This window comes from Dactylosporangium sp. NPDC000244 (assembly GCF_040300725.1).
Classification (GTDB): domain Bacteria; phylum Actinomycetota; class Actinomycetes; order Mycobacteriales; family Micromonosporaceae; genus Dactylosporangium.
In genome coordinates, this window is record NZ_JBEPEH010000023.1 from 55960 (window position 1) to 169622 (window position 113663).

The window sequence follows — 113663 nt, forward strand, 5'->3', positions numbered from 1 at the left end:
CTCGGCCGAGCCCGCGCCCGCCACGCCCTGCTGGTGCACCTCGGTGCCCTGCGCGAACGCGGCCTCGAACTTCTCCTGCAGGGCGCTGAGCTCGCTGAACTGGGCCTGGTGCGAGGACTCGCTGCCCTCGGCGGCGAAGACGTGGTCGTCCGAGGTCGCGTCGTGGGAGTAGTTGGTGTAGTCGTCCGACTCGTAGTGCACGGCCGCCGGGGCGTCGTACTCGACGTGGTGGCCCTGCGAGAAGTCCGTCGACTCGGCGGTGTGGTGGTCCTGCTCGTACACGCCGAACTGCGACTGCGCGTCGGCCTCGGAGCCCTGCGCCTGGTGCAGCTGCTCGAGCTCGCCGCTCTCCTGGCCGGCCTCGTAGTGGCCGTAGTCCGCGCCGGTGTCGCCGGTCTCGAAGTCGCTCATGGGATGGGTCCCTTCAAAGGGTCTGTGCGTAAGGGTCTATGTGGTGCCGGCCTGACGATTCGCGAAAGACGTGCCAGCGGCGCGTTGTGCAATGCGTGGTGAGAACGTGCTGGTCGGAGCGTAGCCCCGCGATGACGGGCCGAACTATCCCGCACATGACAGCTGATCAGCTAGTTTTCGTCGCGGCGCGGTGACCGGTGCATACTCCTGCGGTGCTACGACACTGCTGCGACGGGATGCGTGCCCAGTTTCAGGACGAGGGCGAGGACGTGGACCCGTGGGACGACCCGGACGTGGTCGTCGTCTACTCGGCCAAGTTCGACGAGTACGGCCTGCCGGTCCGCGACGGGGGCACGTCGATGGTCGTGATCGGCTACTGCCCGTGGTGCGGCGCCCGCCTGCCGCAGTCGCGGCGGGACGCCTGGTTCGACGCGATGGAGCGGCTCGGCCTGGACCCGTGGGAGGACGAGCTGCCGGAGGAGTACCACACCGACGCGTGGTGGAGCACCGAACAGCTCCCGGGGACCAAGCGCGAGCACGTGGAGCCCGAGCGGGTCATCACGCCGAGCTGACGAGCTCCACGACGGGGATCGTGCGGGCGGTGCCCCGCTGGTGGTCGGCGAAGAAGGGGTACTGCTCGGCGATCCGCGCGAACAGCGGGTCGCGGTCGGGCGCCGGGCGGGCCGTGGCCGCGTACTCGGCGCCGTCGACCTCGACGGTGACGGCCGGGTCGGCGACGAGGTTCTGATACCAGTCGGGGTCGTGCTCGGCGCCGGCCGCGGAGGCGATGACGAGCAGCCGCCCGTCGAGGCGGACGTACATCATCGGGTTGGTGTACCGCCGGCCGGTGCGCCGCCCGGTGGTGGTGAGCAGCAGCAGCGGCCGCCCCTCGAGCCGGCGCCCGGCGGCCCGGAACTCCTCGACGAGCTTCGCGTTGGCGGCATTGAGGTCCGCGGGAATCTCGGCCATGGCAACAACCCTCCTACACCGGTTCGAGCAGCTTCGACTTCTGCACGATGGGCACGCTGAGCGTCTTGTACCCAACCTGCTCGAAGAGCACCACGACGCGGTCCTGCTCGTAGGCCATGACCGTCCCGGTGCCCCAGGCCGAGTGCCGGACCTCGCTGGAGACCGGGAACGGCCGGCTCTCGTCGACGGTCTTGGCCCCGGGCGAGGCCGAGTGCGAAAGCGAGGGCGCGGGCACCGGCGCGGAGGGGCGGCGGAACAGTTTCTGGTACCACTTGAGCGCGGGCACGACCGGGTCCACGACCACGGTGCCGTTCGCGCAGTTGTCGCAGTGCCCGCACGGCGCGTCGGCCTGTTCGCCGAAGTACGCCAGCAGGGAGCGCCCGCGGCAGTTCGCGCTCTCGGCGTACTGGCGCATCATGTCGATCCGCGAGCGCCGCAGCGTCTGGTGCCGCTCGAACTGGGCCAGGGCGAGGCGGGACGCCTCGGCCGGGGTGGGCGCGTACCGCGGGGCGGTGAGCTTGTTCCCGGCGCCGACCTCAGCCGCGCCGACCTGCTCCAGGAGGCTCAGCAGCGCGGTGATCCGGCGGGCCGGGAGTCCGCTGCGGGTGGCGAGCCCGGCCCGGGTCGCGGGGCCCTCGCGCAGCGCGGCCGCGAGCTGGGTCAGCTCCTTGCCGTCGGGCGCGCCGGTGGCGAAGAACCGCTGCAGGGCGACGTCCTCGGCGCGGAAGAACAGGATGGTGCGGGCCGGCTCGCCGTTGCGCCCGGCGCGGCCGATCTCCTGCAGGTAGCTGTCGGGGGAGTCGGGCAGGGCGACGTGGTGCACCCAGCGGATGTTGGGCTTGTCCACGCCCATGCCGAACGCGCTGGTGGCGACCATGACCGGGATCCGGTCGGCCATGAAGTCCTCGTAGCGGCGGTTGCGCTCGCCCGCGGCCAGGCCCGCGTGGAAGGCGACCGCGTCGATGCCCCGGTCGGCGAGGCGCTGGGCGTACTGCTCGGCGATGGCGCGCGTCGGGGCGTACACGATCCCGGGGTGCTGCTCCTGCTCGACCTGGGCCAGGAGGCGCTGCCAGCGCTGCTCGTCGCTGGTGCAGTGCACGGCGCCGAGCTGCAGGTTGGCCCGGTCCAGCCCGGCGACGAGCGTGAACGGGTCGCGCAGCCCGAGCGCGGCGATGATGTCGGCACGCACGGGCGGCGAGGCGGTTGCGGTGAGCGCGACCACCGGTGGCCGGCCCAGCTCCCGGATGAGGTGCCCGAGCTGCAGATAGTCGGGACGGAAGTCGTACCCCCACGAGGAGACGCAGTGCGCCTCGTCGACGGCCACGAGCCCCGGGCGCAGCGCCTTGACCTCGGCGAGGCGTTCGGGGTTGCCGAGCTGCTCGGGCGTGATGAACAGGAACCGGGCGGTGCCGGCCCGCAGCGCCTCGAGCGCCCGGCGCTGCTGGGCGGGGGTCTCGGCGGAGCTGATCCGCACGGCCTGGCCCTCGCGGCGGCGGTTGAGCCCGGCGATCTGGTCCTGCTGGAGGGCCAGAAGTGGTGAGATGACGACAGCGGGTCCGGCGATCAAGGTCGCCGGCACCTGGTAGATCGCGGATTTTCCGCCGCCGGTGGGTAACACGACGAGTGCGTCGCGCTTCTTGAGCAGGGCACGCATCGGCGGCAGCTGTCCGGGACGAAGGGTCTCCCAGCCGAACTCTCGGCGGGCGGCACGGCGCAGGCGGGGCGCGTGGGGCACAAGGTTCATCGGGCGCTGACTGTACCGGTGTTCGAACGCTTCGGCGCGCTACGCGACACGCCGAGCCTTGAGGACTCTCACCGTTCAGCAACCGAGATGCACCCGAAAGTGACGGCGTAAGCACCCTTCGTAGTCGAAAGTTCTTCGTGTCAGCAGGTGGACCGCCTGCACGGGGTCCACCCGGACACGAGGGGGAACCGATGACAACGACCCTTGAGGGTGCCACGCTCAAGGTCCAGTTGGAAGGCCGGGAGCTCGAGGACCTGATCCGCGAGCATCTGCCGCTCGTCGGGCATCTGGTGCGCCAGACGCTCGGCCGCCTGCCTGCCCACGTCAGCCGCGAGGACCTGGTCTCGGCCGGGATGGCGGCCCTGGCCGGCGCCGCCAAGGCGTTCGACCCGAGCCGCGGCATTCCGTTCGGCAGCTTCGCCACCACCCGCATCCGGGGCGCGATCCTGGACGAGCTGCGCGGGCTGGACTGGGCGAGCCGCTCGGTGCGGGCCCGGGCCCGGCAGGTCGACGCGATGCAACAGGAGCTCACCGCGGCGCTCGGCCGCACCCCGACGAACGCCGAGCTCGGCGAGGCGCTCGGGGTGAGCATCGACGAGTTGCAGGCCATCGACGACGACGTCCAGCGCGCGGCCGTACTGTCGCTGCAGGGATTCGCCGCCGGCAGCGCCGAGGACATGGTCCCCGAGCGGGCCGCCGGGCCCGAGGACCTGATCCTGCACCGGGAGCGCATCGGCTACCTGCACAACGCCGTCGAGGCGCTGCCCGAGCGGCTCGGGAAGGTCGTCAAGGGGTACTTCTTCCAGGAGCGCCCGATGATGGAGATCGCGCACGAGCTCGGCGTCACCGAGTCGCGGGTCTCCCAGCTGCGGGCCGAGGCGTTGATGCTGCTGCGCGACGGGCTCAACACCCACCTCGACCCGGATCTCGTCTCGGCCAGCGACAAGCCGACGGGGTGTGTGGCCCGCCGCCGCGAGGCGTACCACGACAAGATCGCCAACGCGGGCAACCTCAACAGCCGCCTGGCCCAGACGAATCACCACGGCATGCCGTTCACCCAGTCCGGCCGCCACGCCTAGATCCGGATACGCGGCCGGGGTCTGTCATGTATTTGGCAGCTCCCGGCCGCACGTCATTACAAAGCCAAAGATCGTGCGCACAGCGGTGGTAGGGTGGCCGCTGCAATTGGTCCGGCACGTGCTCGATACGTGCACAAATGCGCACCGATTGGCGGGCGAATGCGTTTCCAACCGGATGATTTCGACACTCCGGAAAATGATGAACGGCCGGGGGAGCCGGCCCTGCCGGTGCGCCGGCGACGGGGCGGGCGCCGGCTCGGGGTCGTGGTGGCCTCGGCCGCCGCGGTGCTGCTCGTCGCGGCCGGTGCCGGCGCGGTCACCTACATGAAGAAGGACTCCGCGTCGAGCCCGGAGACGGGCCAGGCGATCGACGCCGCGGGCAACGGCGACCCCGCGGGCGAGTCGGGCCTCGGCGCGGGGCCCTCGGGGTCCGCGTCGGCGGGCCCGTCGGCGTCGGGCAAGCCGGGCGCCACCGCCTCCAAGGCCGGCGTCGGCTCCGCCCCGGGCGCCCCGTCGATCCCGCCCGCGGCCGGCAAGCGCTGGACCATCGGCTTCAGCGAGGAGTTCAACGGCAGCTCGCTGGACAAGACCAAGCTCAGCCCCTGCTTCGACTGGAACACCGGCGACTGCACCTCGACGTTCAACGGCGGGCGGGAGCACTACCAGCCCAGCCAGGTGGTCGTCTCCGGCGGCACCGCGAAGCTCATCGCCGCGCCGCTGAGCCCGCCGTACAAGAGCAGCGCGTGCCAGGGCGGGTCGTGCACGTACAAGGCGGGCCTGGTCTCCACGGCGCGCCCGAACGCCGACAACGGCTCGAAGTACCTGTACTCGTTCACGTTCGGCTACGTCGAGTCGCGCTTCAAGTTCCCGGCGACGCAGGGCTTCTTCACCGCGTTCTGGATGCTGCCGGCCGACCCGTCCTACAACTACAAGACGGAGCTCGACATCCTCGAGGAGATGGGCGACGACCCCTCGACGATGTACATGACGTACCACTGGGACGACCGCAAGGAGTCCATGCACGTCAACACCGGCAAGAAGAACAACGGCAAGTGCGCGGCGAAGGACTACTCGAAGGACTTCGTGCGGATGGGCGTGGACTGGGAGCCCGACCACATCTCCTGGTACATCGACGGCGTCGAGTGCGCGCGGTTCACCAACGCGCCCGCCATCGAGAAGGGCCCCATGCAGCTGCTCATGCACATGATGGTCGACAACGACTGGCAGCGCGGCTGGAGCGTCGGGCTCACCGACCCGACGCTGACCCGCCAGCTCGAGGTCGACTACATCCGCGTCTATCAGCAGACGCCCGCCTAGCCGGGATCGTGTCGGGCCCGCCGGTTTCCGTGACCGGCGGCCCCGGATGCTGACCGAACGGTCAATCCCTTCTCGGCGTATCGAACACTTAACCCTGTCGACGTCCAGCGATACGCTGTCGCCTGTTTCGTGCGTGGACAGGGGGCGTAAATATGTCGCTGCGTCGGCATTTGTCGGTTTTCGCGGCAGTCGCCATCACGGCCGCCGGCGCCGCATTCGCGCTCGGATTCGGACATTCCGCCGCAACGGCGGCGACGTTGCCGAACGGCTTCCAGGAACAGGTCGTGTTCAGCGGCCTGACCCAGCCGACCAGCATCCAGTTCGCATCCGACGGCCGCGTGTTCGTCGCCCAGAAGAACGGCGTGATCAAGGTCTTCGCCAGCCTGTCGGCGCCGACCGGGACCGTCTTCGCCGACCTGTCCGCCAAGGTGCACGACTACTGGGACCGCGGCCTGCTCGGCCTCGCGCTCAGCCCGACATTCCCGGACGACCCGTCCGTGTACGTGCTCTACAGCTACGACGCCCCGCCCGGCAAGACCGCCCCCGTCTGGCACGACGACTGCGTGGTCGAGGGCGGCGGGGCCGGCGGCAACTGCGTCATCACCGCCCGGCTGTCGAAGCTGACCGCCGCCGGCAACCAGTGGAACGGCACCGAGACGCCGCTCATCAACGACTGGTGCCAGCAGTTCCCGAGCCACTCCATCGGCGACCTGCACTTTGGCGCCGACGGCGCGCTCTACGTCTCCTCCGGCGACGGCGCCAGCTTCGGCACCGTCGACTACGGCCAGTTCGGCAACCCCGTGAACCCCTGCGGCGACCCGTCCGGCGAGGGCGGCGCGCTGCGCTCGCAGGACCTGCGCAGCACCGGGGACCCGTTGCAGTACGACGGCTCGATCCTGCGCGTCGACCCGGCCAACCCGGCCGCCGCCAAGCCCGTCGGCTTCGGTCTGCGCAACCCGTTCCGGTTCACCATCCGCCCGGGCACGAACGAGATCTGGGCCGGCGACGTCGGCTGGAACTCGTGGGAGGAGATCAACCGGATCCCGACGCCGTCGACCTCCTCCCCGGTGAACTTCGGCTGGCCCTGCTTCGAGGGCGCGGCCCGCCAGCCCGGCTACGAGGGCGCCAACCTGGGCCTGTGCAACAGCCTGTACGCGAACGGCGGGCAGACCAGCCCGTACTACACCTACAACCACGCCAACCAGATCGTGCCGGGGGAGGCCTGCCCGTCGGGCGGCTCGTCCATCACCGGCGTGGCGTTCTACCCGGGCGGAGGGTCGTACCCCAGCGCGTACAACGGCGCCCTGTTCTTCGCCGACTACGCCCGCGGCTGCATCTGGGCGATGTTCAAGGGCGCGAACGGGCAGCCCGACCCGACCCAGATCCAGACGTTCTCGGCCGGCGCGGCGTATCCGGCGTACCTCACGATGGGCCCCGGCAACGACCTCTACTACGTCGACCTGGTCGGCGGCACCGTCCGGCGGATCCGGTACTTCCCGACGAACCGCCCGCCGGTGGCCTCCTTCACCGCCACCCCGACGTCCGGCACGACCCCGCTCGTCGCCCAGTTCGACGCGTCGGCCTCCACCGACGCCGACGTGGCGGACCAGAGCCAGCTCACCTACCAGTGGGACTTCGACGGCGACGGGAAGTTCGACGCGACCGGGGTCAAGGTCTCGCACACGTACGACAAGAACGGCAGCTACACCGCGATCCTGAAGGTCACCGACCCGCTCGGCGCGAGCGGCACCGCGACGACCACGATCACGGCCGGCGCCGAGACCCCGACGGCGGTGATCGACTCCCCGGCGGGCACGTTCACCTGGGGCGTCGGCGACACGGTGAACTTCTCCGGCCACGCCACCGACCCGCAGACGCAGAGCAACCTGCCGGACTCGGCGCTCAAGTGGGAGCTGCAGCTGGAGCACTGCACGGCCCCGGACAACTGCCACACCCACTACCTGCAGACGTTCAACGGCGTGAGCAGCGGCTCGTTCAAGGCGCCGGACCACGAGTACCCGTCGTACCTGCGGCTGAAGCTCACCGCCACCAACGACGCCAACCTGACCAGCGTCGCGACCGTCGACCTGCAGCCCAAGACCGTCGAGCTGTCCTTCGCCAGCAAGCCCTCGGGCCTGCAGGTCGTCGTCGGCTCGTCCAGCCAGGCGACGCCGTTCACCCGCCGGGTCATCGTCGGTTCGACGAACTCGGTCAGCGCGCCGGCGCCGCAGACGACGAGCACGATGCTGTACTCGTTCGGCAACTGGTCCGACAACGGTAACCAGACGCACACCCTGACGGCGCCGTCGGCCGCCACGACGTACACGGCCACCTACAACGGCACCGCCCCGATCGAGCTGCGGGCGAACGCCAACGGCAACTACGTCACCGCGGACAACGGCGGCAAGGCCCCGCTGATCGCCAACCGGACCGTCATCGGCGCCTGGGAGCAGTTCGACGTCATCGACCAGGGCGGCGGCTTCGTGGCGCTGCGCAGCCGCTCGAACCTGCAGTACGTGACCGCGGACAACGGCGGCAACTCCCCGCTGATCGCGAACCGCTCCGCCGTCGGCCCCTGGGAGAAGTTCGAGCAGATCGACAACGGCGACGGCACCATCAGCCTGAAGGCGAACGCGAACGGCAACTACGTGACCGCGGAGAACGGCGGCAACGCGGCCCTGATCGCCAACCGCACCGCGATCGGCGCGTGGGAGAAGTTCACGAAGGTGAAGGCGCCCACGACCGTGAGCATGACCGCGTACATCAACAACCTGCTGGTGACGGCGGAGCTGCATGGTACTAAGCCCCTGATCGCCAACCGCGGCGTCGTCGGCGTGTGGGAGACGTACGACATCGTCGACGCCGGCGACGGCTACGTGGCGCTGCTCGCCCACGCCAACTCCCGGTACGTGACCGCCGAGAGCGCGGGCGGCAAGGCCCTCATCGCCAACCGCACCGTGGTCGGCGCCTGGGAGAAGTTCCAGATGGTGACGAACGCCGACGGCACGGTCAGCTTCAAGGCCAACGCCAACGGCCGCTACGTGACGGCGGAGAAGGGCGGCAGCCAGCCCTTGATCGCCAACCGCACCGAGATCGGCGCGTGGGAGAAGTTCAGCATCGCCCCCGCCTGATCAGACCCGTCGCCGACCGGCCGGGCCCCGCTCAGGGCCCGGCCGGTCCGGATCTGCTGATGCCACGCCATTTCGTAACTGCGAACCATCGGTCATGCTGCATGGGTGAAACCGGCCGTGCCGCGACGCGCGCTGCAAGTCGTCGGATCGTTGTTCATGCTTGCTGGGCTTTTGGCGTGGCTGCTCGGCACTCCGTATTTCTTCCGGATGGCCAGGCACGTGAATGCGTGCACCGATCCGGATTACGGGTCGATGATGTTGCTTGCCGTCTGTGGGGTAGGTGGCCCGCTGCTCGTCGCGGCCGGGCTCGGCCTGGCGCGTCGCCGGCGAGGCGCGCTGATCTGGATTGCGCTCGCGCTCGTCACGCTGGTTGGGCTGTGTGCCGTCGGTGCGGTCGCGCTGGATCAGGTCAGGCTGGAGCAGTCGTACGTTCGGTGTGACGGCTAAGCAAGCGGTCCGAGTGCCAACGTCCGGCGGTGCAGCTCGTCGCCCTGGCCATCCCCGGGCATGACGGAACGGCCGTAGCCTCACGCCATGGAGCAGCCCGAAGGAATCGCCGGCGCCGTCGCGGCGCTGGCCCGCGAGCTCGATGTCGATCTGGGGACCATCGGCGTTCCCGAGAAGCACCCGGCGACGACGGCGCTGGTCGAGAGCCTGGTCGAGCCGCGCGAGCCGATGCGGATCGACGGTGCGCCCGGCGGCCCGACGTTCGTGGTCGACGGCTGGAGCCGCGGGGTGCGCCTTGTCGGGGGCGCGACCACCGACCTGGGCCAGATCGTGCGGGCCGCCGGGGCCTGGCGGCACGCGGCCACCCTCGCCGAGATCACCGCAGCCGCGCCGTTCCTCGAGGTCGACGACCACGCCCGGGCCACCGAACTCGGGCCGGCCGAGGAGGTCGCCGTCCAGTGGCGGCACCTGCGCCGCCGCTGGGCCGGCATCAGCGACAGGGACCCTGAGTTCCGGTTCGTCGTGGACATCATCGACGCGGCCCAGGCGCAGCCGGTGCTGCGCGCACTGTATCCGTACACCAGCCTCGCGTCCCTGTGCTTCAGCTTCACGACCGGGTTCCCGTTCGACGACACCCGCCTGCCGGTCGTCGACCCCCGCGTCAGCGGCGGGTACGTCGTGCGACAGCAGCGCTTCGCCGACGACCTCCCGCCGCGGGTGTACGGTGAGGCCGACGACGCCGCCGGAGCGGTCGCCATCGTCGTGGCGCATCTGCCGGAGGACGTGGGCCCCGCCGTCGCCGGAACGGCCTACGACACCTGACGACCACGCACGGCGGCCCGTGCCGCCTCCAGGCGTGTCCGCGGCCAGGACGACGCCGCCCTGGCCGGCATGTCGATGACGACGTTCTCCATGGCAGATCCGCCCGCGACGCCATCCGCATGAAGGCATCCGATCAGGCTGGACCGTCCTTGCCGGCAGCGGCAGACGCAGCCGTGCCACGATGAGCCGGTGTCAGCCGACCACAACCGTTGCGGGACCATCGACACCCATCTGGTGATCATTCGCGGCAACTCCGGATCCGGCAAGTCGTCCATCGCCCGCGAGATCCGCTCCCGATACGGCCACCGCGGTATAGGGCTGATCGAACAGGACTACCTGCGACGGATCCTGCTCCGCGAACGCGACCGACCCGGCGGGATCGCCCCAGATCTGATCGAGACCAATGCCCGGTTCGTGCTCGACCACGGCTACCACGCCATCGTTGAGGGCATCCTGCACACCGAGCGCTACGCGGCGATGCTTCGGCGGCTGATCACGGCGCACGCAGGCCGGACGTCGGTCTATTACCTGGACGTGAGCTTCGCCGAAACCCTGCGCCGGCATGCGACCCGGCCGCAGGCGGCCGAATTCACGCCCGAGCACATGGCCGGCTGGTACGCCGAGCACGACCTGCTCGGCGTGCCCGGGGAACAGGTCATCGAGGAGACTTCGCCGTTCGACGGCACGGTCGAGTTCATCTTGACCACGTCCGGTCTGCTGGACGCGCCGACCGTCGTACCCGGCGGGATCCCGACGTAGCGGACGGGAGGGTCGGCAACGTCCTGCGAGCAATGTGCCGGACGGCGGAGGCGGTCGGGCTCGACCCGAAGATGCCACGGGAGTTGCGGCACAACCTCGTGTCGATCGCGTCGGCCATTGGCTTGACCTTGGAACAGATTGCCGATCTCGCCGGTACGAGGGTCACGGAGACGGTCTCATGCTCAGCCTGCCCGGCGGAACCCCTCGGGCGGCGTAGACCCCGCGAACGGCTCAAGGGCCGTTTCCAACCGGCGGAAACGGCCCTTGAGCTGTGGTGGGCGATACTGGGTTTGAACCAGTGACCTCTTCCGTGTCAATCCGATAGAGGCTAAGGCCGACGTGCCATAAACCGTTACAGCACAAGGGTTCTCACTCCGCCCACGGTCGCTGGCGTACGTGGCTGTCCACTGCCGTGACCCCCCTGCTTCACCCCCTGCCACAAGTGTGGTTGGAACAGAGGGCATCCCTCTGTTCCAACCACGGCCGCGACGGCAGGAAGAGGCGCCTCGCCGTGATCGGCTGTGCCTCGACGGCAAGCTTCTACCGCTCTGCGGCTCCAGGGATTTGCGCTCGCGGTGCGTCGCCGACAATCATCACTTGCACCGAGCGATACCGGCGATCGGAATTACGCATATCCGCCTAAACATAGGACGCCTTTACGGAACCGCTGCCAAAGATCTTACGATCGCCGTCATCAAAATAGTCGACCTGTCGCGTCGCGAAAAGCGGAAGTCGTTCATTCGCCACAATTCGTTCCTCATGGGGATTTCCGCACTGGTCGCAGGTCACGCCTAGAACGACTGACCATTGACGGAAAACGGGGGCGCGTTGGAAGTGGCGAGCCCTGACCGCCCCATCTTGATCAGTTAACTTATACGTCATCTCCCGGGCGCCTCCCGTTGAGTCTTCTCTCGAACGGGACTCCTTCGAGGACGCAGTTAGAGACTCTTCGAGGGCTGATTCCAGCTGGGCGACAGTTCCCGAAAGCTTCCCTCGTAGGCTGTGCTTGAGCGCTTCCTGGCTTTGCTCCTCGATGGTCACCGAACGCTTTACTGACCAGGACCAGGTTCGCTTTTCTTCCTGGCCTCGACTTAGATGCAGGAACGTCTCCCAACTGTCGTCGTCAACGAAGTTGTCCTCAATGACATACGCGTCGACGAGAGCATACTTAATCCTGGGGCCGAAAATTCGATACCGTCGTGGCGTTTGAAACAACGAGAGCCTTTGAACGGCTCGCTGCTTAGAGTCGATCTGATACCTGATATATTGCTCGAAAACAGCTTCGGGTAACCGCCCAACGTCCGCTTTCTGCAGCATTGCATTGAACCCTCGCTCGAACGCCGCATTCGCGACCTCTTCGCCGGATGCCATCCCGGTGAACATAATTAGACGCAGTTTGTCGTTCACTGATCGCAGTTCCGCGGAAAGTTCCGTTCCTGTAATCTCGGGCATTCGCTGATCAAGGACCGCGACCTTAATCGGTGAGTCCCTAACGAGCGAGACCGCTTCGCGAGGATCACTTGTTGCTACGGCACGTATCCGAATCGACACACGAATTAGCTCAGCCAGCGACTCGGCCACGTCCTTTTGGTCATCGACCACCAGGACTTCTTCGTTCATGTCAGCCTCTTTGGGAGATTCACCCTGAATTCAATTGACTCGCCGGTAACGGTGTGCGACACGGCGCCGCCGCGGTAGCTACCAACGAGGCGAGAGACAATCGGAAGCCCTAAACCTTGATGGCTTTCCTTCGTCGTCGTTCCATACTTATAGATGGAGTTGTCCGGTGCTGCGCCAACGAACGAGTTGGTCACCGAAATCACCACCGACTCATCGACCAGCACGTCAACTGTTACCTCGCCGTTTTCCGGAGAGGCCTCGACGGCATTTTCTATGAGTGGAAGGGTAATTGCCAGAAGGAGATTGTTGGAGTACCCCTCAATCCGCCCCGGTAGACGCACCTGGCCTGAGACGGCTTTGTTCAGCTGCCGACTGTAAAGAATCAGCGCGCCCTGCACTGAGGATTTGAGGTCCTCTGGCGCCCATTCATCAGTCGATGCCAGCGCGGACGTTGAATTTTTATACGCCAGAAGGAATGCCTTGCATAACTCAACGTATCCGGCAATGTTCGCCAGGGCGGGTGTCATGTCGCCGCCTGGCATAGATTGCTGCGTTAGCACGGCACTTTCGATCCCCAGCAAAGGTGTGTTGAGGGAGTGGACCAGCTCCCGCACTATCTCGCGGTGCCCCGGTTCAGCCTCAGTCTGAGCGCTAGACGTGACATTTTGATTGGCAATTTCTATGTACTGATTTAACGGTATTTGCTCGAACGACCGATTGAGTGCGCGTTCAAGTCGAGTCGGAAGGTCGCGCAGTGTCCGTTCTAGCGTTTGATAGACGAAATTCGAACCACCCCAACTGGTTGAACGGGTCCGATTCGAAACGTATTCGCCGATGTAGACACGGATTTGCTCTTGGGATTGCGCGACATTGAGCAAGCTTTCAACCTGAACGCTTGCGAGTCTAATGAATCGCACCAACAATAGGCACAATGTGACACCTACTGCGATCATAGCCCCGCCGAGCGCCAGGATTACCCAGTCCGAAGTCGTCAACAAGACCTCCATCGTCGAGAGATCAGGACAGTGGTTCAAAATCTGTTGTGGCCGCGCCATACAACCCGCACCACTGCGCTCGATCAGGAGTGCTTCCACGGCGGCCGTGTCGTTCTGCGTGGAGCTCCTCAGCGGTGCGCTGGCCAGGACATGGTCGCATGACGCTTCGCGCGCAATTCGCCCGTCGGGATCTGGCCATACGTCAACCGCCCGCTGACGGTCGGAGTGCAACCGCGATGCCGCCCAGGTCGGTAACGACGAAATCTGCCCTGGCCTCGGTGAAGTGCTGTACCTTCGGGGACTTGTTGGCAAAGGCGATCACTGGGACTCCGGCCGCTTTCGCGCCCTCAATGTCGAACAGCGAATCGCCAATCAGTACGCACGCCGCGGGCTCCACGTCGAGCGCCGTTGCCGCGCGCCACAACGGCTCTGGGTGGGGCTTCATACGCTTGGGTTGAGCGTAGGCGCGGCCGGCGACGTACGCGATGTGGTCCATGAGCCGGTGCGCCTGAAGGTAGGCGTCGATCGCGTTGGCGGAGTTGTTGCTCACGATCGCCACCCGCCGCCCCGAGTCGCGGGCGGCCTCTATGACGGCCTGGCCCTGTGGCTCGGGGATCGCGGATTCGGCCGCGAGGAGCTCGGCGCGGCACAGTCCGTCCTCGACCTCGCGGAGCAGCTCGGGCTTGCCGAGCGTCGCCGACCAGCGGAGCACCTCCATGGGGTCCGTCTCGGAACGAATGTCCTCGGCGAGGTGGACCCCGCGCCCTTCGAGCAGGTCGAGGAGCTCAGCCGCGACGGTAGGTGCCGGGTAGCCACCGAAGATGGAGCACACCGGCCCGTCGAAGTCGAGCAGGATCGCCCGGCTCCGGCCTAGAAGCGCGCGCAGGTCGTTGGTCATCCCTGGTACTCCCTTGCCACGCTGTCCCACACCGAGTCGAACCACTGCTTCGACGCACCGACGAACTGCGTGCCGTGCGAGGTGTCTTCCTCGCTCACGGCGTAGTTGAACAGCGGCACGTCCTTGCCAAGCAAGTCGTAGATGGCTAGCGGCTCGCCCTTGTACGACACGGTGCGCTCGATGGCCGGGTAGAAGCCGAAGAACACTTCGCTGTTGTTGATGATGTAGAGCTTGAACAGCGGCGACGCGGAGTGCTGCCGCACCGTGACGGTGGCTGACTCGATCAGGCCGAGGTCGGCGAGTTCGTGCACCTGGTCCACGATCGCGTCGAGCGACCGGTGGGAGATGCGCTCCATCCGCTCGCGCACGATCGGGTCGTCGGCGCCGGTGTCGGCGCGGGCCGGTAGCGCCATCGGCACGCGCATGTCGGAGACCATGACCCGGATCGTGATCCGCTTCGGCGCCAACTGGCCGGCGCGCACTTGGTCGAGCACTTCGGCGAGCGCGCCCTGAAGGGTCTCGCCGATGAACCCGGCGAAATCGATGGTCACTTCCTCGCGCTCGAACGCGGCCTCCAGGTGTGGCCGCAGTTCGACTGGCCGCTGGGTCTGCGCGCGCACGAAGACGCCGCTGCCCTGCCGGGACACGATCAGCCGCTCCCCGCGTAGCGCGTCGAGGGCTCGCTTCACCGTCTCCCGAGCAACGCCGTAGTGCTTGGCGAGGTCTGGCTGGGACGGAAGCTTTTCTGCCGGCTTGAGCCGCCCGGTCAGGATCGCCGCGCGGAGCTGGCGCGCGATCTGCTGCGCGGCGCCGGTGGGGTCGTCGGGGTCCAGCTCGCTGAGGTAGGTCAATTCCTCGTCAGACACGCAGGTCATCGTACGTCCTGACTAGCCAGACTAGAAAACTTGTGTCAGGCATCTTGACCTGTCTAGCCAAGCGCATCTACCTTCATCTCAGCGCACTTGACTAACCAAGTGCAGCAAGTGAAGGAGTCATGGTGAGAGACCCCGACGGTTGGACCGAGCCCACGGCGGCGCAGCTCGACGCGATCGAGAGCGAGATGCCCCTCATCGAGGCGGAGATCGAGCTGCTCGACGTGCAGATCAGGATCATGTCGGCGCACGGGCCGGTGGACGAGGTGACCGCGCAGCGTCTGCGCCGGTCCCGTGACGCCGTGGTCGCCGAAGCGCTGCGCTGGTACATGCGCCGATTCAACGCGCCGCGTCGGGCGGCCTGAGCCGATGCGCACGCCCTGGTCGCGCTGCCCGCTCGCCGGGCGGTGCGAGTCCTGCGGCGACACCGCCGACCTCGCTGCGTACGAGGCGGACACCCTCATCGGCCCGCTCTGCCTGACCCTCTGCCGCATCTGCGCCGAGGACCACTGCACCCCGTTTTTCGACGCCGCGACGGCGACCCGCCGCACCCTCGACCACACCGAGCACCTCTACCCGAACGGAGCCTGACGTGACCACCGCGACCGCCCCGAGCGCGTACCCGCCGCCGATCGCCGAACTGCTGCCGCAGGCCCGCACGCTCGCCGAGCAGATCGGCCGCACCCCCTCCCGCAACGCGCTCATGAAGACGTTCAAGATCGGCGCCCCGAAGGCCATGGCCGTGCTGGAGGCCCTCGCCGCCGAGGAGACCACCGTTCTGCCGGCCGAGCCGGAGGCACCCGCGCCGCGCCCGCTGCACCTCGTCCCGGACCTGGAGCCGGACGACGAGCCCACCGAGGCGCCCGTCCCGGTCGGGCCGCCCGCGCCCGCTGAGGCGCCCGAGGCGGTGGCGCTGGCCACGGGTGACGGACACCCGGGCACCAACATCACCGACGAGCCGGAGTACATCCCGCCCGTCCGGGCGCCGCGCCCGGCGGCGAAGGCGCGCAAGCCGCGCTCGTGGCCGGTCGTCCTGCTGGCGCTGCCCGCGTTCGTGGCCATCTGGTCCGGGTGGGTCGGCCTCGGCGAACTGACCGGGTTCGGCGTGGTCCATCCGCTGCCGGGAATCTGGGACGACCTCAGTCTGAACACCGCGATCACGCTGCCGATCGGCGTGGAGACCTACGCCGCGTACGCCCTCGCGGTCTGGCTGACCGGCACGGCCCCGGCCGCTGCCCGGTCGTTCGCCCGCTGGTCCGCGATCGGCTCGCTCATCTTCGGCGGCGCGGGCCAGGTGGCCTACCACCTGCTGACCGCTGCCGGGGTCACGCACGCGCCGTGGCAGATCACCACTGCGGTTGCCTGCCTGCCCGTTGCGGTGCTCGGCATGGGCGCCGCCCTCGCGCACCTCATCCACGCCAACCACGAGTAGTTCCGCCCGGTGCGCGGCCTTCAGGCCTAGGAAACCCGGCCGCGCACCGGTCCCCATCCCTCCAGAAGGAGTCAGGAGACCCTCAGCATGACGACGAACGAGCCGGAGCGGGAGCCACCCGAACGGGTTCGACTGGAACAAGTACGAGGACGAGGTCGCCGACGTGGTCGACCTGGGCGCGGCCCGCGCCCGCCGCGGCGGCACCGAGGCTGCGGGGCACTTCGACGTCCCGCTCGACGACGAGCCGGAGCCGGGCGGGGTGCTGGTCGACGCCCCGCCGGCCGATTCCAAGGGCCGCCGCCCGATCATCCCGGCGCGGCTGCTGGGCTGGCAGAACTTCAAGGCGACCGTCCGCGACATCGCCGAGGACGTGTTGCACCGCACGGGCTTCCACGCGGTCCGGGCGCCCTGGTACGCCGCGCAGGCCGGGTTCTGGGCCACGGTCGGGCTGTTCAAGCTGATCGGGCGTCAGCTGCGCTGGTGGTGGCTGTCGGAGCAGTACGGTCTGCGGCAGCGCGCGGCCGACGACAACGACCCGCAGACCTGGTACAAGCTGCACCGAGAGGTCAAGGCCACCCGCACGTGGCGGGGCATCGTCCTCGGCGGGGAGCTGCTCGCGCTGGGCATCGGCGGGCCGATCGCATACGCCATGGCCCCGTGGTGGGTGGTCGGTCTGGCCGTCGCTGGTGCGGTGTGCGGGCTGGCCCGCCTCGGCCACCCCGAGGACAAGCCGATCCTGCGCCCGGCCGTGGTCGCGGGCCGGTACCGGCGCGTGAACCCGGACATCATCCTGCGCGCCTACTACGCCGCGAAGCTCGGCGACCCGGACAAGCCGAACCAGCAGATCAGCTTCGGGTCCACGATGTCCCGCGACGCGACCGGCTCCGGCTCGCAGGTGGTCATCGACCTTCCATATGGCAAGACGTGGGAGCACGTCCTCAACGCCAAGGGCGCCATCGCCTCGGGCCTGGACGTGTCGGTGAACCAGGTGTTCCTCACCCGCGACCCTTCCAGCCACCGGCGGCACCTGCTGTTCGTCGCCGACCGCGACCCCCTCGCCATCCCGGCCGGCAAAACGCCGCTGCTGGACGGCAAGGTCCGCGACATCTGGTCCCCGGTGCCGATGGGCCTGGACGAGCGAGGGCGGAAGGTCGAGCTGTCGCTGATGTGGAACAGCGTGCTCGTGGGCGCGCAGCCCCGCAAAGGCAAGACGTTCGCGGCCCGGCTGCTCGCGCTCTACGCCGCGCTGGACCCGTACGTGCGGGTCATCGTGGTTGACGGGAAGATGTCGCCGGACTGGGACAAGTTCCGGCTCATCGCGCACCGGATGGTGTTCGGGCCGGTGCCCAACAGCCGCGATGACGACCCGGTGGAGCACCTGCTGGAGGTGCTGCGCGAGGTCAAGGCGCACATTTTGGAGGTCAACGACTTCCTGTCCACGCTGTCCACCGCCGAATGCCCGGAAGGCAAGATCACCCGGGAGCTGTCGCGGAAGTATCCGCAGCTGGCCGTGTGGCTGCTGGTCATGGAGGAGTTCCAGGTCTACTACGAGCTGGACAGCCAGGAGCAGAACAAAGAGATCGCCGCCCTGCTGTCCTACATCATGGCCGTGGGTCCCTCGGCCGGCGTGGTCCTGCTGTCCAGCTCGCAGAAGCCCTCCGGCATCGGCGCCGGGGACGTCGGCCGGCTGTTCAACCGCTACCGCGACAACCACGCCGTGCGCTTTGCCCTCAAGTGCGGCAACCGCCTCGTGAGTGAGGCGATCCTCGGCGGGGAGGCGTACTCCGAGGGCTACGACGCCTCGGCGCTGCCCAACGGGCTGGACTACCGGGGCGTCGGCTACCTCTACGGCGCCAGCGACGACACCCCGACCGTGCGCACGTACCTCGCCGACCACGGCGACGCCGAGCGCATCCTCACCGCCGCCCGCAGGCACCGCGCGGCTGCCGGGACCCTGTCCGGCGCGGCCATCGGCGAGACCATCACCCGCGACATGCGCGACACCCTCGCCGATGTCCGGGCCGTGTTCCTCGCGGGTGAGAAGGGCCTGCACTGGCCGGTCATCGCCGCTCGGCTCGCCGAGACCCTGCCCGAGCACTACGCCGACATCACCTCTGACGCGATCTCGGCGCAGCTCCGCGATCGTGTACCGAGCGTGAACGTCAAGGTCCGCGGCGAGGTCCTCCGCGGTGCCCGACTGGCCGACATCGACACCGCGATCGACCGGCGCAAGAGCGCCTGAACGGTAGCGGCGGCCCTGCTACCGGTAGCGCCGCCGCTACCCACCCCGCTACCGCCCTGGCCAGCCGCTACCCACGCAGGTAGCAGGTAGCGCCAGCAGCCCCTCTGCGCCCAAAAACGCCTCTGGAGGCACCTGCCGTGTCCGTCCTTGCCGCTACCGCTACCGGCCGCCCGGCCGCCGCTGGACTTCTCATCCTCGCCCTGATCGCGATCACCCTCGGTTATCTGCTTGCCTGCTGGCTCTGGCCGTTCGTGGCCTGCCGCCGCTGCCACGGCGACGGCAAGCGCCGCGCCCTGTTTGGCGGCCGAGCGTTTGGCATCTGCCGCCGCTGCGACGGCACCGGCCGCCAACTGCGGCCCGGCCGCCGCGCCATCAACTACCTGCGCACCATCCACGCCAACGACCACAGCCACCACAACCGGGGCACCCGGTGAGCGCCCTCAACCACCGCCACATCGCCGCCATGGGCCGCCGTGGCGACCACCCCGAGTGGTGCGCGCAGGGCCACCGGTGCGGCCTCGGCGAGCACCGCGCCGCCCCGCTGACCGTCGAGGTTCCCGGCCTCGGCGCCGCGACCCTCACCCGCGTGCAGAGTGCCGACGGCCGCGAGCACGCCGAGGTCCGGCTCACCGTCGTCCTGGCCGCCGACGAGCTGACCGCCCGCGTGCAGCTGGGCGGGGTCGTGCGGGACCTCAAGACCGTCATCGCCCGCGCGGCCGGCGTACGCCGGGCGGCGTGATGACACCCGCGTGCGGCTTCTACCTCGCCGCCCTGCACCGGCACTACGCCGCAACCGAAGGCGTGCGCCGCTTCCTGCCGGGCCCGCGCTGCCCGATCCACACCCCGGCCGTGCTGGCCGGGCGGCCCGAAGTCCCCGGAACGTCTACCCGCTCGGGAGCATCCACAGTGGAACCTCGAACTGCCGCTGATGCGTTGCTGCGCAACGCGATCCGATACGCCGAGCACGGCTGGCCCATGTTCCTGCTCGGCCGCACCAAGCGCCCCCTGGCCAACTGCGACGCCTGCAAGAACCCCAGCGCCGACCACGACCCGGCCGCGTGCGACTGCCTGACATGCCACGGCTTCTACGCCGCGACGACCGACGCCGACCGGCTCGCCGCCATGCTGGCCGCGAACCCACGAGGCATGCTCGCCATCCGTACCGGCGCGCTGTCCGGCACGGTCGTGGTCGACATCGACCCCGCGCACGGGGGCCGCATCGACCCGGCGCTGATGCCTGAGACGGCCTGTGTGGCAACGGGAAGCGGCGGATGGCACCTGTACTACCGCCACCCGGCAACGCCTGTCTCGTGCAGTCAGGGACGCCTCGGCGCGGGCATCGACGTGCGGGGCGACGGCGGGTACGTCGTGGCGCCGCCGTCGATCCACCCACGGACCGGCCGCCCGTACCGGTGGGCCGGTGGCCGTTCCCTGGCTGAGATGCCCCCCGCGCTGGTGGAAGCATGCCGGCCGAACGAGGAGCCCACGGTGACCGCCCCGACCGGGCCGACGCCGGTGCGCAGCGCGGGGGGCATCTCATCACCCGCCGCCCTGCTCCGGGCACACCTCGACGCGATCGCCAACGCCCCGGCCGGCAAACGCCGAACGACGCTCTACGGCGCCGCGCGCGGCGTGGCCCGCATGGTCGCCGCCGGGGCCATCGACCAGGCCGACGCGCTCACTGCCCTCACCGACGCGGGCCGCGCCGCCGACCAGACACCCCGCGAGATCCGCGCCGCCATCGCGGGCGGCTTCCGCGACGAACACGTTGCCACCGAAGGGATTGCCGCATGAACGCGACCACCGAACGACTCGACGGCGCCGCGATCCTCGACCGGCTGCACGCCACCATCACTCGCTACGTGATCCTGCCTTCCGCCGCCGCTGTCGACGCCGTGGTGCTGTGGATCGCAGCAACTCATGTGCAGCAGGCGTGGGCGCACGCGCCCCGGCTGGTCATCCGAGCCCCCGAGAAGCGCTGCGGCAAGTCGCGGCTCCTGGACGTGGTCGAGGGCACCTGTCACAACCCGCTGATCTCCGTGAACCTGTCCACCGCCGCCGTGTACCGCTCGATCGGTTCTGATAACCCGCCCACGTTGCTCATCGACGAGGCCGACACCATCTTCGGCGGAGAGAACGCCAAGGCCAATGAGGACCTTCGCGGCCTCCTCAACGCCGGACACCAGCGCAACCGCCCCACGATCCGGTGGGACATCAACACCCGCACCTTGGAGGAGATCCCCACGTTCGCCATGGCCGCCCTGGCCGGAATCGGCATGATGCCCGACACCATCGAGGACCGCGCCGTCGTCATCCGTATGCGTCGCCGGGCTCCTGGCGAAACTGTTGCCCCGTACCGGATTCGCCGCGACGGCCCCGCGCTGCGGAAGCTCGCCGCCGACCTGGTCGAGTGGCTCACCCCGCACGCCGCCGAGCTCGAGCGCGCCGAGCCGGTCATGCCCTTGGAGGATCGCGCCGCCGACACCTGGGAGCCGCTCATCGCCGTTGCCGACCTCGCCGGGGGAGACTGGCCCGACCGCGGGCGCCGGGCCGCAGAGATCCTCAACGCCGAGCGGGACGGCTCGACTGTGGCCTCCGACCGGGTGCGGCTGCTCACCGACTGCCGGGCCGCGTTCGGTAACCACGACGCCATCCCGACCTCTGTTCTGCTGGAACGGCTCAAGGCTGACCCCGAGGCGCCGTGGGCGGACTACGGCACCACGGGGCTGACCGCGATGAAACTCGGCGTGATGCTGCGGGAGTACGAGATCCGCTCGGCGAACATCCGCTTTGCCCTGCCGTACGGGCAGGCCAAGGGCTACACCCGGAGTGACTTCCAGGACGCCTGGACGCGCTACTGCCCGCCCGTGACGGCACCGGACGTCCGGGAGACGTCCCAGCCGTCCCAGGCGTCCCCGAGCAGCCCGGCCCCGGGACGGCTTGCCCTAGTGGGACGGCTTGAGCCGTCCCAAGGACACGAGCATGACGACATCGAAGCTCGCCCGGATAGTCCGTTTGGGACGCCTCAAGCCGTCCCACCCCCTCAAGCCGTCCCGCACCTGACCTGCGACGGGACGCCTGGGACGGCTGGTACGGCTCAGCCACACCTGTTCCTCGCGAGCGGCGGTGACGCGTGACGAACCCCGTCGACCTCGCGATGTACCGCGAGCAGCCCGCGCCGATCACCATGCGTAAGGCGCTGTGGAAGATTCCCGAGGCGATGGCGCTGCTCAGCATGAGCCGCACCGTGATCTACGAGCAGATTCGCGCCGGACGTCTGCGTACCGTCACCCAGGGCCGTTCACGGCTCGTGCCAGCGTCGGCCATCGCCGAGTACGTGGCGCTGCTCGAAGCCGAGGCCGCCTGATGGCCGGCAAGCGCCGCGAGCGCGGCGAGGGTGCCCTGTACTGGGACGAGGCACGGGAGCGGTGGGTTGCCGAGGCGGTCATGGGCTACGCCGCCAACGGCAAGCGCATCCGGCTTCGTGGCATCGCCAAGACCAAGACAGAGGCCAAGGCCAGCCTGAAGAAGAAGGTCGACGACTACGAGGCCGGAATGCCGGCCGAGGCCGCCAACGTCACCGTGGCGGACGCGGTGGCGGACTGGCTGGAGTTCGGGCTGAACGGCAAGGCCGCGAGCACGGTCGAGAAGTGCCAGCACCTCTGCAAGACGCATGTCCTGCCGCACCTCGGACCCCGCAAGCTCAAGGAGCTGACGGCGACCGACGTTGACCGTTGGTTGGCCGGGCGGGCGAAGGTGCTGAGCACGGCGAGCCTCAGCCAGGTGTACTCCTGCCTGCGGCGGGCGGTGCGCCGAGCGATGGCGCGCAACCGGGTCGCCCGCAATGTGGTCGAGCTGTGCGACCTCCCGGCCGGCCGAACCGGACGACCGTCCAAGTCACTGACGCTGGAGCAGGCGTCCGCGCTGCTCAAGGCGGCCGAGGGCACGCCGTTCTACGCCTACCTGGTGCTGTCGCTGCTCACGGGCCTGCGCACCGAGGAGGTGCGCGCCCTGCGGTGGGAACAGGTCGACCTCGACGGCCAGGCCGCCGCCGACCCGCCTGTTCCGCCGTCCGTGGCGGTGTGGCGGTCGGTCCGGGAGCACGGCGACACCAAGACCAAGAAGTCACGCCGGACGCTGGCCCTGCCCGCCTTGTGCGTCTACGCGCTCAGGCTGCACAAGCAGTGGCAGGACGGCGCTCGGGGAAGGGCGGGGGACGATTGGCAGGAAACCGGGCTGGTGTTCACCTCGCAGGTCGGGACCGCGCTCGATGCCGCCAACGTGCGGCGGTGGATGCGCCGGGTGGCGAAGGCGGCCGGGCTCGACCCGAAGCAGTGGACGCCCCGGGAGCTACGCCACAGCTTCGTGTCGATCGCCTCGGCGCTCGGGCTGACCCTGGAGCAGATCGCCGACCTTGTGGGGCATGCGGGCACGAGGGTCACCGAGGCGGTCTACCGTCACCAGCTCCGGCCGGTGCTGCTGAGCGGAGCGGAGATCATGAACGGCATGTTCGGGGTGCCGGGACCGGCCGCGTAGTGACGTAGACCCCCTGGTAGACCCCCTGAACGAAGCAGAGGCCGTTTCCGGTGATCCGGAAACGGCCTCTGACCTGCTGGTGGGCGATACTGGGTTTGAACCAGTGACCTCTTCCGTGTCAAGGAAGCGCGCTCCCACTGCGCCAATCGCCCTAGCGGTGCTGCCACACAAAATGCGGCGACTCCGAGGTGGGAACGGGATTTGAACCCGTGTACACGGCTTTGCAGGCCGTTGCCTCGCCTCTCGGCCACCCCACCGTGGTGACTTTCCCGAGCGGACGACGGGATTCGAACCCGCGACCCTCACCTTGGCAAGGTGATGCGCTACCAGCTGCGCTACGTCCGCACCGCCAGCTGCGTTCCCTGGCGACGGATGCAAACTTTAGCCGACCTCCAACCCCCATGCCAAACCGGTATCCCGCTTCGGCGCGTCGAGACCGTCTGAGCTGGGGTTCTTCATCCGGACAAACCCGCGCAGGTGCGCAGGCCCGCGTAGCGGCGGCTGAGCTTGTCGGCTGCGGCGCCCGTGAGCAGGACGGGCTGGCCGGTGTCGGAGACCACGGCGGGCAGGAACTCCGCCTTGGTCACGGCCTTCGCGCGGACCGTCAGGCGCAGGATGCCGGTCTCGGTGCTCTTCGAGGTGCCGTACCACAGGAAATTGCCCAGGCCGTAGGCCACGTAGGTGCTGCCCAGCCAGCCGGAGCCCTGCAGGGTGTGGGCGTGGGCGCCGATGATCAGGTCGGCGCCGGCCTTCGCGAGGCGGGACGCGAAGGTCTTCTGTTCGCTGTTGGCGCAGCTGTTCGCCTCCTCGCCCCAGTGGTTGAACACGATCACGAGGTCGGCCTGGGCTCGGGCGGCGGTCACCGACGCTACGGCGCGGTCGGTGTCGAAGGCCAGGGCCACGCCGGGCTTGTCGGGGCCGGGGCCCCACGTCGAGGCGAGCTCGTGGACCTGGCTGAAGCCGAGCAGCGCGATGCGGACGCCCTTCACGGTGGTGTAGAGGGGTGCGTAGGCGTCCTCGGTGTTCTTGCCGGCACCGAAGTACGGGTAGTCCGCCGCGTGCAGGGCGTCGAGGGTGTCCAGGAGGCCTACTCGGCCGTAGTCGAGGATGTGGTTGTTCGCGATGGTGACCGCGTCGATCCCGGCGGCCTTCAGCGCGTCGACGGCCCTGGGGTCGGTCCGGAAATGGTACGTCTTGGGCTCCGGCGTCCCCCGGGTCGTGATCGCGGTCTCGAGGTTGACCACCGTGAGGTCGGCGTCGGCGAGCGTGGACGCGATCGGGCCGAACGCGGTCGCCGGGTTCGACAGCAGCTTCGCGGTGCGGTCCATGAAGTGCACGTCGCCGGCGAAGGCGAGGCGCAGCTCGGCCGGCGCGGGGGAGGTGGACGGAGTCGCCGCGGCCGACGCGGGGGCCGGGGCCGCCGACGGAGGGGTCGCGGCCGGGGCGTCGCTGCAGCCCGCGAGCAGCAGCGTCAGGGCGAGCGCACGCACCTTCACGGGGTCACGCTAACGGGTGACGACCCCGGCTGGGAGTCCCGCGGGCGAATGCGCTAGAGTCCTTTCTCAGTGCGGACGTAGCGCAGCTGGTAGCGCATCACCTTGCCAAGGTGAGGGTCGCCGGTTCGAATCCGGTCGTCCGCTCTTTTCATACCGATTCCCGTCGGCGCCCGGCGGGAATCGCTCGTTTCGGGGCCTTGTCCAGCACCCACAGCGGATTGGACACGCCCACCACGTCGCCCCCGGCGAGACGGACCTGCAGCCGGACATAATGGCCCGGCGACACCGTGACGGTTTTCGATTTCACCGTTTTTGTCGACGGTACCGCGGCCGCCTCGTCGACCACCCCGACGACCAATTCCGCCTTCGCCCCGCCGGGCAGGCCGGTCGCGATCGCGTCGACGGTCACCGGCGCCCGCGTCATGAGCACGGCACCCAGATGCGAAACGCCGCCGACGCGCAGATCGAGGCTGCCCCGGTACCGCGCCAGATCCGTGAACCACGCCGCCCCCTTCGCCATTGCGGCGAGCAGATCCGGCTGCGCGAGCGACGGCGACCACACGTACGTGATGTCGTGTTCCGGCTCCTTCGCCCAGTCCATCGCGTCGTGGTCGTCGCTGCTGCCGACCGCGGTGAAGAACAGCGCGTTGCGGCAGGCGACGTCGAACACCCACAGCAGGTCGTCGTACGGTTTCCGGCCGATCTCGACCAGGTCCACGCCGAGGAAGTCCCGTTCCAGCATCAGCTTCACGAGCTCGTCGCGCTTCGCCACGTCCATCGGATGGTTCCAGCAGACGAGGCCGCCGTGCGCCTTCAGGTACCGCACCATCGACGCCGTCAGCGCCGGGCTGTCGTCGCGGACCGGCGGGCTCGGAAACGACGGGAACCGCTGGTCACCGCCGAACCAGTTCAGGTGCCGCACGAGCGAGATCTCCATCGCGCGGAAATGCGTCACGCCCGCCGCCCCGTGCTTCGCCGTCGCGGCCGCGATGACCTCGGCCCGCAGCTGTTCACCGGCCTGCCCGGCGCGCCGCGAACGGTGGAACGTGAGCCGGTCGGCGACGAACCCGGCGTGCTGGACCCCGATGCGCAGCCCGGTGAGCGCGTTGTCCCCGGCGGCGATGGCCGGCCACAGTTTCGCGACGTCGTCGCGCAGCACGAACGTGAATCCCTGCCATTGACCCGCCTTGATGGGCAGGCGCACCGTCCCGTTCGGCCCGGTCGCCGTGTGCGTGGCGGCGGCAAAAAGCCCGATCTGGTACCGCATCCGCAGCACCCCGAGGCCGGGATGGTTCGACAATTGCAGCTCGAACAGCAGGGAGCCGTCCGCCGGGAGCGTTTCCGGCAGCAGGTCCAGCGTCAGCTCGGTGTCGGCGATGCAGGCGTTCATGGTGTTGTTCCAGGACTGCCCGCGGTACCAGATGATGCCCTTGTTCTTCGAAACGAGCCGGAGGGCCTTGCCGGTGCCGTCCTGCGGCGAATGGGGCGAGGCGACGAACTCGGCCACGACCCCGGTCGGCCTGCCCTCGGTCTCCTTGACCCATGTCCAGTTCATTCCGTGCTCGGGCTCGACGGCCCCGTCGAAATGGACCGCCTGGCGGTGCTCGAACGCGGCGATGCGGAAGTCGTGATCGGTCCACCAGATCACGTCGACGTTGTGCTGGCGGGCCTGTTCGAGGTGCGCGGAGAAGCTCGCGAGGCCCTCGCTGAACGGGCCGTGAATGTGCGTCGCCATGCTGATCGGCCGCACATTTCCCGGCGGCGTGGACGGCACGACTCCGGCGGCGAGGGCGGCCCCGGCAGCGCTCAGCACGGTGCGGCGGGTCAGTGGGTAATCCACATTCCCTGACGTTCCCGGAACAGCGCCGGGCGGCGCAGGCGAATCGCTAAAGCTGCTCCACATGGATGTCGAGCTGGCCCGATCGAGGCTCCTCGACGCGATATCCGAGCCCTCGCAGCGTTTCCGTGAGCCGCGCCGCGGTGCGCGGCCGCGCACCGGACTCGAGCAGCGCCCGCACGATCCGGCCCTTCGTCGCCTTGTTGAAGTGGCTGACGACCTTCCCGCCGTGCAGCACCCGCACCGTGACGGCGTGCGGCGGCGTCCACATGCCCGCGTACGCCGACGAGCGCAGGTCCAGCACCAGCTCGTCCCCGGCCACGGCGTCCAGCGGCGCCTTGAGCGCCGCCTTCCAGTGCGCGGCGAGCGGCCCGGTCGACGGCAGCCGGACCCCGATCGAGCACCGGTACGGCGGGATCCGGTCCCCGACCCCGACCACGCCCCACAGCCCGGAGAAGATCAGCAGCTGCTTCGCGGCCCGCCGTTTCGCGGCCGCGTCGAGGCCGGCGAGCCCGAGCGCGTCGTACAGCACACCCGTGTACACCTTCCCGGCGGCGACCGCGGGCGCGCTGGTCAGCCGCGCGTTGCGCTCGACCTCACCGGTCTGCCCGGCGCCGAGCCCGAGCGTGCCGATCGCGAGCTGCGGGTCGGCCGCGAGCGCGACGAGGTCGTCGAGCACTTGCCGCCGCGCATCGCCGAGCTCGGGAACGGACAGCGTGGCGAGATCGACCGCCCGCCCCCGCCGCGGGGCGTCGGCCTTGCCTTCGGAGGGCGGCAGCAGGATGAACACGGCGCCTATTCTTCAACAACCACCTCGACGGTCTCGGCATCGACCTGCTCGACGCCGCCGTCGGCGCGGCGGATCTCCAGCAGCGGCACGCCGCGCTCGATGCCGAGCCGCGCCCGCTCCTGCGGGCTGGGCATCCGCCCGACGAGCACGGCCCCGCGCTCGAGCACGATCCGCCGCCGCTTCGGCCGGGCCCGCACCCGCGCCGCCCGGCCCCGCTGGGTGGCGATGAGGCCCTCCTCGCGCAGCAGGGCCAGGGCGCGCCGGACGGTCATGAGGCTGACGGCGAACTCCCGCATGAGGAGGGCCTCGGCGGGCAGCGGCAGCCCTTCCGGGTACTCGCCGGTAGCGACCTGCTCCCGGAGCCGGTCGGCCACGGCGCGGTACCGCACCGCCGGCCCACTGCTCCGCCCCCGCACGCGGCGACGGTAGCCCACAAGGCCGTATGGCCATAAATACTGCTCAACACAAGTTCTTCCACGGCGCATTGACGTGCGCCGTGCCAAGATACCGGGCATGTCCGCACCCGAGCAGCAGCCGCATGTCCTGGTCGAGTGGGCACAGTACGTGGCCGTCGTGCGGGGCAGCATGTCCGACCGCTACGCCCGGTTCTACGCACCGCTGGCCATCGGCAGCGCGGCGCTGGCGTTCCTGCCGCTCTTCGAGGACGTGGTGGTCCGCGACGCGGAGGGCAACGTGGAGCTCACCACGCGGTACGGCACCGTGTTCGACATGGCCGGCCGCCCCGGCGGTGGCCCGGCCGTGATCGGGGTGCTGCTGCTCGGCGTACTGGTCGCCGCGCTGACCTACGCCGCGTTCCGGGCCCGCACCGCCCTCGTGCCGGGCGTGATCGCGGCCTGCGCCGGGCTGATCGCGCTGATGCTCGCCACGAAGCCCGGCACCGGCACCCCCACCCCGGACCTCACCGACGGGGGCGTGGCCGGGCTCGTGCTCGCCCTGTGCGCAGCCGCGCTCGGCATCGCGCACGCGATCCCGCTGAGCATGCTGAAGAGGGCGGCCGGAAACCGTCTTTGACGCGTTCAGGGGTCTGCCGTCGTACCCTCGGCGGCGTGGACGTCGCCGAACGCATGGGCCCCGGGCTGCGCACGCCTGACGAAGCCTGGCGGTTCATCGCCGACTTGTTCGCCGGCTTCGGGCGGCCCGTCACGGACGCCGACGGCTACACGGCCGACGAGCTCGCCGCGGCGCCGTTGCCGCTACCCGCGGCCGTCGCCGGTTTCCACCGCCGGTTCGGCCGACGCCGCGAGTTCACGGACGGGCAGGACTGGATCCTCGAGCCGGCGCGGCTGCGCGTCGACGACGGCGTCCTGGTGATCCGGGACGAGAACCAGTACACCGCCGAGTGGGGCGTGGCCGACCTGGACCGGGACGATCCGCCGGTGCTGTACCGGGGCGACGGCGAGGATTGGCAGCCGTACCTCGACCGGTTCTCGCTCGCCGCCGTCGACTTCGCGCTCTGCGAGACGGTCTTCGCCAACGAGGATCTGTACAACAGCGCGGAGGTCACACCGGCCCTGGTCGAGCAGTTGCGGAGCACCTACAACGCGGTGCCCTTCCCGGAGTATCAGGCATACCCCGGCGCCGGCCCGACACTGTGGCTTTCGGCGCCGGGCAAGCTGGTGCGGGTCGACCAGCACCAACCCCCGTGGATCTACGCCCGCGGCCGGTCGGTGAAGGAACTTGGCGAGCTTCTGGCCGACGTCGGCGCTGAGTGGACCCTCTGCATAGGAGCGGAATGGCCCGTCTGTTTCGGCCGCTCCTTGCGCGACGGCACGGTTGATGAAGACGTTGCGCCGCGTTCGTTTGGATCTCAGGTCTGACCTTGGTGCTGGGCATGCCGGCCCGCTGCTGAACCTTCGCGTGGTCCGCATACCCGGCGCCGTTCCAGTCCCAGCGTGCCTGGTCGAACCGCAGCGCCCGCACCCGCCCGCCGGGCGCTGACACGAAGTGGGTACTGGCGATAGCCGTCGGGGAGCGCCACGCCGGACTGTTCCTCTACTTGGCGCACTTGGGCTTGCCCGGCAAGATAGCGGAGGGTGTCCCTCCTGACCTGGTCGGTGAGGCGTATTCGTGGGTCGGTCGCGGTTCAGCTCCGGGGGAAGATCTCGGTCTCCGGGCGCTGCATGTACTCCATCGCCGCCGTGAACGCCGGGTCGTCGAAGCGGCGCTGCAGCTCCTCGGGTGTCACGTCCTCGATGTGGGTCTGGATCCACCACACGTTGCCGAACGGGTCTCGCACCCGCCCGACCAGGTCGCCGAAGGCCAAGTGGGTGACGTCCGAGATGGACACGCCTCCGGCCTCGACCGCCTGGCGGTGCACTCCGTGGGCGTCCTCGACGTACAGCCGGAGGAATGCGGGCGTCGCCGGCCAGCTCGGGTCGCCGTCGAAGAGCATCACGATCGCGCCGCCGATGCGGACCTCCGCGTGGCCGATCACCCCTCGGGCGTCGATCACCCGGCCGAGTTCCTCGGCGCCGAACGCCCTGCGAAGGTAGTCGATGACCGCGGCCGTGTCGCGGGAGATGATCCACGGCGTGACGGTCGTGTAGCCGTCGGGGATGGCCTTGACGGACATGTCGGTCGGCTCCTCTGCGTGTGGGACGGTGCCGTCGACGCTAGCCGTCGTATAGGTCGGTTTTCGTCCTCAACGCTGGGGCGGAAGGTGGTGGCGAAAATAGGTTTCCTGTGCCAACCTATTGGCATGAGTACTGATTCGGTACCCGCCGGGGAAGATCCGCGGCGGCTGCTCTCGGAAGCCCGGGGGCTCGCCCGCCGGGTGCGCGTCGATCAGCGGGTGACCTGGTTCGCGCTGCTGGTCCTGGCGGTGGTCACGTTCGTCGCCATCCCGTTCGACTGGTACTTCTTCGACCCCGCCCTGTCCTGGCGCCGCGGCGTGCTGTTCTACTGGCCCCCGGTCCTGCTGCTGTCCTACGCGGCGATCGCGGCCTACTACGTGCGGGTCGCCCGGGAGCGGGGGCTGGGCGCCCGGGTGCTGCCCTACGCGATCACCGGCATCGCGCTGACCGTGCTGTTCACCGCCGCCTGGATCGCCGCGCGCCTGTACTTCCCGAGTCATCCGCAGCGGCTGCCCGAGTGGGTTCTCTTGGTGGACCGGCTCGTCGCGCCGTGGGGCACGATCGGCGTGGCGCTGCTCGTGCTGGCCCGGCTGGAGCGCAACCTCGGGCTGCTGGTGTTCACGGTCGCGTACCTGACGGTGGTGCTGGTGCCGATCGACCTCGGCTGGCACTGGCAGGGCCAGGAGGGCACCTGGTTCCTGCCGCAGCAGTTCATCAACGGCACCGTGCTGCTGCTGGGGGCCATCGGCTTCCGGCTGGCCGACCGGCGGCGGCGATGACCGACGAGCCGCTGCACCCCGTCAACGGGCTGGACGAGGTCGTCCACCAGCGGGTCCGGCTGGGCATCCTCACCATCGCCCACGAGGCGCGCCGGGCGGAGTTCGGCTACCTGCGCGCCCAGCTGGACCTCACCGCCGGCAATCTTTCCAAGCACCTGAGCGTGCTGGAGACGGCCGGGCTGATCGAGATCGAGAAGGGCTACGCCGGCAAGCGCGGGCGCACCTGGATCAGCCTCACCGCCGCCGGGGACACCGCGCTCGCCGAGGAGGTGGCCCGGCTCAGGCTGCTCATCGCCCGGGTGGAGACCGTGGAGCACCGGCAGGAGGACTGAGCGGCCCGGCCCTTGGAACTGTGCGGGCGGTGCGCGGTGCGGCTAGCGTCGGCGTCGATACCTACAGCAGGAGGTAGCGATGGCATGGAGAGCCGCACGCTCGTTGCTGGTCCTCCACCAACAGTTGCAAGCCGGGGCGCCTCGCGCGCGGCCGCCCGGGACCGGGGCCGACGAGTGGGGGCTGATCGGCGACGCGGCCCATGATCCGACGTCCGACCACTCGCCGCACAACTTTCCCGGCTGGGGAAACCAGATCGTCACCGCGGCGGACTTCCCCAACCGGCCCGACCTCGGGCTGGACGCCCACCGGGTGCTCGACGACATCCGGCGCTCGCGCGACGGCCGGGTGAAGTACGGCATCTCCAACGGGCAGATGTTCTCCAGCTATGCGGTCAGCGGGTACGGGGCCTGGACCTGGCGGCCCTACAACCCCAAGAACGGCGACCGGCACTTCACGCACGGCCACCTGTCCGTCGTCGGCGACGCGCGGGCGGACGGCACTCAACCCTGGCAGACGATCGGCGCTGGACTCGGCGGCGGCGACGAGGAGGATGACGACGACATGGGTGCTTCGTTCGGTCCGATCAACATCGAGCGCGAGGGTGTCACCTCGCTGACGATCCCGCCGGTGCAGGCGGGGGTGGCCGACCCGCGACCGGCGTGGCTGAACTTCTGCAACGACACGGGGCAGGTGTACGGGCTGCGCGTGTGGTACAGCACCGGCAACGAGACCTTCTCGCCGTTCCCGGGCACCAGCAACGGGCAGCTCGCCCTGCGCTCCGGGCAGCGCTGGAGCGGCGACATCCCCGCGGGCACCTCCTGCCTGTCGATCCTGCGCCAGGCGATCGACGCCGACGGCAACGTGGTGGCGCCGACGGCCGAGTACCGCGCGTACGCCGGCCACCTCACCTGCGCCATCGAGCGCGGCGCCGTCAAGCGCTGAGGTCGACGTCACGGCCGGTGCGGGCGGGACCCGTGCCGGCCGTGGGCGCGGCTGGACCATGATGGGACCGTGAACTTCCGCTCGATCTACGCCCACGGCTTCGCCCGGGTGGCCGCCTGCACCGGGCGGACCGCCATCGCCGACCCGCCCGCCAACGCCGCGGCGATCCTGCGGCAGGCGCGGGAGTGCTCGGACGAGGGGGTCGCCCTCGCCGTCTTCCCGGAGCTCGGCCTCAGCGGGTACAGCATCGAGGATCTTCTCCTGCAGGACGCCGTGCTCGACGGGGTCGAGGACGCGCTCGCGCAGGTCGTGGCCGGATCCGCCGATCTGCTGCCGGTGCTCGTCGTCGGGGCGCCGCTGCGGCACCGGGGGCGCGTCTACAACTGCGCGGCCGTCGTGCACCGCGGCCGCCTGCTCGGCGTCGCGCCCAAGTCGTACCTGCCGAACTACCGCGAGTTCTACGAGGCCCGCCAGCTCACCGCCGGCGACGCCGAGCGGGGCGGGACGATCCGGGTCGGGGGAGCGGACGTGCCCTTCGGGCCCGACCTGCTCTTCGCCGCCGAGGACCTGCCGGGGTTCGTCCTGCACGTGGAGGTGTGCGAGGACATGTGGGTGCCAGTCCCGCCGAGCGCCGAGGCCGCGCTCGCCGGGGCGACGGTGCTCGCGAACCTCTCCGGCAGCCCGATCACCGTCGGCCGGGCCGAGGACCGCCGGCTGCTGTGCCGGTCGGCGTCGTCGCGCTGCCTGGCCGCGTACGTGTACGCCGCCGCCGGCCTCGGCGAGTCCACGACCGACCTGTCGTGGGACGGCCAGACGATGATCTACGAGAACGGGTCCCTGCTGGCCGAGACCGAGCGCTTCCCCGACGGCGAGCGGCACGCCGTCGCCGACGTCGACCTGGACCTGCTGCGCCAGGAGCGCCAGCGGATGGGCACGTTCGAGGACAACCGGCGCACCCACGAGGAGCGCACGGGCAGCTTCCGGCGCATCGCGTTCACGCTCGCCCCGCCCGACACCGACCTCGGGCTGCGCCGCGTGGTCGAGCGCTTCCCGTTCGTGCCCGCCGACGTGGAGCGGCTCGCGCTGGACTGCTACGAGGCGTACAACATCCAGGTCGCCGGCCTGCGCCAGCGCCTCGCCGCGATCGGCGAACCGAAGATCGTCATCGGGGTCTCCGGCGGGCTCGACTCGACCCACGCGCTCATCGTGGCCGCGCGCGCGATGGACCGGGCCGGCCGCCCGCGCACGGACATCCTGGCGTACACCATGCCGGGTTTCGCCACGTCGAGCGGTACCAAGGACAATGCTTTCGCCTTGATGCGGGCCCTGGGCGTCAGCGTGCACGAGCTCGACATCACCCCCACGGCGCGGCTCATGCTCGCCGAGCTCGGGCACCCCTTCGCCGCGGGCGAGCCCGTCTACGACGTGACGTTCGAGAACGTGCAGGCCGGGCTGCGGTACGACTACCTGTTCCGGATCGCCAACCACCGCGGCGGCATCGTGCTGGGCACCGGGGACCTCTCGGAGCTGGCGCTGGGCTGGTCGACGTACGGCGTCGGCGACCACATGAGCCACTACAACGTCAACGGCGGCGTGCCCAAGACGCTCATCCAGCACCTGATCCGCTGGGTGGCCGCGAGCGGGCAGTTCACCGACGAGGTCGCCAAGATCCTCTCGGTGATCGTCGAGCAGGAGATCAGCCCCGAGCTCGTGCCGGGGGAGGAGCTGCAGTCCTCGGAGTCGAAGGTCGGCCCGTACGCGTTGCAGGACTTCACGCTGTTCCACGTGCTGCGCTTCGGGATGCGCCCCTCGAAGATCGCCTTCCTGGCCTGGCACGCGTGGCGCGACGCCGACGCCGGTGCGTGGCCGGTGCACTTCCCGGACCACCGGCGCGTCGCCTACGACCTGCCGGAGATCCGGCACTGGCTCGAGGTGTTCTGCCGTCGGTTCTTCGGCTTCGCCCAGTTCAAGCGCTCCGCCCTGCCGAACGGCCCGAAGGTCTCGGCGGGCGGCTCCCTGTCCCCGCGCGGCGACTGGCGGGCCCCGTCGGACGGCAACGCGAACGCCTGGCTGCGTGACCTCGAACGGTGGGACATGCGGGCCGACGAGGTGTAGGCGGCCCTCGCCTCAGCCCTCCTGCGCCGAGGCGAGGGCCTCGGTCAGCGAGCCGAACCGGTGCGCCACGGCGACCCGCCCGCCGCGGACCCGGAACAACGTCGCGACCCGGGCCGCCGCCCCGCCGCCCCAGTCGGCGTCCTGCTCGACGACCATGGCGTCGGCCCCGGCGGGATGCCACGAGACCGCCCGCAGCGCGATGCCCGACCGGGTGACCCACTCGGCGAACGCGTCGGCCGTGATCGGACCGGCCCCGCGCGGCCCCGAGACGTCGACGGGATCGGTGACGGCGGCGCGGGCCGCGTCCAGGTCCCGGCGGTTGACCGCGTCGTGCCAGGCGTTGATCGCGTCCTCTACCATGGTCTCACCGTATGCGTTTTGCATACGAGGCGACAAGGGGGTGCGGTCCATGGAGCCGGGCGGCGGCCGGGTGTTGTTCGGGTTCGTGCGGTTCTGGTCGCGCCGCTGGACCGGCGCCGACCCCGACCGGGGCCGCGACGTCATGGTGCTCGAGGCGGTCACCGCGCTGACCGGCCGCGGCGACGGCCCGCCGTCGGTCAACGACGTGGCCCGCGAGCTCGGCCTCGACCAGTCCGGCGCGAGCCGGCTCGTCGCCCGGGCCGAGCGGCTCGGGCTGCTACTGCGGCGCGCGCCCCGGGGCGTCGGCGCCGCGACCGCCGTCACCGTCACCGCCGCGGGTGAGGACCTGCTCGCGCACGCGCACGCCTGGCAGGACGAGGTGCTGCGCGACCTGACCGCCGGCTGGCCGGACGGCGACGTGCGCGCGCTCGTCGCCCTCATGGGGCGGCTGGTCGCGGCCCAGGCCGGCCTGCCGCGTCCCTGATCGGCCGGGCGCGACGGCCTACGGGCGCGGGTCGCCGGCGTACTCGGCGCGCACCATCGAGTACAGGTACAGGCTGCGCCACCGGCCCTCGCGGAACTGCGACGCCCGGATCTCGCCCTCGCGGGTGAACCCGGCCTTCTCCAGCGCCCGCTGCTCGGCGACGTTCTCCACGTCGGTGTACGCCTCCACGCGCTCGACCGGCGTCGTGCCGAACAGGTAGGCGGCCAGCATCCGCTGCGAGGCCGTGCCCGCCCCCCGGCCCCGGAACTCCGGCAGCAGCTGGATGCCGATGGTCCAGCACGCCCAGATCGGCACCCCGTAGGTGTTGCGGCTCCAGTGCACGGTTCCCGCAACGTTTGAGCTGGAGGCCCCGTCCAGCTGCACGATCAGGCACCCGGAGTCCGGGCCGATGAGCCGGTTCTCGTCGAAGCGGCGGCGGGTGGCGACGATGTCGCGGTACCCGGACCAGTTGAACCCGCCCCCGGTCTCGGGATCGTCGGCCTGTCGTTCCAGCAGCCACAGATCGGCGGCCGTCACCGGCCGCAGCACCACGTCCGGAGTATCCACGGGCGCAGCGTACCGGCGGCCAAGGCGGATCGATGGCCCGCCCGTTCGGTTGCAGTCTGTCGAGAACCCGTCCGGGACGGGCCGAACCCGTGCCGGTGGACGATGATGGGCGCGGGCAGAGGTTGGAGAACCGCAATGACGTCGGGTTCCGGCGCGCTTGGATGCGTCGAGACTGACATCGCACAACCGGTCGCCGAGGGCTTGCGCGCGCTGCACGCCGACGGGGACCTGCAGACCGCACGCCGGTGCTTCGACGCCGCGTATGCGTGCGCCGAGGCAGCCGGGGACGTGGCCGGCATGGCCGAGGCCGCGCTCGGGTTCGCGGGCGTCTGGGTGCACGAGCATCGCACCGGCGCCGGGGCGGCCGTGCTGGAGCAGCGGCTGAGCCGGCTGCTGGGGCTGGTCGATCCGGAGGGGGCCACGGCCCTGCGCCTGCGGGCCCGCCTCGCCGCCGAGCGCGACTACCGCGAGGGCCGCAGCGACGCCGTCCTCGCCGTGCTCGAGGACGCCCGCGCGCACGGCGACCCCGTCGCCCACGCCGAGGCGCTCAGCCTGGCGCACCACTGCCTGCTCGGGCCCGAGCAGCGGCTGCTGCGCCGCGAGATCGCCGTGGAGCTGCTCGGCGTGAGCACCCGCACCGGCCGCCGGGGCGACCTCGTCATGGGCCTGCTGTGGATCACCGCCGACCTGTTCCTCGACGGCGACCGGCACGCCGAGCGGCGCCTCGGCGAGCTGCGCCACCTGCTCGCCGAGCGGCCGCATCTCGCCGTCGGCTACGTCGCCGACGCCATGGACGTCATGCGCGAGATCCGCGCCGGGCGGTTCGACGAGGCCGAGCGGGCCGCGCAGGCGTGCTTCGAGCGCGGCGGCCGGGCCGGGGACGCCGACGCCGCCGGCTGGTACGGGGCGCATCTCGTGGCCATCCGCTGGTACCAGGGCCGGCTGGCGGAGCTGCGCCCGATGCTCGACCGGATGGTGCACGAGCCGACGTTGTCCGCGGTGGACAACGCGTACTACGCGGTGCATGCCGTCGCCGCGGCCGAGGCCGGCGACCTGCGCACCGCCGCACACGCCCTGGCCCGGCTGCGCGGCCCGGCGCTCAAGGAGCTCCCGCGCTCGGGCAGCTGGCTGGTCACCATGCACGGCATCGTCGAGGCGGCCCGTCTCGTCGGCGACGCCGACCTGGCCGCCGAGGCCTACGAGCTGCTGCTGCCGCACGCGGAGCGGCCGGCGATGGTCAGTCTCGGGATCGCGTGCTTCGGGTCGGTACACCACGCGCTCGGTGTGGCCGCCGGCGTCTTCGGCCGCCGTGACCTGGCGGTGGAGCATCTGACCCGGGCCGTCGAGCACAACCGCGCGCTCGGCCACTGGCCGGCCGCCGAGGCGTCCCGGTGCGCCCTGGACCGGCTCGGCCCCGACCAGCCCGACCGGGCCGCCTGCGTGCGCGACCGGCAGCACTGGCGCCTGACCTGGGGCGAGCGGTCGGTGCTCGTGGAGAACAGCGTGGGCATGCTGCACCTCGCGGTCCTGCTCGCCAACCCCGGCACCGAGATCCCCGCCGTCGAGCTGGCGATGGGCGTCACCGGCCTGGCCCAGGCCGTGGGTGCGCGCACGTCCCCGCAGGCGGTCCTCGACCAGGAGGCGATGCGGCGGTACCGCACCCGCGTCGCCGATCTTCGCGCGGAGATGGAGTCCACCTCGGACCGCCGCCGCGCGGAGGCCGCCCGGCTGGAGAGCGAGGCCCTCATGGCCGAGCTGGCGGGCAGCGTGGGCATCGGCGGCCGCAGCCGGCGCTTCGTCGACAACGCGGAGCGGGCGCGGGTCGCGGTCGGCAAGGCGATCCGCCGCGCGATCGCCCGGGTCGAGGAGTCGGACGCGGGGCTGGGCCGGCACCTGCGCGAGACCGTGCACACGGGGCGGCACTGCTCGTACCGGCCGGTGTGAGGCGCTTCTAAATCAACAACGGCGGACAAAACGGTCAAGTCCCGGCCGGGGCGGTCGATGGGGACCGTGTGCACCCTGAGGCGGCCGGACGGCTGGGCGCGCTCCCGCGCACGGGAGCGAAGACGCTCACGCCCGTCACGCTGCCCGGCGGCCGCCCCGCGGTGCGCAAGGCCTGGGCCGGCGACGAGGACGCCGGCGGCCGCCTGCGCCGCGAGGGCATCATCCTGGCGCGCCTCGCCGGCGTCGACGGCGTGCCGGTCCTGCTGGAGCCGTGCGACGGGACCTGCCTGCTGCTGGCCGACCTCGGCGGGGAGCCGGTCGCCGGCCGGCAGACCCCGCGGCGCCTCGGCGAGCTCGCCGAGGGGCTGGCGCGGATCCTCGCCGCCGTCCACGACCGCGGCGTCGTGCACAAGAACGTCAACCCGGCCAACATCTACGCCACCGCCCGCGGGCCACTGCTGGTCGACTTCGATCTTGCCACCACGTTCGCCGAGGAGCGGCCCGGATTCACGCATCAGCACGAGATCGCCGGGACCCTCGCCTACCTGGCGCCCGAGCAGACCGGCCGGACCGGGCGGCCCGTCGACCACCGCGCCGACCTGTACTCGCTCGGCGCCACCCTGTACGAGTACGCCACCGGCCACCCCCCGTTCCCGGCCGGCACCGCCCTGCAGCTCGTCCACGACCACCTCGCCACCGCGCCCGCTCCGGCCGGCGGCGAGCTCGGGCCGATCATCGCCAAGCTCCTGGAGAAGGAGCCCGACCGGCGGTACCAGAGCGCGGAGGGACTCCTGCACGACCTGCGCACCCGCCCGGCCGTGCTCGGCGAGCGGGACTTCGCCCGGCGCCTCAGCCCGCCGTCGCGGCTGATCGGCCGCGAGCGGGAGGTCGAGGCGCTGCACCGCGCGTTCGCCGATGCCCTGGCCGGCAAGACCCGCGGGCTGCTCGCCGCCGGGGCGCCCGGGGTCGGCAAGACGGCCCTCATCGACGAGCTGCGGCCGCTGGTCACCGCGAGCGGCGGCTGGTTCGTCACGGGCAAGTTCGACCAGTACCGCCGCGACCCCGACTCCGACGCCGTGCGCCAGTCGATGCGCGCCCTCGCCCGGCTGCTGCTCGCCGAGGCCGGGCAGGACCTCGGCCCGCGGCTGCGCGACGCCCTCGGCCCCAACGCCGGGCTCCTGGCCGGGGCGCTGCCGGAGTTCGCCGTCCTGCTCGACGCCGAACCCGAGCCGGACACCACCGAGCTGGAGACCGGCTCGCGGCTGCAGCAGGCCGCCGTGGACGTCCTGCGGGCCGTCGCCTCGCCGGTGCACCCGGTCGTCATGGTCGTCGACGACCTGCAGTGGGCCGGCGCCTTCCCGATCGGGGTCATCGACGCCATCCTGTCCGACACCACGCTGGAGGGCGTCCTCGTCGTCGGCGCCTACCGCGACGCCGAGGTCGACGAGGCCCACCCGCTCGCCGCCACCCAGCCGCGCTGGGCCCGCCAGCCGGGCGCCCCGGCGGTGCTGCGCCTGGCGAACCTGCCCCCGGCCGACCTGGCCGAGTTCCTCGGCGAGATGCTGCGCCTGGAGCCGGTGCGGGCCGCCGAGCTCGCCGCGGCCGTCGGGCGGCACACCGGCGGCAACCCGTACGACACCGTCGAGCTCGTCAACGCCCTGCGCCGCGACCGGGTGCTCACCCTGGAGGCCGAGGGCTGGCGCTGGGACCCCGGGGCGGTGCGCGGCCACATCGGCGCCACCGACGTCCTCGACCTCGTCGTGGCCCGCATCGGCGCGCTGCCGCCGGCGACCCGCGACGCCGTGCAGTCCCTGGCCTGCCTCGGCGGCGAGGTCGAGCTCGGCGACGTCGAGGACCCGGACGCGCTCGTGCCGGCGCTGGAGGACGGGCTGCTGGTGCTCGAGGAGCAGCGCGACGTCGTGCGGTTCCGCCACGACCGGGTGCAGCAGGCCGCGTACCGGATGCTCGCCCCCGACGAGCGCCGCGCCCGGCACCTGCGCATCGCGCGGCGGGTCGGGGAGGGCAACCTCGCCGCCGAGCAGTACCTGCAGGCCGTCGACCTGCTCGACGACCCGGCCGAGAAGGCCCGCGTCGCCGGGCTGTTCCGAGCCGCGGCCGGGGCGATCCGGCTCATGAACGGCGGCGTCGCCGAGCGGTTCCTGCTCGCCGCGCAGGACCTCGGCGACGAGCACGACCCGCAGCTGCTCACCGAGCTGCACGCCACCCTCTACCAGCTGGGCCGCCTCGCCGAGGCCGATGACCTCTTCGCCGAGCTGGAGCGGTGCGGCACCGACCCGCTGGAGCTCGTCGACGCCACCTGCGTGCAGATCTACAGCCTCACCAACCGGCACCGCTCGCCCGCGGCCGTCGCGCTCGGCGAGCGGCTCCTGGCCCGGCTCGGCGTCACCCGGCCCGGGAACCTCGGCGACACCCTCGGCGAGCGGCTGCGGGACCTGGCCCGGTGGGCGGCCGAGGTCGCGCGGGGCCGCGACGACCGGCCCGAGCGGCGCGACCCGACCCTCGCCGGGATCGGCAAGATCCTCGAGAAGATGCTGTCGCCGGCGTTCTTCTGCGACCGGATGGCGTTCATCTGGGTCGTGCTCGAGAGCCACCGGCGCTGGGTCGAGCACGGGCCGAGCCCGTCGCTCATGGCCGGGCTGGGCCGCATTCCGACCGTGGTCATCGCGATGGGGCAGGACTACCGCACGGCGTACGACGTAGCCCGGCACGTCCTCGCGGTGGGGGAGGACCGCGGGTACGTGGTCGGCGCCGCCCGCGTCCGCTACGTCTTCGCCGGGTTCGTGCAGCCGTGGTTCGAGCCGCTGGAGGCCAACGTCGCGACCCTGGCCCGGGCGCGGGAGGAGGTGCTGCACACCGGGGACGTGCAGTACGCCTGCTTCGCGTACGACTTCTCGATCGCGGCCCTGCTCGACTGCGCGCCGACCCTGGACGCGTGGGCGGCCGAGATCGACGCCGGCCTGGCGCTGGCCGAGCGGACCCGCAACGAGATCGGCCTGATCAGCTACGAGCCGTTCGCGCAGCTGCTGCGGGCCCTGCGCGGGGAGCCGCACCGCCCCGAGCCGGACTACGCCAAGCAGCCGGTCGGGCTCGCGAACTTCCACGTGTACCGCGCGCTGGAGGGCGCCCTCATGGGTGACGAGCGCGCCCTGCGGGAGCACAGCGCGACGGCGATGACGATGCTCGGCGCCATCCCCGGCATCTACACGACCGCCACCGCGCACCTCGTGCGCGCCCTCGCCCTGAGCCGCGCCCCGGACGGCGACGCCGACGAGCTCGAGCGCGTCCACGGCTGGCTGCGGCAGCGGGCCGGGGAGTCGCCGGGCACGTTCGCGCACCTGGCCGCGCTCGTCGACGCCGAGCGGTGCACGGATCCGCTCGACGCGCTGCGCGCGTTTCAACGAGCCCTGGATGTCGTACCGCCCGTGCCCCGCCCGTGGCATCGCGCCTACATCACCGAGCGCGCCGGCCTGGCCCACCTCGCCGCCGGGCTCACGCACACGGGCCGGGCCCTGCTGGACGAGGCCCGGGGGCTCTACGCGGCCTGGGGCGCCCGCGGCAAGGCGCTCGCGATGGCGGGCGAGCCGGTCGGCGGGCACGGGCCCAGCGGGTCCGGCGGGTCCCCCGACGGGCTGGTGACCAGCGACGCGATCGACCTCATGGCGGTGCTCGCGGCCTCGCGGGCGCTGAGCTCGCAGACCAGCCTCGACCGGCTCCGGGACCAGGTCGCCGAGGTGCTCAGCGCGATGACGGGGGCCTCGGCGGTACGGCTGCTGCTGTGGGATCCGGACGCGCGCGCCTGGCGGCTGTCGACCGACGCGGGGGAGCAGAGCCTCGAGGACGCCGGCGCGGCCGGGCTGCTGCCGGTCACCGCCGTGCGCTACGCCGACCGGGTCCGGGAGCCGCTCGTGGTCGCCGACGCGTGCAGGGACGGCCGGTTCGCCCGCGACCCGTACCTCACCGGGCTCGACGCCTGCTCGCTCATGGTCCTGCCGGTCGTCGTGCACGGCCAGCCACGGGCCATGCTGGTGCTGGAGAACCGGCTCAGCCGCGGCGCGTTCACCGGCGACCGCCTCGACGCCGTCGACCTCATCGCCGGGCAGCTGGCCGTGTCGCTGGACAACGCGCTGCTGTACGCGTCGCTGGAGCGCAAGGTCGCCGAGCGCACCGAGGCCCTGGAGGCCGCGAACGAGCGGCTGGCCCTGCTCAGCATCACCGACCCGCTGACCGGCCTGGCCAACCGGCGCAAGTTCACCGACGGCCTCGGCGAGGAGTGGCGCCGGGCCGCGCGCAACCACGGGACGCTCGCCGTCGCCATGATCGACATCGACCACTTCAAGCTGTACAACGACCACTTCGGCCATCCGGGCGGGGACGCCTGCCTGCGCAAGGTCGCCGGCGCCCTGCGGCGCACCGTGCGCGCCACCGACCTCGTCGCCCGGCTCGGCGGCGAGGAGTTCGCGGTGGTGCTGCCCGACACCGACCTGACCTGCGCCTGCGTGGCCGCCGAGCGGCTGCGGGCGGCGATCGAGGAGCTCGGCGAGCCGCACCTGCGCACCGGCCCCGGCGTCGTCACCGTGAGCGTCGGCGTGGCGGCCGCGCGGCCCGGCGGAGAGGGCGAGCCGGAGGAGCTCGTCGAGGCCGCGGACGTGGCGCTGTACGAGGCGAAGCGCGAAGGGCGCAACCGGGTCGCGCCGGGTTTGCGGCCCCCGGTAATCTCAGCGGTTTGAGGGAGCAAGCAACGGCGATGGCGGACCACCGCGCGGACCAGCCCACCGGCGAGCAGGCCGGCGGGCCGGTGACGCTGACGTTCGCGGAGCTGGAGTTCGTGCTGCGCTCCGCGGCCGAGCGCGGGGTCGAGGTCGACGACGTGCGCCGCCGGCTCAACTTCCAGCCCGGGGTCTCCACCGGGATCGTGGTCGCCTCCGGGGTCGCCTCCCTCGTCGCGCGGGACCTGTGCCGGCTCGACGACAGCGGCGTGCGGCCCGGCGAGTTCGTGCAGGGCGCGATCGCGGCCCTGGCGACCCGGCACACGAGCACCGAGGCGGCCGGCTGGCTGGACGAGCGCCCCGTCGTGGTGCACCTGTTCTCCGGCGTGACCGGCCGGCTCGCGGTCTACCCGGGCTCCTACGGGCTCTTCTCCGTCGAGCTCATCGACGCGACCGAGCCCCTGTCGGCGCCCGTGATCCGGTTCCTGGACCTGTGCACCTCCGGCGACGGTGCGGCCACGGTGCTCATCCGCACCCAGGCCGGCGCGGCCGACGAGTCCGGCGTCGCGGTCGCCCGCAGCGCGGCCGGTGCCTGGTTCATGTCCGACTCGTTGGAACGACCGGACCCGGGCCGCCCCCTGGCCCGTGCGGCCGTCGTCGCCCGCCTCCTGTCGCTGCTCGCGCAGCCGGTGGGAGTCTGATGGGCGCCGGGCAGTCCGTCGTGTCCGGTCGTTTCGGCGATGGTGCGATCTTGACGATAGTGGGATCTTGATGTCGTTCGTGGTTTCGATGGCGGTGGAGGGCTGATGGCGACAATCCGGGCCGGCAAGGCGACCGACGTCGGGAAGATCCGCCGCCGCAACGAGGACAGCGCGCTCGTCGGCGAGTGCATTTTCGCCGTGGCCGACGGCATGGGTGGCCACGCGGCGGGCGACGTCGCCAGCCACCTGGCGGTCACGGCCCTGGAGCGCCTGGACGGCGTCGCGGGCCCGGGCCCCCTCGACATCCGCGACGAGATCGTCCAGGCCAACGCCGACATCCTGGCCGCGGCCGTGGCGGACCCGACCCAGGGCGGCATGGGCACCACGGCCGCCGGCCTGTGTCTGGGCAAGGTCGACGGCGACGAATGCTGGATCATCTTCAACGTCGGGGACTCGCGGGTGTACCGCTTCGCCGCCGGCGCCCTCGACCAGCTCACGATCGACCACGTGGCCCCCGAGGCGGTGACGATGCGCCGAGGCGTGATCACGCGCGCCCTGGGCACCGACCCGGGCCCGCGGCCGGACCTGTGGGTGCGCACGGCCGAGGCCGGGGAGCGCTTCCTGGTCTGCTCGGACGGGCTGCCGCTGGAGCTCACCGACGACGAGATCGCCACGGTGCTGACGGGCTGCGACGACCCGCAGGCGGCGGCGGACGAGCTGGTCCGCCGGGCGGTGCTGGCCGGCGGCCGGGACAACGTGACCGTGGTCGTCGTCGACAACGTCTAGCTAGACGCCGGGGCGCGGCCACCGGACCCCGGTCCCCGCGGCCGGGTGCACCTCCTCGACGTCCCCGGTGCGCACGACGAGCACGGGCACCCCGTCGGGCAGCCCGAGCTCGTCGCGCTCGCGGGGCGTGGGCATGCGGGCCCGGACCACGCTGGCGGGGCCGGCCTCGACCACGTTTCCGGGCGACTCGACGGCCTGCACGGCCCGCCGCTCGACCCGGATGTTGCAGTCCCGCCCGATGGCGAGCAGCCCCTCGTTGCGCAGGATCTTCACGGCCTTGAGCGCGGTGTCCCGCCCGACCCCGAACTCCTTGGCGATCTGGTCGGCGCTGGGCATCAGCGCTCCGACGGCCAGCTCCCCGCCGCAGATCCGCTGCCGCAGGACGTCCGCGATATGGTCGTAGCGCGCCACCCGTTCAATGTAGCCAAGTGGCCCTACGGAACAAAACCCCCTTCGATGAGCCGGTTAGGCGCTCGGAGACGGGGAGCGGCGGTAGGCCAGCACGCCCACGATCAGTCCGGCCAGGCCCAGGACCAGCCCGGCGATGCCCAGGCCGATCGCGGTGCCGTCCGAGGACGAGGAGGACGACGCCGAGGAGTCGGCGGCGTTCACCGCCGGGCCGGCCGAGGTCGTCGCGGCGGCCGCGGCGGTGTCGGTCTTCTTCGACAGCTTCAGCACCGGCGCCGGGTGCTCGGCCTCGGCGCCCGCCGCGGGCTCGTCGATCCAGCGCACGACCTCGCCGCTGGAGTACGTCTGCAGGGCCTTGAACACGATCTGGTCGACCTGCGGCAGCGGGCCCAGGGACACGTCGAACTCCTGGAACTGGTGCGGCTTGATCGCCGAGTTCGCGTCCGCCGTCCACGTGATCTTCGAGACGGCCTCGGTCAGCTCGGCGCCGCCCTCGGTCTTCACCGGCGTCGCCAGCTTCGCCGTCTCCGTCGCCGCCGTCCAGCCCTGCACGGGCTTGAGCGACACCGACGCGATCGGCTTGTCGGTCGGGATGGCGATCTCGACCTTCGTCGTGCTGGCGTCGTCGCGCTCGTTCGGCACGCGGAAGGTCACCTTCGTGTACCCGCCCTGGACGGCGGTGTTCGGGTTGACCGTGACGTGCGCGGAGGCGAGCGCGGGGAAGGCGAGCGCCGCGGTGACGGCCGCGGCGACGGCGACACCGGCGCGGACCACGTGGGTCAGGCGCATGACGGGAGCATCCTCTCGGGAGACGTGTACCGCGGGTAGTCGGCGCACGCCCCCCGAAAGTTCCTACAGATCGGACGGATCGGCGTAGGCGGTCCCGACGGCCGTCACCGCGAACAGCGCCACCGCGAGCACGTGCACCCCGGTGCACCACAGGCAGATCGCGTGCAGCGTGAACAGCTCCGCGAACACCAGGTAGAACACGAAGAGCACGCCGATCGCGGCGAGGGCCAGCCGGCCCATCCGGATCGCGGGCATCGACGAGCGCCACAGCGGGGCCGGCGAGAGCGCGAGCATCGCGACGAAGTAGACGAGGCCGAGCACGGCCACGGGGATCCCGAACACCGCCGACTGCTCGGACGTGGTGACCTTCAGGCAGTTCAGCGCGCCGGTGTCCGGGCAGGCGAGCGTCGTGGACGCGGTGAAGTGCTCGATCGTGAGGTACACCGAGATCCCGAGGCCGGCGATCGAGAGCACCAGCGACGTCAGCGGCACCCACGGCTGGACCAGGCTGCGGTCGAGCTCGATCTCACTGGCCGACATTCGCGAACTCCCCCTGGTAGGCCCGCACGGCCGCGCTGGAGCACACCTCCGCGGGCTGGTTCCCGGTGATCTTGCACAGCAGTGCGGTCATGGCGTTGGCGCTGCCGTCGATCGCCCGGCCGAGCTGGCTGTTCGGGTCCTTGATCGCGTCGAGCACCTGCTGGTGCGTGTGGTTCGCGAGCAGCTGCGGGCTGTAGGAGGCGCCCGCCTGGAGGGCCTTGTTCGCGAAGTCCATGAACGGGATCGCCCCGGCCGAGTCCTGGGGCACGTAGGGCGGCGCGTTGTACTTGGCGAGCACCTGCTGCTGCGCGGGGGTGAGCTGGTCCAGCGGCGCGTACTGCCCGCCGACCCGCTTGTTCGTGGTCGTCTCGACGCCCTGGAACGCCAGATACTGACTCGTGTACGTGGCGCCGTGGAACGACAGCGTCGGCGTGTTGGGGTATGCGTCGTCGGCCGCGGACGTCGTGAGCGACAGCCCGCTGAACGTGCCGAACCGCGACAGCGCGATGACCACGGGCCAGCGCTGGGCCGCGCAGAACGGGCAGTACTCGGCGCCGACGTAGAGCACCAGCGGCTTGCCGCCGTCGGTGAGCGCGGGCTGCCCCGTCAGCGCGGTCGGCAGGGCCGGCTTCTCGCCCGCGGCCACGGTGTCGAGGGTCGCGGCCGGCACCGAGGTCACCCCGCTGATGACCGCCTCGGCCGAGGCGCCGGTGGGCAGGGCGCTCGGCGCCTGCGTGCCGCCGCCCGCGGTGCCGAGCTTGACCAGCCCCATCACCACGAAGACCAGCAGCACGGCCCCGATCGCGGAGTACGCGATCCGCATCCGGCCGCGCCGGGCGGTGGACCGCTCCTGGATCATGCGCATGCGCCGCGCATACTCGCGCGAGTCACGCTGCCGTTTCGACACGCGGCCAACCTCCTGCGATGTGCGGTTGTGTTCGTTTCCTTAGTCGCACGGGGCGGGCGACCGGTTCCCGCCAACCGCCCAAAGATCACCCTAAGTGACCCGGTTGTGGGAAGGTCCGAGTCGAAAGTCCCGAAACATGCATGACTCAGGTCCGTCGTGGGCGCGACCGTTGCTCCCGTCAGAGATCCCGGCCTCCGCGGTGGGCAGGACCGCACCACGTAGATTGACGCCTATGCAGAGACGACACCTGCTCGCCGCCGCGGCCGGAGGGGCCGTCGCGGGCGCCGCCGGGCTCGCCGGCACCGCGGACGCCGCCAACACCGACTCCTTACGCCCGGGCAAGACCCGGCTCATCAGCCTGTCCCACGTCAACGACCCGGCCAAGACCAACATCTACCCAGGTGACCCCGCGTTCACGCTCGAGACGATCGCGACGATCGAGAACGAGGGGTACTACCTGCAGTACGTCCGCGAGGGCGAGGCGACCGGCACCCACTGGGGCGCCCCGGGCCACTTCAACGCCGGCGAGCCCCTCGCCGACGACCTCGACCCGAACGACCTGTTCCTGCCCGCCGTGAAGATCGACGTTCGCGACAAATGCGCCCGCAACGCCGACTACGCATTGACGATCGACGACGTCAAACAGTGGGAGAAGCGGCACGGCCGCATTCCCGCCGAATCCATGATCATCATGTGGACCGGCTGGGAGTACAAATGGGGCACCCCGGCCTTCCCGAACCTCGACCGCGACGGCGTGCTGCACCAGCCCGGCTTCGCGCCCGAGACGATCCAGTGGTTCATCGACACCGGCCGCATCGGCCGCAACGGGGGCACCGGCATCGACACGTTCGGCCCCGACCTCGGCACCGACCCCGAGTACCTGGCGTCGCTGCTGATCTACCGGCGCCACCGGATCAGCCTCGAGATCCTCGCGAACCTGGCCCAGTTCCCGACCACCGGCGCCTCAGTGCTCGCCGGCGGGTTCATCAACTACAAGGGCTCGGGCTCGACCGCCCTCGTCTTCGGCGTCATCCCGCCGGGAGTGCATGTGTGAGTGAGGTCGGGCCGGTCCGATTGACGTAAGGACCGGCCCGCCTTAGTGTCCTTTTATGAGCGCGATGTCCGGAGCCGAGTCGTCCCAGGCGGCGACCACCCCGCTGGTCCTGCCCATCTCCCGCTCGCTGGTCTGGCTCGGCGGCACCGCGCTGCTGGCCCTGCTGCTGTATTACTTCATCGGCATCGACCAGGGCGCCGTGTCGATCTTCGGCAGCGACAGCCACGTGCACGAGTTCATCCACGACGGCCGGCACTTCCTCGGCTTCCCCTGCCACTAGCGCTCTCGTCTCGTCGGCTTCCCCTGCCACTGAGCGCGGGTTTCCGCCTTCTGGGGACTCGGCGTCGTCGTTTCCTCGGCTTGCCCTGGCTGGCTAGCGCGCGTTGAGCACGCAGTCCCCGCAGGTGCCGCCGCCGGGGACGCGGTAGTAGAGGCAGCAGTTGCGCCGCTGTAGCCGGCCGTCCCGCACGTCGGCCATACCCGCGAGCGGCGGCCGCTCCAGCAGCCCGGCGACGACGGGCCAGGCGTCGGCGGAGAGCTGCCCCGCGGCCCCGCCGAGCGCCGAGGCGACGTTGCCCCAGAGCACCCGAGGCGAGAGCCGGAACCGCTCCCCGAACACGGACACGAGCGGCTCGACCAGCCCGAGCACGACCACGTCGAAGAACTCGCCCGCCGGCCGCGACCCCGCACCCGAGACCGCCACCGGCAGCGGCCCGCCCGGCACCTCCCGCCACCAGAGATCCTCCGGCGTCACGGCCGGGATCGAACCCGAGTCGAGCGCCTGGGCGAGGGGCGGCGAGACGAGCCTCGACGCGTACCCCAGCAGCAACACCGAGGCGACCACCCGCTCCGGCAGCGCGGAGAGCTCCAGCCCGAACATCCCCGCGAGCGCCGCCCGCGACGCCGCCACCCGCGAGGCCGCCACGTCCGGGGACAGCAGATCCGCGAACGGCCGCCACGACGGGCCGCCGTCGTGAGGCTCCCAGACGAAGTACGGATTCACGCCCGAACCCTAACCGCTAGGCGGCGCGGAAAGTTCCCGAGTTGGTTGAACCCTGAACCGTCTGGTGGGGTAGAGCTCGACAGGGAGGCCGTCGAGAGGGGCTGCGCGTGACGCGCGACGAAGAGCTCATGACCGCGCTGTACACCGAGCACTACGGTGTGCTGCTCGCCTTCGTCTCGCGGTACGAGCGGGACCGCCACCGCGCCGAGGACCTCGTGCAGGACACCCTGCTGCGGGCCTGGCGGCACATCGAGCGTATCGACGTCAGCCGGGACACCACGCGGGCCTACCTGCTCACCATCGCGCGCAACGTGGTCAGCAACAACTGGCGGGCCGAGCAGCGCCGCCCAAGACTGGTCTCGGACCCCGACGCCGTCGCGGCCGTCGCCGACCCCGACAACGTCGACGAGCTCGTCCAGGGCTGGCTGATCACCGCCGCCCTCGACCGCCTCTCCGTCGAGCACCGCGAGGTGATCCGGTCGGTGTACTACGACGGCCGTACGGTCGCCGACACAGCGAAACGCCTCTCGGTACCGGAGGGTACCGTCAAGTCCCGCGCGTACTACGCGGTCCGCGCGCTTCGGGCGGTGTTCGAGGAGATGGGGGTGTTACGGTGACCGCCGGCCACGACGCGGTGCGCCGGCTGCTCGGGGCCTACGTCCTGGGCGGCCTCGACGACACCGACCAGGACACCGTCGACGCCCACCTGAGCACGTGCGCCGAGTGCCGCGGCGAGGTGGGGCGCCTGGCCGCCGTACCGGAGCTGCTGCAACGCCTCCCGAACGGCCCCGGCGCACCGCTCGAGCCGCCCTCCCGCGCAGGCCTCGACGCATTCCTGCGCCGGGCCAGGCCGCGGCGACTGCCCGTGATGATCCTCGCCGCCGCCTGCCTCGTGCTGGCGGTGCTGGTCGGTCTCCTGGCCGTGAGCCGCCCGGAGTCGTCGTCCCCGCCACCGCAGGCCGGCGCGTCGCCGAGTGCCTCGGCGAACCCGGGCACCATCGTGGAGTTCGAGGCCGCCGCGGGCAGCGGCCTGTCGGGCCGGGCGACGCTGAGCCCGCGGCAGTGGGGCGTGTCGGTCTCCCTCGAACTCGCCGGGCTGCCCGGCGAGGGCCCCTTCACGATGCAGGTACTCGGCCGCGGCGGCCAGTCCGAACAGGCGGCGTGCTGGGGGCGCACCCAGACGGCGCAGGCTCGGGTGACGGGGGCCAGCTCGATCCAGCTGGCGAACGTGGACTCGATCCAGGTCGCCGACCATGATGGCCACCTGCTGGGATCGGCCCGTCTGTCTTGATCTCGATATGTCGGGCGCTGGCGCGCCGCGACATATCGGATTTATGCCCCGGCCCCCGGTTTCAAGGGATCGTTGCAACACCTGACCTGTTCAGGGGTTGTCATGTTCAAGATCCGGGAGAGTCGTCGCCCGCAGGGGTGTAAGCCGTTGCTGGCCGAGCGTGCAGCGTATTTGGAGCCTCGTTGGGCAAGGTGTGCGGACGGGTGTGGCGTGTGAGCTGGTCGGGGATTGCTCCGTGGACGGGGTGGCGGTGGCGGAAGGAAGCCGCCGGTCGTGGTGTCGGCCCGGTATCTGTCCCAGGACGAGCGGGTCGTGATCGCCGACCGGTTGCGGGCCGGGGTGTCGCAGGCGGCGATCGCGGCGGCGCTGGGCCGGCCCCGGTGCACGGTCAGTCGGGAGATCGCCCGTAACCAGGAGCCGGACGGCAGCTATCAGCCGTTCGCGGCGCAGCAGCGCGCCGCGCGGCGCCGGCCGCGGCCGAAGACCCGGAAGCTGGCCGGGAACCCGGTGCTGCGGGATCTGGTCCAGGACCAGCTGGCGGCTCGGCGCAGCCCGCAGCAGATCAGCGCCCGGCTCCGCCACGACTTTCCCGGCCGAGACGAGCTGCGCGTGTCCCATGAGACGATCTACCAGGCGTTCTACGTGCAGGGCCGGGGTGCGTTGCGCCGCGAACTGGCCACGGCGCTGCGCACTGGCCGGGCCGTGCGCCGGCCCCGCGGCAGCACCGCCCGGGCGTCGCGATCGGCACCCTCGTCGAACGCGCCACGAGATACGTCCTGCTCGTGCACCTCGGCGACCGCGGCCGCTCCGCCGAGGTCGTCCGTGACGCCCTCCTGGACACCGTGGCCACCCTCCCGCAACACCTGAAACGATCACTGACCTGGGACCGAGGCATAGAAATGGCCCTGCACCACCAGTTCACCATCGCCGCCGACATGCCCGTCTACTTCTGCGACCCGCACAGCCCCTGGCAACGCGGCTCGAACGAGAACACCAACGGCCTGCTGCGCCAATACTTCCCGAAAGGCACCCACCTCGCCGGGCACACCGCCGAGCACCTGACCGCAGTGGCCGCCGAACTCAACGACCGGCTCCGCCAGACCCTCGGCTGGGACACCCCAGCCGAACGCCTCGCCACAATCCTCACCATCACCAAATAGCCACGTGTTGCAACGACCACTGGAAACCGCCGCCCCCGGCGATAAATCCGATGTCATCGCTGGAAGGTCGGCTCCAACAATGCGGTGGTGCAGCGGCGGCCTGAAGTGCGGGCCGTCGTTGGTCGCTCCGATGAGTAAGCGTGGTCCAGTGGCGTCGTTGCTCACTGGGCATTCCTCTCGGCCGTCTCGAATCCGCCGGGTCTGTACGGGTCATCATTCGGTGGTCCCGGTTCCAATATGTTCGCCATTTGTGCTGGGGTGTGGTCGGGATCGAGGTTTCGGTCGTATTCTGGGACAATTGTTCGTATGGGGCAGATGCAGTTGTTCAGTTCGCGGGAATTGGCTGCTATGCGGGATCGGACGAAGGCCAAGAATTGGTGGCCGGGGAAGGATGAGTTCCGGAAGGAGGCGCAGCGGCGGCGCGACCGGGGGCTGGTGAGACGGCATGCGGAGAAGTTGCGCCGCATCCACGGCTCCGCAGAGAACACCCCGGCACAGCCCTCGTCCGACCCCGCCGGAATCGTCGAGCATCGCGCAACAGTGGCACCTGCCGGTCCGTCCGAACAATCGCAACCCTCGACGCGCTCGTCACATCCCGCGGGCCAAAATTCACCCCAGCCGCCGGCATCGAGGAACGCGCGCATGCCGAGTCGCGGCGCGGTCATGCTCCCCGTGGGGGAGGCGCGACCGAGCCGGGCCACCGGCGCGGAGTGCCCGACTTGCCGGGGCAAAGCCGTAAAGGTTGCGGTTCGGGTGGCCGATGGTTGCGATGTGGAGGTCACAGGAGTAGGCGGGATCGCGACCCGCATGGCGGAGATCCGCTCCCAGATTGCCGCCTTCCGCCCGCAGGCGACGCCGAGCCCGGCCGGTGCCGAGTCGTTTCAGCAGACCCTCGACACGACGCTGCGCACCGCGCGTACGCCGGAGGGGGTGCCGGTCGAGCTGGCGAAGTACGGCAACGGCAAGATCCCCGAGAACGCACTGCAGCAGGTCGGCGGCGCCGGGCACCGGCTGTGGGGGCCGGCCGCGTCGAGCCTCGACGCGCTCATGCGCGCGGCCCGGCAGCAGGGGGTGAACATCGGGATCACCGACTCGTACCGGCCCTTCGCCGAGCAGGTCGACCTCGCCAAGCGCAAGGGCCTCTACTCGCAGGGCGGGCTCGCCGCCAAGCCGGGGACCAGCGACCACGGCTGGGGCATGGCCGTGGACCTCGACCTCGACGGGAAGGCCCAGACGTGGATGCGGCAGAACGCGGGGCGCTTCGGATTCGCCGAGACGACACCGCGGGAACCGTGGCACTGGGCGTACCGGCCAGCGAAATAGGCCGGGCAGCAAAATAGGGGCGTGATCGCGCTCTTCACGACCGTCCATCTCGCCCTGGCCGCCGCGTGGGCGGGGGCGATGGGCTACAGCCTGCTCGTGGTGCAGCCCAAGGCCGAGCGCTTCTTCGCCGGGCGGGATGGCGAATACGAGGACTTTCTGCTGGTCATGGCCCACGGGAACCGGTGGAAAGTGGTGCCGCTGATCGCCGGGCTGCTCGTCACCGCGGCGCTGGCGAGAATGTTTTACCTGCTGCCGGTGTACCTCCTGGCCGCCGTCATTTTCGCGAACGTCAGCTGGCGGCACTGGCCGGCCCGCGTGTTCGCGCTGCCCGCCGAGCGTCCCGCGTTCCGCCGGGCACTGCGCGCCCAGGCGTGGGTGATGACAATGCTGGCCGGTGGCGCGTTTCTGACAGGTCTGGCGGCAACCAGCGGACTCTTCTGATCTCCCCGCCGCGGTTAGGGTCGGGTGCGATCTGACAAACGTAAGGAGAGGGTAGCCCGGTGACCGGTTTCCGCCACGATCTGGCGCAGCTGTTGAAGGCCAGGTTCCCGGTCCTGTACGTCGAGTCGTACGAGGAGCACCGCGTGCTCACCGAGCTCGCCGCGGTCTGCGGCGACGCCGCGCTCGTGCGCACCCCGCGGCCGGTGTGGACCTGGTCGGCGACGAGCGGGCTGCTGCAGCCCGACGGGGTCGCCACGCAGTACACGACCGAGCCCGACAACGCCCTCGACGCGGTTCTGCGCATCCAGCAGCCGGGCCTGTTCGTGTTCCGCGACCTGCACAACTCCCTCGGCGGGGACGTGCCGGTGCTGCCCAGCGTGGTGCGCCGGCTGCGGGACATCGCCGCGGCGTTCAAGGCCGGCGCGGTGCCCCGGACGCTCGTCATCGTCGCGCCGGTCCTGCGGATCCCGCCGGACCTGGAGAAGGACATCACGATCGTCGACTTCCCGCTGCCGACCGAGGCCGAGATCCGCGGCGTGCTCGAGGCGATGATCGCGGGCAACGCCGCCGGTGGGCGGATCCGCATCGAGCTCGACCCCGTCGGCCGGGAGAAGTTCGCCAAGGCCGCGACCGGGCTCACGCTCAACGAGGCCGAGAACGCGTTCGCCCGCGCGATGGTCAACGACGGCGTGCTCGACCTGCACGACCTCGACGTGGTGCACGAGGAGAAGCGGCAGGCGGTACGCAAGGCCGGGGTCCTCGAATACGTCGACGCCGAGGTGCGCCTCGACCAGGTCGGCGGGCTGGAGAACCTCAAGCGCTGGCTGGCCAAGCGGGACAACACCTGGCTGGCGGCCGCCGCCGAGTACGGGCTGCCCGCCCCGAAGGGCGTGCTCATCACCGGCGTCCCCGGCTGCGGCAAGTCGCTGACCGCCAAGGCCGTCGCCGCCGCCTGGGGGCTGCCGCTGCTGCGGCTGGACATCGGCCGCGTCTTCTCCGGCCTGATCGGCTCCAGCGAGCAGAACATGCGGGCCGCGCTGCGTACCGCCGAGGCCAGCGCCCCGTGCGTGCTGTGGGTCGACGAGATCGAGAAGGGCTTCGCGGCGAGCGCGTCCAACGACGGCGGTACGACCAACCGGGTCTTCGGCACGTTCCTGACCTGGATGCAGGAGAAGACGGGCTCGGTGTTCGTCATCGCGACCGCCAACGACATCGAGCGCCTCCCGCCGGAGCTGCTGCGCAAGGGCCGCTTCGACGAGATCTTCTTCGTGGACCTGCCCAGCCGGTCCGAGCGCGCCTCCATCTGGGCCGTGCACCTGCGCCGGCGGCTGACCCGGCCCGCGGTCCAGGGCGCGCTGCACGTCGACGACAACCTGCTGCGCGAGCTGTGCACGGTGTCGAACGGCTACTCCGGCGCCGAGATCGAGCAGGCGGTCGTCGCGGCGCTCTTCGACGCGTTCTCCGAGCGGCGCCCCCTGCACCTGGAGGACCTGCTGCGGGCGACGGCGGCGACGGTACCGCTGAGCGTCACCCAGTCCGAGAAGCTCGACGCGATCCGGGACTGGGCCCGCACCCGCGCCGTGGCGGCGACGGCCGCCGAGGACTGGGACCCCGGCGAGGAGCCGCCGACCGCCCCCATCCCCGTGCTGGGCACGCACGGACGCACGATCGAGGTCTGACGATGAGCGTTTCGCTGATTCTCCTGCCGCTGGCGATCGCCGCCGCCGCGGCCCACGCCGGCCTCACGAAGGGCAAGGACGCGACCGTGTGCGAGGTGCAGACCCGGATGCGCGACGAGGGCCTGCTCGCGGCCGCCCTGCGGGACACCCGGGCGGCGGTGACGCCCGACGGGGACGCGCTCGTCGCGGACTGGGCGGGCGTGCGGGCCCGCTTCGTCCGCGACGAGCGGCAGGTCTGGTCCGCGCACTTCACCGGCGACGTCGACGAGCCGCGGGCGGTGGACATCGTGCGGGCGGTCGACGCGGCCTACGGCCGGCAGGTCCAGGCCGCGGTGCTCGAGCGCCTGACGCATCGCGCCCCGGCCGCAGGCCTGCGGCTGGAGTCGCGCTCGGTGACCCCGGACCGGGCCGTGCGCCTGGTCTTCGCCGTGGAGCGGGCCGGATGAAGCGGATCGTCGTGACGGTGGCGGAGGACGGCACGGTGTCCGCCGAGACCCTGGGCATGAGCGGCTCCACGTGCCTGGACTACATCGCCGTGCTTGAGGATCTCCTGATGGCTCAGACGGTGCACAGCGAGTACACCCGCGAGGCGGCGGCGCAGACGACCAGGCAGGAGCAGCACGATGCCCACTAGCTTCGGGTGGCGGCTGCGCAACAGCTGGTGGGTCCTGCTCGTCGTCCTCGGCCTGGGCTGCCTCAGCGGCACCGGCTTCCTCTACATCGGCATCACCGCCCGGCGTCCGGCCTGGTGGGGGATCGGGGTGGCGTACCTTGTGCTGCCGTGGTCCGCCCTGGTCGCCATCAACCGCCTGGGCGAGGATTCCCAGCTGAGCACCACGCTCGCCGTGGCCTATTTCGCCCTGTGGTTCGCGAGCATTGTCCACGCCCTGATCCTGAACGGCTCCTGGCTGCGCTGGCGCGCCGCGAACCGCCCCTGGTTCGAGGCCTCCCAGCCCCAGGCGCAGCCCGCGCGGCTGGCGCCACCCCCGGTCTTCGCGGCCCCGCCCGCCCCCGCGCCACCTCCGGCCTTCACGACTCCGCCCGCCCCCGCGCCGGCCCTGGACGTCAACGCGGCCACGGCGCCCCAGCTCGCCCAGGCGGCCGGCCTCGACCCCGGGCGCGCCGTGCGGATCGTGGCGGATCGCGAGGCCCGGGGCGGCTTCCAGACCGTCGAGGAGTTCGCGACGGCCGCGGCCCTCGCACCGCACGAGTTCGCCCGCATCCGCGCTGCGCTCACCTGCACCCCGCGTCCCCAGGCACCGCACCAGCAAGGCGGCCCCGGCCGTGTCCTTGACTTCTGAGCCGCGCCCGCCGGTCGAAGCCGGCACCGTGGCCGTGGCCCGGCTCGTGGAGCGCACGACGGCCGAGGGCCCGGGGGAGCGCACGGCCCTGTGGGTGCAGGGCTGCACCATCCACTGCGCCGGCTGCTTCAACCCGCACCTGTGGACCTTCCGCGGCGGCACCCCGACCCCGACGGCGGAGGTCCTGGCCCGGATCCTGGCCGCGGGCACGGAGGGCCTGACCCTGCTCGGCGGCGAGCCGTTCGACCACGCCGCCCCCCTCGCCGTGCTCGCCGCGGGCGTGCGGGCCGAGGGCCGCTCGGTCCTGACGTTCTCGGGCTACACGACGGCCCAGCTGAACCGCGCCGTGCACAACGGCCGCGGCGACGTCGCGGCGCTGCTGGACGCGACGGACCTGCTGATCGCCGGCCCCTACGTCGCCGCCCTGGTCGACCGCGCCCGCCCGTGGGCCGGCTCGACGAACCAGGAGTACGTCCACCGCGGCGACCGGATCCCCCCGTCCGCCGTGGCCGCGACCCCGGACCGCCTGGAGATCACCGTCGGCGCCGACGGCACCCTCGCGGTCAGCGGCTGGGCCGACGACGAGACCCTCGACGCCCTCCTGCACGACCTGGGCCGCTCAGCCCGCACCCGCTGACGCGCCGGCTCAGCGCACGAGCAGCACCACGAGCGTGCGGGGACCGTGGACGCCCTCGACGCGGTTGAGCTCGATGTCGCTCGTCGCCGACGGGCCGCTGATCAGCGTCAGCGGGCGGGTCGGGGCCAGCCGCGCCAGCAGGTCGGGGACGCTCTGCACGACCTGGTCCGCCCGCACCACGCAGAAGTGCCGGTCGGGCACCAGGCTGATCGCGCGGCGGCCCTGGTCCGGCGAACCGTCCAGCGCGATCGTCCCCGTCTCCGCCACCGCCGCCGCGCAGCCGGTGACCACGCCCGCGAACGCGTCCAGCTCCGCGGCCGAGAGCGAGCCGTCGTCCACAGTGGAGCCGGGCACCGGGAACGGCAGGCCCGGGGGCACGATCAGCGGGCCCACGCCGTCCAGGGCCGCGGCCAGGTCGGACTCGAGCGCGGCGGCGGTCGTGGGCACGACGGTCGCCTTGTAGTCCTCGAGCCGGTCGACCAGCAGGTCCAGGTCGCCCCGGCGGGACGGGTCGGCCGGGCGGTAGTCGCGCGGGACCGCGGGCACGGCGGGGGAGGAGCCGAGCGCGGCGCGGATGCGGGCCAGCACCACGGAGCGCGAGTCGTCAGCCATTGCGCGTGCGCCACCATTCGCGGAAGGTCTGGGCCGGCGGGCGGGGCAGGTCGCGGCTCGCCGTCCACGCCGACAGCGGCGGCGGCAGGGCGCCGATCCGGTCCCGTTTCCGCCCGAGCAGCCGGCCGAGGCGCATGAGCCGCTCGCCGCCGCGGAAGCGGCCCGGCCGGGCCATCACCCACGACATCGCGGCCATCGAGACCGCCTCGGCCGACGGGCCGCGGTGCTCCTCGACATGGCGGGCACGCAGGTGCACGAGCAGTGACGGGATGTCGATGCGCACCGGGCAGGCGTCGAAGCAGGCGCCGCAGAGGCTGGACGCGTAGGGCAGCGAGGCGTTGTCCTCGACCCCGGTGAGCTGGGGGCTCAGCACCGCGCCGATCGGGCCCGGGTACACGGAGCCGTACGCGTGCCCGCCCGTGCGCTCGTAGACCGGGCACACGTTGAGGCAGGCGCTGCAGCGGATGCAATGCAGCGCCGAGCGGCCCACCTCGTCGGCCAGCACCGCGGTGCGCCCGTTGTCCAGCAGCACCAGGTGGAAGTCCTGGGGGCCGTCGCCGGGGGTGACGCCGGTCCACAGCGAGGTGTACGGGTTCATCCGCTCCCCGGTCGAGGAGCGCGGCAGCAGCTGCAGGAACACCTCGAGATCGGTCCATGTGGGCACGAGCTTCTCGATGCCCATGACGGTGATGAGCGTCTGCGGCAGGGTCAGGCACATCCGGCCGTTGCCCTCGGACTCGACCACGGCGAGCGTCCCGGTCTCGGCCACGGCGAAGTTGGCCCCGGACACGGCGACGCGCGCGGTGAGGAACTTGCGCCGCAGGTGGGCCCGGGCGGCCATGGCGAGCTGGCGCGGCTCGTCGGTCAGGTCGGCGGGCGCGCCCTCCATCTCGCGCAGGAAGATGTCGCGGATCTCGGTGCGGTTGCGGTGGATCGCCGGCACCAGGATGTGCGAGGGCTTGTCGTGCCCGAGCTGGACGATGAGCTCGGCCAGGTCGGTCTCCCACGCGGCGATGCCCTGCGCCTCGAGGGCCTCGTTGAGCCCGATCTCCTGGGTCGCCATCGACTTGACCTTGACGACCTCATCGGCGCCGGCCCGGCGGACCAGGTCGGCCACGATGGCGTTGGCCTCGTTGGCGTCGCGGGCCCAGTGCACGTGCCCGCCGCGCGCCGTCACCTGCTCCTCGAGCTGGACGAGCAGCTCGGGCAGGCGGGCCATGGTCGCGGCCTTCAGCGCCTCGCCGGCCCGGCGCAGCTCCTCCCAGTCCGGCACCTCGGCGACGACCGCCGCCCGCTTGGCCCGGATGGTGCGGGTCGCGTGGCCGAGGTTGCGCCGCAGCTGCTCGTTGCCCAGCGCCGTGCGGGCCGCCGCGGGGAAGGGCTCGTCGCCGCGAAGCTGCCCGACCCCGCGCGGCGCCACGGCGGGCATGCCCAGGAATGTGCTCATGCGGCCTCCGCTTCGCTCCGGCCGCACGAGCAGCCACCTGCGCCCCTGTGAGCGGCCCCTCCGCTCCGCTGCGGACCGCTCATGTCGAAGCCAAGATTTCCGCCAGGTGTACCGGACGAGTCTCCACCGACATCCGCGAGAGCCCGCCGCCGATGTGCATCAGGCAGGACGAGTCCCCGGCGGAGACGACGTCGGGGTCGGTGGACAGCACGTTGCGCAGCTTGTCGGCGAGCATCGCGGCCGAGGTGTCGGCGTTCTTGAGCGCGAAGGTGCCCCCGAAGCCGCAGCACTGCTCGGCGTCGGGCAGCTCGACCAGGTCGATGCCCTCGACCTCGCGCAGCAGCCGCAGCGGCCGGTCCCCGACGCGCAGCATGCGCAGCGAGTGGCAGGTCGGGTGGTAGGTGACCCGGTGCGGGTAGCGGGCGCCGACGTCCGTCACGCCGAGCACGTCGACGAGGAACTCGGACAGCTCGTAGGTGCGCTTGGCGACCTCCCCGGCCCGGGCCGCGAGCTGGCGCTTCCCGGCGCGCTCGGCGACCGCGGCGTGCTGGTGGCGGACCGAGCCCACGCAGGAGCCCGAGGGCGCCACGATCGCGTCGTAGGGCTCGAACGTGCGCATGTGGTGCTCGACCAGCTTGACGGCCTGGCGCTGGTAGCCGGTGTTCACGTGCATCTGCCCGCAGCAGGTCTGGGCCTCGGGGAACACCACCTCGTGCCCGAGCCGCTCCAGCAGCGTCACGGTGGCCTTGCCGACCTGCGGGAACATCGCGTCGGCCAGACACGTGACGAACAGTGCTACGCGCACGGTCACCGGCCCTTTCGACGGCCGCGCGGGCGGCCGCTCGACTCGCGGACGATCAGCTCCGGCTGGAAGACCACGTGCCGGTGCTCGTGCCGGCCGTCGTCCTCGATCTCCTCGAGCAGCAGGGCGGCCGCCGTGCGGCCGAGCTGCTCGCGGGGTTGCCGGACCGAGCTTAACGGCACCGCGGCGGCCGCGGCGAACTCGATGTCGTCGTAGCCGACGATCGCCACGTCCTGCGGCACCCGCAGGCCGCGCTGGGTCATCTCCTGCAGCACCCCGAGGGCGAGCAGGTCGTTGGCGCAGAACACGGCGGTCGGGCGCTCCCCGTCCGGGCCGGAGGCGATCTGCGTGGCGGCGGCCCGGCCGGCCGCGACCGTGAGGTTCGGCGTCGGGACGACGACCAGCTCCGCCCGGCCCTCGACGGCCTCGGCGATGCCGGCCCGGCGGTCCTGGACCTGGGCGATCGACATGGGCCCGCCGACGAAGGCGATGCGCCGGTGCCCCTGCTCGACGAGGTGCTCCCCGGCGAGCCGGCCGCCGAGGATGTCGTCGACGGCGACCGAGCAGCGGCTGTGCCGGCCCGAGCCGCGGTCGACGAGCACGACCGGGGTGCCGCGCTGGATGAGCTGCTCGAGGCGGGAGTTCGGCCCCTCGTCCACCGGCGTGATGAGCACCCCGCGCACCCGCTGCTCCTCGAGCAGCTCGAGGTGGCGCTGCTCCCGGTGGGCGTCCTCGCCGCTGTTGCACACCACGACCATCACGCCGTGGTCCTCGGCGGCCGCCTCCGCGCCGCGCACGACGTCGGTGAAGAAGGGGTTGGTCACGTCGAGCACCACCAGCGCGATCTGCCGGCTCTGCCCGGCCCGCAGCTGCCGCGCCGAGTCGTTGCGCACGTAGCCGAGCTCGGCGATCGCGTCGAGCACGCGCTGGCGGGTGCTCGTGGCGACGAGCTCGGGGCGGTTGAGGACGTTGCTGACGGTACCGATGGAGACGCCAGCCCGCCGTGCGACCTCTTTGATGCCCGTTGTGGTGGTCATCGATCTCCTGAAACGTGTTAAGCATTTGGCGCGCTGGGGTGCGCCGCGTCCGGTGTATCAAATCGGTAACGCGATCGAAACCCTTGACGGCGTCAGGGCTCGGCTTCTACCGTCACTCTAACCAGTCTATGAAACGTTTCACAAGGACCCTTCGAAAGGGGGCCCGCGTGCTCGTACTCGAGGGCGTCAGCAAGTCCTTCGGTGCCGTCGCGGCGCTGCGCGACGTGCGCCTGGACCTGCGCGCCGGGGAGGCCCACGCGCTCGTCGGCGAGAACGGCGCCGGCAAGTCCACGCTGGTCAAGATCCTGGCCGGGGCGCACGCCCCCGACGCCGGAACGCTGAGCCTGGACGGCGAGCCGCTGGTGCTCGCCAACCCCGCCGACGCCCGCGCGGCCGGCATCGCGGTCATCTACCAGGAGCCGACGCTGTTCCCGGACCTCTCGGTGGCCGAGAACATCTTCATGGGCCGCCAGCCGCTGAAGTCCGGCCGCCGCATCGACACCGCCGAGATGCGCCGCCGCGCGACCGAGCTGTTCGCCCGCCTCGGCGTGCAGATGGACCCCGACCGCCCGGCCCGCGGCCTGTCGATCGCCGACCAGCAGCTGGTCGAGATCGCCAAGGCGCTCTCCTTCGACGCCCGGGTGCTCGTCATGGACGAGCCGACCGCGGCGCTGTCCGGCGTCGAGGTCGAGCGGCTCTTCGCCGTGGCCCGCTCGCTGCGCGACGCCGGGGCCGCGGTCCTGTTCATCTCGCACCGCTTCGACGAGGTGTTCGCGCTGTGCCAGCGCATCACCGTCATGCGCGACGGGCAGTGGGTCTCCACCGACCCCGCCGACGAGCTCACCGTCGCCGACGTCGTGCGCCGCATGGTCGGCCGCGAGGTCGGCGAGCTGTTCCCGAAGGAGGAGGCGGCGATCGGGGAGGCGCGGCTGGAGGTGCGCGGCCTCAACCGGCAGGGCGCCTTCCACGACGTCAGCTTCACCGTCCGCAGCGGCGAGATCGTCGCCCTGGCCGGGCTCGTCGGGGCCGGGCGCTCCGAGGTCATCCGCGCCGTCTTCGGCGTCGACCGCTACGACTCGGGCGAGGTGCTGGTCGACGGCCGGCCCCTGCGCGCGGGCAGCGCGTCCGCGGCGATCGGGGCCGGCCTCGCGCTCGTGCCCGAGGACCGCCGCCAGCAGGGCCTGGTGATGGAGCTGTCCGTCGAGCGCAACGCCACCCTGCCGCGGCGCTGGTCGCTGTCCCGGCTCGGGCTGCTCTTCGGCGGGGCCGAGCGGCGCTCCGCCCAGGACTGGGCCGGGCGCCTGCGGGTGAAGGCGGGCCGGCTCGGCGACCCGGTCTCCACGCTCTCCGGCGGCAACCAGCAGAAGGTCGTGCTGGCCAAGTGGCTGGCCACCCGGCCGCGCGTGCTCATCGTCGACGAGCCCACCCGCGGCATCGACGTGGGCACCAAGGCCGAGGTCCACCGGCTGCTGACCCGGCTGGCCGGCGAGGGCGTCGCGGTCCTCATGGTCTCCAGCGAACTGCCCGAGGTGCTGGGCATGGCCGACCGGGTCCTCGTGATGCACGAAGGGCGGCTCGCCGCCGACATCCCCCGCACCCGAGCCGACGAGGAGTCCGTGATGCTGGCCGCCACCGGGCAGGGGGAGCGATGACCGTCGTCGACAGCCCGGCCCCGCCGCGCACCGCCCGGGCCACCCGGCTCACCCACCGCGTCTTCCTCGTCCGCGAACTCGGCATCGTCGTCGCGCTCGTGCTGCTCATCGGCATCACGGCGATCACCAACCCGCGCTTCCTGTCCCATCAGAGCGTCAAGGACCTGCTGCTCGGCGCCACGATCCTGGCGATCCTGGCCACCGGGCAGGCGATCGTCGTCATCACGCGCAACGTCGACCTGTCGGTCGGCTCGGTCCTCGGCCTGTCGGCGTTCCTGACCGGCACGCTCTTCCTGAACCACCCCGGCCTGCCGATCCCGGTGGTGCTGGTGGCGGGCGCGGCGCTCGGCGCGGTGTGCGGCGCGGTCAACGGCGCCCTCATCGCCGCCGCCCGGGTGCCGGCGCTCGTGGTGACCCTCGGCACGCTGTACGTCTTCCGCGGCATCGACTACCGATGGGCGACCGGCAAGCAGATCAACGCCGCGGACATCCCGGTCGCGTTCCTGCACATGGGGACGCGCACGATCCTGGGCGTACCGCTGCTGACGCTCTTCGCCCTCGTCGTCGTGCTCGCCGCCGGCTTCTACCTGCGCTCCTACCGCAGCGGCCGCGAGCTCTACGCCATCGGCTCCGATCCCGCCGCGGCCCGGCTGTCCGGCATCGCGGTCGGCCGGCGGGTGTTCTTCGCGTTCGTCACCTGCGGCGCGCTCGCCGGGCTCGCCGGCACCCTGTACGTGGCCCGCTTCGGCACCCTCGACGCCAACGCCGGGCTCGGCCAGGAGCTCAACGTCGTGGCCGCGGTCGTCGTCGGCGGCGTCGCGATCTTCGGCGGCAGCGGGTCCGTCTACGGCGCGGCCCTGGGCGCGATGCTGCTCACCACCATCGGCAGCGCCCTGCCGGTGCTCGGCGTCACCCCGTTCTGGCAGAAGGCCGCCGTCGGCGCGCTGATCCTGGCCGCGATCGGGCTGGACCGGGCGCTGTCGGTGCGCGTCACCAAGAGCCTGCAGCGAGGGGTACACCAGTGAATGTCATCCGCAGGCTGGGCTCCTGGGATCTGATCGTCCTGCTCGCCCTCGTGCTGGTCGTCGTCATCGGCGCGAGCACGATCGAGGGCGTGGCGAGCCCGCGCTTCTGGCGGTTCGTGACGCTCGAGGTCATCCCGATCGCGATCGTGGCCCTGCCGCTGACGCTCGTCATCATCACCGGCGAGATCGACCTGTCCGTCGCCAGCGTCATGGGCCTGACCTGCGCCGTGATGGGCGACCTGTGGGCCCACGGGGTCACCTCGCTGCCCGTGCTCGTGGCGCTGAGCCTGGTCCTCGGCGCCGTGCTGGGCGCGGTCAACGGCCTGTTCGTCACGGTCTTCGGGCTGCCCTCGCTCGCGGTCACGATCGGGACGCTGGCCTTGTACCGAGGGCTCGCCTACGTCGTGCTGGGCGACCGGGCGATCTCCGACTACCCGGATTCGTGGACCAGCGGCTCGACGAAGGCGATCCCCGGCCTGACCATCCCCTGGTTCATCATCGTCGTGGCGGTCCTCGCCGTGCTCTTCGCCGTGGTGCTGCACGCCACGCCGATCGGCCGCGGCCTCTACGCGATGGGCAACAACGCCGAGGCCGCCCGCTTCGCCGGGGTCGCCGTCGGCCGCACCAAGTTCTGGCTGTTCGTCGCCACGAGCACCATGTCGGCCCTGGCCGGCGTCTTCTGGACCTTCCGCTTCGCCAGCGCCCGCGCGGACAACGCCAACGGCCTGGAACTCGCCGTGGTCGCGGCCGTGCTCCTCGGCGGCGTGTCCATCTTCGGCGGGCGCGGCGGCCTGCTCGGCGTCCTCGGCGCCGTCGTGCTCATCTGCGTGCTGCGCAACGCGCTGCAGCTGGCCTCCGTGCCCGAGAACACGCTCACCATCGTCACCGGATCGCTGCTCATCGCCTCGGTCGTCGGACCGAACGCCGTCGCCATGGCGCGGGAACGTCTGCGCCGTCGACGGCCCGCCTGAAGGTTCGCCGAACACCCCCAAGGTAAGTCCCGCCCGCCCGTCAGTTGAAAGGATTCACATGAGACGAGGCAAGCTCATCGCGGCTGTGGTCGCGACCGCCCTCGCGTTCAGCATGTCGGCCTGCGCCGAAGACTCCGGCTCCTCGACGTCCGCCGACAGCAGCGGGAGCGCCGGCGGCTCCGGCACCATCAAGAGCGGGCTGAAGGTCGCCTTCCTGCCCAAGCAGGTCAACAACCCGTACTTCGACACCTCCGACAACAAGGGCGGCAAGGTCGCCGTCGAGGAGTTCAAGGGCACGTACAGCGAGACCGGCCCGTCCGAGGCGAGCCCGTCGGCCCAGGTCAGCTACATCAACACCCTGTCGCAGCAGGGCGCGAACGTGATCGCCGTGTCGGCCAACGACAAGGACGCCATCTGCGGGGCGCTCAAGGACGCGCGGCAGAACGGCGCCAAGGTCGTCACCTACGACTCCGACACCAAGCCCGAGTGCCGCGACCTGTTCATCAACCAGGCCAGCACCGAGGGCATCGCGAAGATCCAGGTCAAGCTCATCTCGGACGCGATCGGCGCCGACGGCGGCGAGATCGCGATCCTCTCGGCCACGGCGAACGCGACCAACCAGAACGCCTGGATCGAGCAGATGAAGACCGAGCTGGCGAAGCCGGAGTACAGCAAGCTCAAGCTCGTCGACACCGTCTACGGCGACGACGACGACCAGAAGTCGTTCCAGGAGGCCCAGGGGCTGCTGGCCAAGCACCCCAACCTCAAGGGCATCATCTCGCCGACCACCGTGGGCATCGCCGCCGCCGGCCGCTACCTGAGCGGCTCGTCGTACAAGGGCAAGGTCCAGCTGACCGGGCTCGGCACGCCGAACCAGATGAAGGCGTACGTCAAGGACGGCACCGTCAAGGCCTTCGCCCTGTGGAACCCGGCCGACCTCGGCTACCTGGCCGCCTACGCCGGCGCCGCGCTCGCCTCCGGCCTGCTCAAGGGCAAGGAGGGCGACAAGTTCACCGCCGGCAAGCTCGGCGAGTTCACCGTCGGCAAGGACGGCGTCGTGCTGCTCGGCGACCCGTACACCTTCAAGGCCGACAACATCGACCAGTTCAACTTCTAAGGGGTCGTCGTGCGCCGGTACTGCTTCACGCTGCAGGTGAAACCCGAATTGCTGGAGGAGTACCGGCGCCGGCACGCCCACGTCTGGCCGGAGATGCTCGTCGCGCTGCGCGGCGCCGGCTGGCACGAGTACCAGCTCTTCCTGCGCGACGACGGGCTGCTCGTCGGCACGTTGCTCGCCGACGACCTCGCCGCCGCGCAGGCCGCCATGGACGCCACCGAGGTGTCCGCGCGCTGGGAGGCGCAGATGGCGGAGTTCTTCATCCACGGGCGGCGCTTGGTCGTCCTCGACGAGGTGTTCAACCTGGAGCACCAGCTTGGAGCATTGCAATGACCGATCTCGCCCCGGAGACGCGGGCACGTGTCGCGGCGCGGCTGCGCGATCAGCGGATCGAGACGGCGTCCTGGGCATACGGCAACTCGGGCACCCGCTTCAAGGTGTTCGCGCAGGAGGGCGTGCCCCGCGACCCCTACGAGAAGCTCGCCGACGCCGCCCAGGTCCAGCGCTTCACCGGCGTCGCGCCGAGCGTCGCGCTGCACATCCCGTGGGACCTCGTCGACGACTACGCGGACCTGGCCCGGCACGCGTCCGACCTGGGGGTGCGGGTCGGCACCATCAACACCAACGTGTTCCAGGACAACGACTACAAGCTCGGCAGCGTCACCAACCCCGACGCCGGCATCCGGCGCAAGGCGATCGGGCACCTGCTGGAGTGCGTCGACGTGATGGACCGCACCGGGTCGCGGGACCTGAAGCTGTGGTTCTCCGACGGCACCAACTACCCGGGGCAGGACGACGTGCGCACCCGGCAGGACCGGCTCGCCGACGCCCTCGCGGAGACCTACGCGCGGCTCGGGGAGGACCAGCGGATGCTGCTGGAGTACAAGCTCTTCGAGCCGGCGTTCTACATGACCGACGTGCCGGACTGGGGCACCGCCTACCTGCACTGCACCGCCCTCGGCGAGCGCGCCCAGGTCGTCATCGACACCGGCCACCACGCGCCCGGCACGAACATCGAGTTCATCGTGGCGATGCTGCTGCGGGCCGGCAAGCTCGGCGGCTTCGACTTCAACTCGCGCTTCTACGCCGACGACGACCTCATGGTCGGGGCCGCGGACCCGTTCCAGCTGTTCCGGATCATGCACGAGATCGTGCTCGCCGACGCGCTCACCTCGCGCGGTATCGCGTTCATGCTCGACCAGTGCCACAACATCGAGCCGAAGATCCAGGCGGTCATCCGCTCGGTGCTCAACGTGCAGGAGGCGACGGCCAAGGCGCTGCTCGTCGACCACGCGGCGCTGAAGGCGGCGCAGGAGGCCGGCGACGTGCTCGGCGCGAACGAGGTGCTGATGGACGCGTACAACAGCGACGTGCGGCCGCTGCTGCGCTCGGTGCGCGAGGACATGGGGCTCGACCCCGACCCGATCGGGGCGTACAAGCGCTCCGGCTACCTGGAGGAAATTGTGGCTTCGCGAGTCGGCGGCAACCAGGCGGGGTGGGGCGCGTGAGTGCCGCTGACGATCTGATCGCGCGGTCGAACCGGCTGGGTGCCGACCCGCGCAACACCAACTACGCCGGCGGGAACACGTCGGCCAAGGGGTCGGACACGGACCCGGTGACCGGCGGCCCCGTCGAACTGGTGTGGGTCAAGGGCTCCGGCGGCGACCTCGGCACGCTGACGTCGTCCGGCCTCGCGGTGCTGCGCCTGGACCGCCTCCGCTCGATGGTGGAGGTCTACCCGGGCGTCGAGCGCGAGGACGAGATGGTCGCCGCGTTCGACTACTGCCTGCACGGCCGCGGCGGCGCGGCCCCGTCGATCGACACCGCGATGCACGGCCTCGTCGAGGCCCCGCACGTCGACCACCTGCACCCCGACGCCGGGATCGCCCTGGCCACGGCGCTCGATGGTCCGGCGCTGACCAAGGAGTGCTTCGGCGACCGCGTGCTGTGGGTCCCGTGGCGCCGCCCCGGGTTCCAGCTCGGCCTCGACATCGCCGCCGTGCAACGCGCCAACCCGCAGGCGATCGGCGTGATCCTCGGCGGCCACGGGATCACCGCGTGGGGCTCGACCTCGGACGAGTGCGAGCGCAACTCGCTGGACATCATCGCGACCGCCACGGCGTTTCTGGCCTCACACGGACGGCCCGATCCTTTCGGCTCCCAGGTGCATGCTCCTCTCGAACCCGACGAGCGCCGTGCGCTCGCGGCCGAGCTCATGCCGCTGCTGCGCGGGCTCGCGTCGACCGACCGGCGGCAGGTCGGCCATTTCCGGGATGACGACGTGGTGCTTGACTTCGTGGGATCGGCGCAGATGCCCCGGCTCGCGGCGCTCGGGACCTCGTGCCCCGATCACTTCCTGCGGACCAAGGTGCGTCCGATGGTCCTGGAGCCCGGCGGCGGCAGCGAGGAACGCATCCGCGAGCTGCACGCGGCGTACCGAGCCGACTACGCCGCCTACTACGAGCGCAACGCGGCGCCGGACTCGCCGGCCATGCGCGGCGCGGACCCGGCGATCGTGCTCGTGCCGGGCGTGGGCATGTTCTCCTTCGGCGCCAACAAGCAGACGGCGCGGGTCGCGGGCGAGTTCTACGTCAACGCGATCAACGTGATGCGCGGGGCCGAGTCCGTGTCGAGCTATGCGCCGATCGACGAGGCGGAGAAGTTCCGGATCGAGTACTGGGCCCTCGAAGAGGCCAAGCTCCAGCGCATGCCGAAGCCCAAGCCCCTCGCGACCCGGATCGCGCTGGTCACCGGCGGCGGCTCCGGCATCGGGCGGGCCATCGCCCTGCGCCTGGCGGCCGAGGGCGCGTGCGTCGTCGTGGCCGACCGCGACGCCGCCGCGGCGGCGGCCGTGGCGGGCGAGATCGGCGGGGCCGACGTGGCGCTGCCGGTGACGATGGACGTCACCGACGAGGACGCCGTGCGGGCCGCGCTCGACGCGGCCGTGCTCGCGTTCGGCGGCGTCGACCTCGTCGTCAACAACGCCGGCCTGTCGGTGTCGAAGCCGCTGCTGGAGACCACCGCGGCCGACTGGGACCGGCAGCACGACGTGATGGCGCGCGGCTCGTTCCTCGTCGCGCGGGAGGCGGCCCGGGCCATGATCAGGCAGGGGCTCGGCGGCGACATCGTCTACATCGCCAGCAAGAACGCGGTGTTCGCGGGGCCGAACAACGTGGCCTACGGGGCGACGAAGGCCGACCAGGCGCACCAGGTGCGGCTGCTGGCGGCGGAGCTGGGGGAGCACGGCATCCGCGTCAACGGCGTCAACCCCGACGGCGTGGTCCGGGGCTCCGGCATCTTCGCCTCCGGCTGGGGCGCCCAGCGCGCCGCGGTCTACGGGGTGCCCGAGTCGGAGCTCGGCGCCTTCTACGCGCAGCGCACGATCCTCAAGCAGGAGGTCCTGCCCGAGCACGTGGCCAACGCGGTCTTCGTGCTGACCGGCGGCGAGCTGTCCCACACCACCGGCCTGCACATCCCGGTGGACGCGGGCGTGGCGGCGGCGTTCCTGCGATGAGAATCGCGGCGGTCGATCTGGGGGCCTCGAACGGCCGGGTGATCGTCGGGGACGTCTCGTCCTCGTCGCTCACCTTCGCCGAGGTGGCCCGGTTCGCCAACGACCCGATCCGGGTCGGCGGCGTGCTGAGCTGGGACTTCGAGGCGTTGTACCGGGGGGTGCTGGAGGGGCTGGCGGCGGCCGGCCCGCTGGACTCGGTCGGCATCGACTCGTGGGCCGTGGACTACGGCCTGCTCGACGAGCGCGGTGCCCTGCTCGGCAACCCCGTCCACTATCGCGACGCGCGGACGGACGGGGTCGCCGACCGGTTCGACGGCTACGAGCTCTACCGGGCCTCCGGCATCGCCACGCTGCCGTTCAACACGATCTTCCAGTTGGCCGCGGCCCGGGGCGGCGCGCAGCTCGAGGCGGCGCGGACGCTCCTGCTGATGCCGGATCTGCTGTCGTACCGGCTGACGGGCGTCGTGGGCACGGAGCTCACGAACGCCTCGACGACCGGACTGCTCGCGGCCGGCGGCGGCAGCGGATGGTCGCCGGGCCTGCTGTCGCTCGCCGGGGTCGACGCCGCCCTGTTCCCGCCCCTGCGCGCGCCCGGGGCTCCGGCGGGCACGATCAAGACCTCGATCGGGGTGTCGCCGGGCACCCCGGTCACCGTCGTCGCGTCGCACGACACGGCGTCGGCGGTGGCCGGGGTGCCCGGTGCGGGGAACTTCGCGTACATCTCATGCGGCACCTGGTCGCTGGTCGGCGTGGAGCTGCCGGCGCCGGTGCTGACCCGCGAGTCCTACGAGGCCGGCTTCACGAACGAGATCGGCGTCGACGGGACGGTGCGGTACCTGCGCAACGTCATGGGCCTCTGGCTGCTCCAGGAGTGCATGCGGGAGTGGTCCCTGCCGCTCGCCGGGCTGCTGGAGGGCGCCGCGGCGGCACCCGGCGGGCGGAGCGTCGTGGACGCCACCGATCCCGGGTTCCTCGCGCCGGGCGACATGCCGGCGCGCATCGCCGCGGCGTGCCGGGCGGCCCAGCAGCCGGTGCCGTCGACGCCCGCGGAGATGACGCGCTGCATCCTCGACTCCCTCGCGCTGGCCTACCGGCGGGCGATCGACGACGCGCGGCGGCTGGCCGGGGTGACGGTGGACGTGGTGCACATGGTGGGCGGCGGCGCGCTGAACACGCTGTTGTGCCAGCTCACCGCGGACGCCTGCGGTCTTCCGGTCCTCGCCGGGCCCGTCGAGGCCGGCGCGCTGGGCAACATCCTGGTGCAGGCGCGGGCGCTCGGGGTGGTCGAGTCGGACCTGGCGGACATGCGGGAGCTGGTGCGTTCGACGCAGCCGATCGTGCGGTACACGCCGCGCGCCTAGGCGGATTTGTCGTACCGCTGCGGTACGGTGGCGGCATGGTTAGAACAGGCGTTCTAGGCCGTGGGGAATCTCGACTGGAAGGCCAGTCGGGCGTCGGCGCCGTCCGCGATGCGGGCGAGCTCGTCGTCGAGGCGCATGAACACGGCCCAGACCGGCTCGCCCCTGGCCCCGGCGATGACCTGCGCGACCTGCTCCTCGAGCCCGGCCTCGCGCCGCCCTTTCCAGACCTTGTCGGCGAGCGTGACGAGCAGCTCCTCGAGCGTGGCCGCGTCGCGCCGCCAATTCCCGTGCAGCGCCGCAAACCGGGCCAGGCGCGGCTCGACGCCGAGCTCGACGAGCAGCTGCTGCCCGGCCGGCTCGTGCTGTGCACCGGACCCGGACAGCTCGCCGGGGAAGCGGACCTTGCCGATGTCGTGGGTGGCCGCGCCGAAGAGGACTGCCGCCCCGTCCACCTCGCCGCCGACCCAGTCGACGATCTCTACGGCGACGTCGTGCACGGCCCGCAGATGGGCACCGAGCCGGGGCGGCGCGCCGACCTGCCGTAGCAGCGCTGCGGCCGCCTCCGGCAGCGGCCGCAGCCCCGCCTCGGTGATCGCCCGCTCCAGGGTGCTCATGCGGTCACGATCCCCGCGCTGCGCACCAGGTCGGGCGCGGCGTGGAACCGTCCGCGGAACGCGGCGGGCGCGCCGGGTGACTTCCGCAGCCGCTCCGGGAGGATCTGCGCCTCGAACGAGCCGGTCTCCACGTCGATCGTCAGCCGGGCATCGAGGAAGTCCAGCCAGGTCCCGACGATCGGCGACCACAGCTTGTAGACGACCTCCTTGGCCGAGAAGTGCACCGCCGGCCACCAGTCCTCGTCGCCGCGGGCCGCGCACCAGGCCAGCTCCTCGGGCCGGCAGATTGCGGACCGGATGTTCTGCGGCAGGATCGTGCGGCGCTCGGCATCGATCCCGACGGCCCGCACGTCGTCGCGGCGGGCGACGGCCGCGGCACAGTAGCCGGCGGTGTGCGTGATGCTCCCGGTCGTCCCGTCGGGCCAGATCGGCGCCCGGTTCTCGGACGGCACGAGCGGCCTGGCGTGCACCCCGAGCCGCGACAACGCCCGTCGCGCGCAGCTGCGCCCGGCGGTGAACTCCCGCCGCCGGCTCTCCACGGCCCGGGCACTGAGCCCGGCGGCCTCGTCGGGCAGCAGCTCCGCCGTGTAGTCGGCTTCCCCCGCGATCTCGACGGCCACCCACTCCGGCAACAGGTCCTGCACCCGAGCGACTCTACTTTTCGCGCACTCGTCCGCCCACCCCGCCGGCTCACCCGACGGCGGCGTCAGCGGCCGGTTTCCGGATCGCGGGTGGTGCATGGCAGGAACAGCCCGCCGAGCACGGCCCCCGCGAGCATCGTCAGCGGCCGGTTTCCGGATCGCGGGTGGTGAACGGCAGGAACAGCCCGCCGAGCACCGCCCCCGCGAGCATCGTCAGCACGACGACGCCGCTCCACAGCTCCAGCGACCACGCGACCCCGAGCGAGAGCTGCACCCCGATGAGGTGCGTTGGCCAGATGAGCAGCGGCACGACCACCCCGATCGCGAGCGGCACCATCCCGGCCCGCAGGGCTACGCCCCCCTGGACCCCCTGGACCACGAGATCGGCCAGGACGGCCCCGAGCAGCGGCCAGAGCTGCGCGGAAAGATTCTCGAAGTCGGAGAACAGCCCGTTGGGCACGGAGGCGGCCGCGACCACGAGCGTGACGAGCCCGAACGGCACCCGCCCGAGCCGGCTCCAGACGAACAGCACCGCGGCGACGACCAGCACCGAGTACGTCAGGTACTGCGCCAGCCCGAACGCCTGCCCGTTGCCGTATCCGCTGCTGGCCGCCGGGGCATCGGTGAACGGCGAGAGATAGTCGAGGAAGAACGCCGCGACCGAGGTCCCGCTCGTGGCGCTGATGAGCACCGGCACCTCGGCCGCGCCCGCGGGGCTCGCCGGGCCGTCGCGCCGGGCGCGCTTGGCGGCGGCGGCGCGCACGGGCGTCGCGATCATCAGCGACCCGGCGGTGAGCAGCAGCAGATGCGGCGGGCTGAGCAGCGCCTCGAGGTTGACCTCGATCCCGAACGTGATGTGCCAGATCATGTCGAAGGCCCCGCCGGCGGCGAAGAGGATCGCCCCGAGCAGCCCGAGCCCGTATCCGGCCGGCACCCAGGTCCGCACCGCCCCCTCCGGGCGCCCACGCCACAGCCGGGCGGGCACGAGGCTGATCGCGAGGGCCGCATAGCCGCTGTACAGCACCCCGTGCCACGGCGTGAAGAACGTCTCGAGCGACGGCACGTGCGAATGTGCCCAACCGTCCATGAACAACCCGCCGGCCAGCCAGACCGTGGCGAGCGCGACGACGAGATCCCGCCGATCGGTCGAAACCGGTCGGCGCACAGCGGTACGTTCGGAAACCGTGGACGCCATCCATCGATCCTGACGCATAACGCCCGCGCGCACAGCCTCGTTTCGGCCAACAACCCCGCCCGGGGTGCCGAAAACGGGCGGTTCGGCCAGGCGGTTCGGTCAGGTCGTCCGGCGCAGCAGGTGCTCGCGGGCCCCGGCGTCCATCGGCCCGTTGCGCGCGGCCAGGCGCGCGGCGAGTTCGTGGCGGTGCTCGGGCGTACGGTTGCCGCCGTATTTGAACTTGCCCGCCACCGCCGTGACCGTCAGCTCGATGCCGCGAATGCCGGGCAGGTTGCGGTCCGACGGCAGCACCGGCGCGCGCTCGGTCGCGGGCTGGAACTGCGCGAGCTGGCGGTGCAGCAGTGCGGCCTTCTCGGCGGGGTCGTCGACGACGCGCACGTCGCACGAGAGCTGCACGGCCGCGTAGTACGACGTCGGCACCCCGTCGCGCGGATCGGTGCCCGGCTTCGCGTTCCAGTCCGACGGCACGTACACGTATTCGCCGACCACCGTCAGCAGCGCCCGCGGGTGCTCCTCCAGCGCCGCCCACACCGGATTGGCCCGCGCGAGGTGCAGCCACACGGCCTCGGCGCCGTCGAACGAGAAGTGGGTCGGCACCACCACCGGCAGGTCCCGGCCCCGCCCGGGCGCGATGAGCTGCCCGAAGTCGTGCCCGCCCAGCCACTGTCGCCACTCGGACCCGTCGATCGGCGCGTCCCACGGATGTATCAGCACGGGGACCAGCTTGCGCCATGAACGGCTCAGGCGGGAAGGCTCGCGCCCTGGGCTCGCAGAACGCGCTGGACCTGGGCGGCCGGGATCTCCCGCGGGGGCTTGCCGATGTGGGCGGCCAGCGCGGCGCACACCCCGGCCGCCTGCCCGGTCGCCATCGAGATCGGCATGATGCGGTACGAGCTGTGCGCCACATGGTCGCCCGAGATGCAGCGGCCCGCCACGAGCAGCCCGTCGGTGTCGCGGGGGAGCAGGGAGCGCAGCGGAATGTCGTACGAGCGCCCCTGCGGCACGCGGCGCAGGATCGTGCCGGGCCCGTTGGGGTTGTGGATGTCCACCGGGTAGGCGCCCCGCGCGATCACGTCGTCGAACGAGCGCGCGCTCAGCACGTCCTCGCCGGTGAGCTGGTAGTCGCCGAGCACCCGCCGGGTCTCGCGAACGCCGACGTGCACGCCGCTCTGCAGGACGTACGACTCCTCGAACCCCGGCACCCGATCCTTGAGGAACCGCGCGATCTGGGCCAGCTGCCGGTGGGTGTCCAGCTCGGCGCGGGTCAGGTCCCACACGCTGATGCCCAGGCCGCCGATCCGCGTCGAGTTGACGGACACCTCGTCGTGGTGCGGGGTGGCGAAGAACAGCACGTCCTCGCGGTGCAGGTCGAGCTCGCCCGCCTCGCGCGCCTGGCGGATCAGATCCCACAGCCCGTGGACGCCTCGCCACTGGTCGGGATGCTCGTGGACGTAGCCGAGGAACGCCGAGCGGTCGAAGTTGCCCACGCGGAACATCAGGGTCATCGGCTGGGTCAGGCCGTCGTCGGGGCGGCCGATCTCGTAGGGCGCGCCGGACGCCGCGGCGAGGTCGCCGTCGCCCGTGCAGTCGATGACCACATCGGCATCGAGCACGACCGGGCCGGACTTCGTCTCGAACACGACCCGGGAGCCGCCGTCGGGCAGCGGCATCATGTCCGAGGCGAAGGCGTGCAGCAGGAGCCGCACACCGCAGCCGGACAGCATGTCGTAGGTGACGAGCTTGAACAGCTCGGGATCGAAGGGCACGGTGTAGCCGGTGCCCGGGTCCGGCGCGATGGCGCCTCCGGCGCGGACCAGGCGATCGAGCAGCGTCCACAGGACGCCCGCCACGACCGGCTCGCCCTCGCCGTGGTCGGTCGGCAGCAGGCGGTTGTCGTCGCCGCCCACGGCCTGCTTCATCTCGTTGTGGAAGCTCATGAGGGGCATGACCAGCGCGGCCGTCGCGTTGCCGCCGAGGAACCCGTAGCGCTCCACGAGCACGACGTCGGCCCCGGCCGCGGCCGCGCCCGTCGCCGCCCCGATCCCGGCCGGCCCGCCGCCCACGACGAGCACCTCCGTGCGGCCGCCGTGCGTCGCCGAGCGCGGCGGGAGCTGTACCGCGGGCAGCCCGCTCGGCCGTTCGAGCGCGGTCATGCGTGCACCGCCTCCTCCCGGCCGGCGACGGGCACCAGGCGGTCCAGCTGCGCACCCAGCCGCCGGCCGGTCTCCGTCGCGCGCTGCCGCAGCCCGGCCACCCGCGCCGAGACCTCCTCCTGCCGCTGCGGCCGCTCGTCCCACAACCGGTCGACCTGGGCGATGAGCGGCCCGGCCGCCTCCCGCACGACCCCGCGGGGAACGGGCGCGCCGATGCGTTGCGCGAAGTCGAAGACCTTGCCGGCGTACGGCAGCGCCAGCAGCGGTACACCCGCCAGAGCCGCGAAGATGAGGAAGTGCAGTCGCATGCCGACCGCGAGGTCCAGGTGACGCATCAGATCGAGGATCTGGCCGGGCCGATATTGCCCGTTGAGCACGCGGCAGTGCTCGGCGGCGGTCATTCGCGACAGTACGGCGTGAGAGTGCCGGATGTCCGAGCGCTCCATAGGCACGAAGAGTAGCGCCGCGTCGAGCCGGTGCACGATGAAGTCCCCGACGTGGGCGAGGAGCTGGTGGTACTCGTCCGCATCGAGGTGCTGCGCCGCCCGGCCGGGCTCGCGGACGCTCATGCCGACCACGCGCCGCCCCGGCGGGAGCGTGCCGTGCAGCATGCCGGCGTCGAACTCCTCGGGCTGCAGCAGCAGGGCCGGGTCCGCGGTCACGGTGACCGGCGCGGCCACGCCCGCCTCCTCCAGCGCGACCTTCGACTCCTCGTCACGCACCGTGAGCTCCGTCGCCGCGCCGAGCACCTCGCGCGCCATCGTGCAGTCGAGGTCCTCGGTGAGCGGGCCGGCGCCGATGGCGTACGTGAACACGGGCACCCGCCGCTCCTGGGCGGTCTTCACGACGCGCAGGTAGCGGCGGGCCTCGGTGTCGTACAAGATGCCGCCCCCGCCCAGGACGAGCAGGTCGAGGCGGGCCAGGGACTCGGCGGTCCGGTCCCGTCCGACGCCCTCCCACGCTGCCACGCCGATGCCCGGGTGCTCGGCGGCGGTGTGGTCCGGGTCCCGCGAGAATACGAGGACGTCCGCGTCCGGGCGGCGGGCCCGCAGGTCGGACAGCAGACTGGCCAGGATCGCCTCGTCGCCGAGGTTGTACCCGCCGTAGGAGCCCAGAACACCCACCCGTGGACCGTGCTCGCCCATGTCGCGCCTCCCGTCGCCAGAGCCGGCCCGACTACCCACGAGCGGAACTGTCACACCCGACCCTTATGGTGGATTTCGTGATCCACCTCCCAGCCGTACGTCGCGGCCCGTTGCGAGCGATCAGTGCCCGTCTCGGCCTCGCCGTCGGCCTGGTCTGCGCGATCGTCCTGGTCATCTTCATCGACCGCGACGGATACCGGGACGTCAACGACGACGGTCTGTCGCTGCTGGACTGCTTCTACTACGCCGTCGTGACGCTGTCGACGACCGGCTACGGCGACATCACGCCGGTGTCCGAGTCCGCCCGGCTCGTCAACATCCTCGTCATCACGCCGGCCCGCGTGCTGTTCCTGATCATTCTGGTCGGCACCACCCTCGAAGTCCTGACCGACCAGTACCGCACCAACCTCAGGTTGCAACGGTGGAGGAAGCGCGTGAAGAACCACGTCATCGTGTGCGGCTACGGCACCAAGGGCCGGGCGGCCGTCAGCACCCTGCTGGAGAACGGCTTCGACAAGAACAGCGTGGTGGTCGTCGAGAGCGACCGCGGCGCGCTGCGGCAGGCCACGTCCGACGGGCTCGTCGCGATCGAGGGCTCGGCCACCCGCTCCGGCATCCTCGTCGAGGCGCGCGTGCAGGAGGCCAAGGCGGTGATCATCGCGACCGACAGCGACGACGCGTCGGTCCTGGTCACGCTCACCGTCCGCCAGCTCACCGCGGGCAAGGTATCGATCATCGCCGCGGCCCGCGAGGCCGAGAACGCGCCGCTGCTGCGCCAGTCGGGCGCCCACCACGTCATCGTCTCCTCCGCGACCGCCGGCCGGCTGCTCGGCCTGTCCACGACCGCGCCGCCGCTCATCGAGGTCGTCGAGGACCTGCTCACGCCCGGGCAGGGGATGGCCCTCGCGATGCGCTCGGCCCGGCGCGACGAGGTCGGCTCCTCGCCGCGCGAGCTCACGGAGCTGGTGATCGCCCTGTTCCGCCGGGGCAAGGTGCTGTCGCTGGCCGATCCCGAGGGCACGGCGATCCAGACCGGAGACATGATCGTGTACGTCCGCGACGACCGCCCCGAGTCGATCCCCGCCATGCCGTAGCGTCCGTCCGGGCCGGCCCTCCGAACGGGGTGCCGTAGGGTTCGTCGGTGCGCATCGGGACGTTCCTCGCGACCGTCGTCGTGCTCCTGCTGCTGGTGGCGACGCCGGCCCAGGCCCACGGCGGCGCCTCGGTGACGATCCACTCCGACGGCCTCGGCTCCGTGTGGATCACCGCCCAGTGGCAGGACGGCCACCCGATCAACGAGCCGACGACCGTGACGCTGACGGCCGCGGACGGCGCTTCGGCTTCGGTGGCGCCGTCGGTACTGCGCCAGACCGGCGACGAGCGCGGCACCCAGACGTACAGCGGGACGCTGACCCCCGGCTCCTGGCGCGTGGCGATCGACCTCGGCGCGCCCGTGAACGGCCACTGCCAGGCCGTCGTTCCCGTCGCGGCCCCGACGGCCACGGCCACACCGACGGAGGTGGCGTGCCTGATCCCGGCGACGGCCTCGTCCACGGCGGCGGCGCCCTCGCCGGGCGGCGGCGGCAGCCTGACGCCACTGTGGTTCACGCTGGCGGCTCTACTGGTGGCGGGCGCGGCGGTGACGGTCTTCGTGCGCCGCCGGAAGCGCTCCTGAGGCCGCTGCGGTTCGCCCGGCCCCCGGTCGTGGCCAACTTCCGGCGGTGACGGTCTTCGCGCGCCGCCGGAAGCGCCCCTGAGGCTGCTGTGGTTCGCCCCGGCCCCCCGGTCGTGGCCGGCGCGGCGGCGGGAACGGCCCTGAGGTCGCCTGCCTGCCCGGCACGCCGTTGCTGGTTCAGTTGGGTGCTGCGGCGGGCCTTGTCGCCGCCCGACTTTTGTCGTACCCCTGTTCTAAATTGTCGACATGGAACATGTGCTGACCGCAGAGGACCCGTCGGAATGGCGCAACCGGCTGGAGACGATGCTGGTCGAGCACCGGCTCCGCCGCGCGCGTCGCGCCGCGACCCGGGCCTCCTTCGCCGAGGCGAGGCGACGGGGGCTCGAGGAGCGGCACGCCGAGCGCCTCGCTCGGATGGACCGCGAGGCCCGCACCGCCGAGCTGGAGGCGCACTGGGCCGAACGAGACGCCCGGGCCTCCAGGTCCGCCCGCCGACCACGCGCCCCGGCCCCACCTCCGCCACCCAACGCACCCGACACTCATCCGCCCCTGCATCCGCCCGCGCTGCCCGATGCACTCGACACCCACTCGCCCGCGCCTGTACCCCCGCCGCCGGCACCCGCGCCCACGCCTGCGCCCTCGCCTTCGCCCGCACCCCCGCCGCCCGACGCACGCGACACTCACTCGTTCGCGACCCCGGCTCCCGACGCCGCCCCGGCTCAACCCGCTGCCCCGGCTCCGTCGTCTTCGTCGGCCTCTTTACCTCGCTCGGACGGCCCGCAGACCGGCCGATTCTCTTCCGCTTCATCACCCGCGATCCGTTCCCGGGCGGGCGTTGATCTCCCAGCGCGGGGCCCACCCGAGCAACCGTGGTGTTTTCACCGGCCGGCGAAGGTTCACGCTCGGTGGGCTCGGCTACACCCTGGTGAGGCGGAAGGGGGATTGCCAGGGTGGGGCGCTAGGCTCGCTGCGTGACTGCTGAGGCCAACGGCGAGGTGGACCCGGCGACCGAGGCGCTCCTGGCCGCGCGATCGGGCGACGAGCGGGCCGCGGCTGCCTTCGTGCGGGCCACGCAGGCCGAGGTCTGGCGGTTCGTCGCGGCGCTGGTCGGCGTGGCGCAGGCCGACGACGTGACCCAGGACACCTACCTGCGGGCCTTCCGGGCGCTGCCCGAGTTCGCGGGCCGTTCCTCGGCGCGCACGTGGGTGCTCTCCATCGCCCGGCGGGCGTGTGCCGACCAGGTGCGGGCGGCCGTGCGCGCGCGGCGCCTCGAGGCCCGGGTCGTGGCCGAGCCGGCGCCGCTGGCCGAGACCGACCACGCGGGCCTGCACGCCACGAACGCGCTGGTCGCCGCCCTGCCCGCGGAGCGCCGGGTCGCGTTCGTGCTGACACAGGTGCTCGGCGTGTCATACGCGGAGGCCGCCGAGATCGAGGACGTCCCCGTCGGGACCATCCGCTCGCGGGTCGCCCGGGCGCGCGCCGACCTGGTCACCGCCATCGCGGCCGCCCGAGCCGGATGACCGACGCTCACCGAGACGACTTGCGTGTGCCGCGATCCGAGGCGTCCGCGCTGAGCTGGATGGCCGACGCTCACCGAGACGACGTGCGTGTGCCGCGATCCGAAGCGCCCGCGCCGAGAGCCGAGGTGCGCACACCAGGACGCTCCGCCCCGCCGACCGCTGTCGTCCCTCTGGCGGGTGCCGAAGTGCGCGCGCTGGGATGCTTTGGCCGGTCGACGGCTGCCGTCCGGCTGGCGGGTGCTGAGGGTCGGCCGCCGGAGAAACCTTCGCACGCCGAAGGATGCTGGACAGGTGCTGCGAGCCGGGGTGCGGCTGCGGGGCGGTTGTCGCGCCGAACGCCGGTGCGGTCTCCAGCGAGTTCGCCAGACCCGGCGGGGACTGTGGGAATGAGGTGTGGTCGATGAGTCGCGGCGTGGTGGCCGGCCGAGGTGGTCTGCACCTCGGGGCTGTTGTCTGGCGGCTTGTCGCCGCGGTCTGCGTCGGGGTCGTTGGCGTGCTGCTCTATGGCGGGCCGGCTGCCGCGCACGGGGCCGATGCGCCCGTCGCCGTCGACTATGTCGTGCGCGTCGCGTCCGTCTCCGTTTCCGGGGTTGAGGTTCGCGCGGTCGAAGGTGGGGCTCGGCTCGAGCTCGTGAACCGGTCCGGGCGCGAAGTCGTCGTGCTCGGGCTGCAAGGCGAGCCGTTCCTCCGCGTCGGCGATCGCGGGGTGGAGGAGAACCGGCAGTCGCCCACCTGGTTCGCCAGCCGGTCGATCAGCGGGAGCGCGGCCGGAGGCAACGCGGCCGCCGCGCCCGAGTGGCATCTCGTGGCGGGGGGGCCTCGGGTTCGGTGGCATGACGAGCGGGCCCGGGAGTTGCCGGCCCGTGCGTGGAGCGTGCCGCTGCTGATCGACGGGCGGGAGCCGGGGATTGTGCGCGGTACCGTCGCGGCGGCCCCGGCACCGCAGACCGGCTGGTGGTGGGCCGGGGGGCTGCTCGGGGCCGTGGTCGTCGGGCTGGTGTGGCGACTGCGAACCGTGCTCGCCGTCGTCGCGGTCGGGGGCGGGGTCGTCGCCTCCGTCTGGATTGTGCAGTCCGCCGGGCTTGCCGCCTCGCCCGCCGATGGGGTCGGGGTGCAGGTGCTGGCTCGGCTGTGGCCGCTCGTGGCGGCCGTCGGCGTGGTGGCGGCCGGGGTGCTGTCGCTGTTCAAACGTGTGGACATCGTGGTGGCGATCGCCGGGGCGTGTCTTGCGGTCATGGTGGGCGTGGGCGACTCAGCGGTGTTCCGGTACGGGACGCTCGCCGGGCCGGCGTGGGGGAGATGGGGCGTCGTCGTGGCGCTGGCGGTGGGCGCGGGACTCGCGGTCGCCGGCGGACTGCGGTGGTACCAGGCGACCGGCGAACACAGCGACCCAGAACACAGCAACCCAGAACAAAGCGACCCAGAACCGAGCGGCCCAGCACAGAACGATCAAGAACCGGGCGATCCGAAACGGGGCGACCGGGAAGAGCGTGACCAGCCGCAGCCGGAGAGTGCACAACCATCACCGGAGAAGTAAACAAAAGCGAACGAGTTCTTTCACGAACGACCGTTTCTCTGCATAATCGGGCATCGATGTTCCCCGCCAGGAGCAAAGGAGTCCGATCGTGGACCGTAGGACCTTCGTCGCGCGAGGGGCCGTCGTCACCGGCGGCGCGATCGCGCTCAGCACCGCCGTCGCCGGGGTCGCGAACGCCGCCGTTCGCACCAGCAAGACCGTCACGGCCGGGGCGCGCACCGGGCAGTACTCGCCGAACCTCGCCCCGCTCAAGGCCACCCCGTTCCTGAAGCTGCCCCCGGGTGCCGTGCAGCCGCGCGGGTGGATCAGGAACCAGCTCAACATCGAGGCCGACGGCCTGTGCGGGCGGATGACCGAGGTCTCCGACTACCTGGTGTACGCCAACTGCGGCTGGGTCGACAAGACCAAGGGTGCCTGGGAGGAGCTGCCGTACTGGCTGCGCGGCTTCGGCGACCTGGGGTACGTCACCGGCAACACGCGCATCCTCACCCTCGCCCGCCAGTGGATCGACGGCATCATCGCCAACCAGGCCGCCGACGGCTTCTTCGGGCCGGACAGCCTGCGCACGAGCCTCGAGGGCGGCCCGGACTTCTGGCCGCACATGCCGCTGCTCGACGCGCTGCGCTCGTTCGCGGAGTACAGCGGCGACACCCGCGTGGTGCCGTTCATGCGCAAGTACTTCCAGTTCCAGAACGCCCAGCCGGCCGCCGTGTTCAACCGCAGCTGGGCCGCCCTGCGCTGGGGCGACAACATCGACAGCATCTACTGGCTCTACAACCGTATCGGCGAGAGCTGGCTGCTCGACCTTGTGCGCAAGATCCACGCGGGCTCGGCCGACTACACCAACGGCATCCCGAACTGGCACAACGTCAACCTGGCCCAGGGGTTCCGGGAGCCGGCCCAGTACGGGCTGCTCGACACCGACCCGAAGTTCCAGCAGGCCACGTACAACGACTACAACACGGTGATGGGGCTCTACGGCGGCTTCCCCGGCGGCGGCTTCGCCGGCGACGAGAACTGCCGCACCGGCTACACCGACCCCCGCCAGGGCTTCGAGACCTGCGGCATCGTCGAGTTCATGCACAGCCACCAGATGCTCGCCCGGATGACCGGCGACTCCGTGTGGCTGGACCGCTGCGAGGATCTCGCGTTCAACTCGCTGCCGGCCGCGCTCGACCCCGCCCAGAAGGGCATCCACTACATCAGCTGCGCGAACAGCATCGCGCTCACGAACCGCACGCTGACACAGGGGCAGTTCCAGAACGGCTTCCCGATGCTGGCGTACATGCTCGGCATCCACAACTACCGCTGCTGCCCGCACAACTACGGCATGGGCTGGCCGTACTACGCCCAGGAGCTGTGGTTCGGCACGTGGGACAACGGCCTGTGCGCCTCGATGTACGGTGCCTCGCAGGTGACCGCCAAGGTCGGCGCGAACGGCACCACCGTCACGATCACCGAGGACACCGACTACCCGTTCAGCGACACGATCACGTTCACGCTGGGCACGCCCGGGGCCGTGAGTTTCCCGCTGTACCTGCGGATCCCCGGCTGGTCCACGGGTGCCCAGGTCCGGGTCAACGGCACCCTGGTCACCGGCACGCTGCAGCCGGGCTCGTTCGTCATCCTCGACCAGACCTTCAACAACGGGGACAAGGTCACCGTCACGCTGCCGATGCGCACGACGGTGCGCACCTGGGCCAAGAACGGCAACGCGATCAGCGTCGACAACGGGCCGCTGACCTTCTCGCTGTCGATCCCGGAGCGCTGGTCGCGCATCGGCGGCACCGACGCGTGGCCCAGCAACGAGGTGTACACGGACGCCGCCTGGAACTACGGGCTCCTGCTGGACCCGAACAACCCCGCGGTCACCGTCACCCGCAAGTCCGGCCCGCTGGCCGCGAACCCGTTCACCCGCGACGGGGCCCCGATCTCGCTGACCGCCACCGGGCGCAAGATCCCCAACTGGCAGGCCGACGCCGAGGGGATCATCCGCACACTGCAGCAGAGCCCGGCCCGCTCGACCCAGCCCAACGAGACCGTGACCCTGCTGCCGATGGGCGCGCAGCGCGTGCGCATCACGACGTTCCCGCGCATCAGCGACGGCTCGGACGCGATCGAGTGGTCGATCCCGGCGACGGCCTCGGCGTCGTGGTGCTGGGGCGGCGACAGCGTCGGGGCGATCAACGACGGCAAGGTCCCGAGCAGCTCCGGCGACCAGTCCATCCCGCGGCTGACCTGGTGGGACCACCTCGGCACGAGCGAGTGGGCGCAGCTGTCCTACGCGACGCCGATCAACACCGGCGCCGTCTCCGTGTACTGGTTCGACGACACCGGCGCCGGGCAGTGCCGTGTGCCGCAGTCGTGGCAGGTGCAGTACCTCAACGCCTCCGGGCAGTGGACGGCGGTGAGCGGGGCCTCGGCGTACGGGACCGCGCTGAACACCTTCAACCGGGTCACCTTCAACGCGATCACCACGTCGGCCCTGCGCGTGGTCGTCCAGCTCAAGGCCGGCTTCTCGGGCGGCATGCTGGAGATGCGCGTCGAGGGCACCACGGCCCCCATTTCCTGGAAGCGCATCCAGAACAAGAACAGCCTCAAGGTGCTGGGTGTCGCGGGCATGTCGACGGCGAACAGCGCCAATGTCGTGCAGTTCGACGACAACGGGACGGCGGACCACAACTGGCGCCTGATCGACGCGGGCTCAGGGTGGTACAAAATCCAGAACCAGAACAGCGGGAAGCTCCTGGCCGTGCAGAACATGTCGACGGCCGACGGTGCGCTGGTCCAGCAATATGAGGACAACGGCAGCGCGGACCACCTGTGGCGGCTCGTCGACAACGGCGACGGCTGGGTGCGGATTCAGGTCCAGCACAGCCTGAAGGTGCTCGGCGTGTCCGGCATGTCGACGGCGAACAGCGCCCAGGTGGTGCAGTTCACCGACAACGGCACCGCCGACCATTTGTGGAAACTGCTTTAGCGCCGGTACCGCGGCCGGGGCATCAACCGGGTCGTGGGCAGCCCGGGGGCGGGGAGCGGTTCCTCGCCTCCGGGCACGACGCCGAAGCGGTCCGCGCCGCGCGTCCAGTCCTCGCGGGCCTCGACGATCTCCTCGTGCGAGCGCCCCACGAAGTTCCACCACATCACGAGGTCCTCCTCGAACGGCACCCCGCCGAGCAGGAACAGCCGCGCGCCGTCCTCGGCCTCGAGCCGGATGCGGTCGCGGTTGGCCCCGAGGTACAGCAGCGATCCCGGCGCCACCTGCACCCCCTCGACCCGGGCGACCCCCTCGGTGACGACGACCGCGTGCTCGAAGTCGGCCCGTACGGCGATGTCGGCGCCCCCGGCCAGCCGGACGTCGGCCCCGACCAGCTCGGTGTGCACCTCGGCGGGCGACCGCGCGCCCTCGAGCTCCCCGACCGCGACGATGATCCGGGTGCCGCCGTCGGCGAGCTCGGGCAGGTCCGCGATGTGCTGGAACGCGGGCGCCCGGTGCCGCTCGCCCTCCGGCAGCGCGACCCACAGCTGCAGGCCGTGCAGGATCGGCGGCCGGGCGGTCGGCGAGTTCTCGGAGTGCGCGATGCCGCGCCCGGACGTCATGATGTTGAGCTGCCCCGGGACGATGACCTGGTCGGAGCCGAGGCTGTCGCGGTGGCGCACCTCGCCGCTCATCAGCCAGCTCACGGTCTGCAGCCCGATGTGCGGATGCGGCGGCACCCGCATGCCCGGCGTCCCGGTGACGTCCTCGGGCCCGAAGTGGTCGAGAAAGCACCACGCCCCGACGGTCCGCCGCGACTTGTTCGGCAGGCTGCGGCGCACGACGGTGTACCGCCCGAGCGGCACGTCGCGCCCCTCGAGCAGCTCGGCACACGGCGCGGCATCGGTGTCGACCGGCAGCTCGACCTCGGCCGGCTGCCCCTCCAGGTTGCTCACGTTCCCGATTGTGCTCGACACTCCCGCGAGGAGCGAAAAGTCGGGCGCTCCGCGCCGCAACTTCCCGCGAGGAGCGAAAAGTCGGGCGCTCCGCGCCGCGACTTTTCGGACTTATACCCCGACAGGCGATATGTCGTTTATCTGGGAAAAGCCGCCGATGGGCGATATTGAGCCGGTACGTTGGCGAACGTGGGGCTACTCGTCGCCGCGATCCTCGCCGTGCTCGTCGCCGGGGGCGCCGTCTACCTCGGCTGGGCCGCGCTGCAGGCCGCCCGCCGGGCCGCGAGCGCCGTCGGCGAGCTGGCCGCGCTGTACCGTCTCGCCGACGACCGGCGCGACGCCGAGCGCGTGTGCGCGTGGGCGGTCAGCGAGCGCGAGACGTTCGAGAAGATCATCACGCGCGGCGTCGTCGGGGCGGCGGTGCGCAACGCCGGGCAGGCGCCGGTGTACGACGTCGAGATCGTCTTCCACGACCCGCCCGCCGCGTGGACGGCGATCCGGCGGGTGCGGATCGTGCCGCCGGGGGAGCAGCCCGAGGTGTACGCCGGGTTCGACCAGGAGCAGACCGACGGCCCCGTCGACCGGGACCGCATCAACGACGACGGCACCATCCGGCTCGCGCCGTCGGCCGACATGCACGTGGAGCTGCGCTTCACCGACGCGAGCGGCCGCCGCTGGCAGCGCGACGACAAGGGCGTGCTCAACCTGACGGCCGAGAACGTTCCCCGGGCCCCGGTCGCGGTCGAGACCGCCTGAGACGGCTGAACCGGGCAAGGCTCGGATAAGCGGCGACGGGAGAAAAATGCGGATATGTCGTGGCGCGCAGCGCCCGACATATCAAGCGACGACCGTCCCCGCCGCGGCGATGGCCGCGCCCCGCGCGCCCGCCATGTCGCGCTCCGGCACCAGCGAGAACTCGGCCACCGCGGCCTGCTCCTCGCGCAGCAGCGTGTGCTCGCGCACCCGGCCCAGGAACCAGTCGCGGAAGTGGGGTGCCGCCTCCACCACGCCGCCGCCGACGAAGTAGCAGTCGGGGTCGGTGAAGTTCGCGGCGATCGTGAACAGGCGGCCGAGCCCCATCGCCTGCTGCTCGAAGATGTGCAGGGCCAGCTCGTCGCCCTGCTCGGCGTAGGAGCGGACCTGCTTCGCGGCGGACTTGAGGGAGTCGGCGCCGTGCAGCGGGTGGTCGGGGAAGCGGGTGAGCCAGTACGGCAGCAGGTTGCGCACGATCCCGGTGAGCGACGAGACGCTCTCCACGTCGCCGAGGAAGCCGCACCCGCAGGACGGCAGCGGCTGGCCCTCCTCGAGCAGGCCGTGCATCGGGATGTGCACGTGCCCGAGCTCGCCGGCCATGCCGGCCGCGCCCCGGATGACCTTGCCCTGCTCGATGACGCCGCCGCCGAGGCCGGTGCCGACGATCGCCGAGACCGAGGACTTGATGTCGGCGGCCGGCCCGAAGTACACGTGATGCGCGTAGAGGGCGGCCGCGTTGCCGTCGTTGTTGTAGACGACGGGCAGGCCGAGCCGCCGCTCGAGCGCGCCGCGGAAGTCGTAGCCCCACCAGGCCGGCTGGGAGAAGTTCGTCGCGCCCTTGGACGAGATGACCCCGTCGGCGCTGGCCGGGCCGGGCGTGTCCAGGCCGACGGCGACTACGCGGGAGCGGTCGACCTTGGTCACCGCGAGGATGTTGTCGAACGCCCCGGCGAGCGACTCCACGGCCGCCTCGGGGCCGTCGAGCACCCGGCTCGGCACCTCGACGAGCCCGTCCACCAGGAACGAACCCTCGTGGTCGAGCACCGTAGCGTTGTTCGCGGTGCCGCCGTTGTCGAGACCGACAACGACCCAGTCCTTCGCGTTCACCATCGTCGACTCCCTGAGAACTTCGGCGCGGAAGCACGGTACCCCATTGACCTCAAGCGCGCTTCAGGTCGCACAGTCGTTGCTCATGAGAGCCGCTGCGTTCGCCGAACCCGGTCCGCCCGACGTCCTTCGCCTCCACGACCTGCCCGAGCCGCAGGCCGGACCCGGTCAGGTCCGGGTCCGCGTGCGCTTCGCGGGCGTCCAGCCGTTCGACGCGGGGCTGCGCCGCGGGTGGGTTCCGCCCTACGCCCCCGTCACGCTCCCGCAGATCCCCGGCAACGAGTTCGCCGGCGTCGTCGACCAGGGCACCGACGCCGTGCCGGTGGGCTCGGAGGTGCTCGGGTTCAGCGTGTTCAACGCGTACGCCGAGTGGATCGTGGTGCCCGAGGACCAGGTGACCCCCAAGCCGGCGAGCGTGCCGTGGGAGGTGGCGGGCGGCTTCACGGCCGGCTGGCAGACGGCCCGCCTGGCGCTCTCGGCGATCGGGGCCGGGCCGGGCGACACCGTGCTCATCAACGCCGCGGCGGGCGCGACCGGCACGGCCGGCGTGCAGCTTGCCCGGATTCTGGGCGCCACGGTCATCGGCACGGCGAGCGAGGCCAACCAGGACTATGTGCGCTCCTTGGGCGCGATTCCCGTGGTGTACGGCCCCGGCCTGCCGGACCGGGTCCGCGCCCTCGCGCCGCAGGGCGTGACGGCCGCCATTGACGGCGCCGGGGGAGAGGCCCTGGAGACGTCCCTGGCGCTCGTCCCCGACCGCAAGCGGATCATCACGCTGGTCGCGCACGACCGCATCGAGGAGCTGGGGCTGGGCAGCATCCAGGGCCGGCGCAGCAACGAGGCCCTGGCCGAGCTGATCGACCTGTACGCCTCCGGCCGCACCCAGTGGCACGTGCGCCGCGTCTACCCGCTCGCCGAGGCCGCCGGCGCGCACCGCGAGATCGAGACCGGCCACGGCCGCGGCAAGATCGTCCTGGCCGTCTAAGTTGTGATATGTCCGATAAATCCTGATCGCGGCAGCGATCGGGATTTATCGCATCACGCCCCCTGGAGGTGTGCGAGCACGGCCAGCACGCGGCGGTTGTCGTCGTCCGAGATCGGCAGGTTCAGTTTGCCGAAGATGCTCGCGATGTGCTTGTTCACCGCGCTCTCCGACAGGAACAGCTGCTTGGCGATCGCCGCGTTCGAGCGGCCCTCCGCCATCAGCGTCAGCACCTCGCGCTCGCGCGGCGTCAGGGTGCCCGTCTGCGGCGTCGGCCGGGCCACCAGCTTCGCGATCACCGACGGGTCCATGACGGTGCCGCCGCCGGCCACCCGCCGTACCGCGTCGACGAACTGGTCCGCGTTGAACACGCGGTCCTTGAGCAGGTAGCCCACCGCGCCGGTGCCGTCGGCCAGCAGTTCCCGGGCGTAGAGCTGCTCGACGTGCTGCGAGAGCACCAGCACGGGCAGGCCGGGCACCTCGCGGCGGGCGGCCAGGGCGGCCTGCAGGCCCTCGTCGGTGAAGCTCGGCGGCAGCCGCACGTCGACGACGGCGACGTCGGGCCGGTGCTCCAGCAGGGCGGCGAGCAGGTCCGGGCCGGTGTCGACGGCCGCCACGATCTCGAAGCCATGGCTCTGCAGCAGCAGGACCAGGCCGTCCCTCAGGAGGTAGAGGTCTTCGGCGAGGACAACGCGCACGGCAGCTCCAGGGAGGCTACGGTCGGCCCGCCCGCGGGGCTGTGCAGGGCGAGCGTCCCGTCGAAGGTACCCAACCGCCGCTCGATCCCGCGCAGCCCGGTGCCGCGCGACGGGTTCGCGCCGCCGTCGCCGTCGTCGGTCACGGTGATGCGCAGCAGGCCGTCGGCGAAGGCGATGTGCACCATGATGTGCGCGGCGTGGCCGTGGCGGACCGCGTTGGCGAGCAGCTCGCTGACCGCGAAGTAGGCCGCGGACTCGACCGGGGCCTCCGGCCGCCCGGCGAGGCGGCCGGTGACGGTGACGTCGGCCGCGGTGTCCAGGGCGAGGGCGCGCACGGCGTCGGGCAGGCCGCGCTCGGAGAGCACCGGCGGGTGGATGCCGCGGACGAGGGCGCGCAGCTCGCTCAGCGCCGTCTGCGAGGTCTCGCGGGCCTGGGCGACAAGCTTACGGGCCGCGTCCGGGTCGGTGTCCATGAGCCGCTCGATCGCGCCCAGGGTGAGCCCGACCGAGATGAGCCGCGCCTGGGCGCCGTCGTGCAGGTCGCGCTCGATGCGGCGCACCTCGGCGGCCTGCGCGTCGACGGCGTCGGCCCGGGTCTGGGTGAGCCGCTCGACCCGCCGCCGCAGCTGCTCCTTCGCGGTCGGGCGCAGCAGGACGGCGCTCCAGCGCGAGGCGAGCCCCACCGCGACGGGGGCCAGCGCGAAGGAGGCGGCGACGAGCGCGAGGCCGGCGACGAGGCCGACGGTGCGGTTGCCGTCGAGGGCGCCGTACCACCGGCTCGACTCCGCCCCGAACCACTGCGTCCACACCCAGGGCAGCGCCAGCCACCAGGCACCGTAGATCCCGGCCGCGACCGGGACGCCGGCCACGGCCCCGACCACGAGCGCGTCGGCGACGAGCCACAGCAGGTCCCGCCACGAGGCGGCGTCGTGCCAGATCCACTGCCAGCGCGCGTTGAACTCGGCCATGCCCGCGGTCTTGTAGAGGCTGCGGTCCACCCGGTACAGGCCGTCCGGGCGCAGCTCCGGGCGCTTGCGGGCGGTGTAGGGCGGCTCGATGGCGACGCCGGCCCAGGCCGCCCACTCCCGGCGCAGGTTCGCCAGCCAGCGGAAGTGGGTCAGGCCGAGCGGGATCAGGAACACCAGGCCGAGGCCGAAGCCGAGCACGAAGCACACCAGCGTGAGCGCGAACAGGACGACCTGCACCACGGCGCTCAGCGCGAGCAGGCCGCAGCGGGCCCACGCCAGCAGGATGCGGTCGGAGCGCTTCGGCCGGCTGGGCCGCGGGCCGGCGACCGGGCGCAGCCGGGCCTCGCTCCACCGCGCGACCAGGCCCACGGCCCGCGGCGCGAACGGCAGGCCCAGCGGGATCACCAGCAGCACGACGAGCGGGAACCACAGCATCCAGGTCAGGTCGCGGGCGAGCGCGGGGTCCTTGGCGAACCAGTCGACCCGCCGCAGGTACTCGGGCACGCGGGGCGAGCGGTAGAGCTGGTTGTCGTGGCGGTACAGCCCCTCCTCGTCCGGCCGCGGCGGCTCCGGCTCGGGCTGGTACGGCACCGGGATCTCGCGCCCGAGCCAGTCGCCGAACAGCGCCCGCCAGCGGTTGGTCAGCCGGCGCGTGGCGATCCCGGGGGCGACCACGACCACGGCGCTCGGCAGGACCGTCAGCACGAACTGGGCGAGCGTGAGCACGGTCATCCCGAGCAGTTGCGCGCTGCGGACGAGCGCCCTGGAGTACGTCATGCCATCGAGCCTCGCCTTCCCCGTCGCTGCGCACATCGGCCCTGGCTGCCGTGCCGGGTGCAGATAACTCCACCCCCGCCTCGGCATCCAGCGTCATTCTGCCCGGTCGCCGGAGCCGGGAGAGTGCTCGGTATGACAGTCATCGACGTGCGGGGCCTGCAGAAGCGGTACGGCGACCGCGAGGCCGTGCGAGACGTGACCTTCGCCGTCGAGCGCGGCGAGATCTTCGGCATCATCGGGCGCAACGGAGCCGGCAAGACCACGACGGTCGAGTGCGTCGAGGGCCTGCGCACGCCCGACGGCGGCTCGGTGCGGGTGCTCGGCCGGGAGCCCGGCGACCCGGTGGTGCGCCAGCGGCTCGGGGTGCAGCTGCAGGAGTCGCAGCTGCCCGACCGCATCCGGGTGCGGGAGGCGATGGAGCTCTTCGCGTCCTTCTACGAGCGGCCGGCCGCGACCGGGCCGCTGCTGGAGCGGCTGGGGCTCGGGGAGCACGGCGGCATGCAGTACAAGAAACTCTCCGGCGGCCAGAAGCAGCGCCTGTCGATCGCGTTGTCCCTGGTCGGCTCGCCGGAGGTGGCGGTCCTGGACGAGCTGACCACCGGGCTGGACCCCCAGGCCCGCCGCGACACCTGGCGGCTGATCTCGGACATCCGCGACCGGGGCGTGACCGTCCTGCTCGTCACGCACTTCATGGACGAGGCCGAGCGGCTGTGCGACCGGATCGCGGTGATCGACGACGGCCGGACCGTCGCCGTCGACACCCCGAGCGCGCTGATCCGCGGCGCCGCCGCGGGCGTGACGGTCACGTTCCGCCCGTCCGGCCCGGCCGAGCTGGCGGGGGTGCCCGGCGTCGGCTCGGTGACGGTCGACGACGGTCTGTGGACCGTCACCGGCGGCGGCAACCTCGCCCACGAGGTGTCGCGGGCGCTGGCCGCCCAGCGGGTCGTCCCGCTCGAGCTGAACATCGTCCAGGCCGACCTGGAATCCGCCTTCGTGGCCCTGACCGGCAAGGAGTCCTGACATGCGCGCCCTGACCCGCCTGACCGTGATCGAGACGCGGCTCATGCTGCGCGAGATCGCCGGCCCGATGTTCACCGTCCTGCTGCCCGTCGCCCTGCTGGTCGTGTTCGGCCTGCCCGGCAGCGCGCACACGGCCGACCCGGCGCTCGGCGGCCGGCGCGGCGTCGACACCGTCATCCCGTCCATGTCGATCATGGTCTCGATGGCGATGGTGGCGTTCTTCATGCTGCCGACGGTGCTGGCGAACTACCGCGAGCGCGGGGTGCTGCGCCGGTTCGCGACCACGCCGGTGCGCCCGGCCGCCCTGCTCGGTGCCCAGCTCGTGATGAACGCCGGGGTGGTCCTGCTCTCGACGCTGCTCACGCTCGTCATCGGCGTCGCCGCGCTGGGCATGCACGTGCCGAACCTGGCCCTCGTGGGGCCGGTGTTCCTGCTGGGCGTGCTCGGGCTCTTCCCGATCGGGCTGCTCGTCGCGGCGGTGGCGGGCAGCGCCAAGGCGGCCACCGGCTACGCGCTCGCCCTGTGGTTCCCGTCGGCGTTCTTCGCCGGGCTGTACGTGCCGGTGGAGTACCTGCCGCGCGTGCTGGCGAGGATCGGGGACTTCACCCCGCTGGGCGCGTTCCGCCAGGCCGTCCAGGCCGCGTGGGCCGGCGACGCCCCGCACCCGCTGCACCTGGTGGTGCTGGCCGCCAGCTTCCTGCTCGCCGGCGGCCTCGCCATCCGGTACTACAAAGCGAGCTAGATCTGACCCGCGAAGTCGTCCGCGGACATCGGTGTCGAGAACATCGGGAAGTCGTACTTCAGCGCGTTGTCGTGCTCCTCCTGCGAGGTGGCCGCCACGCAGTCCTGCAGGGTGATCACCTGGTAGCCGTGCTCGTAGCCGGTCCGCATGGTCGACTCGACGCAGCAGTTGGTGAGGAAGCCGCCGATGGCGATGGTGGTGATGCCCTTGCTGCGCAGGATGAAGTCGAGGTTGGTGCTGGCGAACGTGTCCAGCCCGCGCTTGCCCTCCACGACGATGTCCCCGGCCTGGGGCGCGAGCTCGTCGACGATCTGCGCGCCCCACTCGCCCTTGACGAACGCGTTGCCGTCCACGACGCCCTTGAGAATGCCGTACGGATGCGCGGTGATCTCGTTGTATCCGGGCGCGAAGGTGATCGGGGCGTGGATGATCGTCACCCCGGCGGCCCGGGCGGCGGCGACGGCCTTGCGCGTGTTGGCCATCATGCCGGTCTTGTCCATGACGCCCTGGACGGCGGCGTGGAACGCGCCGCCCTCGGAGACGAAGTCGTTCTGGTACTCGATGAGGACGATGGCGGTCTTCGCGGGATCGAGGGGCATGCTGACCTCCGGCCACAGTCGGCGACATGGTCGTGACGCAGCTCACCCTACGCCGCTCCGATAGGCTCGACGGCGTGGAACTCCTGCATTCCGGCAAGGTCCGTGACGTGTACGCCGACGGCGACGACCTCATCCTCGTCGCCTCGGACCGGCTCTCCGTCTACGACGTGGTGCTGCCGACGCCGATCCCGGACAAGGGCGCCGTGCTCACCCGGCTGTCGCTGTGGTGGTTCGAGCAGCTCGCCGACATCGTGCCCAACCACGTGATCTCCGCGACCGACGTGCCGGCCGAGTTCGCCGGGCGGGCGATCCGCTGCAAGCGGCTGGAGATGCTGCCGGTCGAGTGCATCGCGCGCGGCTACCTCGCGGGGCAGGGACTGTCGGAGTACACCGCGCACGGTGCCGTGTCCGGCGTCGAGCTGCCGCCCGGGCTCGTCGAGGGGGACCGCCTGCCGGAGCCGATCTTCACCCCGACGACCAAGGCCCCGGCCGGCGAGCACGACGCGTTCGTGACGTTCGGCGAGGTCACCGAGGAGATCGGCAAGGACCTCGCGGAGGAGCTGCGGGAGCTCACGCTCCGGGTGTATTCGCGCGGAGCCGCCCTCGCCGCCGAGCGCGGGATCGTGGTCGCCGACACCAAGCTCGAGTTCGGCCGCGACCGCGCGGGCACCGTGGTGCTGGGCGACGAGGTGCTCACCCCGGACTCGTCGCGCTTCTGGCCGCTGGACGAGTGGGAGCCGGGCCGCACCCAGTTCTCCTTCGACAAGCAGCAGGTGCGCGACTGGTCGCTGTCCACCGGCTGGAACAAGACCGCTCCCGGGCCCGAGGTGCCGGACGACGTGGTCGCCCTGACCCGGGCCCGGTACGTGGAGGTCTACGAGCGCCTCACCGGCACGAGCTGGTAGGCCGCCGCCTCACAGGTTGGGCGGCTCGTCGCCCCGGGTCTGCTCGGCCAGGAACCGCTCCAGCTCCGCGCCGATCTCGTCCGCGGTCGGCAGCGGGGCGGGGGAGTCGGCCAGCAGGTTGTTGTTGCCGGTGCGGCCGCGCGTGAAGGCGTCGTACTGCTCCTCGAGCGCCCGCACCAGCGACGCGGCCTCGTCGGCCTGGGCGATCTGCACGTCGATCTCCGCGCGCACCGAGTCGGCCGCGGCGTGCAGCTCGTCCATCGGCACCCGCAGCCCGGTCGCGTCGGCCAGGCACGAGAGCAGCTTCTCCGCGGCGGCCGGGAACTCGGCCTGGGCCACGTAGTGCGGCACGTGCACCGCGAAGCCGAACGCGTCGCGGTCCTGCTGGCCGATGCGGTACTCCAGCAGGTTCCCGACGCTGCCCGGCACCTGCACCCGCTGCAGCCACGGCTCGAAGCCGGCGATGAGGTCCCGGCTGGTGCCGTGCGCGGTCACGCCGGTCGGGCGGGTGTGCGGCACGGCCATCGGGATCGCGGTGAGCCCGACCGTGGCCCGCACGTCGAAGCGCTCGATGAGCTCGAGCACCGCCGCGGTGAACCGCTCCCACTGCAGGTCGGGCTCGGGCCCGTCGAGCAGCAGGAACTCGGTGCCGGTGGCGTCGCGCAGCACCCGCAGCAGCAGCTGGGGCTGCTCGTAGTGCTCCCAGTGGTCCTCGACGAACAGCATCGGGGGGCGCCGGCCGCGGTAGTCGTAGAGCTGATCGAGGTCGAACGTGGCGATCGTGCGCGCCGAGCCGACGCTGAGCAGGTGCTCGCGGGCGAGGCGGGCGGCGTTGCCGGCGTCCACGAAGCCCGTCAGCGCGTGCACGAGCACCGGCCGGTCGGCCGCCGGCGGATCATCGGTGAGCTCGTAAAGTTCGCTGGGGTTCAGCACCGCGAAGCGTCCCTTCCCTTTTTCAACCGTGCAACCCGGCAGTAGGCCCGATCATTCCATCCGTTGTCATCCAGGGGTTGGTGAGGATCGCGTAGACCAGCTCGTCCACGGCCGGCGTCAGCTCGGTGAACGACGGGCCGGCCCCCGTGTACGGGTCGCAGACCTGCAGCATCATCTCGTGCACGCCGCCGACGAGGGCGATGGCCAGCAGCGGCGACAGCCGGGGGATGCCGGGGTCGGCCGCCCGGGCCCGCTCGATCACCTCGACCAGCGCGTCGGCGAAGCGGCGCTGCATCTGCTGGCGCAGCCGGAACGCCCGGGGCCCGGCCGCCTGGATCTCCACCAGCAGGGTCCGGGTCACCGCGGGCATGGTCTCCAGCGCGGTGAGGTACGCCGTCACCCCGCTGGAGACCATCTCCTTCCACGGCCGTCCGCCGGGCCCGGCGGCGCTGCGCACCACCTCGAGCAGGTGCTCGCAGCCCTGCGCGTAGAGGGCCATCAGGCAGGCTTCCTTGTCCGCGAAGTGCTCGTAGAACGTGCGCTTGGACACGCGCGCGTGCATCACGATGTCGGCGATCGTCGTGGCGGCGTAGCCCTTGGCGGCGATCGACTCGGCCAGCCCGCCCGTGAGGTCGGCGCGCAGCTCCTCGGCGGTCCTGGTGCTCGTCATGCGGTGGCCTTCACCTTTCGCGACAATGTCCCCGGGTGCTAGTTTGCCTGGTACTGAACGGTACCGCCGATGGGAGGCCCTCGGTGCGGCGCAAGAGTCTGTCCGGTCAGGTGGTGCTCATCACCGGTGCCGCCCGCGGCATCGGCGAACATACCGCGCGTGAGGCCGCCGCCCGCGGCGCCCGCGTCGCGCTGGTCGGGCTCGAGCCCGACCGGCTGGAGCCGCTCGCCCAGGAGCTCGGCGGGGTCTGGTTCGCCGCCGACGTCACCGACCAGGCCAGTATTGCGGCCGCGGTCGACGGGGTGCTGGGCGCCTACGGCCGCATCGACGCCGTGGTGGCCAACGCGGGCGTCGCCAGCCGCGGCACGATGGCCACCGGCGACGTCGAGGCGCTCGTGCACACCGTCGAGGTCAACCTGGTCGGCGTCATGCGCACGGCCGCCGCGTGCCTGCCGCACCTCATCGCGGCCCGCGGCTACCTGCTCATCGTCGCCTCGGCCGCCTCGTTCGCGGCGCTGCCGGGGATGGCGCCGTACTGCGCCTCGAAGGCCGGCGTCGAGCACTTCGGCAACGCGCTGCGGCTGGAGGTGGCCCACCACGGCGTCGCCGTCGGCACCGCCCACCCGAGCTGGATCGACACCGACCTCGTCCGCGACGCCCAGGACGATCTGCCCGCGTTCAAGGACACGCTGCGCCGCCTGCCGCCCCCGCTGGGCTCGACCACGTCCGTCGAGCGCTGCGCGGCCGCCTTCGCCGACGCGCTGGAGCGCCGCCGCCGCAAGGTCTTCGTGCCCCGCGGCGTGATGCTCGTGTACTGGCTGCGCACCCTGCTCAACAGCCGCCTGGCCGAGCGGGTCGTCGAGCCGCAGGCCCGGCGCAGCGTCCCGCTCATGGAGGAGCAGGTCCGCACGCTGGGCCGCGGCTTCGGGGCGCACACCGCGCTGCCGGTCATCGCTCAGCCGGCCATCACCCGGCCGGCCGAACTCGAAACCGAGCCCGGGTTCATCGCGAACCGCTATCACCGATAATCGTGTCCATGCCCCGACCGCCGATCTGGGCGCGCCCGGAGCCCGGTTCCCGCGCGCCCCGCTTCAGCCGCGAGCGCATCGCGGCCACGGCCCTGCAGATCGCCGACGCCGAGGGCATCGAGGCGGTCTCGATGCGCAACGTCGCCGCGCGACTCGGCGCCGGCACGATGACGCTCTACAACTACGTCGAGACCAAGGACGAGCTCTTCGCGCTCATGGACGACGCGCTCATGGCCGAGGCCGTGGTGCCCGAGGGCGAGCTGCCGGCGGACTGGCGGGAGGCGACCGCGGCCATCGCACGGCGGACCTGGGCGGTGCTCTCGCGGCACCCGTGGGCGGTCACGCTGCGGCCGGGCCCCGCGATCGGGCCCAACGCCATGCTGCACTTCGAGCAGAGCCTCGCGGCCCTGGCCGGCACCGGGCTCGACAACGCGGGCCGGTTCGACGTGATCGCGATCGTCGACGCGTACGTCTTCGGCAGCGCCCTGCGCGCCGCGGAGGCCCGCGCGGAGACCGACCCGGAGCTGGTGAAGGCCGTCGTGGCATACGGGATGGAGCAGCTCGCGACCGGCCGCTACCCGCACACCGCGGGCCTGCTCGGCGGCCACGAGCCCGGCTCGCCCGAGGTCGCCGGCCCCGCCACGGGCACCGACGCGGTGGCGGCGCAGTTCGAGCGCGGCCTCCAGGCGGTCCTCGACGGCGTGGCGGGCTTAATCCAGTCGTGACTCGTGCACCAGGATCGCCACCTGGACGCGGTTCGTGCAGCCCAGCTTGGCCAGGATCCTCGAGACGTACGTCTTCACCGTCGCCACGCTCATGTGCACCGCCGCACTGATCTCCGCGTTCGAGCGCCCCTCCGCGACCGCCTCGGCCACGTCGAGCTCCCGGGGCGTGAGCGCCGCGAGGGTACGCCGGGCCGCCGCGCCCCGATCGCCGGCCGCGACGTGCGCGATGAGCTGCCGCACCACCGACGGCGAGAGCGTCTGCTCCCCGCTCGCGACGCGCCGCACCGCGTCGAGGATGGCCAGCGGCGGGGTGTCCTTGAGCAGAAACCCGTGCGCGCCGAGCCGCAGCGCCCGCAGCACGTGCTCGTCGGTGTCGAACGTGGTGAGCACGATGACCCGGGCCCCGTCGGGCTGCAGCGCCTCGAGCGCGGCCAGCCCGTCCATGCGCGGCATGCGGATGTCCATGAGCACGACGTCGGGCCGCACGGCGCGCACGGTGCGCACCGCCTGTGCCCCGTCGGCGGCCTCGCCGACGACCTCGACCCCGGTGCCGCCCCCGAGCACCATGGCCAGCCCCGCCCGCACCAGCGCGTCGTCGTCGACCACCACGACCCGGATCAGCGGCTGCACGGTATCCACGCCTCCAGGGTGAACGCCGCCCCGCCGTCCCCACGCCGGATGCCCTGCTCGAACCGCCCGCCGACCAGGCCGACCCGCTCCGCCAGCCCCTCCAGCCCGGACCGCGTGCCGGGCAGCGAGGGCGGCGCGGGCCGGGCGGGCAGCGGGTTGCTGACCCGGACGTGCACCTCGTCCCCGCGCTCGAGCAGCACGCTGACCGCCACGCCCGGCGCGTGCTTGCGCGCGTTCGTGAGCCCCTCCTGCACCAGCCGGAATGCCGTGCGGTCCACGGCCGCGGGCAGTTCCCCGTCCAGGCGATGATCCAGGTGTACCGTCATGCCGGCCTTCCGCGCCTCCTCCACCAGCTCGCCGAGGTCGGCCAGCCCCTGCCGGGGCCGCAGCTCCTCCCGGTCGGAGGCCCGCAGCACCCCGAGGATCTCCCGCAGCTCCTCCATCGCCTGGTGCGCGCTGGTGCGGATGGTCGCCCCCGCGTCGGCGACCTGCTCCCGCGAGAGATCCCCGCGGATCTCCAGCGCCCCCGCGTGCAGGCTGATGAGCGAGATGCGGTGCGCGAGCACGTCGTGCATCTCCCGGGCGATGCGCTCCCGCTCCAGCCCGCGCAGCATCTCGCCCCGCTGCCGCGCCTCGGCCTCGGCCCGCACGGCGCGCTCCCGCAGCGTGGCGATGAGCTCCCGCCGCGCCCGGACCGCGGCGCCCCAGGCGATCGCGATCGCCAGGACCGTGATGCCGAGCGTATTGGCCCCGATGATCCGCAGGTCGGGATCCGGATACCGGATGCTGAGCGGAATCGGCGCCAGCACGTGCAACGCCCCGACCCACAGGGCGGTCCGCAACGGCCGGTGGACCGCGACCCCGAACACCGCGATGGCGACGGCCCCGCCGGCCATGTCGGTGACCGCGATCGGCGCGAGCAGCGCGAGCGCGACCCCGACCGGGTGCTTGCGCCGCCACCAGAGCACCACGATCGCGGGCGCGGTGACGGCCAGCGAGACGAGCAGCCGCTCGTCGCTGAGCAGCCCGTTGTCGAGCCCGGCGGCGGCCGCCATGAGCGCCACCAGCACCGAGATGACCGTGGACGTGACGTCCACGGCGAGGTCGCGCGCCCGGCTCCTCACGACTTCACCAAGGGCCGCCAGTGCTGGACGACCCCGACATCCCGCACGGTGAAGCCGAGCTTCTGCACCTCTTCGCGCAGCTCGTCGGCGTCGGCGGCACTCTTGTTCTCCAGGGCCTTGGCCCGCGCGGCCAGCACCGCGTTGACGGCCCCAGGCAGCTCGGGCAGGTCGGGCACCCACCGCCGATAGAGCTCGGCATACGGATCCTGCCCCACCCACGGGTATCCGTGCTCCCGGAACGCCCGCTCGACCCGGGGGCTCCCGGCGTTCTCCAGCCGGTCCCGTACCACCTGCCGCGACTGCCGATCGAGCACCACGAGCAGCTTGCCGTCCACGAACACCGCCTCGACGTCCCGCCGGCTCACGGCCCGCCGGGCCTCCCCGCCGACCAGGACGATCTCGCCGTCGGCCACGGTGACCCGCAGCGCCTCGTGCACGGCGACCAGCCCGAGCCCGAACCCGAGCAGCACCCCCGCCCCGGCGAGCGCCGCCAGCCCCCACCCGGAACCGAGATGCCGCACGAGCCGCAGCGGCCCCCCGAACGGTACCCACGGCAGCGACAGCAACCACCGAGCCGCGATCGGCAGCGCCCACCCGAGCAGCCCCCCGGCGACGGGAAACCCCGCGAGCACGACAACCCGGTCCCCGCGCGTCAGCCCCAGCTCGTGATCAGCCATGACACCAACGCTAGGCAGCCGCCGCCCAGCGGGACAGTCGCCGAAAGTAGCCGCCGGCGCCACGGGCTCAGCCGTCCGTGATGTGGATCGTCTCGATCCAGGGCGGGGTGTCCGGGGGGTTGGGCCCGACCAGGCCGGCGATCAGGCGGCAGCCCGTCGGCTCGGCCGGCCACGGGGTCAGGCCGTCGGTCAGCACGACGATGATGTTCGGGGGCTCGGGGCCGCGCCGCGCGTGCTCGATGCCCACGCGCATGTCGGTCCCGCCGCCCCCGCTCAGCTGGACCTGTTCCGCCTTCGTCACCCGCGTCACGGCCTGCACGTCGGCGTCGCAGGCCAGGATCGTGACGCGGTTGCCGCGAATGCCCACGGCGCGCAGCACGCCGGTCACCTCGGCCAGGCACGACGCGAGCTGGTCGTCGCCCATCGAGCCCGAGGTGTCGATCACGATCGCGACGCGCGGCAGGGGCTGGCGCAGGCTCGGCAGGACGACCCCGCGCAGGGCGGCACTGCGCCGGCCCGGGCGCGCATATGTGTAGTCGGCCGCCCCGCTCGCCCACACCACGGCCTGGCGCAGCGCGCCGGTGAGCAGGCGGCGCCAGTCGACGGTCGGCTCGGCGATCTCGTCGGCCCACCGCCGCCAGCCGAACGGGACGGTGCCCCGGGCGCGCACGTGCGCCCGGATGGCGTCGGCCGTCGTCCGGCGGATGGCGCCCGCCTCCACCTCGGGCACCGCGGGCGCGCCGTCGGCCCCGATCTCGCCCGGCACCGGGATGCCGTGCGCGCCCGAGCCGCACTGCACGTGGACGACGTGCGTGTGCGGAATGCCGGCCAGGTATTCCTCGAAGAGCCGCCCCGGCGCCAGCCCGAACGTCGAGGGCTCCACGCGGCTCGCCGGCAGCGGCAGCCCGTCGGCGATCAGGTCGTCGTTGATCTCGCAGTCCTGCGCGAGGTTGACCCGCAGGTGGTCGTCGCGGTCGACGTGCCGCAGCCGGTCGGCCCGCCCGTGGTGGTCCCGCAGCAGGTGCGCGACCTCGTGGACCCAGACCCCGGCCAGCTCCTCGACGGGGTGCGCGGCCACGAAGTCCGGATTCGCGTACAGCCTCCAGTGCCGGTCCACGCCCATCGTCGACAGGTGCCACGACGGCACCACGGACAGCGCATACATCGCCGAGGCGAGATACGGCCGCAGCTTGGCCGCCCGATACCGCCCCGCGAGCAGCTTCGTCCGATCCATCGCCACCCGCGCGGGCGGCACCGCCGCGAACGCCTCTGGGCCCGTGCCCGCCGCCTCTGCTGGTTCTGCGCCGGCCGTTCCTGGTTCTGCGCCCGCCGCCGTTTCTGGTTCTGCACCGGCCGTTCCTGGTTCTGCGCCCGCCGCCGTTTCTGGGCCTGCGCCGGCCGCTTCTGGGTCCGCGCCCGCCGGCCGCGAGGAGGGCGACTCCGAAGTCATCGTTGCATCGCCCCCGAGAGGCGCAGGATGTCCACGAACGCGTCGATCGTCGCCGGCACCGGCCAGGACTTCTCGCGCATGGCCGCCAGGTCCGCCGCCGCCCGGGCCGCCACGTCCGGCACCCCCGCCTCGACCGCCTTGGCGAGCACCGCCCACGCCGCCTCCCACCGGGGCCGCGACACGTCCGACTGCACGGCCGACACGATCGCGGTGAGGAAGGCGAGCTGCCGGTCCCCGCGCTCCGGCAGGGCGAACGCGTCGGGGTTGGCCAGGACCCGGTTGGGGTCGGGCAGGTCGAGCTCGTCGAGGTAGGTGATGAACTCCAGTCCGGCGCCGTCGCCGATCGCGCCGATGAGCGCCGTCGCCAGGGCCTCCCGCGAGGCGTCGCTGGCCAGGGCGAAGGTGAGCAGCCGCAGCGCCATCTCCCAGGTGCGCGGGGACGGCCAGGCGCCGCCGCGGCCCTCGGCGTCGGCGGGCAGGTGGTGGGTCAGGCCGGGCCGGGCGGTGAGGAAGCCCGACAGCGTGCCGCGGGCGCGGGCCAGCGCGGACCCGGCCCGGCGCGGGTCGATGCGCGGGATGTCGGCGGTGGGCCAGGTGCCGGCCAGGCCGCGGGCGACGACGGCGGGGTCGTGGGTCCAGTGCAGGTGCACGAACCGGTTGGCCAGCGGCGGGCTGAGGTGCCAGCCGTCGGCGGCGCTGGCCGGCGGGTTGGCCGCGGCGACCACGCGCACCCCCGGCGGGAGCTCGAGGCTGCCGACCCGGCGCTCGAGCACGACCCGCAGCAGGGCCGCCTGCACCGCGGGCGGGGCCGAGGACAGCTCGTCGAAGAAGACCAGGCCGACGCCGCCGCGGGTGAGCCGGATCGCCCAGTCCGGCGGGGCCATCGGCACGCCCTGGGTCGCCGGGTCGTCGCCGACGACGGGCAGGCCGGCGAAGTCGGAGGGCTCGTGGATGCTCGCGATGACGGTCTCCATCGGCACCTCGAGCCGGTCGGCGAGCTGCTGCAGCGCGGAGGACTTGCCGATGCCCGGCTCGCCCCACAGCAGCACCGGCAGGTTGGCCGACACGGCCAGCGCGAGGGCCTCGAGCTGGACGTTGTCGCGCAGCTCGACGCGGGTCGCGCGGGTCGCGGCGAGCAGTTCGTCCGCGGCGGCGAGCAGGTTCAGGGCCTCCGTCATGCCCGCGAGAGTAGCGGGGAGGTACGACAGTTTTTCGGGTGAAAGGCGGGTGCTGCTAGCGGTACACGCTGAGGATCTCGCTCGCCAGGGGCGGCTCGCCACCGGGCAGCAGCTGGGCGAGCACGCGCTTGACCCGCCTCGGCACATCGGGCCCGAGCGTCAGCCGCCGCAGCGCCGTCCGGCCGGTCTCGACCGCGGCGAGCAGCGCCTTGGCCCCGCGCCCGCGAATGCCCGTGTGCCGCAGGTCGAGGCGGCGCAGCGGGCTGCCGGGCAGCGCCTCGGCGAGCAGCCGCGCGCCCGGGTCGCCGATCGTGTTGCCGGTGGCGCCCAGCACCCGCAGCGACTGCGGCCGGCTCAGGTCCAGCGCCTCCAGCGCGGACAGCCGGGCCGCGACCGGGGCGGCGTCGGTCAGCCCGTTGCCGCCCAGGCCCAGCGTGCTGCCGCCGCGGACGACCCCGTCCATGAGCACCCGGACGCCGGCGTCGCCGAGCCGGTTCGCCGCGAGGAACAGGCCGGTCACGCCGCAGTCGGTGAGCAGGCGGGACAGCAGCGGCGCGGCCGACGGCCCGAGCCCGTTGCCGCCGAGGAAGACCCGCGCGACGGGCCGCTCCCGCGCGGCGAGGGCGTCGACGAGCAGCGCCAGACCGGCGTCAGTGAGCCCGGTGTTGACGAGGTCGAGGGTGGTCAGGGCGGTGTTCGCGCGCAGCATCGCGGCCAGCGCGGCGATCCCGTCGTCGCCGAGCGGGTTGCGCTTGAGCCACAGCGCGGTCACGGTGTCGTCGCCGGCGAGCCGCTCGAACAACGGTTCCGCGCCGCCCGCGTCGATGGCGTTGCAGCCGAGGTACAACGTCCGCACCCCGTGCCCGGGCGCGAGCGACGCGGCGAGCGCGGCGGTCCCGGGCGCCCCGAGGCCGTTCGTGCCGAGCAGCAGGTGTACCGCATGACCCGACCCGACCACGCGATCCAGCACCCGGCTCACCCCGTCCGCGCCGAGGCCCTGCTTGCACAGGTCGAGCCGCCCGTCGGGCTGCAGCGTGCCCAGGGGGAAGCGCTCGGTCGCGGCGACCCCGGACGGGTCGGACAGCCGCGCCAGCAGCGGTTCGAGCAGCGTGAGATCGGCCGACGGTACCGCCGGAGCCGCCAGCACGGGACAGGAGATCTCGGTCTCTACCACTGCACCACCCGGTAGTCCTTGAGGAATACGCCGTGCACGGGGTCGCCGTGCACGCCCCGCACGATCGGGTCGTAGACGCGCGCGGCCCCGTCCACCGCGTCCAGCGGCACCCGGAACCCCCGGCCGCGCAGGGCCTCCCGGGTCGCGTGCGGCCGCTCGTCGGTGACCCAGCCGGTGTCGACGCTGGTGACGTGGATGCCCTCGGCCGCGTACTCGTCCGCGATCGTGCGGGTCAGCATGTTCAGGCCCGCCTTGGCCATGTTCGTGTGCGGGTGCCCGGCGGTCTTGTGCGCGCGGCTGAAGCTGCCCTCCATGGCCGAGACGTTGACCACGTACCGGTCGGGGCTCGGCGCCGCGCGCAGCAGCGGCCGCAGGCGCGCGATCAGCAGGAAGGGCGCGAAGGCGTTGATGACCTGCACCTCCAGCCACTCGCGCGGGGTCACCTGGTGCAGCCGCAGGGTCCAGCTGTTCGCGGGGCGCAGGTCGAGCGGCTCGCCGGTCTCGTCCAGCGCGCCGGCGGGGAAGAACAGGTCGTCCATCGCGCCGGCCCCGCCCATCGCGCCGGTCGGCCCGGTCTCGTCCAGCGCGCCGGCCGGGAAGACCAGGTCGGCGGGGGAGGCGGGCAGCACGGGGCGGCGGCCCTCGGCGGCGGCGAGCTCGCGGTAGTACGAGGGCGGGCGCCGGACGGTCTGGGCCGCGTTGTTGACGAGGATGTCGAGGTGGCCCCAGCGCGCGGCGACGGCGTCGGTCAGCCCGACGACCCCGGCCAGGTCGAGGAGGTCCACGCCGTGGATGTGCAGCCGGTGCCGCCAGAGCCCGGCATCGTGTACGGCCTCGAAGCGCCGCCCCGCATCCCCCGGGAACCGCGTCGTGACCATGACCTCGGCCCCGTCGCGGAGCAGCTTCAGCGCGGTCTCGAACCCGATCTTGATGCGGCCGCCGGTGAGCAGCGCTCGCCGCCCGGTCAGGTCGGCCCGGGCGTGCCGCCGCGCGGTGTTGCTCGTCGCGCACTCGGCGCACATCTGCGGGTACGACGGCGGAACCTCGCGATAGGGCGACTTGCACACGTAGCACCGGCGCGCCCGCAGCAGCGCGGGGTCGTCGGCCCGCGGCTGCGTCACCAGGCGCCGGTCGTGCTCGGCCGTCGCCGTGCGCCGCTCGGCCTTGCGCCGCTTCTTGCGCGCCCGGTAGGCCTTGTCGACCGCCGCCACGACCCGCTCGTCGGCGTCGCCGATCGCGGCCAGCACCCGCAGGCAGGCCTCGACGTCATCGGGGTCGAGCGGCACCGCCGTATGGTAGCCGCCCGCGCGAAGGCGGCGGGCCGGCCGGAATCGAACCGGCGTCCTCACCGATTATGAGTCGGCGCGCGACGACCTCTGCGCTACGGCCCACCGCGCCAGGAGCCTATGCGAGCGGCCGGACCGGCGGGGCGGGCGGGTCCGGCCGAGGCGAAGCTCACCGTTGCGCGCGGCCGGACCGGCGGAGCGAGCGGGTCCGGCCGGGGCGAACGCGAGCTACAACGCCGAGGCGAAGCTCACCGTCCGGGTCCGCGGCTGGTAGAGCTGATGCAGCACGAAGGTGTTCCCGTCCGGGTCGGCGAAGCTCGTGACCCGCGAGAACGGCCCCTCCTCGATCGGGGACTCGAAGACGATCCCGCGCTCGGCGAGCTCCTCGTAGGTCTTCTCGATGTCGTCGGTGTCGAGCACGATCCCGCGCAGCGATCCGGGCGGCATCGACTCGAACCAGGTGACCAGCGTGAACGACGTCTGGCCGTGCTTCGGGGCGACCTCGACCCAGCGGCGGTCGCCCTCGTCGTTGTCGCTGATCAGCTCCCAGTCGAGGGCGTTGAGGTAGAAGTCGCGGGCCCGGTCCTGGTCGGTCACGGGAATGGACACGATCTGCACGTGGTCGATGGGCATGGCCGGCTCCTCGCAGCGTCGCGGCACCTTTTCCGCGACGGTACCCGCTGTGACCAGGGGTTTTGCGAAGAATTCTACAATTGCACCCATTCTGTGCGGACCGGTACGAATGCCCCCTCGACCTCCGGCTCGCAGCGCAGCCGCACGGGGCCGGTCGCGACCCCCTCGAAACGGAAGCGGCCCTCGTCGTCGGCCGACGTCTCGTGCGACCCCGCCGGCGACTCCACGACGACCTTGGCCGCGACCACCGGGGCCAGCTCGCCGACCACGTCGACGGCGCCCGAGCGCGCGGTCACCTGGACGTCGATGGTCAGGGCGCCGCTGAAGAACGTCAGCACTCGCGGGGTTCCGCCGCGGATCCCGCCCCGCACGGCGATGAGCCGGTCCAGCGAGTCGCGGGTCAGCGCGGCCAGCGCCGCGTCCGGGTCGCGCCAGGACAGGCTCGCCCGGGCGGCCGCCAGCACGTTCGGCGGCACCGGGTCGCGCCGGCCGGCGATGTCACGCAAAGAGCTCAGCACCTCTTCCTCCCCGATCATCGGGTCGGCCCTGCGCAGCCGCGGTGGGTGGTCATATCGAAGTCGCCAATCGTCGGCGCAGCGTGCCCAGGCAGCGCTTGCGAGTCGGACCGATACTGCCGATCGGCACGTCGAGCGCGGCCGAGACCTCGGCGTAGCTCGGCGGGGGATCGGCGATGAGCACCCGCAGCAGCTGCTGGCACTGGCGGGACAGCGTCTGGAACTCCTGCCAGAGCATGGCGTCGCGCTCGTCGCGCAGGACGCCCGCGTCCGGCTCCTCCTCGACCGGATCCACGCCGGCCGGGGCGCCGCCCAGCGTCTCCACGAAGTCCCCGGCCGCCCCCGCCGGCACGTCGCGCCCGCTCTTGCGCAGCAGCGCGATCGCCTCACGGCGGGCGGTGGTCGCCAGCCAGGAGCCGAGCTTGTCGGCCTCCCGCACGGCGTCGACGTGCTCCACCAGCCGCAGCCACGTCGCCTGGCTCACGTCCGCGGCGTCGGACTGGCCGAGCTGGAAGCTGCGCGCCACCGACCAGACCAGGTTGGCGTACCGGTCCACAATGGACTCCCACGCCCGCTGGTCCCCGGCCGAAGCAGCCCGCAGAAGTGCGGCATTCTCGTGTTCACCGGGACTTTCGGGGTCGGCCATGGCTCCGAAGGGTAGCACCGGGACCACCGGGCGACGGGGCGCGGCGACCAGCATGCCGCACCCCGTCACCACCCTCCCCCTGGTGTGATGCATGGCCCTCACGCAACCCCCGCGTAACGGCCGTAGCGCAGCCCCGCCCCCGCCACGACCGACTGCGCCGCCAGCCCGGCCGAGCCGGACTCCGGCAGCGCGTCGGCGATCGCCGCGGCGACGAACGGCGCCGCGAACGAGGTGCCGCTCCACCGGGCCCAGCCGTCCGGGAAGCCCTCGTGGTGCACATAGGTGCTGAGCACGTCGGCTCCCGGCGCCGCGAGCGTCACCCACGGCCCGGTGTTGCTCCAGTTGCAGATGCGCCGGCCGTCGTGGGCGGCGACCGCGACCACGCGCCGCCGCCACGGCGCGCCCGTCCCGGCGTACGCGGCCGGCCAGAACGGCCGGTCGTGCTGGCCGTCGTTGCCGGCCGCCGCTACGACCACCCGGTCACCGCTCGTCAGCAGCTCTGTCAGCGCCGCCGTGAGCAGGACCGGTGGCCGGTCGTCGAGCGAGTATCCCCCCAGCGAGAGGTTGATGATCGGGTCGTCGACCGCCCGCCGGAGGGCCGCGACCAGGTCGCTCTCCCGGCACACCCCGAACGTGTCGACGATCCGCACCACTCTCGGCCGCACCCGCCGCGACCGGACCAGCATCACCCCGGCGACGAAGTTCGCATGCCCGGCGTCGCCCTGGCGCACCCCCGCGCCGTCGTCGCCGGGCTCGAAGTCGTCGGTGACGTACCGCTCCTTCGGCAACGGGCTGTTCAGCCACACCCCGGTGTCCAGCACCAGGACCCTCACCCCGCCGGTCCCCTCCACCGGCGGGGTCAGCGCGCCGGGCGGCGCCGGGCGCGGCGGCCCGTACGCTCCGGCGTGCGCGAACGGTGTCGAGACGAAGACGTGGTTCGGCGCGGCGGCCACCCTCGGGTCCCCGGCCGCCTCCGCCTGCACGCGCACGCGCCGAGCGGCCCGTGCGACGTCCAGACCGGGCAGCCGGACCCGCCGGAAGCCGTCCGGGACATCCCCCTCCTCAACGATGTCCCGGGCGTCGAAGCCCTGCTCGGCGAACGCCTGGCGCGCGGTGCCGAAGTGCTCCGCCCGCACGACGAGCTCGTCGGCGACGAAACGCACCGGCGTGCCGTCCGCCCGGTCCTCGCGGCGCACCCACGGCAGCCCGGCCAATCGCCGGGCGCGCCGGGAGCGCCACTCGTCCGGACGGGTGTCCGCGGCCATCGGGGCTCCTCCTCACCGTGCCGTCTTCGTTCTCGACACACATGAGGGCCGCGACAGTTGTCCTGATACAAACCCACCCCGACTTCTTTCTGTCATACCCCCACGGCATGATGAGCGCCGTGGCGAGCATCGATCAGCGCACGGTGACCCGGGAGCTCACGGTCCTCGAGGTGACCACCGGCGACAAGCAGGCGACCGTCCGTCCGGACGACACCGTGACCATCGGTCGCGACGCCGCTAATGACCTCGTGATCGAGGGCAACCTGATCTCCCGGCGGCACGCCGAGGTCATCTGGAACGACGACGGCTGGTTCCTGCGCGACCTCGACAGCCGTAACGGCACCTTTGTCGGCGGCGAGCGGGCGGCCTTCATCGCCGCCACCGACGGCGGCGAGGTCCACCTCGGCTCGGCCGACGGCCCGAAGATCACGTTCCGGGTGCGGACGATCACCGAGGAGTTGCCGGTCGAGCCCTCGCCGCCGCAGCGGGAGGCGACCCGGCACGAGTTCGAGGCCGGGCGCATCCGCATCGGCCGCGGCGCCGACAACGACATCGTGCTGAGCGACCTGCGCAGCTCCCGCAACCACGCCGAGCTGCGGCGCACCCCGACCGGCGGCTTCGAGGTCGTCGACCTCGGCAGCCGCAACGGCACGTTCCACAACGGCAAGCAGGTCACCCGCGAGGACATGCGGCCCGGCGACCTGATCTCGATCGGCAAGCACGAGTTCATCTTCGACGGCGCCCGGCTGCACGAGTTCGAGGACGCCGGCCCCTCCTCGCTCATCGCCGACGACCTCACGGTGCGGATCAAGGACGCGGTCCTGCTCGACGACGTCAGCTTCGCGCTGGCCGAGGGCAGCCTGCTCGCCGTCATCGGCCCATCCGGCTGCGGCAAGTCCACGCTCGTCAAGGCCGTGGCCGGGCTGCGCCCCGCGACCCAGGGCGCGGTGCGCTACGACGGCCGCGACCTCTACGCGGACTATGCCGAGCTGCGCTATCGCATCGGCATGGTGCCGCAGGACGACGTGCTGCACCGCCAGCTCACCGTGCGCCGGGCCCTGCGCTTCGCCGCCGCCCTGCGCTTCGCCGACGACGTGCCGCGCAAGGAGCGCCGGGCCAAGGTCGCCGAGGTGCTCGAGACGCTCAACCTGACCGAGCGGGCCAAGCAGCGCATCGACAGCCTCTCCGGCGGCCAGCGCAAGCGCGTCTCGGTGGCGCTGGAGCTGCTCACCGAGCCGTCCCTGCTCTTCCTCGACGAGCCCACGTCCGGCCTCGACCCGGCCCTAGACAAGGAGGTCATGGAGGAGCTGCGGGAGCTCGCGGACAAGGGCCGCACCGTCGCCGTCGTCACGCACAACGTCATGCACCTCGACCTCGCCGACCGCGTGCTCGTGCTCACCGTCGGCGGCCGGATGGGCTACTTCGGCCCGCCCGGCGAGCTGCTGGAGTTCTTCGGCGCCGAGGACTACGCCGAGGTGTTCCGCGAGGTCACGAAGAACGCGGAGCACTGGACGCGCAAGTACCGTTCGTCCGAGCTCTACACGCGATACGTCACCGACCAGATCGCCGAGGCCCCGCCGCCGAAGCCGGAGGTGGTGGAGCAGGTCACCATCCCGGCCCAGCGGGTCGCCTCCGGCACCGCGCACGTGCCCTCGGCCACGGCCGCTCCCACGAGTTCGGCCGCTTCCACGAGTTCGGCCGCTTCCACTGCCCCGGCTGCTTCCGCGACTCCGCCCGGGGCCACGACGGCGGCCGGGGAGTCGACGGCCGAGCAGGAGATGCCGCCGCGCCCCTCGGGCCCTCTCGAGTCGCCGACCGCGGAGCAGCGGATGCCAGCCCGGCCCGCACCGGCCGCCCCTGCGCCGGCCCCCTCCCAACCGGCGTCGGCCCAGTCGGCGGCGGCCCGACCAGCGTCGGCTCAGTCGGTGTCGGCCCAGTCGGTGTCGGCTCAGTCGGACAAGGCGGTCGGGCGGGCCCGGGTGAAGCTCGGCGGGGCGTCCCTGCGCAGCCGGGCCCTGCACCCCGCGGCCCCGATCCGCCAGTTCCTCACCCTGTGCCTGCGCATGCTGTGGGTGATCGGCGCCGACCGCGGCCTGAGTGTGTTCATGATCGGCCTGCCGCTGGCCCTGGCCCTGCTCACCCGCACGGTGCCGGGGGACAACGGCCTCGCCCCGGGCCTGCTCAAATACAGCCTCGAGGCGCAGCGGCTGCTGGTCGTGCTCGCGGTCGGCGCCGCGTTCCTGGGCACCGCGGCGGCCATTCGCGAGCTGGTCAACGAGAGCACGATCTACAAGCGCGAGCGGGCGGTCGGGCTCTCGGCCGGCGCCTACCTCGCCTCCAAGGTTTTCGTCTTCTCACTGATCATCATCGTGCAGACTGCGCTGTTCAGCTGGCTCGCGCTGCTGGGCAAGAACCCGCCGAAGGACCCGCTGATCTTCCCGAAGCACTGGCTGGTGGAGATCACGATCCCGGTGGCCATGGTCGCGCTCGCCTCGATGGCGTTCGGCCTGCTGGTCAGCGCGCTGGTCAAGACGACCGAGCAGACGACCCCGGTGCTGGTGGTCGTGGTGATGGCCCAGCTCGTGCTCTCCGGCGGCCTCTTCGAGCTCGACGGGCAGAACGTCCTGGAGCAGATCTCCTGGCTCTTCCCGACCCGCTGGGGCCTGGCCGCGGGCGCGTCGACGGTCGACCTGCAGTCGATGATCCCGTTCAAGGACGCCCTGTGGGAGCACACCACCGGTGCCTGGTGGCGCTCGGTGCTCATCCTGTTCGTGCAGATCGCGCTGCTGATCGGCCTGGCCCGGCTGGCGCTGCGCCGCTCGGAGCCCGGCCGCCAGTAGGACCGCTCGCGCCGGGCCCGGCCGGCACTGCGCCGTGCTCGGAACCCGGCCGGCCCTGCGCTGCTCGGGGCTCTGACTGGCTCTGCGCTGCTCGGGGCCTGACTGGCTCTGCGCTGCTCGGGGCCTGGCTGGCCTTGCGACGCTTGGAACCCGGCGGTCAGTGGGGCCGGGCGCGCCGGAGCCCGGACGCCAGTTGGGCCGGGCGCGCCGAGGCCCGACTGCCGAGGCCCGACTGCCGAGCAGGGTGACGCCGCCGGGTGCCGGCACGGTCCGGCCGCTGCTCATGTGTCCCCGCCGACGTGTACAGCTGTCCCCGCCGGCGCATACAAAGCGGCGGCGGGGATATTGTTTGCCCGGCTAAGGAAAACCGCACCAGTGAACGACGGAGTGCAGCATGTCAGACGCGATCCGGGCCGAGACGGTGTTCATCGGCGAGGAGCAGATCCAGGCGTACCAGGCCCGCCCGCTCGACCCCGGCCCGTTCCCGGGCGTCGTGGTCATTCACCACCTGCCCGGCTTCGACGAGGCCACCAAGGAGATGGTGCGGCGGTTCGCCGTGAACGGGTACGCGGCGATCTGTCCGAACCTGTTCTGGCGCGAGGCCCCCGACGCCGCGCCCGACGACGCGTCCGCGTTCGTGCGCGGGCAGGGCGGCATCCCCGACGAGCAGATCATCCGGGACGTCGCCACCGCCGCGGCCGCGCTGCGCGCCCTGGACAACGCCAGCGGCAAGGTCGGCGTGATCGGGCACTGCTCCGGCGGCCGCCAGTCGCTGCTGGTCTCGACCGCGGTCGACGTGGACGCGGCCGTCGACTGCTACGGCGCGTTCGCGCTCGAGGCGCCCCCGACCGGGTTCCCGCTCAAGGTCGGCTCGATCCAGGACCGCCTGTCCGACGTGCGCTGCCCGGTACTCGGGCTGTTCGGCGACGACGACAAGTTCCCGGCGCCGGCCGAGGTCGCGCGCCTCGCCGAGCTGCTGGACGGGCACGGCAAGAGCTTCGAGCACCACAGCTACGAGGGCGCCGGGCACGGCTTCTTCGCCGTGGACCGCCCGTCGTACCGGCCCGAGGCCGCGGTCGACGGCTGGAAGCGCATCTTCACGTTCTTCGGCACGCACCTGGGGGCCTGACATGTGCACCTACGAGACCGAGCTGGTCGACATCGAGGGCGCCGGCAAGGGCGCGACGGGCTGGTTCGACGTGACCCGGGCGGCGGTCTACGTCGACCACCCGGTGCACGCCCAGTTCGGGCACACCCTGAACATCGACTTCGCCAACCCGGCGCTCGGCCCGTCGGCCCGCGTCGCCGTCGAGCTCACCGAGGAGGCCGCGCTGGCCCTGGTCGCGGCCATCCAGCAGGCCCTGGCCAACGCGCCCGCGGGCCTGGCCAGCGCCACCGCCCCGGTCTGAGCGCCGCGGAAACCGGGCCTGGTCAACGCCGCGGAAACCGGGCCTGGTCAACGCTGCGGAAACCGCGCCCGGTGAGCGCCGTGCGGAAAGCCGAGCCTGGCGAGTGCCAGCGCACCGGTCCGAGCGCCGTCGAGAAGCGCATAAGCCGCACAAAACGCACAAGCCGTAAGAGCGGGAGAAGTCGTAAGAGCTGCGAAAGCGGCACAAACCGATAAATCCGGATATGTCGTGTCGTGGAAACAGGCGCGACATATCCGGCCCTACCGCAGCCCGGCCCGGCGGAGCAGGATCAGGGGATGGGCGCCTACCGCGACACGTACCAGCGCAGCCTCGAAGACCCCGAGTGGTTCTGGCGCGACGCGGCCGCCGGCGTCGACTGGGACCGCATGCCCATTCGCATCCTCGACGCCGACAACCCCCCGTTCTACCGCTGGTTCCCCGACGCCGAGCTCAACACCTGCCACAACGCCCTGGACCGGCACGTGCACGGCGGGCGCGGCGACGACCTCGCGCTCGTGTACGACAGCCCGGTCACGGGCACCGTCCGCCGGTACACCTTCCGGGAACTGCGCGACGAGGTCGCCGTCTTCGCGGGCGCCCTGCGCAGGCTCGGCGTCGAGCGGGGCGACCGGGTCGTCGTCTACATGGCGATGGTGCCCGAGGCCGTGATCGCCATGCTGGCCTGCGCGAGGCTCGGCGCCGTGCACTCGGTGGTGTTCGGCGGCTTCGGGCCCAAGGAGCTCGCGGCCCGCATCGACGACGCCAAGCCGAAGGTCGTGGTCGCGACCTCGTGCGGGATCGAGCCGAGCCGGGTGGTGGAGTACAAGCCGCTGCTCGACGCCGCCCTGGACGAGGCCGGGCACCGGCCCGAGCACGTCGTGGTGCTCCAGCGCGAGCAGGCCCCGGCGAAGCTGCGCGACGGCGAGCTGACCTGGGCCGACGCGATCAAGGACGCAGTCGCGGCCGGGTGCGTTCCGGCGGCGGCCACCGATCCGCTGTACGTCCTCTACACCTCCGGCACGACCGGCCGCCCCAAGGGAATCGTGCGCGACAACGGCGGGCATGCCGTCGCGCTCACGTGGTCGATGGCGAACATCTTCGGCTGCGGGCCGGGCGACGTCTTCTGGGCGGCGTCCGACGTCGGCTGGGTCGTCGGCCACTCCTACATCGTCTACGCCCCGCTGCTCGCCGGCGCGACGACGGTGCTGTACGAGGGCAAGCCCGTCGGCACCCCCGACGCCGGCGCGTTCTGGCGGGTCGTCGCCGACCACGGCGTCAACGTGCTCTTCGCCGCCCCGACCGCGATCCGCGCGATCCGCAAGGAGGACCCGGACGGGGCCCGGATCGACCGCGAGCGCGTCAAGAGCCTGCGCACCCTGTTCATGGCGGGGGAGCGGCTCGACCCGCAGACCTACGAGTGGGCCGGTGAGCGGCTCGGCGTGCCGGTCGTGGACAACTGGTGGCAGACCGAGACCGGCTGGCCGATCGCCGCGAGCCCGCGCGGTCTCGAGGAGCTGCCCACGAAGCCGGGTTCGCCGTCGGTACCGATCCCCGGCTACGACGTGCGCGTGCTCACCCCGGACGGGCAGGACGCCGCGACCGGCACCGACGGCGCCATCGCCATCCGGCTACCGCTCCCGCCCGGCTGCCTGCCCACGCTGTGGGGCGACGACGAGCGGTACGTGCGCTCGTACCTCTCCGCCTACCCCGGCCACTACCTGACCGGCGACGGCGGCCGGTTCGACGAGGACCGCTACCTCTACGTGATGGGCCGCACCGACGACGTCATCAACGTCGCCGGCCACCGCCTCTCGACCGGCGCGATGGAGGAGGTGCTCGCCGCCCACCCCGCGGTCGCCGAGTGCGCCGTCATCGGCGTCGACGACGAGCTCAAGGGCCAGGTGCCGCGCGGGTTCGTGGTGCTCAAGGCGGGCGTGGACACCCCGGCCGAGACGGTCGCGGCCGAGCTGGTCCAGCTCGTGCGGGACCGCATCGGGGCGGTGGCGAGCCTGCGCAGCGTGCGCGTGGTGGCCGCGCTGCCCAAGACGCGCTCGGGCAAGATCCTGCGCCGGACCATGCGGGGGATCGCCGACGGCCGCGAGGAGCCGGTGCCCTCGACCATCGAGGATCCCGCGGTGCTGGACGCCCTGCGCCCTGTGCTCAAAGAGCCGTGACGCTGACAGCGAACACGCTCACGGCGAACGGGGGATCTCAACGGGCCGCCGAGGCAATACCGTCGACAGCATGGCCGATATTGAGATCCCGTTCGACAGCGCCGTCTTCGAGCGCCTGCTCAGCAAGCGCATCATCGTGCTCGGGACCGAGGTGAACGACGAGAGCGCGAACCGCATCTGCGGCCAGCTGATCCTGCTCGCCGCCGAGGACTCCGAGAGGGACATTGCCTTCTGGATCAACTCTCCGGGCGGCTCGGTGTCCGCCGGCATGGCGATCTACGACACCATGAAGTTCATCAAGAACGACGTGTCGACCGTGGTCATGGGCATGGCCGCGTCGATGGGCCAGTTCCTGCTCAGCGCCGGGACGCCCGGCAAGCGCTATGCGCTGCCGCACTCGCGGGTCATGATGCACCAGCCCTCGGGCGGCATCGGCGGCACCGCGGCCGACATCGCCATCCAGGCCGAGCAGATGCTCTACACCAAGAAGACCATGCAGCGGCTCATCGCCGAGCACACCGGGCAGACCTACGAGCAGATCG

The 113663-nt window shown here is 72.0% G+C and carries 111 protein-coding genes, 5 tRNA genes and 1 pseudogene (2 of these 117 only partly in view); 66 read left to right on the forward strand and 51 right to left on the reverse strand.

The features are described 5' to 3' along the window. On the reverse strand, window positions 1–411 hold the 5' portion of the coding sequence (locus tag ABT369_RS30750; RefSeq protein ID WP_350617213.1) for a hypothetical protein. It extends 21 nt beyond the left edge of the window; only the first 411 of its 432 coding nucleotides appear in the window; its start codon is at window positions 409–411; its stop codon lies beyond the left edge, outside the window. A 212-nt stretch (window positions 412–623) separates the two neighbouring features. Between ABT369_RS30750 and ABT369_RS30755 the strand changes: the two genes are divergently transcribed. Further along, window positions 624–983, forward strand: a complete 360-nt coding sequence (locus ABT369_RS30755; RefSeq protein WP_502891841.1) for a DUF6980 family protein — start codon at window positions 624–626, stop codon at window positions 981–983. Here ABT369_RS30755 and ABT369_RS30760 read toward each other — a convergent pair. Both ABT369_RS30760 and ABT369_RS30765 read right to left on the reverse strand, forming a co-directional pair. Then, the gene (locus ABT369_RS30760; protein WP_350617217.1) at window positions 970–1380 is read right to left on the reverse strand and encodes a nitroreductase/quinone reductase family protein; all 411 of its coding nucleotides are present in this window, start codon (window positions 1378–1380) and stop codon (window positions 970–972) included. The genes ABT369_RS30755 and ABT369_RS30760 overlap by 14 nt on opposite strands. Before the next feature lie 13 nt (window positions 1381–1393). Beyond that, entirely contained in the window at window positions 1394–3124 is a 1731-nt protein-coding gene (locus tag ABT369_RS30765) for a RecQ family ATP-dependent DNA helicase (RefSeq protein ID WP_350617219.1), read from the reverse strand. 191 nt (window positions 3125–3315) lie between these two features. Here ABT369_RS30765 and ABT369_RS30770 point away from each other — a divergent pair, with 191 nt between their 5' ends. The 6 genes from ABT369_RS30770 (at window position 3316) to ABT369_RS30795 (ending at window position 10679) form a co-directional block, all read left to right on the forward strand. Further along, the gene (locus tag ABT369_RS30770; RefSeq protein WP_350617221.1) at window positions 3316–4203 is read left to right on the forward strand and encodes a sigma-70 family RNA polymerase sigma factor; all 888 of its coding nucleotides are present in this window, start codon (window positions 3316–3318) and stop codon (window positions 4201–4203) included. A 228-nt stretch (window positions 4204–4431) separates the two neighbouring features. Beyond that, entirely contained in the window at window positions 4432–5520 is a 1089-nt protein-coding gene (locus ABT369_RS30775) for a glycoside hydrolase family 16 protein (protein WP_350617223.1), read from the forward strand. A 257-nt stretch (window positions 5521–5777) separates the two neighbouring features. Then, window positions 5778–8651, forward strand: a complete 2874-nt coding sequence (locus ABT369_RS30780; RefSeq protein ID WP_350617225.1) for a PQQ-dependent sugar dehydrogenase — start codon at window positions 5778–5780, stop codon at window positions 8649–8651. 105 nt (window positions 8652–8756) lie between these two features. Next, window positions 8757–9098: a hypothetical protein gene (locus tag ABT369_RS30785; protein WP_350617228.1), complete on the forward strand. Its 342-nt coding sequence runs from the start codon at window positions 8757–8759 to the stop codon at window positions 9096–9098. Between the two features lie 87 nt (window positions 9099–9185). Continuing rightward, window positions 9186–9920: a DUF6193 family natural product biosynthesis protein gene (locus tag ABT369_RS30790; RefSeq protein ID WP_350617231.1), complete on the forward strand. Its 735-nt coding sequence runs from the start codon at window positions 9186–9188 to the stop codon at window positions 9918–9920. A 189-nt stretch (window positions 9921–10109) separates the two neighbouring features. After that, window positions 10110–10679: a kinase gene (locus ABT369_RS30795; RefSeq protein ID WP_350617233.1), complete on the forward strand. Its 570-nt coding sequence runs from the start codon at window positions 10110–10112 to the stop codon at window positions 10677–10679. Between the two features lie 639 nt (window positions 10680–11318). On the opposite strand, the gene ABT369_RS30800 is transcribed toward ABT369_RS30795, so the two are convergent. From ABT369_RS30800 to ABT369_RS30815, 4 genes are all read right to left on the reverse strand, one after another. After that, window positions 11319–12299: a response regulator gene (locus tag ABT369_RS30800; RefSeq protein ID WP_350617235.1), complete on the reverse strand. Its 981-nt coding sequence runs from the start codon at window positions 12297–12299 to the stop codon at window positions 11319–11321. After that, window positions 12296–13393 (reverse strand): ATP-binding protein, encoded by a 1098-nt coding sequence (locus ABT369_RS30805; protein ID WP_350617237.1) that lies wholly within the window; start codon window positions 13391–13393, stop codon window positions 12296–12298. Before ABT369_RS30805 ends, ABT369_RS30800 begins: the two co-directional genes overlap by 4 nt. A 103-nt stretch (window positions 13394–13496) precedes the next feature. After that, entirely contained in the window at window positions 13497–14192 is a 696-nt protein-coding gene (locus ABT369_RS30810; RefSeq protein WP_350617239.1) for an HAD family hydrolase, read from the reverse strand. Next, the gene (locus tag ABT369_RS30815) at window positions 14189–15058 is read right to left on the reverse strand and encodes a GntR family transcriptional regulator (RefSeq protein ID WP_350617241.1); all 870 of its coding nucleotides are present in this window, start codon (window positions 15056–15058) and stop codon (window positions 14189–14191) included. The genes ABT369_RS30810 and ABT369_RS30815 overlap by 4 nt, the downstream gene beginning before the upstream one ends. A 131-nt stretch (window positions 15059–15189) precedes the next feature. Between ABT369_RS30815 and ABT369_RS30820 the strand changes: the two genes are divergently transcribed. From ABT369_RS30820 to ABT369_RS30865, 10 genes are all read left to right on the forward strand, one after another. Continuing rightward, the gene (locus ABT369_RS30820) at window positions 15190–15429 is read left to right on the forward strand and encodes a DUF6284 family protein (protein ID WP_350617243.1); all 240 of its coding nucleotides are present in this window, start codon (window positions 15190–15192) and stop codon (window positions 15427–15429) included. A gap of 4 nt (window positions 15430–15433) precedes the next feature. Next, a complete protein-coding gene (locus ABT369_RS30825; protein ID WP_350617245.1) occupies window positions 15434–15655 on the forward strand; it encodes a hypothetical protein in 222 nt (73 codons plus the stop codon). A gap of 1 nt (window position 15656) precedes the next feature. Further along, window positions 15657–16496, forward strand: coding sequence for an ABC transporter permease (locus ABT369_RS30830; RefSeq protein ID WP_350617247.1), 840 nt, complete (start codon window positions 15657–15659; stop codon window positions 16494–16496). 163 nt (window positions 16497–16659) lie between these two features. Next, on the forward strand, window positions 16660–18738 hold the full coding sequence (locus ABT369_RS30835; RefSeq protein ID WP_350617249.1) for a cell division protein FtsK: 2079 nt from the start codon (window positions 16660–16662) through the stop codon (window positions 18736–18738). Window positions 18739–18875: 137 nt separating this feature from the next. Beyond that, a complete protein-coding gene (locus ABT369_RS30840) occupies window positions 18876–19172 on the forward strand; it encodes a hypothetical protein (protein ID WP_350617251.1) in 297 nt (98 codons plus the stop codon). Continuing rightward, the gene (locus ABT369_RS30845) at window positions 19169–19477 is read left to right on the forward strand and encodes a hypothetical protein (RefSeq protein ID WP_350617253.1); all 309 of its coding nucleotides are present in this window, start codon (window positions 19169–19171) and stop codon (window positions 19475–19477) included. Before ABT369_RS30840 ends, ABT369_RS30845 begins: the two co-directional genes overlap by 4 nt. Next, a complete protein-coding gene (locus ABT369_RS30850; protein ID WP_350617522.1) occupies window positions 19477–20532 on the forward strand; it encodes a bifunctional DNA primase/polymerase in 1056 nt (351 codons plus the stop codon). Before ABT369_RS30845 ends, ABT369_RS30850 begins: the two co-directional genes overlap by 1 nt. Further along, the gene (locus ABT369_RS30855; RefSeq protein WP_350617256.1) at window positions 20529–21875 is read left to right on the forward strand and encodes a DUF3631 domain-containing protein; all 1347 of its coding nucleotides are present in this window, start codon (window positions 20529–20531) and stop codon (window positions 21873–21875) included. Before ABT369_RS30850 ends, ABT369_RS30855 begins: the two co-directional genes overlap by 4 nt. Before the next feature lie 50 nt (window positions 21876–21925). Continuing rightward, window positions 21926–22105 (forward strand): helix-turn-helix domain-containing protein, encoded by a 180-nt coding sequence (locus tag ABT369_RS30860; RefSeq protein ID WP_350617524.1) that lies wholly within the window; start codon window positions 21926–21928, stop codon window positions 22103–22105. Next, window positions 22105–23274: a site-specific integrase gene (locus ABT369_RS30865; RefSeq protein ID WP_350617259.1), complete on the forward strand. Its 1170-nt coding sequence runs from the start codon at window positions 22105–22107 to the stop codon at window positions 23272–23274. Before ABT369_RS30860 ends, ABT369_RS30865 begins: the two co-directional genes overlap by 1 nt. A 77-nt stretch (window positions 23275–23351) precedes the next feature. Here the strand turns inward: ABT369_RS30865 and ABT369_RS30870 are convergent. The 4 genes from ABT369_RS30870 to ABT369_RS30885 all read right to left on the reverse strand — a co-directional run bounded on the left by ABT369_RS30870 (window position 23352) and on the right by ABT369_RS30885 (window position 24770). Beyond that, window positions 23352–23426, reverse strand: a tRNA-Val gene (locus ABT369_RS30870). A 34-nt stretch (window positions 23427–23460) separates the two neighbouring features. Then, window positions 23461–23531: transfer RNA gene (locus ABT369_RS30875), tRNA-Cys, on the reverse strand. Window positions 23532–23546: 15 nt separating this feature from the next. After that, a tRNA-Gly gene (locus tag ABT369_RS30880) sits at window positions 23547–23619 on the reverse strand. 110 nt (window positions 23620–23729) lie between these two features. Further along, entirely contained in the window at window positions 23730–24770 is a 1041-nt protein-coding gene (locus ABT369_RS30885) for a CapA family protein (RefSeq protein WP_350617261.1), read from the reverse strand. Between the two features lie 71 nt (window positions 24771–24841). On the opposite strand from ABT369_RS30885, the gene ABT369_RS30890 reads away from it, so the two are divergent. After that, window positions 24842–24914, forward strand: a tRNA-Gly gene (locus tag ABT369_RS30890). Between the two features lie 4 nt (window positions 24915–24918). Here ABT369_RS30890 and ABT369_RS30895 read toward each other — a convergent pair. Genes ABT369_RS30895 through ABT369_RS30905 form a run of 3 tightly spaced genes read right to left on the reverse strand, consistent with a single transcriptional unit; the run spans window position 24919 to window position 27813 of the window. Then, a complete protein-coding gene (locus tag ABT369_RS30895) occupies window positions 24919–26610 on the reverse strand; it encodes a CehA/McbA family metallohydrolase domain-containing protein (RefSeq protein ID WP_350617263.1) in 1692 nt (563 codons plus the stop codon). 46 nt (window positions 26611–26656) lie between these two features. Further along, window positions 26657–27397 (reverse strand): YaaA family protein, encoded by a 741-nt coding sequence (locus tag ABT369_RS30900; RefSeq protein ID WP_350617265.1) that lies wholly within the window; start codon window positions 27395–27397, stop codon window positions 26657–26659. A 5-nt stretch (window positions 27398–27402) separates the two neighbouring features. Continuing rightward, window positions 27403–27813, reverse strand: coding sequence for a GntR family transcriptional regulator (locus ABT369_RS30905; RefSeq protein WP_350617267.1), 411 nt, complete (start codon window positions 27811–27813; stop codon window positions 27403–27405). Window positions 27814–27910: 97 nt separating this feature from the next. On the opposite strand from ABT369_RS30905, the gene ABT369_RS30910 reads away from it, so the two are divergent. Both ABT369_RS30910 and ABT369_RS30915 read left to right on the forward strand, forming a co-directional pair. Beyond that, complete coding sequence (locus ABT369_RS30910; RefSeq protein WP_350617269.1) at window positions 27911–28429, forward strand: hypothetical protein; 519 nt, start codon at window positions 27911–27913, stop codon at window positions 28427–28429. 35 nt (window positions 28430–28464) lie between these two features. Then, window positions 28465–29235, forward strand: coding sequence for a hypothetical protein (locus tag ABT369_RS30915; protein WP_350617271.1), 771 nt, complete (start codon window positions 28465–28467; stop codon window positions 29233–29235). 266 nt (window positions 29236–29501) lie between these two features. Here the strand turns inward: ABT369_RS30915 and ABT369_RS30920 are convergent, their stop codons facing one another. Continuing rightward, window positions 29502–29990 (reverse strand): VOC family protein, encoded by a 489-nt coding sequence (locus ABT369_RS30920; protein ID WP_350617273.1) that lies wholly within the window; start codon window positions 29988–29990, stop codon window positions 29502–29504. Window positions 29991–30116: 126 nt separating this feature from the next. On the opposite strand from ABT369_RS30920, the gene ABT369_RS30925 reads away from it, so the two are divergent. The 4 genes from ABT369_RS30925 to ABT369_RS30940 all read left to right on the forward strand — a co-directional run bounded on the left by ABT369_RS30925 (window position 30117) and on the right by ABT369_RS30940 (window position 34160). Next, on the forward strand, window positions 30117–30770 hold the full coding sequence (locus ABT369_RS30925; protein ID WP_350617275.1) for a hypothetical protein: 654 nt from the start codon (window positions 30117–30119) through the stop codon (window positions 30768–30770). Further along, a complete protein-coding gene (locus tag ABT369_RS30930; RefSeq protein WP_350617277.1) occupies window positions 30767–31102 on the forward strand; it encodes a transcriptional regulator in 336 nt (111 codons plus the stop codon). The genes ABT369_RS30925 and ABT369_RS30930 overlap by 4 nt, the downstream gene beginning before the upstream one ends. 79 nt (window positions 31103–31181) lie before the next feature. Beyond that, window positions 31182–32045: a hypothetical protein gene (locus ABT369_RS30935; RefSeq protein WP_350617279.1), complete on the forward strand. Its 864-nt coding sequence runs from the start codon at window positions 31182–31184 to the stop codon at window positions 32043–32045. A gap of 69 nt (window positions 32046–32114) precedes the next feature. After that, on the forward strand, window positions 32115–34160 hold the full coding sequence (locus tag ABT369_RS30940; RefSeq protein ID WP_350617281.1) for an NAD(+) synthase: 2046 nt from the start codon (window positions 32115–32117) through the stop codon (window positions 34158–34160). 12 nt (window positions 34161–34172) lie between these two features. Here the strand turns inward: ABT369_RS30940 and ABT369_RS30945 are convergent, their stop codons facing one another. Then, complete coding sequence (locus tag ABT369_RS30945; protein ID WP_350617283.1) at window positions 34173–34520, reverse strand: hypothetical protein; 348 nt, start codon at window positions 34518–34520, stop codon at window positions 34173–34175. 49 nt (window positions 34521–34569) lie between these two features. Between ABT369_RS30945 and ABT369_RS30950 the strand changes: the two genes are divergently transcribed. Continuing rightward, entirely contained in the window at window positions 34570–35004 is a 435-nt protein-coding gene (locus tag ABT369_RS30950; protein ID WP_350617285.1) for a MarR family transcriptional regulator, read from the forward strand. An 18-nt stretch (window positions 35005–35022) separates the two neighbouring features. Here the strand turns inward: ABT369_RS30950 and ABT369_RS30955 are convergent, their stop codons facing one another. Further along, complete coding sequence (locus tag ABT369_RS30955) at window positions 35023–35571, reverse strand: GNAT family N-acetyltransferase (protein ID WP_350617287.1); 549 nt, start codon at window positions 35569–35571, stop codon at window positions 35023–35025. Window positions 35572–35706: 135 nt separating this feature from the next. Between ABT369_RS30955 and ABT369_RS30960 the strand changes: the two genes are divergently transcribed. The 4 genes from ABT369_RS30960 (at window position 35707) to ABT369_RS30975 (ending at window position 43729) form a co-directional block, all read left to right on the forward strand. Continuing rightward, window positions 35707–37515, forward strand: coding sequence for a hypothetical protein (locus ABT369_RS30960; protein WP_350617289.1), 1809 nt, complete (start codon window positions 35707–35709; stop codon window positions 37513–37515). Window positions 37516–37583: 68 nt separating this feature from the next. Further along, window positions 37584–42263 (forward strand): diguanylate cyclase domain-containing protein, encoded by a 4680-nt coding sequence (locus ABT369_RS30965; protein ID WP_350617291.1) that lies wholly within the window; start codon window positions 37584–37586, stop codon window positions 42261–42263. Further along, the gene (locus ABT369_RS30970; RefSeq protein WP_350617293.1) at window positions 42260–42943 is read left to right on the forward strand and encodes a hypothetical protein; all 684 of its coding nucleotides are present in this window, start codon (window positions 42260–42262) and stop codon (window positions 42941–42943) included. The genes ABT369_RS30965 and ABT369_RS30970 overlap by 4 nt, the downstream gene beginning before the upstream one ends. A 105-nt stretch (window positions 42944–43048) precedes the next feature. Further along, the gene (locus ABT369_RS30975; RefSeq protein WP_350617295.1) at window positions 43049–43729 is read left to right on the forward strand and encodes a PP2C family protein-serine/threonine phosphatase; all 681 of its coding nucleotides are present in this window, start codon (window positions 43049–43051) and stop codon (window positions 43727–43729) included. Here the strand turns inward: ABT369_RS30975 and ABT369_RS30980 are convergent, their stop codons facing one another. The 4 genes from ABT369_RS30980 to ABT369_RS30995 form a co-directional block, all read right to left on the reverse strand. Next, on the reverse strand, window positions 43730–44140 hold the full coding sequence (locus ABT369_RS30980) for a GntR family transcriptional regulator (RefSeq protein ID WP_350617297.1): 411 nt from the start codon (window positions 44138–44140) through the stop codon (window positions 43730–43732). It lies immediately after the preceding gene. Between the two features lie 54 nt (window positions 44141–44194). Then, complete coding sequence (locus ABT369_RS30985; protein WP_350617299.1) at window positions 44195–44926, reverse strand: YcnI family protein; 732 nt, start codon at window positions 44924–44926, stop codon at window positions 44195–44197. Between the two features lie 63 nt (window positions 44927–44989). Beyond that, window positions 44990–45466: a vitamin K epoxide reductase family protein gene (locus tag ABT369_RS30990; protein WP_350617301.1), complete on the reverse strand. Its 477-nt coding sequence runs from the start codon at window positions 45464–45466 to the stop codon at window positions 44990–44992. Beyond that, complete coding sequence (locus tag ABT369_RS30995; protein ID WP_350617303.1) at window positions 45453–46331, reverse strand: DUF929 family protein; 879 nt, start codon at window positions 46329–46331, stop codon at window positions 45453–45455. The genes ABT369_RS30990 and ABT369_RS30995 overlap by 14 nt, the downstream gene beginning before the upstream one ends. 274 nt (window positions 46332–46605) lie before the next feature. Between ABT369_RS30995 and ABT369_RS31000 the strand changes: the two genes are divergently transcribed. Then, entirely contained in the window at window positions 46606–47427 is an 822-nt protein-coding gene (locus ABT369_RS31000; protein ID WP_350617305.1) for a cyclase family protein, read from the forward strand. A 55-nt stretch (window positions 47428–47482) separates the two neighbouring features. Further along, a complete protein-coding gene (locus ABT369_RS31005) occupies window positions 47483–47707 on the forward strand; it encodes a CbtB domain-containing protein (RefSeq protein ID WP_350617307.1) in 225 nt (74 codons plus the stop codon). Window positions 47708–47800: 93 nt separating this feature from the next. Here the strand turns inward: ABT369_RS31005 and ABT369_RS31010 are convergent, their stop codons facing one another. Next, window positions 47801–48430, reverse strand: a complete 630-nt coding sequence (locus tag ABT369_RS31010; RefSeq protein ID WP_350617309.1) for a (2Fe-2S)-binding protein — start codon at window positions 48428–48430, stop codon at window positions 47801–47803. Window positions 48431–48537: 107 nt separating this feature from the next. Here ABT369_RS31010 and ABT369_RS31015 point away from each other — a divergent pair, with 107 nt between their 5' ends. The 10 genes and pseudogenes from ABT369_RS31015 to ABT369_RS31060 all read left to right on the forward strand — a co-directional run bounded on the left by ABT369_RS31015 (window position 48538) and on the right by ABT369_RS31060 (window position 56262). Continuing rightward, entirely contained in the window at window positions 48538–49047 is a 510-nt protein-coding gene (locus tag ABT369_RS31015) for a sigma-70 family RNA polymerase sigma factor (protein ID WP_350617310.1), read from the forward strand. Continuing rightward, window positions 49044–49721, forward strand: a complete 678-nt coding sequence (locus tag ABT369_RS31020) for a zf-HC2 domain-containing protein (protein WP_350617312.1) — start codon at window positions 49044–49046, stop codon at window positions 49719–49721. The genes ABT369_RS31015 and ABT369_RS31020 overlap by 4 nt, the downstream gene beginning before the upstream one ends. 285 nt (window positions 49722–50006) lie before the next feature. Beyond that, window positions 50007–50881 (forward strand): annotated as a pseudogene (locus tag ABT369_RS31025) (IS30 family transposase); the annotation flags it as partial. Window positions 50882–51652: 771 nt separating this feature from the next. After that, on the forward strand, window positions 51653–52204 hold the full coding sequence (locus ABT369_RS31030; protein ID WP_350617314.1) for a M15 family metallopeptidase: 552 nt from the start codon (window positions 51653–51655) through the stop codon (window positions 52202–52204). Window positions 52205–52225: 21 nt separating this feature from the next. Beyond that, complete coding sequence (locus ABT369_RS31035; RefSeq protein ID WP_350617316.1) at window positions 52226–52645, forward strand: hypothetical protein; 420 nt, start codon at window positions 52226–52228, stop codon at window positions 52643–52645. Between the two features lie 59 nt (window positions 52646–52704). Next, window positions 52705–54324: a Ycf46 family AAA ATPase gene (locus tag ABT369_RS31040; RefSeq protein ID WP_350617319.1), complete on the forward strand. Its 1620-nt coding sequence runs from the start codon at window positions 52705–52707 to the stop codon at window positions 54322–54324. A gap of 2 nt (window positions 54325–54326) precedes the next feature. After that, window positions 54327–54770 carry a hypothetical protein gene (locus ABT369_RS31045; protein ID WP_350617321.1) on the forward strand — a complete coding sequence of 148 codons (444 nt, stop codon included), beginning with the start codon at window positions 54327–54329 and terminating at the stop codon, window positions 54768–54770. Then, on the forward strand, window positions 54767–54958 hold the full coding sequence (locus ABT369_RS31050; RefSeq protein ID WP_350617323.1) for a DUF2997 domain-containing protein: 192 nt from the start codon (window positions 54767–54769) through the stop codon (window positions 54956–54958). Before ABT369_RS31045 ends, ABT369_RS31050 begins: the two co-directional genes overlap by 4 nt. Next, window positions 54948–55625, forward strand: coding sequence for a ComEA family DNA-binding protein (locus ABT369_RS31055; protein ID WP_350617325.1), 678 nt, complete (start codon window positions 54948–54950; stop codon window positions 55623–55625). Before ABT369_RS31050 ends, ABT369_RS31055 begins: the two co-directional genes overlap by 11 nt. Next, a complete protein-coding gene (locus tag ABT369_RS31060; protein ID WP_350617327.1) occupies window positions 55609–56262 on the forward strand; it encodes a 4Fe-4S single cluster domain-containing protein in 654 nt (217 codons plus the stop codon). Before ABT369_RS31055 ends, ABT369_RS31060 begins: the two co-directional genes overlap by 17 nt. 9 nt (window positions 56263–56271) lie before the next feature. Here ABT369_RS31060 and ABT369_RS31065 read toward each other — a convergent pair whose 3' ends face one another. From ABT369_RS31065 to ABT369_RS31080, 4 genes are all read right to left on the reverse strand, one after another. Further along, window positions 56272–56874, reverse strand: a complete 603-nt coding sequence (locus ABT369_RS31065) for a LutC/YkgG family protein (protein WP_350617329.1) — start codon at window positions 56872–56874, stop codon at window positions 56272–56274. Beyond that, on the reverse strand, window positions 56867–58321 hold the full coding sequence (locus ABT369_RS31070; protein WP_350617331.1) for a LutB/LldF family L-lactate oxidation iron-sulfur protein: 1455 nt from the start codon (window positions 58319–58321) through the stop codon (window positions 56867–56869). The genes ABT369_RS31065 and ABT369_RS31070 overlap by 8 nt, the downstream gene beginning before the upstream one ends. Window positions 58322–58400: 79 nt before the next feature. Then, on the reverse strand, window positions 58401–59126 hold the full coding sequence (locus ABT369_RS31075; protein ID WP_350617334.1) for a (Fe-S)-binding protein: 726 nt from the start codon (window positions 59124–59126) through the stop codon (window positions 58401–58403). 2 nt (window positions 59127–59128) lie between these two features. Then, window positions 59129–60160 (reverse strand): LacI family DNA-binding transcriptional regulator, encoded by a 1032-nt coding sequence (locus ABT369_RS31080; protein ID WP_350617336.1) that lies wholly within the window; start codon window positions 60158–60160, stop codon window positions 59129–59131. Between the two features lie 167 nt (window positions 60161–60327). Here ABT369_RS31080 and ABT369_RS31085 point away from each other — a divergent pair, with 167 nt between their 5' ends. The 8 genes from ABT369_RS31085 to ABT369_RS31120 are packed head-to-tail and all read left to right on the forward strand — an operon-like array spanning window position 60328 to window position 69800. Continuing rightward, window positions 60328–61812 (forward strand): sugar ABC transporter ATP-binding protein, encoded by a 1485-nt coding sequence (locus ABT369_RS31085; RefSeq protein WP_350617339.1) that lies wholly within the window; start codon window positions 60328–60330, stop codon window positions 61810–61812. After that, window positions 61809–62837, forward strand: coding sequence for an ABC transporter permease (locus ABT369_RS31090; protein ID WP_350617340.1), 1029 nt, complete (start codon window positions 61809–61811; stop codon window positions 62835–62837). The genes ABT369_RS31085 and ABT369_RS31090 overlap by 4 nt, the downstream gene beginning before the upstream one ends. Further along, complete coding sequence (locus tag ABT369_RS31095) at window positions 62834–63808, forward strand: ABC transporter permease (protein ID WP_350617343.1); 975 nt, start codon at window positions 62834–62836, stop codon at window positions 63806–63808. The genes ABT369_RS31090 and ABT369_RS31095 overlap by 4 nt, the downstream gene beginning before the upstream one ends. Before the next feature lie 58 nt (window positions 63809–63866). Further along, complete coding sequence (gene rhaS, locus ABT369_RS31100; protein WP_350617345.1) at window positions 63867–64925, forward strand: rhamnose ABC transporter substrate-binding protein; 1059 nt, start codon at window positions 63867–63869, stop codon at window positions 64923–64925. Window positions 64926–64934: 9 nt separating this feature from the next. Then, window positions 64935–65258 (forward strand): L-rhamnose mutarotase, encoded by a 324-nt coding sequence (locus ABT369_RS31105; protein WP_350617348.1) that lies wholly within the window; start codon window positions 64935–64937, stop codon window positions 65256–65258. Beyond that, a complete protein-coding gene (gene rhaI, locus ABT369_RS31110; protein ID WP_350617351.1) occupies window positions 65255–66433 on the forward strand; it encodes an L-rhamnose isomerase in 1179 nt (392 codons plus the stop codon). Before ABT369_RS31105 ends, rhaI begins: the two co-directional genes overlap by 4 nt. Next, window positions 66430–68439, forward strand: a complete 2010-nt coding sequence (locus ABT369_RS31115) for a bifunctional aldolase/short-chain dehydrogenase (protein ID WP_350617353.1) — start codon at window positions 66430–66432, stop codon at window positions 68437–68439. The genes rhaI and ABT369_RS31115 overlap by 4 nt, the downstream gene beginning before the upstream one ends. Next, on the forward strand, window positions 68436–69800 hold the full coding sequence (locus ABT369_RS31120; protein WP_350617356.1) for a rhamnulokinase: 1365 nt from the start codon (window positions 68436–68438) through the stop codon (window positions 69798–69800). The genes ABT369_RS31115 and ABT369_RS31120 overlap by 4 nt, the downstream gene beginning before the upstream one ends. A 53-nt stretch (window positions 69801–69853) precedes the next feature. On the opposite strand, the gene ABT369_RS31125 is transcribed toward ABT369_RS31120, so the two are convergent. From ABT369_RS31125 to ABT369_RS31150, 6 genes are all read right to left on the reverse strand, one after another. Continuing rightward, complete coding sequence (locus ABT369_RS31125) at window positions 69854–70414, reverse strand: HD domain-containing protein (RefSeq protein ID WP_350617358.1); 561 nt, start codon at window positions 70412–70414, stop codon at window positions 69854–69856. Continuing rightward, a complete protein-coding gene (locus tag ABT369_RS31130; RefSeq protein ID WP_350617360.1) occupies window positions 70411–71058 on the reverse strand; it encodes a 4'-phosphopantetheinyl transferase family protein in 648 nt (215 codons plus the stop codon). Before ABT369_RS31130 ends, ABT369_RS31125 begins: the two co-directional genes overlap by 4 nt. A gap of 136 nt (window positions 71059–71194) precedes the next feature. Then, on the reverse strand, window positions 71195–72220 hold the full coding sequence (locus ABT369_RS31135; RefSeq protein ID WP_350617362.1) for a hypothetical protein: 1026 nt from the start codon (window positions 72218–72220) through the stop codon (window positions 71195–71197). Between the two features lie 129 nt (window positions 72221–72349). After that, window positions 72350–72964, reverse strand: a complete 615-nt coding sequence (locus ABT369_RS31140; RefSeq protein WP_350617364.1) for an FMN-binding negative transcriptional regulator — start codon at window positions 72962–72964, stop codon at window positions 72350–72352. Between the two features lie 26 nt (window positions 72965–72990). Further along, entirely contained in the window at window positions 72991–74403 is a 1413-nt protein-coding gene (locus tag ABT369_RS31145) for an FAD-dependent oxidoreductase (protein WP_350617366.1), read from the reverse strand. Beyond that, window positions 74400–75548 (reverse strand): polysaccharide pyruvyl transferase family protein, encoded by a 1149-nt coding sequence (locus ABT369_RS31150; protein WP_350617368.1) that lies wholly within the window; start codon window positions 75546–75548, stop codon window positions 74400–74402. The genes ABT369_RS31145 and ABT369_RS31150 overlap by 4 nt, the downstream gene beginning before the upstream one ends. A gap of 77 nt (window positions 75549–75625) precedes the next feature. Between ABT369_RS31150 and ABT369_RS31155 the strand changes: the two genes are divergently transcribed. From ABT369_RS31155 to ABT369_RS31175, 5 genes are all read left to right on the forward strand, one after another. After that, window positions 75626–76642, forward strand: coding sequence for a potassium channel family protein (locus ABT369_RS31155; RefSeq protein WP_350617370.1), 1017 nt, complete (start codon window positions 75626–75628; stop codon window positions 76640–76642). 47 nt (window positions 76643–76689) lie between these two features. Beyond that, window positions 76690–77223, forward strand: coding sequence for a hypothetical protein (locus ABT369_RS31160; RefSeq protein WP_350617372.1), 534 nt, complete (start codon window positions 76690–76692; stop codon window positions 77221–77223). 971 nt (window positions 77224–78194) lie between these two features. Further along, window positions 78195–78743 (forward strand): sigma-70 family RNA polymerase sigma factor, encoded by a 549-nt coding sequence (locus ABT369_RS31165; protein ID WP_350617374.1) that lies wholly within the window; start codon window positions 78195–78197, stop codon window positions 78741–78743. Window positions 78744–79143: 400 nt separating this feature from the next. Continuing rightward, complete coding sequence (locus ABT369_RS31170; protein WP_350617376.1) at window positions 79144–80280, forward strand: hypothetical protein; 1137 nt, start codon at window positions 79144–79146, stop codon at window positions 80278–80280. 88 nt (window positions 80281–80368) lie between these two features. Continuing rightward, window positions 80369–83260 carry an RICIN domain-containing protein gene (locus ABT369_RS31175; RefSeq protein ID WP_350617377.1) on the forward strand — a complete coding sequence of 964 codons (2892 nt, stop codon included), beginning with the start codon at window positions 80369–80371 and terminating at the stop codon, window positions 83258–83260. On the opposite strand, the gene ABT369_RS31180 is transcribed toward ABT369_RS31175, so the two are convergent. Beyond that, entirely contained in the window at window positions 83257–84213 is a 957-nt protein-coding gene (locus ABT369_RS31180) for a pirin family protein (RefSeq protein ID WP_350617379.1), read from the reverse strand. The genes ABT369_RS31175 and ABT369_RS31180 overlap by 4 nt on opposite strands. Before the next feature lie 189 nt (window positions 84214–84402). Here ABT369_RS31180 and ABT369_RS31185 point away from each other — a divergent pair, with 189 nt between their 5' ends. Further along, the gene (locus ABT369_RS31185) at window positions 84403–84969 is read left to right on the forward strand and encodes a hypothetical protein (RefSeq protein ID WP_350617381.1); all 567 of its coding nucleotides are present in this window, start codon (window positions 84403–84405) and stop codon (window positions 84967–84969) included. 81 nt (window positions 84970–85050) lie between these two features. Here ABT369_RS31185 and ABT369_RS31190 read toward each other — a convergent pair whose 3' ends face one another. Beyond that, window positions 85051–86076, reverse strand: a complete 1026-nt coding sequence (locus ABT369_RS31190) for an ROK family protein (RefSeq protein WP_350617383.1) — start codon at window positions 86074–86076, stop codon at window positions 85051–85053. Between the two features lie 82 nt (window positions 86077–86158). On the opposite strand from ABT369_RS31190, the gene ABT369_RS31195 reads away from it, so the two are divergent. Then, entirely contained in the window at window positions 86159–87058 is a 900-nt protein-coding gene (locus tag ABT369_RS31195; RefSeq protein WP_350617386.1) for an NADP-dependent oxidoreductase, read from the forward strand. Window positions 87059–87111: 53 nt separating this feature from the next. Here the strand turns inward: ABT369_RS31195 and ABT369_RS31200 are convergent, their stop codons facing one another. Together ABT369_RS31200 and ABT369_RS31205 are read right to left on the reverse strand one after the other, a co-directional pair. Continuing rightward, the gene (locus ABT369_RS31200; RefSeq protein WP_350617388.1) at window positions 87112–87753 is read right to left on the reverse strand and encodes a LuxR C-terminal-related transcriptional regulator; all 642 of its coding nucleotides are present in this window, start codon (window positions 87751–87753) and stop codon (window positions 87112–87114) included. Continuing rightward, a complete protein-coding gene (locus ABT369_RS31205; protein ID WP_350617390.1) occupies window positions 87717–89498 on the reverse strand; it encodes a sensor histidine kinase in 1782 nt (593 codons plus the stop codon). Before ABT369_RS31205 ends, ABT369_RS31200 begins: the two co-directional genes overlap by 37 nt. Window positions 89499–89630: 132 nt before the next feature. Here ABT369_RS31205 and ABT369_RS31210 point away from each other — a divergent pair, with 132 nt between their 5' ends. Together ABT369_RS31210 and ABT369_RS31215 are read left to right on the forward strand one after the other, a co-directional pair. Continuing rightward, window positions 89631–90518 carry an ABC transporter ATP-binding protein gene (locus ABT369_RS31210; RefSeq protein ID WP_350617393.1) on the forward strand — a complete coding sequence of 296 codons (888 nt, stop codon included), beginning with the start codon at window positions 89631–89633 and terminating at the stop codon, window positions 90516–90518. Between the two features lies 1 nt (window position 90519). Next, window positions 90520–91260 (forward strand): ABC transporter permease, encoded by a 741-nt coding sequence (locus ABT369_RS31215; protein ID WP_350617395.1) that lies wholly within the window; start codon window positions 90520–90522, stop codon window positions 91258–91260. On the opposite strand, the gene ABT369_RS31220 is transcribed toward ABT369_RS31215, so the two are convergent. Next, the gene (locus tag ABT369_RS31220; protein ID WP_350617397.1) at window positions 91257–91859 is read right to left on the reverse strand and encodes a cysteine hydrolase family protein; all 603 of its coding nucleotides are present in this window, start codon (window positions 91857–91859) and stop codon (window positions 91257–91259) included. The genes ABT369_RS31215 and ABT369_RS31220 overlap by 4 nt on opposite strands. Window positions 91860–91933: 74 nt before the next feature. Between ABT369_RS31220 and ABT369_RS31225 the strand changes: the two genes are divergently transcribed. Continuing rightward, entirely contained in the window at window positions 91934–92764 is an 831-nt protein-coding gene (locus tag ABT369_RS31225; RefSeq protein WP_350617399.1) for a phosphoribosylaminoimidazolesuccinocarboxamide synthase, read from the forward strand. 9 nt (window positions 92765–92773) lie between these two features. Here the strand turns inward: ABT369_RS31225 and ABT369_RS31230 are convergent, their stop codons facing one another. Both ABT369_RS31230 and ABT369_RS31235 read right to left on the reverse strand, forming a co-directional pair. Next, a complete protein-coding gene (locus ABT369_RS31230; RefSeq protein WP_350617401.1) occupies window positions 92774–93697 on the reverse strand; it encodes a proteasome assembly chaperone family protein in 924 nt (307 codons plus the stop codon). 22 nt (window positions 93698–93719) lie between these two features. Further along, window positions 93720–94367, reverse strand: coding sequence for a TetR/AcrR family transcriptional regulator (locus ABT369_RS31235; RefSeq protein ID WP_350617403.1), 648 nt, complete (start codon window positions 94365–94367; stop codon window positions 93720–93722). Window positions 94368–94450: 83 nt separating this feature from the next. Here ABT369_RS31235 and ABT369_RS31240 point away from each other — a divergent pair, with 83 nt between their 5' ends. Continuing rightward, window positions 94451–95395 (forward strand): SDR family oxidoreductase, encoded by a 945-nt coding sequence (locus ABT369_RS31240; RefSeq protein ID WP_350617405.1) that lies wholly within the window; start codon window positions 94451–94453, stop codon window positions 95393–95395. Window positions 95396–95403: 8 nt separating this feature from the next. Next, window positions 95404–96120 carry a TetR/AcrR family transcriptional regulator gene (locus ABT369_RS31245; protein ID WP_350617407.1) on the forward strand — a complete coding sequence of 239 codons (717 nt, stop codon included), beginning with the start codon at window positions 95404–95406 and terminating at the stop codon, window positions 96118–96120. On the opposite strand, the gene ABT369_RS31250 is transcribed toward ABT369_RS31245, so the two are convergent. The 12 genes from ABT369_RS31250 to ABT369_RS31305 all read right to left on the reverse strand — a co-directional run bounded on the left by ABT369_RS31250 (window position 96106) and on the right by ABT369_RS31305 (window position 106698). Then, window positions 96106–96750, reverse strand: coding sequence for a response regulator (locus ABT369_RS31250; RefSeq protein WP_350617526.1), 645 nt, complete (start codon window positions 96748–96750; stop codon window positions 96106–96108). The two genes, ABT369_RS31245 and ABT369_RS31250, sit on opposite strands and share 15 nt — an antisense overlap. After that, window positions 96738–97874: a sensor histidine kinase gene (locus tag ABT369_RS31255; RefSeq protein ID WP_350617408.1), complete on the reverse strand. Its 1137-nt coding sequence runs from the start codon at window positions 97872–97874 to the stop codon at window positions 96738–96740. The genes ABT369_RS31250 and ABT369_RS31255 overlap by 13 nt, the downstream gene beginning before the upstream one ends. After that, window positions 97871–98551 (reverse strand): YqeB family protein, encoded by a 681-nt coding sequence (locus tag ABT369_RS31260; protein ID WP_350617410.1) that lies wholly within the window; start codon window positions 98549–98551, stop codon window positions 97871–97873. The genes ABT369_RS31255 and ABT369_RS31260 overlap by 4 nt, the downstream gene beginning before the upstream one ends. A 67-nt stretch (window positions 98552–98618) precedes the next feature. Next, window positions 98619–99785, reverse strand: coding sequence for a vWA domain-containing protein (locus ABT369_RS31265; protein ID WP_350617412.1), 1167 nt, complete (start codon window positions 99783–99785; stop codon window positions 98619–98621). Window positions 99786–99997: 212 nt separating this feature from the next. After that, entirely contained in the window at window positions 99998–101179 is a 1182-nt protein-coding gene (locus tag ABT369_RS31270; protein WP_350617414.1) for an AAA family ATPase, read from the reverse strand. 55 nt (window positions 101180–101234) lie between these two features. Further along, a complete protein-coding gene (locus tag ABT369_RS31275) occupies window positions 101235–102353 on the reverse strand; it encodes a leucine-rich repeat domain-containing protein (RefSeq protein WP_350617416.1) in 1119 nt (372 codons plus the stop codon). Further along, window positions 102347–103639 carry an SDR family NAD(P)-dependent oxidoreductase gene (locus ABT369_RS31280; RefSeq protein WP_350617418.1) on the reverse strand — a complete coding sequence of 431 codons (1293 nt, stop codon included), beginning with the start codon at window positions 103637–103639 and terminating at the stop codon, window positions 102347–102349. The genes ABT369_RS31275 and ABT369_RS31280 overlap by 7 nt, the downstream gene beginning before the upstream one ends. 30 nt (window positions 103640–103669) lie before the next feature. Further along, window positions 103670–103744, reverse strand: a tRNA-Met gene (locus ABT369_RS31285). Between the two features lie 123 nt (window positions 103745–103867). Then, on the reverse strand, window positions 103868–104272 hold the full coding sequence (locus ABT369_RS31290; RefSeq protein ID WP_350617420.1) for a VOC family protein: 405 nt from the start codon (window positions 104270–104272) through the stop codon (window positions 103868–103870). 74 nt (window positions 104273–104346) lie between these two features. After that, complete coding sequence (locus ABT369_RS31295; RefSeq protein WP_350617422.1) at window positions 104347–104808, reverse strand: hypothetical protein; 462 nt, start codon at window positions 104806–104808, stop codon at window positions 104347–104349. A gap of 31 nt (window positions 104809–104839) precedes the next feature. Further along, the gene (locus ABT369_RS31300; RefSeq protein ID WP_350617424.1) at window positions 104840–105433 is read right to left on the reverse strand and encodes an RNA polymerase sigma factor; all 594 of its coding nucleotides are present in this window, start codon (window positions 105431–105433) and stop codon (window positions 104840–104842) included. Between the two features lie 98 nt (window positions 105434–105531). Next, window positions 105532–106698 carry a S8 family peptidase gene (locus tag ABT369_RS31305; protein ID WP_350617426.1) on the reverse strand — a complete coding sequence of 389 codons (1167 nt, stop codon included), beginning with the start codon at window positions 106696–106698 and terminating at the stop codon, window positions 105532–105534. Between the two features lie 119 nt (window positions 106699–106817). Here ABT369_RS31305 and ABT369_RS31310 point away from each other — a divergent pair, with 119 nt between their 5' ends. The 5 genes from ABT369_RS31310 to ABT369_RS31330 form a co-directional block, all read left to right on the forward strand. Next, on the forward strand, window positions 106818–109538 hold the full coding sequence (locus ABT369_RS31310; RefSeq protein WP_350617428.1) for an FHA domain-containing protein: 2721 nt from the start codon (window positions 106818–106820) through the stop codon (window positions 109536–109538). 394 nt (window positions 109539–109932) lie between these two features. Next, entirely contained in the window at window positions 109933–110667 is a 735-nt protein-coding gene (locus ABT369_RS31315; protein ID WP_350617430.1) for a dienelactone hydrolase family protein, read from the forward strand. Between the two features lies 1 nt (window position 110668). Next, window positions 110669–110947, forward strand: coding sequence for a DUF6295 family protein (locus ABT369_RS31320; protein WP_350617431.1), 279 nt, complete (start codon window positions 110669–110671; stop codon window positions 110945–110947). A 296-nt stretch (window positions 110948–111243) separates the two neighbouring features. After that, window positions 111244–113121, forward strand: coding sequence for a propionyl-CoA synthetase (locus tag ABT369_RS31325; protein WP_350617433.1), 1878 nt, complete (start codon window positions 111244–111246; stop codon window positions 113119–113121). A 70-nt stretch (window positions 113122–113191) separates the two neighbouring features. Continuing rightward, on the forward strand, window positions 113192–113663 hold the 5' portion of the coding sequence (locus tag ABT369_RS31330) for an ATP-dependent Clp protease proteolytic subunit (protein WP_350617435.1). Its footprint extends 104 nt past the window's final position; the window shows 472 of its 576 coding nt (coding positions 1–472); the start codon lies at window positions 113192–113194; its stop codon lies off the right edge, out of view.

Bases quoted from the DNA above. Each gene is read 5' to 3' on its own strand.
- ABT369_RS30760 (WP_350617217.1), bottom strand. From the start codon at position 1,380: ATGGCCGAGATTCCCGCGGACCTCAATGCCGCCAACGCGAAGCTCGTC.
- ABT369_RS30765 (WP_350617219.1), bottom strand. From the start codon at position 3,124: ATGAACCTTGTGCCCCACGCGCCCCGCCTGCGCCGTGCCGCCCGCCGA.
- ABT369_RS30770 (WP_350617221.1), top strand. From the start codon at position 3,316: ATGACAACGACCCTTGAGGGTGCCACGCTCAAGGTCCAGTTGGAAGGC.
- ABT369_RS30790 (WP_350617231.1), top strand. From the start codon at position 9,186: ATGGAGCAGCCCGAAGGAATCGCCGGCGCCGTCGCGGCGCTGGCCCGC.
- ABT369_RS30800 (WP_350617235.1), bottom strand. From the start codon at position 12,299: ATGAACGAAGAAGTCCTGGTGGTCGATGACCAAAAGGACGTGGCCGAG.
- ABT369_RS30810 (WP_350617239.1), bottom strand. From the start codon at position 14,192: ATGACCAACGACCTGCGCGCGCTTCTAGGCCGGAGCCGGGCGATCCTG.
- ABT369_RS30825 (WP_350617245.1), top strand. From the start codon at position 15,434: ATGCGCACGCCCTGGTCGCGCTGCCCGCTCGCCGGGCGGTGCGAGTCC.
- ABT369_RS30850 (WP_350617522.1), top strand. From the start codon at position 19,477: ATGACACCCGCGTGCGGCTTCTACCTCGCCGCCCTGCACCGGCACTAC.
- ABT369_RS30855 (WP_350617256.1), top strand. From the start codon at position 20,529: ATGAACGCGACCACCGAACGACTCGACGGCGCCGCGATCCTCGACCGG.
- ABT369_RS30860 (WP_350617524.1), top strand. From the start codon at position 21,926: ATGCGTAAGGCGCTGTGGAAGATTCCCGAGGCGATGGCGCTGCTCAGC.
- ABT369_RS30865 (WP_350617259.1), top strand. From the start codon at position 22,105: ATGGCCGGCAAGCGCCGCGAGCGCGGCGAGGGTGCCCTGTACTGGGAC.
- ABT369_RS30910 (WP_350617269.1), top strand. From the start codon at position 27,911: ATGTCCGCACCCGAGCAGCAGCCGCATGTCCTGGTCGAGTGGGCACAG.
- ABT369_RS30920 (WP_350617273.1), bottom strand. From the start codon at position 29,990: ATGTCCGTCAAGGCCATCCCCGACGGCTACACGACCGTCACGCCGTGG.
- ABT369_RS30925 (WP_350617275.1), top strand. From the start codon at position 30,117: ATGAGTACTGATTCGGTACCCGCCGGGGAAGATCCGCGGCGGCTGCTC.
- ABT369_RS30930 (WP_350617277.1), top strand. From the start codon at position 30,767: ATGACCGACGAGCCGCTGCACCCCGTCAACGGGCTGGACGAGGTCGTC.
- ABT369_RS30935 (WP_350617279.1), top strand. From the start codon at position 31,182: ATGGCATGGAGAGCCGCACGCTCGTTGCTGGTCCTCCACCAACAGTTG.
- ABT369_RS30945 (WP_350617283.1), bottom strand. From the start codon at position 34,520: ATGGTAGAGGACGCGATCAACGCCTGGCACGACGCGGTCAACCGCCGG.
- ABT369_RS30950 (WP_350617285.1), top strand. From the start codon at position 34,570: ATGGAGCCGGGCGGCGGCCGGGTGTTGTTCGGGTTCGTGCGGTTCTGG.
- ABT369_RS30960 (WP_350617289.1), top strand. From the start codon at position 35,707: ATGACGTCGGGTTCCGGCGCGCTTGGATGCGTCGAGACTGACATCGCA.
- ABT369_RS30975 (WP_350617295.1), top strand. From the start codon at position 43,049: ATGGCGACAATCCGGGCCGGCAAGGCGACCGACGTCGGGAAGATCCGC.
- ABT369_RS30985 (WP_350617299.1), bottom strand. From the start codon at position 44,926: ATGCGCCTGACCCACGTGGTCCGCGCCGGTGTCGCCGTCGCCGCGGCC.
- ABT369_RS30990 (WP_350617301.1), bottom strand. From the start codon at position 45,466: ATGTCGGCCAGTGAGATCGAGCTCGACCGCAGCCTGGTCCAGCCGTGG.
- ABT369_RS30995 (WP_350617303.1), bottom strand. From the start codon at position 46,331: ATGCGCATGATCCAGGAGCGGTCCACCGCCCGGCGCGGCCGGATGCGG.
- ABT369_RS31000 (WP_350617305.1), top strand. From the start codon at position 46,606: ATGCAGAGACGACACCTGCTCGCCGCCGCGGCCGGAGGGGCCGTCGCG.
- ABT369_RS31005 (WP_350617307.1), top strand. From the start codon at position 47,483: ATGAGCGCGATGTCCGGAGCCGAGTCGTCCCAGGCGGCGACCACCCCG.
- ABT369_RS31045 (WP_350617321.1), top strand. From the start codon at position 54,327: ATGAGCGTTTCGCTGATTCTCCTGCCGCTGGCGATCGCCGCCGCCGCG.
- ABT369_RS31050 (WP_350617323.1), top strand. From the start codon at position 54,767: ATGAAGCGGATCGTCGTGACGGTGGCGGAGGACGGCACGGTGTCCGCC.
- ABT369_RS31055 (WP_350617325.1), top strand. From the start codon at position 54,948: ATGCCCACTAGCTTCGGGTGGCGGCTGCGCAACAGCTGGTGGGTCCTG.
- ABT369_RS31065 (WP_350617329.1), bottom strand. From the start codon at position 56,874: ATGGCTGACGACTCGCGCTCCGTGGTGCTGGCCCGCATCCGCGCCGCG.
- ABT369_RS31070 (WP_350617331.1), bottom strand. From the start codon at position 58,321: ATGAGCACATTCCTGGGCATGCCCGCCGTGGCGCCGCGCGGGGTCGGG.
- ABT369_RS31080 (WP_350617336.1), bottom strand. From the start codon at position 60,160: ATGACCACCACAACGGGCATCAAAGAGGTCGCACGGCGGGCTGGCGTC.
- ABT369_RS31090 (WP_350617340.1), top strand. From the start codon at position 61,809: ATGACCGTCGTCGACAGCCCGGCCCCGCCGCGCACCGCCCGGGCCACC.
- rhaS (WP_350617345.1), top strand. From the start codon at position 63,867: ATGAGACGAGGCAAGCTCATCGCGGCTGTGGTCGCGACCGCCCTCGCG.
- rhaI (WP_350617351.1), top strand. From the start codon at position 65,255: ATGACCGATCTCGCCCCGGAGACGCGGGCACGTGTCGCGGCGCGGCTG.
- ABT369_RS31120 (WP_350617356.1), top strand. From the start codon at position 68,436: ATGAGAATCGCGGCGGTCGATCTGGGGGCCTCGAACGGCCGGGTGATC.
- ABT369_RS31125 (WP_350617358.1), bottom strand. From the start codon at position 70,414: ATGAGCACCCTGGAGCGGGCGATCACCGAGGCGGGGCTGCGGCCGCTG.
- ABT369_RS31145 (WP_350617366.1), bottom strand. From the start codon at position 74,403: ATGACCGCGCTCGAACGGCCGAGCGGGCTGCCCGCGGTACAGCTCCCG.
- ABT369_RS31150 (WP_350617368.1), bottom strand. From the start codon at position 75,548: ATGGGCGAGCACGGTCCACGGGTGGGTGTTCTGGGCTCCTACGGCGGG.
- ABT369_RS31170 (WP_350617376.1), top strand. From the start codon at position 79,144: ATGAGTCGCGGCGTGGTGGCCGGCCGAGGTGGTCTGCACCTCGGGGCT.
- ABT369_RS31190 (WP_350617383.1), bottom strand. From the start codon at position 86,076: ATGGTGAACGCGAAGGACTGGGTCGTTGTCGGTCTCGACAACGGCGGC.
- ABT369_RS31195 (WP_350617386.1), top strand. From the start codon at position 86,159: ATGAGAGCCGCTGCGTTCGCCGAACCCGGTCCGCCCGACGTCCTTCGC.
- ABT369_RS31205 (WP_350617390.1), bottom strand. From the start codon at position 89,498: ATGACGTACTCCAGGGCGCTCGTCCGCAGCGCGCAACTGCTCGGGATG.
- ABT369_RS31210 (WP_350617393.1), top strand. From the start codon at position 89,631: ATGACAGTCATCGACGTGCGGGGCCTGCAGAAGCGGTACGGCGACCGC.
- ABT369_RS31215 (WP_350617395.1), top strand. From the start codon at position 90,520: ATGCGCGCCCTGACCCGCCTGACCGTGATCGAGACGCGGCTCATGCTG.
- ABT369_RS31220 (WP_350617397.1), bottom strand. From the start codon at position 91,859: ATGCCCCTCGATCCCGCGAAGACCGCCATCGTCCTCATCGAGTACCAG.
- ABT369_RS31235 (WP_350617403.1), bottom strand. From the start codon at position 94,367: ATGACGAGCACCAGGACCGCCGAGGAGCTGCGCGCCGACCTCACGGGC.
- ABT369_RS31245 (WP_350617407.1), top strand. From the start codon at position 95,404: ATGCCCCGACCGCCGATCTGGGCGCGCCCGGAGCCCGGTTCCCGCGCG.
- ABT369_RS31260 (WP_350617410.1), bottom strand. From the start codon at position 98,551: ATGGCTGATCACGAGCTGGGGCTGACGCGCGGGGACCGGGTTGTCGTG.
- ABT369_RS31265 (WP_350617412.1), bottom strand. From the start codon at position 99,785: ATGGATCGGACGAAGCTGCTCGCGGGGCGGTATCGGGCGGCCAAGCTG.
- ABT369_RS31270 (WP_350617414.1), bottom strand. From the start codon at position 101,179: ATGACGGAGGCCCTGAACCTGCTCGCCGCCGCGGACGAACTGCTCGCC.
- ABT369_RS31290 (WP_350617420.1), bottom strand. From the start codon at position 104,272: ATGCCCATCGACCACGTGCAGATCGTGTCCATTCCCGTGACCGACCAG.
- ABT369_RS31295 (WP_350617422.1), bottom strand. From the start codon at position 104,808: ATGATCGGGGAGGAAGAGGTGCTGAGCTCTTTGCGTGACATCGCCGGC.
- ABT369_RS31300 (WP_350617424.1), bottom strand. From the start codon at position 105,433: ATGGCCGACCCCGAAAGTCCCGGTGAACACGAGAATGCCGCACTTCTG.
- ABT369_RS31305 (WP_350617426.1), bottom strand. From the start codon at position 106,698: ATGGCCGCGGACACCCGTCCGGACGAGTGGCGCTCCCGGCGCGCCCGG.
- ABT369_RS31315 (WP_350617430.1), top strand. From the start codon at position 109,933: ATGTCAGACGCGATCCGGGCCGAGACGGTGTTCATCGGCGAGGAGCAG.
- ABT369_RS31320 (WP_350617431.1), top strand. From the start codon at position 110,669: ATGTGCACCTACGAGACCGAGCTGGTCGACATCGAGGGCGCCGGCAAG.
- ABT369_RS31325 (WP_350617433.1), top strand. From the start codon at position 111,244: ATGGGCGCCTACCGCGACACGTACCAGCGCAGCCTCGAAGACCCCGAG.